This is a genomic window from Metallibacterium sp., assembly GCF_054637675.1.
Genome location: NZ_JBTSRB010000009.1, coordinates 1 through 84,507 on the forward strand (window position 1 = coordinate 1; position 84,507 = coordinate 84,507).

At 66.8% G+C, this 84,507-nt stretch carries 81 protein-coding genes and 1 tRNA gene; 38 read left to right on the plus strand and 44 right to left on the minus strand.

What is annotated here, in order from left to right; all coding sequences use genetic code 11:
* Nucleotides 1-347: 347 nt before the first annotated feature.
* The 4 genes from ACYDAT_RS04750 (at nt 348) to thrC (ending at nt 5,313) form a co-directional block, all read left to right on the plus strand.
* On the plus strand, nt 348-515 hold the full coding sequence (locus ACYDAT_RS04750) for a hypothetical protein (RefSeq protein ID WP_461441115.1): 168 nt from the start codon (nt 348-350) through the stop codon (nt 513-515).
* 90 nt (nt 516-605) lie between these two features.
* A complete protein-coding gene (gene thrA, locus ACYDAT_RS04755) occupies nt 606-3,071 on the plus strand; it encodes a bifunctional aspartate kinase/homoserine dehydrogenase I (protein WP_461448702.1) in 2,466 nt (821 codons plus the stop codon).
* Entirely contained in the window at nt 3,068-4,018 is a 951-nt protein-coding gene (locus ACYDAT_RS04760; protein ID WP_461439838.1) for a homoserine kinase, read from the plus strand. Before thrA ends, ACYDAT_RS04760 begins: the two co-directional genes overlap by 4 nt.
* On the plus strand, nt 4,006-5,313 hold the full coding sequence (gene thrC / locus ACYDAT_RS04765) for a threonine synthase (protein ID WP_461448704.1): 1,308 nt from the start codon (nt 4,006-4,008) through the stop codon (nt 5,311-5,313). Before ACYDAT_RS04760 ends, thrC begins: the two co-directional genes overlap by 13 nt.
* Nucleotides 5,314-5,324: 11 nt before the next feature.
* Here the strand turns inward: thrC and ACYDAT_RS04770 are convergent, their stop codons facing one another.
* The 11 genes from ACYDAT_RS04770 to ACYDAT_RS04820 all read right to left on the minus strand — a co-directional run bounded on the left by ACYDAT_RS04770 (nt 5,325) and on the right by ACYDAT_RS04820 (nt 17,628).
* Complete coding sequence (locus ACYDAT_RS04770; RefSeq protein WP_461448706.1) at nt 5,325-6,584, minus strand: glutamate-5-semialdehyde dehydrogenase; 1,260 nt, start codon at nt 6,582-6,584, stop codon at nt 5,325-5,327.
* Entirely contained in the window at nt 6,581-7,747 is a 1,167-nt protein-coding gene (gene proB / locus ACYDAT_RS04775) for a glutamate 5-kinase (RefSeq protein WP_461448708.1), read from the minus strand. The genes ACYDAT_RS04770 and proB overlap by 4 nt, the downstream gene beginning before the upstream one ends.
* 207 nt (nt 7,748-7,954) lie before the next feature.
* Entirely contained in the window at nt 7,955-9,250 is a 1,296-nt protein-coding gene (locus ACYDAT_RS04780) for an argininosuccinate lyase (RefSeq protein WP_461448710.1), read from the minus strand.
* Nucleotides 9,251-9,365: 115 nt separating this feature from the next.
* Nucleotides 9,366-10,364: an N-acetyl-gamma-glutamyl-phosphate reductase gene (gene argC / locus ACYDAT_RS04785; protein WP_461448712.1), complete on the minus strand. Its 999-nt coding sequence runs from the start codon at nt 10,362-10,364 to the stop codon at nt 9,366-9,368.
* A 180-nt stretch (nt 10,365-10,544) separates the two neighbouring features.
* A complete protein-coding gene (locus ACYDAT_RS04790) occupies nt 10,545-11,864 on the minus strand; it encodes an acetylglutamate kinase (protein WP_461440426.1) in 1,320 nt (439 codons plus the stop codon).
* Entirely contained in the window at nt 11,864-13,222 is a 1,359-nt protein-coding gene (locus ACYDAT_RS04795; RefSeq protein ID WP_461448714.1) for a M20/M25/M40 family metallo-hydrolase, read from the minus strand. The genes ACYDAT_RS04790 and ACYDAT_RS04795 overlap by 1 nt, the downstream gene beginning before the upstream one ends.
* A gap of 133 nt (nt 13,223-13,355) precedes the next feature.
* Nucleotides 13,356-14,618, minus strand: a complete 1,263-nt coding sequence (locus tag ACYDAT_RS04800; protein ID WP_461448716.1) for an argininosuccinate synthase — start codon at nt 14,616-14,618, stop codon at nt 13,356-13,358.
* Nucleotides 14,619-14,650: 32 nt separating this feature from the next.
* Complete coding sequence (locus ACYDAT_RS04805) at nt 14,651-15,127, minus strand: OsmC family protein (protein ID WP_461448718.1); 477 nt, start codon at nt 15,125-15,127, stop codon at nt 14,651-14,653.
* Nucleotides 15,117-15,749 carry an FMN-binding negative transcriptional regulator gene (locus ACYDAT_RS04810; protein WP_461448720.1) on the minus strand — a complete coding sequence of 211 codons (633 nt, stop codon included), beginning with the start codon at nt 15,747-15,749 and terminating at the stop codon, nt 15,117-15,119. Before ACYDAT_RS04810 ends, ACYDAT_RS04805 begins: the two co-directional genes overlap by 11 nt.
* A gap of 13 nt (nt 15,750-15,762) precedes the next feature.
* Nucleotides 15,763-16,770 (minus strand): N-acetylornithine carbamoyltransferase, encoded by a 1,008-nt coding sequence (locus ACYDAT_RS04815; protein WP_461448722.1) that lies wholly within the window; start codon nt 16,768-16,770, stop codon nt 15,763-15,765.
* A 333-nt stretch (nt 16,771-17,103) separates the two neighbouring features.
* Nucleotides 17,104-17,628, minus strand: a complete 525-nt coding sequence (locus ACYDAT_RS04820; protein WP_461448724.1) for a glycine zipper 2TM domain-containing protein — start codon at nt 17,626-17,628, stop codon at nt 17,104-17,106.
* 139 nt (nt 17,629-17,767) lie between these two features.
* Here ACYDAT_RS04820 and cysS point away from each other — a divergent pair, with 139 nt between their 5' ends.
* The 6 genes from cysS (at nt 17,768) to ACYDAT_RS04850 (ending at nt 26,362) form a co-directional block, all read left to right on the plus strand.
* Nucleotides 17,768-19,207: a cysteine--tRNA ligase gene (gene cysS, locus ACYDAT_RS04825; protein ID WP_461448726.1), complete on the plus strand. Its 1,440-nt coding sequence runs from the start codon at nt 17,768-17,770 to the stop codon at nt 19,205-19,207.
* Between the two features lie 27 nt (nt 19,208-19,234).
* Entirely contained in the window at nt 19,235-19,687 is a 453-nt protein-coding gene (locus tag ACYDAT_RS04830; RefSeq protein WP_461440518.1) for a SufE family protein, read from the plus strand.
* Between the two features lie 360 nt (nt 19,688-20,047).
* Nucleotides 20,048-22,057, plus strand: coding sequence for a tetratricopeptide repeat protein (locus ACYDAT_RS04835; RefSeq protein ID WP_461448728.1), 2,010 nt, complete (start codon nt 20,048-20,050; stop codon nt 22,055-22,057).
* Nucleotides 22,058-22,371: 314 nt separating this feature from the next.
* Nucleotides 22,372-24,306, plus strand: coding sequence for a hypothetical protein (locus ACYDAT_RS04840; protein WP_461448730.1), 1,935 nt, complete (start codon nt 22,372-22,374; stop codon nt 24,304-24,306).
* A gap of 78 nt (nt 24,307-24,384) precedes the next feature.
* Nucleotides 24,385-25,629, plus strand: a complete 1,245-nt coding sequence (locus ACYDAT_RS04845) for a lipopolysaccharide biosynthesis protein (protein ID WP_461448732.1) — start codon at nt 24,385-24,387, stop codon at nt 25,627-25,629.
* A gap of 10 nt (nt 25,630-25,639) precedes the next feature.
* Complete coding sequence (locus tag ACYDAT_RS04850) at nt 25,640-26,362, plus strand: class I SAM-dependent DNA methyltransferase (RefSeq protein ID WP_461448734.1); 723 nt, start codon at nt 25,640-25,642, stop codon at nt 26,360-26,362.
* Nucleotides 26,363-26,409: 47 nt separating this feature from the next.
* Here ACYDAT_RS04850 and ACYDAT_RS04855 read toward each other — a convergent pair whose 3' ends face one another.
* The 11 genes from ACYDAT_RS04855 to ACYDAT_RS04905 form a co-directional block, all read right to left on the minus strand.
* A complete protein-coding gene (locus ACYDAT_RS04855; RefSeq protein ID WP_461448736.1) occupies nt 26,410-27,513 on the minus strand; it encodes a glycosyltransferase family 4 protein in 1,104 nt (367 codons plus the stop codon).
* 66 nt (nt 27,514-27,579) lie between these two features.
* Nucleotides 27,580-28,506 (minus strand): glycosyltransferase, encoded by a 927-nt coding sequence (locus ACYDAT_RS04860; protein ID WP_461448738.1) that lies wholly within the window; start codon nt 28,504-28,506, stop codon nt 27,580-27,582.
* Nucleotides 28,503-29,240 (minus strand): class I SAM-dependent methyltransferase, encoded by a 738-nt coding sequence (locus tag ACYDAT_RS04865; RefSeq protein WP_461448740.1) that lies wholly within the window; start codon nt 29,238-29,240, stop codon nt 28,503-28,505. The genes ACYDAT_RS04860 and ACYDAT_RS04865 overlap by 4 nt, the downstream gene beginning before the upstream one ends.
* Nucleotides 29,237-30,394 carry a glycosyltransferase family 4 protein gene (locus ACYDAT_RS04870; protein WP_461448742.1) on the minus strand — a complete coding sequence of 386 codons (1,158 nt, stop codon included), beginning with the start codon at nt 30,392-30,394 and terminating at the stop codon, nt 29,237-29,239. Before ACYDAT_RS04870 ends, ACYDAT_RS04865 begins: the two co-directional genes overlap by 4 nt.
* 118 nt (nt 30,395-30,512) lie before the next feature.
* Nucleotides 30,513-31,004, minus strand: coding sequence for an MATE family efflux transporter (locus ACYDAT_RS04875; RefSeq protein ID WP_461448744.1), 492 nt, complete (start codon nt 31,002-31,004; stop codon nt 30,513-30,515).
* A 37-nt stretch (nt 31,005-31,041) separates the two neighbouring features.
* Nucleotides 31,042-31,413 carry a hypothetical protein gene (locus tag ACYDAT_RS04880; RefSeq protein ID WP_461448746.1) on the minus strand — a complete coding sequence of 124 codons (372 nt, stop codon included), beginning with the start codon at nt 31,411-31,413 and terminating at the stop codon, nt 31,042-31,044.
* Between the two features lie 101 nt (nt 31,414-31,514).
* A complete protein-coding gene (locus ACYDAT_RS04885; RefSeq protein ID WP_461439444.1) occupies nt 31,515-31,847 on the minus strand; it encodes a nucleotidyltransferase domain-containing protein in 333 nt (110 codons plus the stop codon).
* A gap of 99 nt (nt 31,848-31,946) precedes the next feature.
* Nucleotides 31,947-32,099 (minus strand): hypothetical protein, encoded by a 153-nt coding sequence (locus ACYDAT_RS04890; protein ID WP_461439443.1) that lies wholly within the window; start codon nt 32,097-32,099, stop codon nt 31,947-31,949.
* 12 nt (nt 32,100-32,111) lie between these two features.
* A complete protein-coding gene (locus ACYDAT_RS04895) occupies nt 32,112-32,516 on the minus strand; it encodes a type II toxin-antitoxin system VapC family toxin (RefSeq protein ID WP_461448748.1) in 405 nt (134 codons plus the stop codon).
* Nucleotides 32,516-32,773 carry a type II toxin-antitoxin system Phd/YefM family antitoxin gene (locus ACYDAT_RS04900; protein ID WP_461439441.1) on the minus strand — a complete coding sequence of 86 codons (258 nt, stop codon included), beginning with the start codon at nt 32,771-32,773 and terminating at the stop codon, nt 32,516-32,518. The genes ACYDAT_RS04895 and ACYDAT_RS04900 overlap by 1 nt, the downstream gene beginning before the upstream one ends.
* Nucleotides 32,774-32,880: 107 nt before the next feature.
* Nucleotides 32,881-33,729 (minus strand): glycosyltransferase family 2 protein, encoded by an 849-nt coding sequence (locus tag ACYDAT_RS04905; protein WP_461439440.1) that lies wholly within the window; start codon nt 33,727-33,729, stop codon nt 32,881-32,883.
* 113 nt (nt 33,730-33,842) lie between these two features.
* Between ACYDAT_RS04905 and ACYDAT_RS04910 the strand changes: the two genes are divergently transcribed.
* From ACYDAT_RS04910 to ACYDAT_RS04935, 6 genes are all read left to right on the plus strand, one after another.
* Nucleotides 33,843-34,070, plus strand: coding sequence for a hypothetical protein (locus tag ACYDAT_RS04910; RefSeq protein WP_461448750.1), 228 nt, complete (start codon nt 33,843-33,845; stop codon nt 34,068-34,070).
* Nucleotides 34,071-34,194: 124 nt separating this feature from the next.
* Entirely contained in the window at nt 34,195-35,928 is a 1,734-nt protein-coding gene (gene pilB, locus ACYDAT_RS04915) for a type IV-A pilus assembly ATPase PilB (RefSeq protein ID WP_461448752.1), read from the plus strand.
* A gap of 11 nt (nt 35,929-35,939) precedes the next feature.
* Complete coding sequence (locus ACYDAT_RS04920; RefSeq protein WP_461448754.1) at nt 35,940-37,205, plus strand: type II secretion system F family protein; 1,266 nt, start codon at nt 35,940-35,942, stop codon at nt 37,203-37,205.
* 64 nt (nt 37,206-37,269) lie between these two features.
* Nucleotides 37,270-38,169, plus strand: a complete 900-nt coding sequence (locus tag ACYDAT_RS04925) for a prepilin peptidase (protein WP_461448756.1) — start codon at nt 37,270-37,272, stop codon at nt 38,167-38,169.
* Nucleotides 38,162-38,797 carry a dephospho-CoA kinase gene (gene coaE, locus ACYDAT_RS04930; protein WP_461439435.1) on the plus strand — a complete coding sequence of 212 codons (636 nt, stop codon included), beginning with the start codon at nt 38,162-38,164 and terminating at the stop codon, nt 38,795-38,797. Before ACYDAT_RS04925 ends, coaE begins: the two co-directional genes overlap by 8 nt.
* Before the next feature lie 3 nt (nt 38,798-38,800).
* On the plus strand, nt 38,801-39,361 hold the full coding sequence (locus tag ACYDAT_RS04935; RefSeq protein WP_461448758.1) for an NRDE family protein: 561 nt from the start codon (nt 38,801-38,803) through the stop codon (nt 39,359-39,361).
* A 293-nt stretch (nt 39,362-39,654) separates the two neighbouring features.
* Here the strand turns inward: ACYDAT_RS04935 and ACYDAT_RS04940 are convergent, their stop codons facing one another.
* The 5 genes from ACYDAT_RS04940 to ACYDAT_RS04960 all read right to left on the minus strand — a co-directional run bounded on the left by ACYDAT_RS04940 (nt 39,655) and on the right by ACYDAT_RS04960 (nt 44,422).
* Nucleotides 39,655-40,605 (minus strand): Nudix family hydrolase, encoded by a 951-nt coding sequence (locus tag ACYDAT_RS04940; RefSeq protein ID WP_461438929.1) that lies wholly within the window; start codon nt 40,603-40,605, stop codon nt 39,655-39,657.
* On the minus strand, nt 40,602-41,111 hold the full coding sequence (locus ACYDAT_RS04945; protein WP_461441142.1) for a dihydrofolate reductase: 510 nt from the start codon (nt 41,109-41,111) through the stop codon (nt 40,602-40,604). The genes ACYDAT_RS04940 and ACYDAT_RS04945 overlap by 4 nt, the downstream gene beginning before the upstream one ends.
* Nucleotides 41,108-41,902 (minus strand): thymidylate synthase, encoded by a 795-nt coding sequence (locus tag ACYDAT_RS04950; protein WP_461438927.1) that lies wholly within the window; start codon nt 41,900-41,902, stop codon nt 41,108-41,110. The genes ACYDAT_RS04945 and ACYDAT_RS04950 overlap by 4 nt, the downstream gene beginning before the upstream one ends.
* Before the next feature lie 63 nt (nt 41,903-41,965).
* Nucleotides 41,966-42,955, minus strand: coding sequence for a prolipoprotein diacylglyceryl transferase (lgt, locus tag ACYDAT_RS04955; RefSeq protein ID WP_461438926.1), 990 nt, complete (start codon nt 42,953-42,955; stop codon nt 41,966-41,968).
* Between the two features lie 243 nt (nt 42,956-43,198).
* Complete coding sequence (locus ACYDAT_RS04960; RefSeq protein WP_461438925.1) at nt 43,199-44,422, minus strand: class I SAM-dependent rRNA methyltransferase; 1,224 nt, start codon at nt 44,420-44,422, stop codon at nt 43,199-43,201.
* 176 nt (nt 44,423-44,598) lie between these two features.
* Between ACYDAT_RS04960 and ACYDAT_RS04965 the strand changes: the two genes are divergently transcribed.
* The 4 genes from ACYDAT_RS04965 to ACYDAT_RS04980 all read left to right on the plus strand — a co-directional run bounded on the left by ACYDAT_RS04965 (nt 44,599) and on the right by ACYDAT_RS04980 (nt 50,971).
* Nucleotides 44,599-46,665: an alpha/beta hydrolase family protein gene (locus ACYDAT_RS04965; protein WP_461448760.1), complete on the plus strand. Its 2,067-nt coding sequence runs from the start codon at nt 44,599-44,601 to the stop codon at nt 46,663-46,665.
* Between the two features lie 172 nt (nt 46,666-46,837).
* Nucleotides 46,838-47,185 (plus strand): hypothetical protein, encoded by a 348-nt coding sequence (locus tag ACYDAT_RS04970; protein ID WP_461448762.1) that lies wholly within the window; start codon nt 46,838-46,840, stop codon nt 47,183-47,185.
* Nucleotides 47,182-48,867, plus strand: coding sequence for a S9 family peptidase (locus ACYDAT_RS04975; protein WP_461448764.1), 1,686 nt, complete (start codon nt 47,182-47,184; stop codon nt 48,865-48,867). The genes ACYDAT_RS04970 and ACYDAT_RS04975 overlap by 4 nt, the downstream gene beginning before the upstream one ends.
* Before the next feature lie 88 nt (nt 48,868-48,955).
* Nucleotides 48,956-50,971 carry a thioredoxin domain-containing protein gene (locus ACYDAT_RS04980; protein ID WP_461448766.1) on the plus strand — a complete coding sequence of 672 codons (2,016 nt, stop codon included), beginning with the start codon at nt 48,956-48,958 and terminating at the stop codon, nt 50,969-50,971.
* A 3-nt stretch (nt 50,972-50,974) separates the two neighbouring features.
* Here ACYDAT_RS04980 and ACYDAT_RS04985 read toward each other — a convergent pair whose 3' ends face one another.
* Both ACYDAT_RS04985 and gcvPB read right to left on the minus strand, forming a co-directional pair.
* Nucleotides 50,975-51,319 carry a diacylglycerol kinase gene (locus ACYDAT_RS04985; protein WP_461448806.1) on the minus strand — a complete coding sequence of 115 codons (345 nt, stop codon included), beginning with the start codon at nt 51,317-51,319 and terminating at the stop codon, nt 50,975-50,977.
* A gap of 62 nt (nt 51,320-51,381) precedes the next feature.
* Nucleotides 51,382-52,857, minus strand: a complete 1,476-nt coding sequence (gene gcvPB, locus ACYDAT_RS04990) for an aminomethyl-transferring glycine dehydrogenase subunit GcvPB (RefSeq protein ID WP_461448768.1) — start codon at nt 52,855-52,857, stop codon at nt 51,382-51,384.
* Between the two features lie 177 nt (nt 52,858-53,034).
* Here gcvPB and ACYDAT_RS04995 point away from each other — a divergent pair, with 177 nt between their 5' ends.
* The 3 genes from ACYDAT_RS04995 to ACYDAT_RS05005 are packed head-to-tail and all read left to right on the plus strand — an operon-like array spanning nt 53,035 to nt 56,517.
* Nucleotides 53,035-54,573, plus strand: coding sequence for a peptide MFS transporter (locus ACYDAT_RS04995; RefSeq protein ID WP_461438920.1), 1,539 nt, complete (start codon nt 53,035-53,037; stop codon nt 54,571-54,573).
* Nucleotides 54,542-55,936, plus strand: coding sequence for an ATP-binding protein (locus ACYDAT_RS05000; protein WP_461438919.1), 1,395 nt, complete (start codon nt 54,542-54,544; stop codon nt 55,934-55,936). Before ACYDAT_RS04995 ends, ACYDAT_RS05000 begins: the two co-directional genes overlap by 32 nt.
* Complete coding sequence (locus ACYDAT_RS05005) at nt 55,933-56,517, plus strand: response regulator transcription factor (RefSeq protein WP_461438918.1); 585 nt, start codon at nt 55,933-55,935, stop codon at nt 56,515-56,517. Before ACYDAT_RS05000 ends, ACYDAT_RS05005 begins: the two co-directional genes overlap by 4 nt.
* A gap of 72 nt (nt 56,518-56,589) precedes the next feature.
* Here ACYDAT_RS05005 and ACYDAT_RS05010 read toward each other — a convergent pair whose 3' ends face one another.
* From ACYDAT_RS05010 to pcnB, 5 genes are read right to left on the minus strand one after another with little or no spacing between them, the layout of a single operon-like run.
* Nucleotides 56,590-56,883 carry an aspartate 1-decarboxylase gene (locus ACYDAT_RS05010; RefSeq protein WP_461441147.1) on the minus strand — a complete coding sequence of 98 codons (294 nt, stop codon included), beginning with the start codon at nt 56,881-56,883 and terminating at the stop codon, nt 56,590-56,592.
* The gene (panC, locus tag ACYDAT_RS05015) at nt 56,884-57,738 is read right to left on the minus strand and encodes a pantoate--beta-alanine ligase (protein ID WP_461448770.1); all 855 of its coding nucleotides are present in this window, start codon (nt 57,736-57,738) and stop codon (nt 56,884-56,886) included. It abuts the gene before it with no gap.
* 48 nt (nt 57,739-57,786) lie between these two features.
* Complete coding sequence (panB, locus tag ACYDAT_RS05020; RefSeq protein ID WP_461448772.1) at nt 57,787-58,608, minus strand: 3-methyl-2-oxobutanoate hydroxymethyltransferase; 822 nt, start codon at nt 58,606-58,608, stop codon at nt 57,787-57,789.
* 45 nt (nt 58,609-58,653) lie between these two features.
* Nucleotides 58,654-59,148, minus strand: a complete 495-nt coding sequence (gene folK / locus ACYDAT_RS05025) for a 2-amino-4-hydroxy-6-hydroxymethyldihydropteridine diphosphokinase (protein ID WP_461448774.1) — start codon at nt 59,146-59,148, stop codon at nt 58,654-58,656.
* On the minus strand, nt 59,145-60,506 hold the full coding sequence (pcnB, locus tag ACYDAT_RS05030) for a polynucleotide adenylyltransferase PcnB (RefSeq protein ID WP_461448776.1): 1,362 nt from the start codon (nt 60,504-60,506) through the stop codon (nt 59,145-59,147). The genes folK and pcnB overlap by 4 nt, the downstream gene beginning before the upstream one ends.
* A gap of 104 nt (nt 60,507-60,610) precedes the next feature.
* Between pcnB and ACYDAT_RS05035 the strand changes: the two genes are divergently transcribed.
* Together ACYDAT_RS05035 and fdxA are read left to right on the plus strand one after the other, a co-directional pair.
* A tRNA-Glu gene (locus tag ACYDAT_RS05035) sits at nt 60,611-60,686 on the plus strand.
* Between the two features lie 25 nt (nt 60,687-60,711).
* The gene (gene fdxA / locus ACYDAT_RS05040; RefSeq protein ID WP_461438912.1) at nt 60,712-61,035 is read left to right on the plus strand and encodes a ferredoxin FdxA; all 324 of its coding nucleotides are present in this window, start codon (nt 60,712-60,714) and stop codon (nt 61,033-61,035) included.
* A 273-nt stretch (nt 61,036-61,308) separates the two neighbouring features.
* Here fdxA and ACYDAT_RS05045 read toward each other — a convergent pair whose 3' ends face one another.
* Together ACYDAT_RS05045 and dapA are read right to left on the minus strand one after the other, a co-directional pair.
* Nucleotides 61,309-61,884: a hypothetical protein gene (locus ACYDAT_RS05045; RefSeq protein WP_461438911.1), complete on the minus strand. Its 576-nt coding sequence runs from the start codon at nt 61,882-61,884 to the stop codon at nt 61,309-61,311.
* A gap of 34 nt (nt 61,885-61,918) precedes the next feature.
* Nucleotides 61,919-62,812, minus strand: a complete 894-nt coding sequence (gene dapA / locus ACYDAT_RS05050) for a 4-hydroxy-tetrahydrodipicolinate synthase (protein WP_461438910.1) — start codon at nt 62,810-62,812, stop codon at nt 61,919-61,921.
* A gap of 76 nt (nt 62,813-62,888) precedes the next feature.
* Between dapA and ACYDAT_RS05055 the strand changes: the two genes are divergently transcribed.
* The 5 genes from ACYDAT_RS05055 (at nt 62,889) to ACYDAT_RS05075 (ending at nt 68,647) form a co-directional block, all read left to right on the plus strand.
* Complete coding sequence (locus ACYDAT_RS05055; protein ID WP_297904315.1) at nt 62,889-63,479, plus strand: glycine cleavage system transcriptional repressor; 591 nt, start codon at nt 62,889-62,891, stop codon at nt 63,477-63,479.
* 28 nt (nt 63,480-63,507) lie between these two features.
* A complete protein-coding gene (locus ACYDAT_RS05060; protein WP_461448778.1) occupies nt 63,508-63,969 on the plus strand; it encodes a peroxiredoxin in 462 nt (153 codons plus the stop codon).
* Nucleotides 63,970-64,060: 91 nt separating this feature from the next.
* Nucleotides 64,061-65,440 (plus strand): PhoH family protein, encoded by a 1,380-nt coding sequence (locus tag ACYDAT_RS05065; RefSeq protein WP_461438908.1) that lies wholly within the window; start codon nt 64,061-64,063, stop codon nt 65,438-65,440.
* A gap of 94 nt (nt 65,441-65,534) precedes the next feature.
* The gene (thiD, locus tag ACYDAT_RS05070) at nt 65,535-66,407 is read left to right on the plus strand and encodes a bifunctional hydroxymethylpyrimidine kinase/phosphomethylpyrimidine kinase (RefSeq protein WP_461448780.1); all 873 of its coding nucleotides are present in this window, start codon (nt 65,535-65,537) and stop codon (nt 66,405-66,407) included.
* A gap of 206 nt (nt 66,408-66,613) precedes the next feature.
* Entirely contained in the window at nt 66,614-68,647 is a 2,034-nt protein-coding gene (locus ACYDAT_RS05075; RefSeq protein WP_461448782.1) for a M13 family metallopeptidase, read from the plus strand.
* A 170-nt stretch (nt 68,648-68,817) separates the two neighbouring features.
* Here ACYDAT_RS05075 and ACYDAT_RS05080 read toward each other — a convergent pair whose 3' ends face one another.
* The 4 genes from ACYDAT_RS05080 to ACYDAT_RS05095 form a co-directional block, all read right to left on the minus strand.
* Entirely contained in the window at nt 68,818-69,072 is a 255-nt protein-coding gene (locus ACYDAT_RS05080; RefSeq protein ID WP_461448784.1) for a hypothetical protein, read from the minus strand.
* Nucleotides 69,069-70,265: an ATP-binding protein gene (locus ACYDAT_RS05085; RefSeq protein ID WP_461448786.1), complete on the minus strand. Its 1,197-nt coding sequence runs from the start codon at nt 70,263-70,265 to the stop codon at nt 69,069-69,071. The genes ACYDAT_RS05080 and ACYDAT_RS05085 overlap by 4 nt, the downstream gene beginning before the upstream one ends.
* Before the next feature lie 144 nt (nt 70,266-70,409).
* Nucleotides 70,410-70,619, minus strand: coding sequence for a hypothetical protein (locus ACYDAT_RS05090; protein ID WP_461448788.1), 210 nt, complete (start codon nt 70,617-70,619; stop codon nt 70,410-70,412).
* Complete coding sequence (locus ACYDAT_RS05095) at nt 70,616-71,053, minus strand: hypothetical protein (RefSeq protein WP_461448808.1); 438 nt, start codon at nt 71,051-71,053, stop codon at nt 70,616-70,618. Before ACYDAT_RS05095 ends, ACYDAT_RS05090 begins: the two co-directional genes overlap by 4 nt.
* Here ACYDAT_RS05095 and ACYDAT_RS05100 point away from each other — a divergent pair.
* The gene (locus ACYDAT_RS05100; RefSeq protein WP_461448810.1) at nt 71,025-71,198 is read left to right on the plus strand and encodes a hypothetical protein; all 174 of its coding nucleotides are present in this window, start codon (nt 71,025-71,027) and stop codon (nt 71,196-71,198) included. The genes ACYDAT_RS05095 and ACYDAT_RS05100 overlap by 29 nt on opposite strands.
* Before the next feature lie 108 nt (nt 71,199-71,306).
* Here the strand turns inward: ACYDAT_RS05100 and ACYDAT_RS05105 are convergent, their stop codons facing one another.
* The 3 genes from ACYDAT_RS05105 to ACYDAT_RS05115 form a co-directional block, all read right to left on the minus strand.
* Complete coding sequence (locus ACYDAT_RS05105; protein ID WP_461448790.1) at nt 71,307-71,597, minus strand: type II toxin-antitoxin system RelE/ParE family toxin; 291 nt, start codon at nt 71,595-71,597, stop codon at nt 71,307-71,309.
* Complete coding sequence (locus ACYDAT_RS05110; RefSeq protein WP_461448792.1) at nt 71,594-72,064, minus strand: hypothetical protein; 471 nt, start codon at nt 72,062-72,064, stop codon at nt 71,594-71,596. The genes ACYDAT_RS05105 and ACYDAT_RS05110 overlap by 4 nt, the downstream gene beginning before the upstream one ends.
* Before the next feature lie 424 nt (nt 72,065-72,488).
* Nucleotides 72,489-73,652 carry a Fic family protein gene (locus ACYDAT_RS05115; protein ID WP_461448794.1) on the minus strand — a complete coding sequence of 388 codons (1,164 nt, stop codon included), beginning with the start codon at nt 73,650-73,652 and terminating at the stop codon, nt 72,489-72,491.
* Between the two features lie 103 nt (nt 73,653-73,755).
* Here ACYDAT_RS05115 and ACYDAT_RS05120 point away from each other — a divergent pair, with 103 nt between their 5' ends.
* The 6 genes from ACYDAT_RS05120 (at nt 73,756) to ACYDAT_RS05145 (ending at nt 80,152) form a co-directional block, all read left to right on the plus strand.
* Entirely contained in the window at nt 73,756-74,754 is a 999-nt protein-coding gene (locus tag ACYDAT_RS05120; RefSeq protein WP_461448796.1) for a hypothetical protein, read from the plus strand.
* 267 nt (nt 74,755-75,021) lie between these two features.
* Nucleotides 75,022-75,735 carry a Yip1 family protein gene (locus ACYDAT_RS05125; protein WP_461448798.1) on the plus strand — a complete coding sequence of 238 codons (714 nt, stop codon included), beginning with the start codon at nt 75,022-75,024 and terminating at the stop codon, nt 75,733-75,735.
* Between the two features lies 1 nt (nt 75,736).
* Entirely contained in the window at nt 75,737-76,981 is a 1,245-nt protein-coding gene (locus tag ACYDAT_RS05130) for an efflux RND transporter periplasmic adaptor subunit (RefSeq protein WP_461448800.1), read from the plus strand.
* Entirely contained in the window at nt 76,978-77,703 is a 726-nt protein-coding gene (locus ACYDAT_RS05135) for an ABC transporter ATP-binding protein (protein ID WP_461439742.1), read from the plus strand. Before ACYDAT_RS05130 ends, ACYDAT_RS05135 begins: the two co-directional genes overlap by 4 nt.
* Complete coding sequence (locus tag ACYDAT_RS05140) at nt 77,700-78,929, plus strand: ABC transporter permease (protein WP_461439741.1); 1,230 nt, start codon at nt 77,700-77,702, stop codon at nt 78,927-78,929. The genes ACYDAT_RS05135 and ACYDAT_RS05140 overlap by 4 nt, the downstream gene beginning before the upstream one ends.
* Nucleotides 78,930-78,934: 5 nt before the next feature.
* The gene (locus tag ACYDAT_RS05145; RefSeq protein ID WP_461448802.1) at nt 78,935-80,152 is read left to right on the plus strand and encodes an ABC transporter permease; all 1,218 of its coding nucleotides are present in this window, start codon (nt 78,935-78,937) and stop codon (nt 80,150-80,152) included.
* On the opposite strand, the gene ACYDAT_RS05150 is transcribed toward ACYDAT_RS05145, so the two are convergent.
* Nucleotides 80,143-80,748 (minus strand): hypothetical protein, encoded by a 606-nt coding sequence (locus ACYDAT_RS05150; protein ID WP_461439739.1) that lies wholly within the window; start codon nt 80,746-80,748, stop codon nt 80,143-80,145. The genes ACYDAT_RS05145 and ACYDAT_RS05150 overlap by 10 nt on opposite strands.
* 163 nt (nt 80,749-80,911) lie before the next feature.
* Here ACYDAT_RS05150 and rapA point away from each other — a divergent pair, with 163 nt between their 5' ends.
* Nucleotides 80,912-83,752 carry an RNA polymerase-associated protein RapA gene (rapA, locus tag ACYDAT_RS05155; protein WP_461448804.1) on the plus strand — a complete coding sequence of 947 codons (2,841 nt, stop codon included), beginning with the start codon at nt 80,912-80,914 and terminating at the stop codon, nt 83,750-83,752.
* Nucleotides 83,753-84,507: the final 755 nt, after the last annotated feature.

The window sequence follows — 84,507 nt, forward strand, 5'->3', positions numbered from 1 at the left end:
GTCCACGCGCAGCGACCAGGCCGAGGCCAGACGCAACGCCAGCAGGGCCAGCACGCCGAGCACGGCGTAAGCAAACTGCGCGCGGCGGCGCCTGGTGCGCTGATTCATGGAGTATCGCTTGGTAAAAGTACGCATTGGATCGCGCCGGCAAGATCAATGCTTCGCCGGCGGCTTACGAGTCTTGAACAATTGCCCAAGGCTGGACCTGCGCCGCGCCCGGACAGGTCGATTATCGGGCAGCGCGCGCCCTCTGAACAGTCGCGCCCCGTACGTCTGTTGCCCCCGTGTTTAGCGCCACATGCGCGCGCAGGCTTGACAAGTCGAGCCGACGCCGCTTGACTGCGGTCATGTCCAAGCGCACCGCCCCGTCCAAATCCAGCCGCAAAATCCGTGTCGCGGGCTTGCAGCACAGTGGCGTGGCGACGCTCCACAACCGCACCACCACGACCACCACGACCACCACGACCACCACGAAGACTACCGTGAACAGCGGCGGTCGCTGGTGCATGCATTGAGTTGAACTGAACCATGCCCCCGACCCCGCCGATCTGCGCAGCGGGGTTCGGCACCGCGGCGCAACGGCAGGGTCTCTGCGGAGATCCATCATGTCCTCGACGTTCCCGGCATCGCTGCCGCAAGGCAGTCCCTGCGTACACAAATTCGGCGGATCAAGCCTCGCCGATGCCGGCTGCCTGGCGCGCGTCAGCCGCATCCTCGGCGAGGCGGCCGAGCCGGCGCAGCTCATCGTGGTGTCCGCGCTGCAGGGCGTGACCAACGCGCTGGTGGCACTGACGGATAGCGTCGACGATCCCGGCACAGCGCTCGCGACCTTGCTCCAGCGCCATCTCGCGCTGGCTGCGGCGGTCGGCGACGCCGAATTGCACGCCTGGCTGGAACTGGACTTCGGCGCCTGCGCGACGCAGTGGGCGCTGGCGCGCGCCGCGGGCTGGAGCGCGGCGACGCGTGCGCAGATCCACGGTCGCGGCGAGCTGTGGAGCGCGCGCTGTCTGCAGTCGCGCCTGCGCCACGATGGCCGCGATTGCGTCTTGCTCGATGCGCGCACGGTGCTTACAGTGCGTCAGCACGATCTCGGCGCGCAGGTCGACTGGCCGCGCAGCCAGGCGGCGTGGGCGGCATGGCGCGGGCAACACGCACAGGCGCATGTCGTGGTCACCGGTTTCATCGCCCGCGACGCAGACGGCGCCGACACTACGCTCGGCCGCAACGGCAGCGATTATTCCGCGGCGATCTTCGCCGCACTGTCCGGCGCGCGCGAACTCACCCTGTGGGGCGATACCGATGGCGTGCTCAGCGCCGATCCGCGCCTGGTGGACGAAGCCGTGTCGTTGCCGCAACTCAGCTACGCCGAGGCCTGCGAGCTGGCCTATTTCGGCGCCCAGGTCATCCACCCGCAAACCATGATCCCGGCCATGCAGCGCGCGCTGCCGATCCGCATCCGCAACAGCTTCAAGCCCGCGCATCCGGGCACACGCATCGACCAGAGCAGCCAGCGCGAGGCCGCGGTCAAGGGCTTGAGCGCGATGCTCGGCATGGCGCTTGTCAATCTCGAGGGCGCCGGCATGCTCGGCGTGCCCGGCACCGCCGAGCGCGTGTTCGGCGCGCTGCGCGCAGCGGGTGTTTCGGTAAGCATGATCTCGCAAGGCTCGTCCGAGCATTCGATCTGCTGCGTGATCCGCGACGCCGACGCCGCGCGCGCGCAGCATGCACTGACACAGGCCTTCGCCGCAGAGATCGTCGCTGGCAGCATCCAGGGCGTGGCGCTGAGCCGCGACATCGGCGTGCTCGCCGCGGTCGGCGACGGCATGATCGGCCGGCCCGGCGTGGCCGCGCGCCTGCTGTCCGGCATCGCGCGCGCGCAGGTCAGCGTGCGCGCCATCGCGCAAGGCGCCAGCGAACGCAGCATCTCGGTCGCGATTGGCGCCGACGAGACCACGCGCGCGCTGCGCGCCGCGCACGCGGCGTTTCTGCTCGCGGAGCAAACCCTCAGCATCGGCATCATCGGCCCCGGACAGATCGGCGCCGCGCTGCTGGAGCAACTGCGCGCAGCGCAGCCGCGCCTGCGCCGCGCGCACCGCATCGACCTGCGCGTACGCGCCATCGCCGACAGTCGCCAGCAGTGGCTGGACGCGGGCACGGAACTGCCCGCCGACTGGCGCCTGCGCGTGCATGAAGGCGCGGCCACGGACCTTGCCGCCTTCGCCGCGCACGTGCATCCCGGCCACCTGCCGCATGCCGTGATCATCGACTGCAGCGCCAGCGATGCGCTGGCCGATGCTTACCCCGGTTGGCTGCGCGCCGGCATCCACGTGATCACCCCGAGCAAGCGCGCCGCCTCGGGACCGATCGCGCGCTGGCTGAACATTCGCGCCGCGGCGGCGGCCAGCGGCGCGCAACTGCGCTACGAAGCCAGCGTCGGCGCCGGTCTGCCGGTGCTGCAGACCCTGCGCGATCTGATCGACACCGGCGATGCGTTGCTCGCCATCGAAGGCATTCTCTCCGGCACGCTGTCGTGGCTGTTCAACCACTATGACGGCAGCCGACCGTTTTCCGCGTTGCTGCGCGAGGCGCACGCGCGGGGCTATACCGAACCCGATCCGCGCGACGATCTTGCCGGCATGGATGTGGCGCGCAAGCTGGTGATCCTCGCGCGCGAGGCCGGACTGACACTGGAAGTCGAGCAGGTCACGGTCGAAAACCTGGTGCCCGCGGCGCTGATGAACCTCGAGCGCGCGCAGTTCATGGCGCGACTCGATGAGCTCGACGCGGCCATGGCCGCGCGCCATGCGCAGGCGCAGCGCAACGGCTGCCGGCTGCGCTATCTGGCGCGCCTCGACGCGCACGGCGCGGCGACGGTGGGTTTGCTGGAGGTCGCGGAAACGCACGCCGCGGCGCACCTGCGCGCCACCGACAATCTCGTGCAGTTCAGCACGCGCCGCTACTGCGACAATCCGCTGATCGTGCAAGGCCCCGGCGCCGGACCTGAAGTGACCGCGGCCGGGGTCTTCGCCGATTTGCTGCGCGTGGCGGGCAATCTGCGGAGCAACCCATGAACGGAGCAGCCTCGATGAATACCTGGGCGCGCGCGCGCGCGCCGGCCAGCGTCGGCAACGTCGCCGCCGGCTTCGACCTGCTCGGCCACACTTTCGCCGGACCCGCCGACGAAGTTCTGGTGCGGCGCGTGCCGACGCCGGGCGTGCGCATCAACGCGATCCACGGCAGCGCCGCGCCGCTGCCGCGCGACGCCGCGCGCAATACCGCGGGCGCCGCGCTGCTGGCGCTGGGCGCGGCCTTGCACCTGGATTTCGGTTTCGAGATCGAGATCCACAAGGGCATCGCCTACGCCGCGGGTCTAGGCGGCTCGGCGGCATCGAGCGTGGCCGCCGTGGTCGCCGCCAACGCGCTGCTGCCCGCGCCACTGACGCCGCAGCGGTTGTATCCGCACGCGGTCAGCGGCGAGGCGGTCGCCAGCGGCGCGCGCCACGGCGACAACGTCGGCCCGATGCTGCTGGGCGGACTGGTGCTGGCCAGCGCCGAGCGCCTGCTGCGCGTGCCGGTGCCCAGCGGCCTGCACTGCGCGGTGGTGCATCCGCGCTGCGAACTGGAGACGCGCGCCGCGCGCGCGGTGCTGGCCGTGCCGTATGCGCTGCATGACTTCGTCGCGCAAAGCACTTATCTGGCGCTGCTGCTGGCGGCTTGTTATCGCGGCGAGATCGAGCTGCTGCGCGAGGGCCTGCACGATGTGCTGGTCGAGCCGCGTCGCGCCGCGCTGATCCCGGGCTTTGCCAGCGTGCGCGCGGCGCTGCTCGATGCCGGCGCGCTCGGCGGCAGTCTGTCCGGCGCCGGCCCCAGCGTGTTCGCCTGGTGCCGCGATGCCGCCTCGGCGCACACGGTGCTGGCGGCCATGCGCGCCGCCTTCGCCGGACACGGCATCGACAGCGAGGGCTGGGTGGCGCCGGTCGACGGCCCCTGCGCGGAGGTTGTCGAATGCGGTTCCTGAGCACGCGCGGCGCGGCGCCGGCAGCCGATCTCGTGCACGCGCTGGCGGTCGGGCTGGCGCCCGATGGCGGTCTGTATCTGCCCGAAACGCTGCCGCGCATCGACCTCGCGACGCTGGCCGCCGCGCCCACGCCGGCCGCGGTCTGCGCCGAATTGCTGCGACCCTTTTTCGCCGACAGCCCTCTCGCAACTGATCTGCCCGCGCTGTGTGGCGAAGCCTATGCGCAACCGCTGCCGCTACGCGCGCTGGCCGCTGCGGATGACTACGTGCTGGAGTTGTTTCACGGGCCGACCGCGGCGTTCAAGGACATCGGCGCGCGCTTTCTGGCCGCCGCCCTGCAGCGCTTGCGCGCACCCGGCACGCCGCCGCTGACCATTCTCGTGGCCACCTCGGGCGACACCGGCGCCGCCGTGGCCGCGGCCTTCCATCACCGCAGCGGCTTTCGCGTGGTGATCCTGTATCCGCGGGACGGCGTGTCCGCGCGTCAGGCGCACCAGCTCGGCGCCTTCGGCGACAACGTGCTCACGCTGCGCGTCGCCGGCAGCTTCGACGACTGCCAGCGCATGGCCAAGCGCGCGCTGGGCGATGCGGCGCTGCGCGCGGCGCTGCCGCTGGCTTCGGCCAACAGCATCAGTCTTGGCCGGCTGCTGCCGCAGGCCGGCTATTACGCCTGGGCCGCGCTGACGCACTGGCGCGGCACCGGCCGCGCGTTGTCCTTCATCGTGCCCACCGGCAATCTCGGCAACGCGCTGGCGGCGGTGATCGCGCGGCGCATGGGCCTGCCCATCGACCGCATCGTGTTGGCCTGCAACGCCAACGACACCCTGCCCCGGTTCTTCGCCGGCGCCGACTACCATGCGCAGCCCAGCCGGCACACGCTGGCCAACGCCATGGATGTGGGCGCGCCGAGCAATTTCGAACGTCTGCGCGCGCTGTATGCCGACGATGCAGCGCTGCGCGCGGATCTCACCGCGCACGCGGTCAGCGATGCCGACATCCGCGCCACGCTGCGCGCCGCGCATGCGCGCCACGGCCTGCTGCCTTGCCCGCATACCGCCACCGCGCTGCACGTGCTGCAACGGCTGCGCGCCACCGGTGACACGCAGCCGTTCGCGATCGTCGCCACCGCGCACGCAGCCAAGTTTGCCGAGGTCGTCGAGCCCGAGTTCGGACACGCCGTCGCCATACCCAAGCCGCTGGCCGCGCTGCTCGCGCGCCCCAGCCACAGCGAAACGCTCACCGCCGGCGACGACGCGCTACTCACGCGCTTGCGGCAGTTGCATGACATCGGCTGACTCGATACTGCTCAGCCGCGCGGTCGCACCTGACCAGCGCCGCGCACCACGTAGCGCTCGATGGTCAGCGCCTCGGCGCCCATCGGGCCGTAGGCGTGCAGGCGCGTGGTGGAAATGCCGATCTCCGCGCCCAGGCCCAGCTCGCCGCCATCATTGAAGCGCGACGAGGCATTGACCATCACCGCCGCGCTGCGCGTGCCCCGCACGAAACGCTCGGCGGCGGCGGCATCGGCCGTGGCGATGACCTCGGTGTGGTCCGAGCCGTACTGCGCGATATGCGCCAGCGCGGCTTCGAGGTCATCGACCACGCGCACGGCCAGGATCAGATCGAGAAACTCGGCGGCGTAGTCGTCGTCGCTGGCGGCGCGCACGGTGTCGGCATGGGCACGGGTGCGCGCGCAACCGCGCACTTCCACGCCATGCGCGGCAAGCGCGGTCAGTGCCGCGGGCAGGAACCGCGGCGCGATGTCGGCGTGCACCAGCAGCGTTTCGATGGCGTTGCACACGCCGGGACGCGAGGTCTTGCCATCCAGCAGCAGCGCCAGCGCCTGCGCCGGATCGGCGGCGCGGTCCACGTACAGATGACACACACCCTTGTAATGCTTGATCACCGGCACGCGCGCGTGCTCGGCGACGAAGCGGATCAGGCTCTCGCCGCCGCGCGGAATGGCCAGATCGATCAGCTCACTGAGCTGCAGCAATTCCAGCACGTGCGCGCGCGCGGGGTCGCCGATCACGCTCACCGCCGCCTCGGGCAAACCAGCCCCGCGCAATGCCGCGTGCAGGCAGGCGGCGATGGCGGCATTGCTGGCGCGCGCCTCGCTGCCACCACGCAACAACACCGCGTTGCCAGCCTTGAGGCACAGCGCGGCGGCATCGGCGGTGACATTGGGACGCGCCTCGTAGATCATCGCCACCAAACCCAGAGCAATGCGCTGGCGTTCGACAACCAGACCGTTGGGCCGCGTCTCGCGACGCGTGATCTGACCCAGCGGATCGGGCTGCGCGGCGATCGCGTTCAGCGCGCGCGCGATGGCCTCGACGCGCGCGGCATCGAGGCGCAAGCGGTCACGCGCGGCCGCAGACAATCCCGTCGCATCAGCCCGCGCAAGATCCTCGCGGTTGGCCGTCAGCACCGCCACGATACCGGCGCGCAGTCGCGCGGCCATGGCCTCGAGCAAGTCGCGTCGCGCGACGGGCGTGAGCGCGGCAATGGCCGGCTGCGCCGCGCGCGCGGCCAACGCCAGCGCGCGCACCGGAGCGGCGCTCATGGCATCGCTCCGTGCACCAGCAACACCAGATCGTCGCGATGGATCACCGCCTCGCCATAGCGAAAGCCGAGGATGCTCTCGATGTCACCGCTCTTGTGCCCGGCGATGCGCCGCAGTTCGGCGGCGTTGTACTGGGCGAGGCCGCGCGCCAGCGGCTGTGCTGCATGCGCGGAGGCACACACCTCGATCACATCACCGCGATGGAACTCGCCCGCGACCGCAACCACGCCACCGGGCAACAGCGAGGCGCCTTGCGCGCACAGCGCGGCAGCCGCACCGGCATCCACCGTCAGTTGCCCCGCCGCGGGGGCGTGCCGCAACCATTGCTTGCGCGCGCTGAGCGTGTTGTCGGCGCGCTCGATCAGCGTGCCATGCAGGTGATCCGTGCGCAGCGCCGCCACGACCTCGGCATCGCGGCCACAGAACAGCGCGGTGGCGATGCCGGCCGTGGCCGCCTTGGCCGCGGCTTCGAGCTTGGTGCGCATGCCGCCAGTGCCGATGCGCCCGGCGGCGCCGGCCGCGGCCAGCAAGTGCGGCGTGATGCGCGCGATGCGCGGCTGCGGCGTGGCCCGCGCGTCACGCGCCGGATCAGCGCTGTACAAGCCGCCGATGTCGGTGGCGATCAACAGCAGGTCGGCATCGACCAGCGAGGCTGCGGCGGCGGCGAGGTTGTCGTTGTCACCCAGCTTGAGCTCGTCCACCGCCACGGTGTCGTTTTCATTGATCAGCGGCAGCGCGCCCAAGCGCAGCAGCTCGCGCAGCGTGGCGCGCGCGTTGAGATAGCGACGGCGATCGCGCAGGTCGTCGTGGCTGAGCAGCACCTGCGCCACCGGCACGCTCAGCAACGCCTGCCAGAACCCGATCAACTGCGCCTGGCCCAGCGCAGCCAGCGCTTGACGCAACACCAGACCTTCACCCGCGGAGGCGACGCGCGCGCGCCCGGCCGCGACCGCGCCCGAGGACACCAGCACCACCTCGCGCCCGGCCGCGCGCGCGGCTTGCACGAAATGCGCGAGATCACGCGCGTGGCGCGCGTCCAGACCGCCATCGCCATCGGCAAAACCCGCGAGCAGGCTACTGCCTACTTTCAGCACGGCGCGCCGCCACGGCGGCAGCGGCTGCGCGGGAAAATCCGTCAGCGCGTCGCGCGCCACATGGCTCATGCCGCACGCTCGCAAACGCTCATCGCCGCCCCGGCATCATGCTGATCGCGTCATTCCCGCGCAGCGCCTGCCAGCGCGGAGGCTTGGCTTGGAAATCCACATCCTCGCCGTCATGCCCGCGCAGGCGGGCATCTAGAACTTCGCAGACACGGGATTCCCGCCTGCGCGGGCATGACGATGATGATGGACCCGGTTTCATGGCGCTCATCAATTGGCCAGGTGCTCGAGTCGCCGCTGCAGTTCATCCAGGCGCAGATTCGCGCTCGCGCCGGGCGAGATGCGCGCGGCGAGGCTCTGCTCGGGCGTGCGCCCGGCGCCGGCGACGTCGACGTCCTGCGCGGCCTTGCGATACGCCTCGCGGAAGGGCACGCCGGCCGCGGCCTGCTCGATGGCGAGGTCGGTGGCGTACATGGACGGCTCGATCGCCGCGCGCATGGTCGCCGCGTTCCACTGAAAACGCGCCAAGAGATCCGGCAGCAGCGCCAACGCGCCCATGCCGTGACCGAACGCGTGCAGCAGCGCACCCTTGCCGTATTGCAGATCGCGCTGATAACCGGACGGCAGCGACAGCAGTTGCTCGGTCTCGGTGCGCGCCGCCGCCACCGTGGCGTAGGTGGCGCGCATCAGCTCGACCACATCCGGGTTGCGCTTGTTGGGCATGATCGAGCTGCCGGTGGTGAACTCGGCGGGCAAGCTCACGAAACCGAACTCGGCGGTGGTGAACAGGCTCAGATCCCAGGCCAGGCGGCGCAGATCGAGCACCGCCGAAGCCAGTGCCTCGATCGCCGCCAACTCGAACTTGCCGCGCGAAAGCTGCGCATAGGTCGCCGCGACTTGCAGGCGCGCGAAGCCCAGCGCGGCGGTGCCGTGATCGCGATCCAGCGCCAGGTTGACGCCGTAGCCGGCGGCGCTGCCCAGCGGATTGGCGTCGATCCAGTCACGTGTGTGCAACGCGCGCTGCGCGTTGTCGATGAAACCCTCGGCATAACCCGCGAACCACATCGCCGTCGAGGACACCACGGCGCGCTGCAGGTGCGTGTAACCGGGCATCGGTAGCGCCTCGCGGGCGGCACGCTCAAGACAGACACCAGCAATCACGCGGCACTGCGCCACCAGCTCGCTCAGGCGATCCTTCAGCCACAGGCGCGTGGCGACGAGGATCTGGTCGTTGCGGCTGCGCCCGGTGTGCACCTTGCGCCCGGCATCACCCAAACGCTCGGTGAGACGCGCCTCGATGGCGCTGTGGCCGTCCTCGTGACGCGCATCGAGCACGAAGGCGCCGCTGCGGAAATCCGCGGCCAACGCGTCCAGCTCGCGCAGCAGCGCGACGCATTCGTCAGCACCCAGCAAACCGATGCGCGCCAAGCCCTCGACGTGCGCCTTGCTGGCGGTGATGTCGTACAGAAAAAACTCGCGGTCCAGCAACACGTCGTCGCCGGCCAGAAACCGCATGATGCGCGCGTCGATACGCACGCCATCTTTTTTCCACAACAAATCGCTCATCGTTCAATCCAGATGGCCATGAAGTTCGGTACTGCCCGAGCGAGATCCTTCGCGTCGCTCAGGATGACACCAAGGCATCGTGCCCGCGCCGCGCGCGCAGCTCACGTCTCACACCTCACCCCTCACACCTCACATCCAACGCTGCAGCCACTGCCACCGGAATCCCCTCGAACTCCGCGAATCCCAGCGCCAGATTGAGATTCTGCAGCGCCTGCGTGGCGGCGCCCTTGAGCAGATTGTCCAGCGTCGCCACCAGCACCGCGCGACGTCCATCGGCGCCCAGCGCGAAGCCGCCGATCTCGACGTGATGCTGGCCAGCGATGCGACTGACCCAGGGCGCTTCGTCCAGCACGCGCAACAGCGGCTCGTGCGCATAGCGCGCTCGATACAGCGCGCGCAGCGTTTCCACATCCGCCAACGCCCGCGCCAGCGGCACGTGCGCGGTCAGGGTGATACCGCGAAAATACGCCGCGACGTGCGGCATGAAAGCCACCGCCAGCCCCAACTGATGGCTGGTCTCGCGCTCGTGCACGTGGCCGGTGAGCTGATACGGCATCAGGTTGTCGCGCAGCTTGTCCGTGTCGTTCTTGTCCGACGGCGTGGTGCCGGTACCGGAATAGCCCGACACGCCGAAGCACACTGGCATGCCGGCCAGATACTCGCGCAGCGGCGCCAGCGCCAGTTGCATCGCTGTGGCGTAGCAGCCGGGGTTGCTGATGCGGCGCTGCCCGGCGTAGCGCGCACGGGTCAGCTCGGGCAGGCCGTAATACCAGGCATCGTCGAAGCGATGGTCGGCGCTGAGATCGACGATCACGGTCCGCGGCACCTGCGCATCGATCGCCGCGACATACGGCGCGGCCTTGCCGTTGGGCAAGGCCAGAATCACCGCGTCGGCGCCACGCGCCGCCGCCGCCGCGGCATCGAGATTTTCGTAGCGCAGCGCACCGGCGAATTGCGGCACGTGGTCGGCCACGCGCTGACCGTCCAGTTCGCGCGAGGACACGAACGCCAGCTCCAGGCGCGGATGCGCGGCGAGCAGGCGGATCAGCTCCGCCCCCGTGTAACCGCGCGCGCCGATGAGGCCGATGCGCTTGCGTGCCTGTGATGCACTCATGCTGTCGTTGCTCGTCATAACGCCCTGCACAAAACCGGTCTTTCAGTTGTCATCCCGAGCACAGCGATGGATCTCGGCGCCATGCTGACACCATGTGCTGCAAACCGCGCTGCACTGGGTAGCGCCGATCCTTCGCCATGCTCAGGATGACAGCAACACTCTCGAGTTCCGAGTCCCGGTCTAGCTTTTCAGCGTCGCCGGTCGCGTGCGGCAGTGCTCAACGCAGGCCGCGATCGCATCCCAGCCTTCGATGCCATACCAGAACGCGGTCCAGCGCGGCTCCTTGAAACAGCCATCGGCCTCGGCGAAGTAGAACTCATTGTTGACCGGATTGCCGTGGCGCGAGCGCCAGAACAGGCGCGGATTGTCGGCGCGCATCACCTGCCACGCGGCGCGGCCAAGGCCCTCGCCCTGTGCGTCCTCGGCCACCGCGAATTTGTCCAGATACGGCACGCCATTTTCCTGGGTGAGAATCAGCGCGGCGCGGTAGTTGGTGCTGAGGTAGGCGCGATACAGACGCGTGCGCTCGAAATAATCCGGCAGCAACTTGCGGCCGAAGCTGGATTCGATCAGCGCGCGCAGGCGCGGCGTGTCGATCTGGCTCCAGCGCGTCACCCGGCGCACGCGCTCGCCGCGACGCACCAGCGTGCCCGAACCGCGATGCGTGAACAGCTCCTTGGCCAGCTCGGCGGGCTTGGTGATCGAAACCGAGGAAGTCAACGGCAGGCGATCCAGCAGTGCCTTGATCTGCTCGATCTTGACGCGCATGCCCGAGTGCAGCCATGGCTGCGCCATGAGGTTGGCGTAATCGGTGCCGAGGTTGATCGAGTCGATCACGCGCCCGCCATCGTCCAGCAGCCCGCCGGTGCCGGTGAGGAAAATGATCTTGTACGGCTGCAGCGCCTGCACCAGCTCGTTGGCGGCGAAATCGGCATTGACGTTGAGGATCTGCCCGCCCGCGGTTTCGCCCAGCGAGGCGATCACCGGAATCGACTCGGCGTTGAGGCTGGCCTCGATCGGCGCCAGGTTCACGCGCGTCACCTTGCCGACCAGACCATAGCTGCGGCGGCCGAGAAAATCGGCCTCGAACACGCCGGACAGCACCGAGGTGGCGCGAGCGCCGAACTGCTGCAGTGCCTCGACCAGGCGCAGGTTCTCGCCCTGCGTCACGCGGCGCACGATGGCCAGCGCTGCCGGCGAGGTCACGCGCAAACCCTTGATGGTTTTCTTGACGATGCCGGCGGCGCCCAGCTCGACATCGAGCTGCGGCCCGGCGCCGTGCACCACGATCGGGGTCAGCCCGACCTGCTGCAGAAACGCCAGCGAGCTGGTCAGTGCCTCGAGATCGTCGCGCAGCACCGCACCGCCGACCTTGACCACGGCGAAGCGCTTGGCGTCGAGCTGGCTGAAGCGCTTGAGGTATTGCTGGATCTCCTTGGCGCTGGCCATGTTCGAGAGCAGGCGCACGATGGTCTGGCGCAGATTCTTGTGCGCGTCCATCAGGCCAGTCCTCGCTCGATGATGCGCTGTACGTGAGCGGCATAGGCCGCGAGCTGCTCCAGCGCCACCCACTCGTCGGCGCTGTGCGCCTGGGCGATGTCGCCGGGGCCGAACACGAAGCTGGTGTAACCGGCCTGCGAGAACAGCGCGGCCTCGGTCCAGAAATCCACCGCGTTGCCGACCGGCAAGCCGAGTTCATCGGCCAGGTCGCGCGCGGCCAGACGTCGCGCCTCGGCGTCAGCGATATCGCCAGCCGGCAGCGGCGCGCCGCGGAAGGTTTCCACGAACTGCGCCGGCGCCGGATCGGCCAACGCGCGCAGTTGCGCCAGGATCGCATCGCTATCCATCGATGGCAGCGGGCGCAAACCGAAGCGCAGCTCGGTGCTGGGCGCGATCACGTTGGCCTTGATGCCGCCCTCGACGCGGCCGATGTTGAAGCGCAGCCCGGTGAGCCCGGCGAAGCGCTGGTGGGCTTGCGTGTCCACCCAATCCAGCGCGCGCGATCCCCAGCGCAAGGCCTGATGCAGCGCGCTGCTGGATGCCTGTTGCACGCCCGCGGGGGGGCCGGCCACGCCGACAAAACGCATCAGCACCGAGCTGATGCCGCGATGCGCCAGCACCACCTCGCCGCGCGTGGGCTCGGCCACGATGATTGCATCAAAGCCCCTCTCCCGCCGGGGTGAGGCTCCGCGTTCATGATCTGCCGAGAGCAGATCATGCGGCGCCGAACGTCCGAGCGCTGTGCGCGAAGGCCGGGACAGGGGCTGGGGTGAGGATCGAGGTTGCTGTGCTGACGCGATGCCTTGAATGGCATCGCGTGCGGCAACTGAGGAGGAGGCAGGATGCCGACTGGTGTCCGCTCCATGGATGGAAGCTTGCGGCACACCCGTACCCTCATCCGCCCTGCGGGCACCCTCTCCCGATGGGAGAGGGGGGCAATCGCGCAGGAACGCGGGCACGCAGCGCGCATCGTTGGCTTCCTCATCGCTGCTGAACAGGAACGCGCAGGCGCCGTCGCTGTGTGCCGCCGCGGCCAGCAGCGCCGCCGCAGCGCCCTTGATGTCGCAGGCGCCGAGGCCGATGGCGCGGTCGCCGGTCACGCGCAACGCAAATGGGCTGGCGCTCCACTGCGGCGAGTCCGGCACGGTATCCAGATGCACGTTGAACAGCAGCCGCGGCGCGCCGCGCACCGCCAGCAGGCTGACCGCGCCGGCGCCATGGTCGGTCAGCGTGCAATCGAATCCCGATAGTTGCGCCTGCAGGTAGGCGAAGATGCCGCCACCGTCGATCGCGCGCGGCGGATTGCGCGTGTCGAAAGCGACCAGGGCGCGCAGGTGATCGAGGGTGGCGTCCAGCAAGGCCGGGACCCGGGCCCCGGGACCCGGGACCTGGGGGCAGGTATCGCTAGCGGATGGCTTGCGCATGTCAGTCATCTCGATCAGGCCGCGAGGCTGCGCAAGCAGGAGCACAAGGCAGCACCACGCACTCGCTTCATGCCTTTCCCCGGATCCCGGGTCCCGGGTCCCGGGTCCCGGTTTTCCCGGCTTTCCCGATCTCTCCGGCTTCCCGATTCGCTTCCGCCCACAGCGTGCTGCTCATGCCGTACAGGCGGATGAAACCCTCGGCTTCGGCCACGCCCCAGTCGGCCGATTGCGCGTAGGTGGCGCCCTTGGCGTTGAGCAGGTGCGGCGAGTGCACCGCCACCGCCTGCACGCTGCCGCCGTGGGTTTCCAGCACGACCTCGCCGTTGACCATGCGCTGGCTGCTGGCCAGAAACGCCTCCAGGTCGGTCTTCAGCGGATCGTGGAAGAAGCCCTCGTACACCAGCTCCACCCACTTGCGCGCGGCTTCGGGCTTGAAGCGGTTTTGCGCCTTGCTCAGCACGGCCTCTTCCAGCGCGCGGTGCGCGGCCAGCAGCGCGGTCAGCCCCGGCGCCTCGAACACGATGCGGCCCTTGAGGCCGATGGTGGTGTCGCCGGTGTACAGGCCACGGCCCACGCCGTAGGCCGCAAACAGCCTGTTGAGCCTGGCCAGCAGCGTGTGGCCAGGCATGACCTCGCCATCGAGCGCCACCGCCTCGCCATGGACGAAACGCAGCGTCGCGCGCAGCGGTTGCGTCGGCCACTCGGCGCGCGGCGCGCACCAGCCGCGCGCTTCCGCGCCCGGCGCTTCCCAGCGGTCGATCTCGGCGCCGGACATGGTCAGGCCGAGCAGGTTCTCGTTGATGGTGTACTGCTTCTGCCTGGCGCGCACGCCGAAGCCACGCTGCTCCAGATACGCCTGCTCATACGCGCGCGTCTGCGTGTGCTCCTTCTGGATTTCACGAATCGGCGCCACGATGGCCAGATCGGACAGCGCCTTCACCGTCAGATCGAAGCGCACTTGATCGTTGCCCATGCCGGTGCAGCCGTGCGCGATCGCGCGCGCGCCCAACTCCCGCGCGCGACGCAACGTCGCGGCGACAATCAGATAGCGATCGGATACCAGCAGCGGGTACTGACCTTGATAGCCTTCGCCGGCCCACACGAAGGGTTTGACGAAGCCTTCCCAGATCGCCGGCCCGCCGTCGATGGTGACGTGGCTGGCCACGCCCAGCTCCCGCGCGCGCGCCTCGATGGTGGCGCGCTCGGCGGCATCCACGCCGCCGGTATCGGCGAACACGGTATGCACCGCATAGCCCTGCTCGCGCAGATACGGCACGCAGAAACTGGTGTCGAGACCACCGGAAAAGGCGAGGACGATGTCTTGGCTCATGGCTGTTGAAATCCTGCGGGGAAAATGAAGCGTCAAACGGGGGCAACCACGATGCGCGGGTGGCAGCGCACCGGGAAATTCACGGAGTTGGCGATGAAGCAGGCCTTGTGGGCCGCCACATGGATAGCTTCGGCTGCGACGGGGTCGCTGTCGGCCGTGATGACGACCTCCGGCCGCAGCACGGCTGTGGTGAAACGGCCGCCGCTGGCATCGGCGACCATGCTGCCTTCGGCGCAATCCAGATAGGCGGTGACCACCACGCTAGCGTCGGCGGCGAGGTGCAGATACCAAAGCATATGGCAGGCCGAGAGCGCAGCCAGCAGCAGATCCTCCGGGTTGTGCCTGCCGGCGTCGCCGCGGAAGGCGGCGTCGGAAGAACCGGCGAGCACGGGCTTGCCGACGATGCGGATCTCATGCTCGCGCCCGTAGCCCCGGTAGCCACGCGTGCCCTCGCCGCGATTGCCGGTCCAGATCACATCGACCCGATAGCAGCGCTGTTCATGGGCCATCGCGGGATTCCTCGGCGCGGACCATCAGGTCCGCCAGCTCGGCATCGCCGGGCGCGGCGCGGCGCCGCAGACCCTCGACGACGCCGGCGCGGTTGGCCGCGGGATGGTTCTGGCTCAATTTGAACTTGCCGCTGATTCCAGTGATGGCGATTTCCAGGCCGACAATGGCGCGCAGCGAGGTCTCGATGTGATCTGGCGGCGCGTCGCCCACATGCCATGGCTGCGGCAGGCCGGCCTCGTGACGATCGGTGAGGCACTCGAGAAACGCGCGCAGCCATTGCGCGTCATCGATCACGCGCAGGCGGCCACGCACCTCGACCACGACGTAATTCCAGGTCGGCACCTCACGCCCGGTGGCGTGCTTGCTCGGGTACCAGTTGGGGCTGACGTAACCTTGCGGGCCGTGGAACAACAGCAGTACCTCGGCGCCATCCGCATGCGCCAGTTCGTTGCCGCGCGCAACATGGCCGCGCAGCCGCCGCGGCCCGTCCAACTCGAACGGCACCAGGTTGGCCACGATCCCGTCCGCACCGCTGAGCAACACGGTGGCCAGCGGGTAGGCGCGCAGCAACGCATCGAGGACTTCGCGCCGGGTCTCGGCGAATGATTGCGGCAGGTACATGCGGACGCTCCGCTCAAGCCTGCGCGATCAACGTGGCCATCACCGCTTTCTGCACGTGCAGTCGATTCTCGGCCTCGTCGATAGCCATGCAGTACGGCGCGTCCAGCACCGCATCGGTGGCCTTGACGTTGCGCCGCAGCGGCAGGCAGTGGCTGAACAGGCCGTGGTCGGTCAGCGCCATCTTGGCTTCATCGACGATGAAGTGCCGGTGCGCGTCGCGGATGGGCTTTTCCTGCTCCCAGCGCCCGAAATACGGCAACGCGCCCCAGCTCTTGGCATACACCACTTGCGCACCGCGATACGCCGATTCGATGTCGTGCGAAACCCGCAGTGCGCCGCCATTGTCCTGCGCGTTGCGGCGCGCGGCCTCCATGTAGCGCGCATCCAGCACGTACTCGGGCGTGGGGCACAACAGGGTCACGTCCATGCCCATGCGTGTGGCGATCAGCAGCGCCGAGTTGGCCACCGCGGTGTTCAGCGCCCTGGGGTGGTAGGTCCAGGTGAGCACGTACTTGCGCCCGCGCAGTTCACCCAGGCGCTCGCGCATGGCCATCGCATGCGCCAGTTCCTGGCAGGGATGCGTGATCGTCTCCATGTTGATCACCGGCACGCTGGCGTAATGGGCGAAGCCTTGCAGCACGCGGTCCTGGCGGTCCACGTTCCAGTCCTGGAATTTCGGAAACGCGCGCACGCCGATCAGGTCCACATAGCGGCTGAGCACGCGCGCGACCTCGGCGATGTGCTCCTCGGTCTCGCCGTCCATCACCGTGCCCACGTCGAACTCGATCGGCCAGGCGTCGCGTCCGGGGCTGAGCACCACGGCGCAACCGCCAAGCTGCTGCGCGCCCAGTTCGAAGCTGGTGCGCGTGCGCATCGAGTTGTTGAAAAACAGCAGCGCGATCGACTTGCCGTGCAATTCGTGGCCCAGACGCTGGCGCTTGAAGGCCTCGGCCTGCAGCAGCAGGTCATCGAGTTCCTCGCGGCTCCAGTCCTGGGTGCTCAGAAAATGGCGCAGGCTCATGGCGTTGCCTCGGTGGGTGCCGGCGTGACCGGCGCGAGTGGAAGGGAATCGGCGTCCTGCCGGAATTCATGCGGCGGTGAAACGCAAAAGCCCGGCGCGGGGCCGGGCTTGATGATGCTTGCGTCGTGTGGCAACGCGGGCACTAGCCGGCCGGGAATGCGGATTCCGGTCGGCGCGCGCGCGAGGTCATGCCAGCCGCCATGCGGGCGCTGGTCAGGACATCGGCGGTGCGTGCATGCGAGGACATGGGCTTGAGCGTGGGGCGACTGGGCGGATCATGGCACGGCACGATTGTGCCCCGCAACACGCGCGCTGCGCGACGTGTTGTCCCGTTTACTCGGCGGGGTTGATGCTGATGCGGATACGCAGGCGATCGCCCGGATCGTAGTTCAGGCGCGACACGTACACGTCGCCGTGGTAGCGGTATTCGACGGTGTAGCCGGCAATGCGACGCTGCTCGGACACGCGCTCGCCGACCTGCTCGCAGTGCGTCTGATCGACCGTGCGTTCACCGGAACTGGCGTTGTTGCCAACCAGGCCGCCGACCACCGCGCCACCGATGGTGGCCGCGGCATTGCCGCGCCCCTGCCCAATCTGGTGGCCCAGCGCGCCGCCGATGACGGCGCCCAACAAGGTACCGGCCGTGCTGCCACCGCTCTGCTGCACGACTTGCTGCTGGTAGCAACGCTGCTGCGGGTAGCTGTTCTGCACCACGTCGTAGATCGGGTCGACGCGCAGCACGTCGGCCCATGCGTAATGCACGTTGCCGCGCTCGGGTAGCTGCGCATCGCGGTAATAGCCACCATTCTGGGCGAAGGCCGTGGTCGTCAGCAGACTGAGCAGAAGAGCCGGAAGCATTGATTTGCGCATGACAACCTCTCGGGGCATCGGGCTACTGTTGCAGCCTCTGTTGGTGGATTTAAGCAAAGTGCGGCTGAATCGCGGCATAAAGGAACACCGCTGATAAACTCGAAAACCCCGGACTTTCACGCGTTCCATGGCCTTGCAACTGCACAACAGTCTGACGCGCCGCGTCGAGGACTTCGTCCCGCTTGATCCGCAGCGGGTGACGCTGTACGTCTGCGGGCCGACGGTCTACCACTACATCCACATCGGCAACGCACGCCCGGCGGTGGTGTTCGACCTGCTGGCGCGACTGCTGCGCCGTCACTACCCGCGGGTGGTCTACGCCCGCAACATCACCGACGTCGACGACAAGATCAACGCCGCCGCGCAGGCCGCCGGGGCGCCGATCGCGACGATCACCGACCGCTACGTCGCCGCCTACCGCGAGGACATCGCGCGTCTGGGCGTGGCCAAGCCGGACGTCGAGCCCTGCGCGACCGCGCACATCGACGCCATCGTGGCGATGTGCCGGAAGCTGATTGCCTCCGGCCACGCCTACGCCGCCGCGGACCATGTGTTGTTCAACGTGGACAGCTTCGCCGACTACGGCAAGCTGTCCGGCCGCAGCATTGACGAGATGATCGCCGGCGCGCGCGTCGAGGTGGCGCCGTACAAGCGCAACCCCGCCGATTTCGTGCTGTGGAAGCCGTCCGCGCCGGAACTGCCCGGCTGGGACAGCCCTTGGGGCCGCGGCCGTCCGGGCTGGCACATCGAGTGCTCGGCGATGGCCGAAGCGCATCTCGGCGAGACCATCGACATCCACGCCGGCGGCATCGACCTGCAGTTTCCGCACCACGAGAACGAGATCGCGCAGAGCACCTGCGCGCATCCCGACCCGGAGCATCCCGGCAAAGGCAAGCCCTTGGCGCGCTACTGGCTGCACAACGGCATGCTCACCCTCGACGGACGCAAGATGTCCAAGTCGCTGGGCAACGTGCTGGTGCTGCACGAGTTGCTGGAAAAGCATCCGCCCGAGGTACTGCGCTTCGTGCTGCTCAAGGCGCACTACCGGCAGCCGCTGGACTGGTCCGACGCCGCCGTGCAGCAGGCGCGCGCCACGCTGGACGGCTGGTATGGGCTGCTGCGGGATCTGGGCGACGCCGAAGTCGAGCTATTCGACGACAAGCATCTCGCGTGGGGGAATGACGGCCCGCTTCACCCTCTTCAAGCTGCGCTCTGCGACGACCTCAACACGCCCGAAGCATTCGTAGCCATGGCTAACTTGGCCTTTCATGCGCGGCGGGCCATCACCGGCCCACCGGCAATGCGAAAGGATGCAAAGTCTCTGCTACTCAATGGCGGCCGTCTGCTCGGGTTCCTGCATGAAGACCCCGAAGCCTGGTTCAAGCAAACTGCGCCGGGCAGCACGCTGGATGCGGCGCGCATCGAGGCGCTGATCGCACAACGCAACACCGCCCGCGCCGCGCGCGACTTTGCCCGCGCCGATGCCGTGCGCAGCGAGTTGGCCGCGCTGGGCATCGCCATCGAGGACGGCCCGCAAGGCACGCGCTGGAAAGTGGCCGCGTCCTGATTTCCTTGCTCGGAACCCCCACCCATCATGACATCGACGACACCGCCCACCCCGCAAGAATCCACCGCCATCGCCGCCGCGCAGGCCATCGTCGAGGAGTTCGCCCTGTTCGGCGACTGGTCCGAGCGCTATCAGTACCTGATCGACCTCGGCAAGAAACTGCCGGACCTGCCTGCGGAGCTGAAGACCGAGGAGCACCGCGTGCAGGGCTGCCAGTCGCTGGTGTGGATGCAGGGCCACGGCGATGCCACGCGCCTGGACTTTGAGGCGATCAGCGATTCCGCCATCGTTTCCGGCCTGATCGCGCTGCTGCTGCGCGTGTATTCGGGGCGCACCGCGCGCGAGATCATGGACACCGAACCCGAGTTCATCCGCGCGATCGGTCTGGCCAAGGCGCTGTCACCCACGCGCGCCAATGGCCTGGCGGCGATGCTGAAGAAAATCCGCGAGCAGGCCGCGGCGCAATTGCAATCGAATTGACAGAGCCCCGCACACACCCACATCGCCATGCGCGCGCGCACATGCATCCACGACCACGCGATGACCTTCATGCCCGCGCAGGCGGGTACCCATCCGCGCGGCACATCATCCCACCTCCGTCATCCACTGGATTGCCAGCTTGGCTGTTGTGAAGCACTTCCCGGTTCGCGCAAGCGCGTCCGCGGATGACGATGCGGCGTAATCGGTCACCACGGGCTCGCCACGAGTCACGCATCACAAGTCCCGGGTATTGGCGGTGCCGTCCGCGCCTCGACGCCCCATCACGGCGCGCTGACAGGATCGCAAAGCGAGGGCATGCAAACGCATGCCATCATGCGCCGCCCGCATCGAGGAGCGCCCATGTCCAGCCTGCCGCCCGAAAAGCCGCTGATCCCCGAACGCTGGTGGGCGCCGCTGGGCCTGCTCACGGTGCTGCTGATCGCGCTGTGGGCCTACTGGCCGGGCCTCAAGGGGCCGTTTCTGTTCGATGACTTCGGCACCCTGCCCGCGCTGGGCGAATTCGGCCCGGTGCATACCTGGGCCATTTTCTGGCGCTATCTCACCTCCGGCGGCGGCGATCCCACCGGGCGGCCGATCGCCTTGCTGAGTTTTCTCATCGACGCGCGCAACTGGCCGGCCGCGCCGTGGGCGTTCAAGTTCACCAACCTGCTGCTGCAACTGATCAACGGCATGCTGCTGGCGGCGCTGCTGTGGAACCTGGGTCGCGTGATCGAGCCGCAGGGCACGCGCGCGGTGCGTGCCGCGGTGCTGGGCGCGGCGCTGTGGCTGCTGCATCCGCTGCTGGTTTCGACCACGTTGTACGTGGTGCAGCGCGAGGCCATGCTGGCGGCGTTTTTCGTGCTGCTGGGCCTGCTGGCCTACACGCGCGGGCGGCGTCTGATGCTCGCCGGGCACAACAAACGCGGCATCGCCTGGGCACTGCTCGGGCTGGTGGGCTGCACGTTTCTGGCGACGTTTTCCAAGGCCAACGGCGCGCTGCTGCCGGCGCTGGTGCTGGTGCTGGAAGCGACCCTGTTCACCCGCGCGCCGATGATCGGCACGCAACGCCGCGACTGGCGCCTGATGCTGTGGATTTTCGCGGCGCTGCCGGCGCTGCTGCTGCTGGCTTATCTGCTGTGGACCGGCGTGCAGGCCACCTTGCATCACCCCGAGGTGCGCCGCTGGACCGAGCCGCAACGCCTGCTCACCGAGCCGCGCGTACTGTGGGATTACCTCAAGCTGCTGTGGCTGCCGCGGCCGTTCACCAGCGGGCTGTTCAACGATGCCTTCGTGGTCTCGCGCAGCCTGTGGCATCCGGTCGACACGCTGCCCGCGCTGCTCGGCATCATCGCGCTGATCGTGCTCGGCTGGCGCTGGCGCATCACCCATCCGCTGCTGGCGCTGGCCATCCTGTTCTACTTCACCGGCATGGCCATGGAATCGACCACGATTCCGCTGGAGTTGTACTTCGAACACCGCAACTATCTGCCGGCGCTGCCGATGTTCTGGCCGTTGGCGTGGTGGCTGAGCGATCTGCGCCGCCTGCGCGGCTTCAAGGCCACGTTGACCCTGGCGCTGCCGGTGCTGCTGGCGCTGCTGACCCTGCAGCGCGCCACGCTGTGGGGCCACGCCGATCAGCAGGCCATGCTGTGGGCGCAAATCAATCCCGCGTCCGCGCGCGCGCAGGCTTACGCCGCGCAGTTCGAGGCCGGCAACGGCCAGCCCGTGGATGCGCGGCGGCGTCTGCTGCCGCTGCTGGCCGCGCATCCCGATCAAGTGCAACTGGCGTTCAACCTGCTCAACGTGCAGTGCCAACTGGGCGGCGTGACCGCAGCCGCCGCGCAGAGCGCGCGTACGGCGATGGCCACCATGCGCAATCCCGGCACGCTGCTGACCAGTTGGTTCGGACGTGCGCTGGGCGTGGCGCAAGCCGGGCACTGTCCGGGATTCGATCTGCCGCTGCTGCAAAGCCTGGTCGATGCGGGCCTGGGCAATGCGCGGCTGCGCAGCAACCATGGACGCCAGCAGGACCTGTATTACATCGATGGCCAGATCGCGCTGGCGCGCGGTGCCGCCGCCGCGGCGCAGGGCGATTTCGAGCGTGCGTTGGGCTTCGACGTGCGCCCCGGCTTCGCCGCCGAGGCCGCCGCGCAACTGGGCTCGGCGGGTCACCCACGCCGCGCGCTGGCGCTGCTCGATCGCTACCAACAAGTCGCCGCGCAAGCGCCTGCACCCGGCCTCGGCATGGGCATGATCCACGCCTGGGTGCTGCGCGAGCAGGACTACTGGCCGCGCGAACTCGAGCATCTGCGCGCGGCGCTTGCAGCCGCTACCGCACGGCCCGATGTCCATGTGCATTCAACCCAATGAGATTCATCGATCGAACCGTCAGGTCGTTTTGGCTCGTCATCCCCGCGCAAGTTGGCTCGTCATCCCCGCGCAGGCGGGGATCCAGAACGTGAAATCGTGCGGCGAAGTCACTGGATCCCCGCCTGCGCGGGGATGACGAAAGGCAGGGGCATGCCACGCGCCCCGCCTGCGCGGGGGCAGGCTCTGCGCGGGAATGACGAAAGCGACAGGGCCATGCGTCCGATGGCAGCGCAAGCGCTCGCGATCGGCGCGTGCCGCATGTCACACTTGAGTCCACACACGCCTGCGCGCGTACCGGTCTTCGGAGCCCCGCCTTGAGTTCGCACAGCAGCCTGCGCCAGCGCCTGACCCCGTTTCTGTTTCCGCTGTTCATGCTGCTGACGCTGGCGGTGTACTGGCCGGGTCTGTACGGCGGCTACACCTTCGACGACTACCCCAACATCGTCGACAACAGCGCGTTGCGCCCGACGCACGTGGACTTCAAGAGCCTGCTGGCGGCGGCGCTGTCCTCGCCATCCAGCCAGTTCAAGCGCCCGCTGTCCTCGCTGACCTTCACCGCCAACTGGCTGCTGACCGGCATGGACCCGTTCTGGTTCAAGCTGACCAACGTGCTGATCCACCTCGGCAACGGACTGCTGCTGTTCTGGCTGACGCGGCGCCTGCTGCGCGCGGCCAAGCCCGGCATCGAGCCTCTGCACGAGTTGTGGATCGCGTCGCTGATCGCCGGCGGCTGGCTGCTGCTGCCGATCAACCTCACCGCCGTGCTGTACGTGGTGCAGCGCATGGAGAGCCTGGGCAACCTGTTCGTGCTGGCCGCGCTGCTGGGTTATGTGCGCGGGCGCATGCGCATGCAGCGCGACGGGCGCGGCTTCTGGGGCGCGGCGATTTCGCTGGCGGTGTGGACCGGCATCGGCTTCACCGCCAAGGAAGACGCGGCGATGGCGCCGTTCTACGCGCTGCTGATCGAGTGGCTGCTGTTTCACGGCCGCAGCTACGCCGACCAGCGCCGCGATCACCGCGTGGACTGGCTGTTCGTGGTCGTGCTGCTGTTGCCCGGCGTGATCGGCCTGGCCTGGCTGCTGCCCGGGATCATGGACCCGGTGACCTGGGCCACGCGCGATTTCACCCTCAGCCAGCGCCTGATGACCGAGGCGCGCATCGTCATGGATTACATCGCGTGGATCATCGTGCCGACGCCACACGGACTGAGCTTTTATCACGACGACCTGCACATCTCGACCGGGCTGCTGAGCCCGTGGACCACGCTGCTGGCGATGGCCGCCATCGCCGCGCTGATCGCCTTCGCGCTGGCGGTGCGCAAGCGCCTGCCGCTGCTCGCGCTGGGCATCGCGCTGTTCTTCGCCGGGCAGTTGATGACCGGCACGGTGATCCCGCTGGAGCTGGTGTTCGAGCAGCGCAATTACTTCCCCAGCTTCGCCGTGCTGCTGGCCATCGTGCCGCTGCTGGCCGCGCCGGGCGCGGCGCTGCCGCTGGCGCGCGGCACCCTGCTCGGCGCGCTGTTCGCGCTGTGGATCGGCATGACCGCGCTCACCGCCTGGGCCTGGGGCAATCCGCTGCGCCTGGCGCAACAACTGGTGCTGCGCGCGCCGGATTCACCGCGCGCCCAGTACGAACTGGGCCGCACCTACATCGTGATGTCCAACTACAACCCCGATTCGCCATACACGCCGCTGGCCTACGCGCCGCTGGAGCGTGCGATGAACCTGCCCGATTCGTCGATCCTGCCCGAGCAGGCGCTGATCTTTTTCAACGCGCGCCTGCACCGTCCGATCCAGCAGGAATGGTGGACGCGCATGATCGCGCACCTTACCGATCACACCCCCGGCGTGCAGGAGGAAAGCTCGCTGCAAGCGCTCACAACGTGCGCGCGCCAGGGCCTGTGCGATCTGCCCAAACACGAGATGGTGGCCGCGTTCAACGCCGCGCTCAACCACCACCGTCAGTCCGGGCGCATCCTGCAGGTGTATGGCGACTACACCCTCAACGTGCTGCACGACACCCCTGCGGCGATGGCGTTGTTCCGCCGTTCGGTGGAAGTGTCGCCGGGCGAGCCTATTTACCGCGTCACCCTGGTACGCCTGCTGGCCGTCACCGGCCACCTCGATGCCGCGCGCAACGAGTTCGCCAAGATCCGCCCGGACCAGCGCCTGGTGCTCGGCCCAAGTACCGTGCATCAACTCGAGGCCTGCCTGGCACCCGGACAAACTGGCGTCGGCTGCGCCAATTGATGAATGAGGCGGCAGCGTGGCGCGTAACGGGTTTCAAGCAGTCACCATTGTCTCTCGCCGCGGCTTGAAAATTTGACCATGCGTGGCCCCATCGCCCGCGCCACCCTGCGCACCAGCACCGTGCTGGGTCTGCGGCTGTTCGTGCAGGCTGGCACCCTGCTGCTGGTCGCGCGCATGCTGGGGCCGCACGACTTCGGCGCGTTCGCCGGCGTGGCCGCGCTGGCGGTGATGCTGGGCACGCTGTCCACCTTCGGCACCCATATCGTGCTGCTGGCCGAAGTGTCCCGCGACCCGCAGCGTCGCGCCACCGTGCTGCCGTTCGCGCTGAGCACCACGCTGATCTGCGGCAGTCTGCTGTTCGCCCTGTATCTGCTGCTGGCGACGACGCTGCTGGGCGAAGCCGGCATCGGCTTGAACGTGCTGATCGCGCTGGGCATCGCCGAGCTGATCCTGCAGCCGCTGCTCAACCTGCCCGGCGCCGAGCACCAGGGCCACGGCCGCATCGCCACCTCGCAACTGCTGATCACCCTGCCGCTGGCCTTACGCCTGCTGGCCGCGGGAACGGTGTGGCTGCTACACCCGATCGACCCGCTGCGCGACTACGCCTGGGGCTACCTCGGCGCCTCGGCGCTGGCGCTGTTCATCGCCACGCTCAGCCTGCGCCAGGCCTGGCCCGCGCTGCGCGACTGGCGACTGCCGCGGCTGGCCGAACTGCGTCACGCCGCCGGCTATGCCGTGCTCAACCTCACCGCCACCGGCCCCTCCGAACTGGACAAGACGCTCGCGCTGAAACTGCTGCCGCTGGCCGCCGCTGGTGTCTATGCCGCCAGTGCACGCGTAATCGGCGCGCTGACCCTGCCGGTGCTCGCCCAGATGCTCTCGGCCATGCCGCGCCTGTTTCGCGAAGGCCAGACCGATCGCGCGCGCAGCGGCCGCCTGCTGCGCTGGGTGTTCGCCGCCACGCTCGGCTACAGCCTGCTGCTGGCTGCGGCGCTGTGGGTCGCGGCGCCACTGTTCGACCTGCTGTTCGGTTCGCGCTATCAGGCCATCGGCGAGACGATACGCTGGCTGACCCTGGCGGTGCCCGGCATGGCGTTGCGCATCGTGGCAGGTAGCGCTCTGATGACACTGGGCAAACCGTGGATGCGGGTCGGATTCGAGGCTGTCGGCCTGACTAGCCTGCTTATCGTCTCAGCCTCATTCGTCCCCCGATTGGGTCTCGCCGGCATGCCTCTGGCTTTGGCCTGTGCGGAGTGGGCAATGGCGATTTTGGGATGGAGTTACATCATATATCAACATAAATCAACTGGTGCGGCAAAATAAGGGCGTTGCCATGCAATTCGAAAATTACAAGTTCTACCTCAATTGGAAAACTTGGAGCAAAGAGCAGTTCGGTGTTTTCAGTGCCAAAGAAAGCGCGACATTCGCTCTTGAATTGAGAAAAGCTCAAATCGTGGTTACGAGCGATTCCAGCATACTTGAAGTCGGATTTGGCAATGGCGCATTCGCTGGGTGGGTGCGTCAAAAAACACGCCGCTACGTCGGCACGGAACTCAGTTCAGAGTTAGTCAAACGCGCAATTGAAGCGGGTATCGAGTCTTATCCAGCCACATGTAATCTAGCAGATGTGGCCGCAGGCCGGAAGTTTGATTTGATAGTTATGTTTGATGTATTGGAGCATCTGGACCTAGAGGAGATAACACAAACACTCACTTCTGCGCGCCACTGTCTCTCAAATAATGGAAAGATCATATTCCGTGTGCCTAGTGGCGACAGCCCATTCTCCGGACACCTGATGCACGGCGACATCACGCATAGGACGGCATTGGGGTCATATGCTATTAGGCAGCTAGCAGAAATTACTAATCTTCAAGTTCTGTCTATCCATGACACAGCATTCCCAATCCTTGGCATGGGATTTTCTGTCGCACTTAGAAGAACAGCAGTCTCGATTGCAAGGAAGCTGGCCGAAACGGCTATCAGAGCAACCTATTACGCTAACGAAAATGTCGTGATCTCTTCAACCTTAGTTGCCGTGCTTTGTGTACGCAATTAGGTTGGCATAACTAAAAGGTTCCGACTAACTGCGCCGCCAGCGCAGAATCAACGTCGCTTTGCTTTGGCGGCAGCACTTTGGAGTAAGCCGGCCATAATCTTAGCGGCATCAACCCAGTCGTGACCCAAACTCGATGCTGGGTTCGGCCTAGACAGGGACAGCGCCATCTCCAGGCCAGCCGCAATGCCTTCAGGCGTTGGTTGAACATATGTGGCATCTTCGCCGCCAGCCTCGCGTAGTTCGGGGCTGTCCGTTGCCACCACGCGGCAGCCCATTGCTCGCGCTTCAAAAACAGGCATACCAAAGCCCTCATAAAAAGATGGGAACAACAATGCCTCTGAATGTGAATATAAAGCAGATAATGTGATGTCATCAACACGCCCAATAGGCTTGATCCAGTCGCTTTTACCTGACGATTTGTTGAAGCGTTTATGACTGCCCCAGTTTTCCGCACCGACCATCACCAATTGAAAACCCGCTAGCTGCCCGCGAGCTTTCATCATATCTACAGCACGGACTGCACTGGCGATATTCTTGCATGGGCTTCTTCCGACTGTTATAAGAAATGGCTGCTGTATACCTAGCGCCGCTAGTGCGCTCTTAGCATTTGCTTGATTGGCAATAGTTGGCAAACTAGACGCCGCCGGCCTAGCGACAGCATCCGCGGGTTGTCCTATAATTGTTCGCATGCGTTCCGACGTGCCATCGGATATTGCGACAACATAGTTCGCGCCACGCACACTCGAATCAAACCACATTTGATGCGCGATGCGCGTTATCGGTGGCATGTCTTTTGGGTAAATGACATGGCGGAAATCGAGAACTGTGGTTACATAGGGCAACTTATCAGCTGTGCGCCTCGGAGCTAATGTATTGGTCGCCCAAAATACATCAACCCTCTTCGATCGCATCAGCGAGCCGAGCCGGTAGCGAATCCAGATCATCGTTGGCAATCTGCTCCAAACGGGGTGGGTGTCGCAGATGATCGACCATCGATGAGAAGGTAGCATAACGTTGCAATCACGTTTCGCAAAAAGCACGAAGTCTGCATCGGGTAAAATGCTATCCAACGGCCCCAGAATGCCTTCCGTGTATCGCCCAACCCCTGTAGATCCAGCACGCAGGCGGCTCGCGTCAATGCCAATTTTCATACTTGCACGCGACTCAAATTCGAGCCCGAAAAATGATTTCGCAGAATACGCTCAGATTTGATTGAGTCAAATCTCATGCATACCTTCTTTGGCGCCTCGCCACATCGCTTTAGTATGCGCTAGACGTCCGCGTCCCAAGATAATCTGTACAATAAAAGTCGTGCAAAGCTTAGCCACGGCCCACACCTTCCATACCCGCGGCACATAGCCCCGCCGCATCAGGATCACCGCGTTGCGGTAAAGAAAATAGTGGCGACGCGGGGAGCGCACCGGCCACACCCGCCAGCCGAGCAGCCAGATGCGGCGACTGGTATCGCCCATGCGATGGCGGAACACCGCCTGCGGAATGCCAAACAGTCGATAGCCGCGCGCCTGCACGCGGAAGGCCCATTCGGTGTCCACATGGTCGATGAACAAGTCGTCCTCCAATCCGCCGAGCTCAAGGAACAGATCCACGGGCACCAGCGTACCGCTGCCGTTGAGGTTGGCACACGACACGGGTGCTGTGGCGCCTGACGCGGGGTAGACACGCTTCCAGCGCCAACGGGTGCATTGATGAAAGCCATGCGGCAAGCCGGTCGCGACGTCGAGCAGGGTCGGGCCGACGCAACCGACGCGCTCGCCGCACGCCTGCAGTGCCTCGAAACCGGTCACCAGGGCCTCGACGCTACCGGGTGCCAGCTCGCTGTCCTGGTCGAGCAACAGCACAAAGCGAGTGGCCGGTGCTGCATCACGGACCGCATGCACGCCGCGGTTGACGGCCGCAGCGAGCCCGAGGTTTTCTTCATTGCGCAGCAGCCGAGCGTTGGGTGTCTGCGACACCAGGGTCTGGATGCCCTGCAGGGCTTCGGCTTGCGTAGCGTTATCGACCACCAGCTTCAGGCTCTCGCGCGGCAGCGCGTCGAGCTGGGTCCGCAGCAGGCCGATATCCGGGTTGAAGGTCACCGTGACGGTGGCGACGACAGCCGAGTCGAAGCGATTGTCTTCGCTCATGGGAGCCGGCGTTCGATGCGGCAGATCAGCGTCGGGATGGCACGTCGCGCCAGCGCCAGCGCCAGCGCCCGATCGGGCAGCCAACCGGCCAGTCGTGCGCCCGGCCCGTGCGCGCCCTCGATGGCCAGCGTCGCGCGCAGCGCCTCGACTTCGAGATGGCGCCAGACGAACCCCGCCTCGGCCAGCAGGGATTCGAGTCGCGACACGGTCAGCGGCTCGCAGTCGTACCGCTCGCCTCGCCGCATCAGGCGCAGGTAGGGCGTGCACAGCGGCCGCGGCAGCCAGCTGAGAAACGCCAGCCGGTAGTGCGGCTCGACCAGCATCCAGCGGTTGGGCACGGCCAGATAACCGACGCCGTCGGGCGCCAGCACGCGGCGCAGTTCGCGCAGATGCGCGAGCTGAGCCGGGCGCTCGCCGACATGCTCGATGACGTGGTTGCTGAGCACGACGTCAAAACCCGCATCGGCGAACGGCAGCGCGGTGTCGTGGACGAGGCGAAAATCGTAGCCGTCGCGGATCAGCCGCTGATCGATGACATCGACCGCCGTGACTTCGCACCGCAGTGTCGGGTGGGTGGCGAAGTAATGCGCGATGCCGCCCGAGCCAGTGCCGATTTCGAGCAGACGGATCGGTTGCAGGCGCTCGGCCAGCCCGAGCAACCGCTCGATCTTGAGGCCCTTGTGCCGGCGCGAGGGCATGTCGAGCGCGGCATGGGGTTGGCGGGCGTCGGTCATGGGGTATTCGTGCGCTTGCTGGGCAAACTTTGCAACAGGTGCTTGCCAAACTGCAGCCAGGCGAAGTGCGCAGCGAAGGCGCGTACTGCCGCGGGGTCGAGCGGTTCGTCCAAACTCTGCAGCGTGGCACGCGCGAAGCCTGCGCCATCACCAGCGGCAACCAGGCGGCCACTGATGCCGTCGCCAACCGCATCGACCACGCCGCCGGTGGCATAGGCCACGGTGGGCAGGCCGTGCGCAGCGGCTTCGACCGCGACCATGCCGAAGCCCTCGGGATCGTTGCGCAGCTCACGCACCGGAAAAACATGGAGATCGGCGCCCGCATAGGCATCGGCCAGCTCGGCACCGAAGCGGGTTCCAAGGAAATGCACCTGCGTGCCCACACCCGCGGCGTCGGCGGCAGCCTGAATGCTGGCAGGGCTCTGTGCCTGCGCATACAGCGCATCGGCGGGCGCATCACCCACGACGACCAACTGCACGTCAGGCCTCTGCGCCGCGATGCGTGGCAGCACCTGGCTGACGAATTCGCGCAGTCCCTTGCGCATGGTCAGCCGGCCCACCGAGAGCAGCACCGGAGCGTGCTCGCCCAAGTCGTGCGTGGCGCGAAAGCGCGCACGCGCTGTCGAATCGTGCGCAGGCATGTCGACGCCGGGATGCACAATGTGGATGCGCTCTGGCGCGATGCCGATGGCTTGCGCCTGCGTCGCCGTTGCACGGCTGTTGGCGATGACGCAGTGCATGCGGCGCAGCGCCGGACGCCATAGCGCGCGGTACGCCGGATGCGGCACGGTGAGATCCAGTCCGTGCACATAAGCCGCCGCGCGCGCGCCACTGAACCGCGCCGCCAGCCACGCCAGCGGCGCAGTCAGCCCGCTGCCGGCCAACACCACGGTCGGGCGCGACCACCGCGCCGCGCGCAGTGCGCGCCAGCTCGCCAGCAGCAGGAATCGCCACAGCGGACGCAGCGGCACCTCGATGACCCTGACGCCGACAGGCGCATGCGCCGCCGCGCCCGCCGGTCCGACTACCGTCACCTCGTACTCGCGCGCCAACTCGTCGGCGATATGCCAATTCAACCGTTCCATGCCGCCCCACAGCGGCGGAAAGTTGCGCGTGATCAGCAGCAGGCGCGGTTTGCCGGTGGCAATGTTCATCCGTACCGCCGCTCAGCGCACCACGCCCACGCCCGCCGCCAGAGCCGCCTCGGCCAGTGCTGCATCCTTCGTGGCGATGGGCAACTGCAGGCGCAGGGCCAGTTCCAGATAGGCCACATCATATCGGCATGCGCAGGCTGAGCAGACGGAATTGCTGCAGGCCCTCCAGCGTGCCCATGGCCCCGGTGGCGGTCAGCGCGAAGGGGATGGACAGCGCCAGTGCACGCAAGCCGAAGATGGTTTCGCGCGCCATCTCGCCGCTGAGCGAAAACAATCGATCGACCAGAAACGGAGCGGCCCACCACAGCGCCACCAGCCATAGCACGCCAAAACCGGCGAGCAAACCAATCACGCGCCACACCAGCGCCGCCACCCGTGCCCGCGAACGGCCTTGCCCCAGGCTGCTGGACACGGTTTGCGTGAGCGCGCGGCTGAGGCCGAGATCAAACAGCCCGGAAAACCCGATCAGCCCCAGCGCCAGCGTGAACACGCCCAAGCGCGCCGCGCCCAGGGCGTGCAGCAGGATCGGCAGCGCCACCAGCCCCACGCCCAGCGACACCACCTGCCCGCCGACGTTCCACAAGGCGTTGTGCGCAACCTTGCGGCTCATGGTTCGCAGAGGTTGGCTGCACGCCAAGGCACCCGAGTCACGCCCAACCCCGGCGCCCAGCCTCGTCAATCAGACGCTGGGCCGTTTCGAGCAGCACCGGGACATAGCGATGTCCTGCCTGGAGATTGCTGGCCAGCACATGCAGGTCATCGACGTATTCGTGAATCATCTGGTTGCGCAAGCGGCGTGCTTCGATCCATGCGTCAGCAGATACGATCCAGCCCAGGCGCTCGGCGCGATCAAGGTTGTCGATCACCACCCCGATGGGCTCCTGCAACGCTTGCAAAAGCGTCGGCACGAACTTGTCGCCCACGGTGTCCTGCAGTCGCACAAAGCGTGCCACGAATGCATCCAGTTGCTCTGCCTTCGCATGATCGGAATCCATCGACTGCAAGCGCTCCGGCGTCATCGGCGCGGCGAATAGCCGCTCGTCGGTGGCACGCAGATGCAACGACTCACGTTGCACGATTTTCACCAGGAATCGCAAGCGTTCCAGATTGCCAGGTGCATTCACAGCAGCACTCCGTCACGCAGGGCCACGTCATGAATCGGCAGGCGCATGAGATTGGGCGCGGCCAGTACCACATCGACCTTGCGCCCGTTCATCGCGCGGCTCACGCGCACTGAAAACCTTGCACTGGCGAGACCGGGCTCGGTCACCGGCGCGTCAAGCTCGACCAGCAAGTCCACGTCGCCGCCGCGCGCGGCATCATCCACGCGCGAACCGAACAGCCGCACCCGCGCGCCGGCGCCGAATTGCTCGGCGGCCAGTTGCTTGATCGCGGCGATGTGTTGCGGGTTCAGGCGCATCGGAATCCGATCGGTGAGGCGGGCGGCGCGCAAGTCAACTTCGGCAGGGCGCTGCTGCAAGCGTAACGGGTCACCCGGCGCAGAACCACCGACTCGCTCCGCGGCCAGAATGAAAGATTGCCTTGCCTGCTCTCATGCATCTTCCGGCGCGATCAGCCGCCCGGTGTCGAGGTGGGTGTGCAGGTAGTTGATCAGGCCGAGCACGAAAAACAGTGCGCTGACCGGCAAGAACAGTTTTAGCGGCGAATACAGCAGCAGGCGCGATTTGCCGGTGGCGATGCTCATCCGTGCCGCCGCTCAGCGCACCACGCCCACGCCCGCCGCCATGGCCGCCTCGGCCAGTGCCTCATCCTGCGTGGCGATGGGCAACTGCAGGCGCAGGGCCAGTTCCAGATAGGCCGCGTCATAACTGGACAGGTCGTAACGCAGCGCGAGCGAGAGAACGGCCTGGGTGGCAGGTGGCTGCGCATCGACGGCAATCGGCAAGACGGCAATCTGCTCGGCCACCTCGCGCGCCTGGCTGGCGATCATCGCGCCGCGCTTGCAGGCGCTGCGCAGCACGTTGGCGAGTTCCAGCGACCACAGCGCGGGGGCAATGGCGGTGTCGCCCAGCAGGCGTTGGGCAATGGCTTCGGTGTAATCGGTGGACTGATTGGCCAGAAACCAGCCACACACCACCGAATTGTCGATGACGAACGGCATCAGTCCGCACCTTCGCGGGCGATGGTCTTGAGATCACCGTCGAGCGAGATACCCGCGCGCAGGACGCGCAGCCGCTCGAATCCGGCGGCGATGCGCTTGCGTACCTCGTTGCGGCTGGCCTTGCCGGTGGCGGGCTCCGCGATCAGCCGGGCCACGGGTGCGCCACGACGGGTGATCGACACGGTCTCGCCCTGCTCCACGGCCGCGAGTAATTCCGAGAATCGATTCTTGGCTTCGTAGACCGGCACGGTTTTCATGGCACGCTCACTAGACGATATAGCTAGCCATATGTTAGCGGCGGTCGAGGACGCGTTCAATCACGCCACATCCCGCGCCCGGCCCGAAGCGAAAGCCGCCAGCGCGCTCACCCCTCGCGCTTGTACGTCAGGTTGGTGATCTGCTCGGAGATCAACCCGATCAGGAACACGATGACCGCGGCGCTCCACAGCAGCGTGCTCATGTTGGTCAGGCGGCCGGTGTCGATGTAGGTGTGCAGGTAGTTGATCAGGCCGAGCACGAAAAACAGCGCGCTGACCGGCAGGAACAACTTCAGCGGCGAGTACAGCGTGGCGATCTTGAAGATGATCAGCAGAAAGCGCACGCCGTCGCGCAGCGGCTTGATGTGGCTTTTGCCGACGCGTTTGGCGACCGCGATCGGCTCGTAGGCCACGGCGTAGGCGCTGCGAAAAAACGCCATGGTGCTGGTGGTCGGGTACGAGAATCCGTTGGGTAGCAGGTGCAGGAACTCGCGGAACTTGTCAGCGCGCACGGCGCGGAAGCCGCTGGTCAGGTCCAGCACCTTGTGCCCGGTCATCCAACTGGCCATGCGGTTGTAGAAGCCGTTGGCCAGGCCGCGTCCGACCCCGGCCTGACCGGACCAAGCGCGCGCGCCGACGACCATGTCGTAACCCTCGTCCAGCCTGGCCAGCAAGCGCGCGATGTCGGCGGGATCGTGCTGGCCATCGCCATCCATGAACACCAGCAAGTCGCCACGTGCCGCGCGCGCACCGCGCTTGATCGCGGCGCCATTGCCCATCGAATAGGGCGAACTGAGGCAAGTCACGCCGTGCTGCGCGCACAGCGCGCGGGTGTCATCGGTGGAGCCGTCGTCGATGACCAGGATCTCGGCCGCGGGCTGCGCCGCGCGCAGGCGCGGCAACAAGTCGGCGAGCGCCGGCGCCTCGTTCTTGGCGGGCAGGATGATGCTGAGCAAGACGGTCCCCGGTGGCAGGCGCGGCGATGATACGCGATGACCGCGCAAACCGGTGCACGCAAGCGCCGTCGCCAGCCTGCAATCGTCGCCGCGCGTGCGGATGAACGCACTGGATGACCAGCTTCGCCTTGGCAAAGCGCTTCCTTGCCTGGATCCCGGCTCGGCGCTGCGCGCCGTCCGGGATGACGAGTTTTGATGTCATCCCCGCGAAAGCGGGGATCGCCGCACAACAGCGAAGCGGGTCATCCAGTCACACACGCAAGGCTTGCCTGGGTCCCGGCTCGGCGCTGCGCGCCGTCCGGGATGACGAATCAGGGTTTGATCAGAATTTCCAAAGGTGACGCGCATCATGCTTGCGGGGCTTATCGGAAAAAGTCGGGGGTCCGGGATACCCCGGTGGCTTGCGTTTTGCGGTAGATTCGCAGCAATGACGGGGGTTTAGACCGGATTCTTATGGCGACTCAGATGAACGCACCGCCCTTGGCGGGCTTGACCGGACTGGCGCGCCGGTTGGTGGCCGATGGCGCGTTGAGCGAGGTCGATGCACGCAGCGCGGTGCAAGAAGCCGCCAGCGCGCGCACGCCGTTGGCGCGGCATCTGGTGCAAAACGCCTTGGTGGACACACAGCGGGTGATGCACGCGCTGTCCGCCGAGTTCGGCGTGCCGGTGCTGGATCTCGACGCCATCGACCTCGCCCAGGTACCGATCAAGTTGGTCAGCGAGGATCTGCTGCGCAAGCACCGCGTGCTGCCGTTGTTCAAGCGCGGCAACCGCCTCACGCTGGGCACCGGCGATCCGGCCAACTCGCACGCCATGGACGAGATCAAGTTCCACTCGAACATGATCGTCGAGGCGGTGCTGGTCAACGATGCCACGCTGGAAGCCGCCATCGACGCGGCCCTGCAAAGCGCCGCCACCACCATCAGCGGCCTGGAAGGCGATGACGATCTCGATGCACTGTCGCTGGAGAGCGAGGGCGGCACGGCGCAGGATGATGCCGCGGTCAGCGGCACGCCCGGCGACGAAGCGCCGATCGTCAAGTACGTCAACAAGATCCTGCTCGATGCGATTCGTCGCGGCGCCTCGGACATCCACTTCGAGCCTTACGAGAAATTTTATCGCGTGCGCTACCGCATCGACGGCGTGCTGCGCACCGTATCCAACCCGCCCGTGCAGCTCACGCCGCGCATCTCGGCGCGCCTCAAGGTGATGGCGCAGCTCGACATCGCCGAGCGCCGCGTGCCGCAGGACGGACGCATGAAACTGAGCATCGGCAAGGGCCGCTCGATGGACTTCCGCGTCAGCTCGCTGCCGATCCTGGCCGGCGAAAAAATTGTGCTGCGCATCCTCGATGGCGGCGCGGCCAAGATGGGCATCGAAAAGCTGGGCTACGAGGACGACCAGCGGCAACTGTTTCTCGCTGCCATACACAAACCCCATGGCATGGTGCTGGTGACCGGCCCCACCGGCTCGGGCAAGACCGTATCGCTGTATACCGCGCTCAACATCCTCAATACCGAGGGGCGCAACATCTCGGCGGCCGAGGATCCGGTGGAAATCCGCCTGCCGGGCATCAATCAGGTGCAGGTGAACGAAAAGAAGGGCATGACCTTCGCCAAGGCCTTGCGCTCGTTCCTGCGCCAGGATCCCGACGTGATCATGGTCGGCGAGATTCGCGACACCGAAACCGCCGAGATCGGCATCAAGGCGGCGCAGACCGGTCACCTGGTGCTCTCGACCCTGCACACCAACGACGCGCCGCTGACCATCGCGCGCCTGATGAACATGGGCATCGCGCCCTACAACATCACCTCGGCGGTACTGCTGGTGATCGCGCAGCGCCTGGCGCGGCGCCTGCACGATTGCAGGAAGCCGATGGCGCCGCTGCCGTCGGGCGCGCTCAAGGCCGAGGGTTTCAGCGACGCGCAAATCGCCGACATCGAGGCCGGACGTGTCACCCTGTACGACGCCGCGGGCTGTCCACACTGCAATGAAGGCTACAAGGGCCGCACTGGCATTTATCAAGTGATGCCGATGACCGAGGAAATCCAGCGCATCGTGCTGGAAGGCGGCAACGCGCTGCAGATCGCCGCCGCGGCCAAGGCCAGCGGCGTGCGCGATCTGCGCGGCTCGGCCCTGCTGAAAGTCATCAACGGGATCACCAGCCTCGCCGAAATCAACCGCGTGACCAAGGACTGAGGGGAACACCGATGGCCACCGCAGCAACCGCCAAGAAACGCCCGGACATGGGTGCCGCGCGCGCCGAAATCTCGCGCCTGACCACCTACTCATGGGAAGCGCTGGACAAGCGCGGTCACAAGATGCGCGGCGAGATGCCGTCCAAGAACGCCAGCCTGGTCAAGGCCGAGTTGCGCCGTCAGGGCATGAACCCGCAGAAGGTGAAGGAAAAAGCCAAGCCGCTGTTCGGCGCCGCCGGCAGCAGCATCAAGCCGCGCGACATCTCCATCTTCAGCCGCCAGATCGCGACGATGATGAAATCGGGCGTGCCCATGGTGCAGGCCTTCGAGATCATCGCCGGCGGCCAGCGCAACGTGCGCATGAAGAACCTGCTGCTCGACGTGAAAACCGCGCTCGAGGGCGGCAATTCGCTGCACGAGGCGCTGGCGCGACATCCAGTGCAGTTCGACGATCTGTATTGCAATCTGGTCAAGGCCGGCGAGGCGGCCGGCGTGCTCGACACCGTGCTGGATACGGTCGCCACCTACAAGGAACGCATGGAGGCGATGAAGTCCAAGATCAAGAAGGCCATGTTCTACCCGGCCATGGTTTTCTCGGTGGCGATCATCGTCAGCCTGGTGCTGCTGATCTTCGTGGTGCCGGTGTTCTCGAAGGTGTTCAAGGACGCCGGCGCGGCCATGCCGGCGTTCACGCAAATGATCATCAACGCCTCGGATTTCGTGAAAAACGACGGCATCTTCATCCTGCTGGTCCTGGTCGCGATCATTGTCGGACTGGTGATGCTGTACAAGCGTTCGACGGCCTTCGCGCAAGCGCTGGATCGCCTGTCGCTGAAGATCCCGATCATCGGCAACATCCTGCGCGAATCGGCCATCGCGCGCTTCGCGCGCACACTGGGCGTCACCTTCAGGGCCGGCGTGCCGCTGGTCGAGGCGCTGGACGCCGTGGCCGGCGCCACCGGCAGCGTGGTGTACGGCAACGCGGTCAGGAAAATGCGCGAGGACATCTCGGTGGGCCACAAGCTGGAACTGGCCATGCGCCAGACCGACCTGTTCCCCAACATGGTGGTGCAGATGACCGCCATCGGCGAGGAGTCCGGCGCGCTCGACACCATGCTGTACAAGATCGCCGAGTTCTACGAGGAAGAGGTGAACAACGCCGTCGATACCCTGAGCACGCTGCTGGAGCCGCTGATCATGGTGGTCATCGGCATTCTCGTCGGCGGCATGGTGATCGGCTTGTACCTGCCCATCTTCAAGCTGGCCGGCACGTTCTGATTCGCCTTCATCAACAACCTTTCCGGGCCCGCCGCGCGCGGGCCCGCGCTTTTGGAGCGCATGCATGACCTCGCTCGATGCCCTGCCTACCATTGACTGGATTGTCGCTGCTGGCGTGCTCGGACTGCTGGTCGGCAGTTTCCTCAATGTGGTGATCCTGCGCCTGCCCGAACGACTGCTGCACGGCTGGCGCCGCGAGGCCGAGGCGATCCTCGCCGAAGCGCGCGGCGAGGATGCATTGGAGCCAGCGCCCGATACCGCCTCCGCAGATGCACCACCCGGCATCGTGCGTGAGCCCTCGCATTGCCCGCAGTGCAAGCATCACCTCGCCGCGTGGGACAACATCCCGCTGCTGTCCTGGCTGCTGCTGCGCGGGCGTTGCCGTTACTGCAAGGCGCCGATCTCCATCCAGTATCCGTTGGTCGAATTGCTCACCGGCGTGCTCAGCGCCGTGACGCTGTGGCATTTCGGCGCCAATGCGCAGGGCGCGGCCGCGGTGGTGTTCACCTGGGTGCTGATCGCGGCGTCCGGCATCGACCTGCGCACGCAATTGCTGCCCGATCAGCTCACCCTGCCGTTGCTGTGGCTGGGCCTGCTGCTGGCGCTGGCGCCGGTGTTCGTGGCACCTGAGCAGGCGATTCTCGGCGCGGCGCTGGGTTATCTGGCGCTGTGGAGTGTGTACTGGGCGTTCAAGCTGCTCACCGGCAAGGAAGGCATGGGCTACGGCGATTTCAAGCTGCTCGCCGCGCTGGGCGCGTGGATGGGCGCATGGGCGCTGCTGCCCATCGTGCTGATCTCGTCCATCGTTGGCGCGCTGATCGGCTCGCTGTATCTGGCGCTCAGCCGCAAAGGCCACGGCGTGCCGATTCCGTTCGGCCCGTATCTGGCCATCGCCGGCTGGATCTGGCTGCTGGCCGGCACCATGCTCACGCACTGGTATCTGGGCTTTTTCATGCATGGTTGAACGCAGCGCGCTGGCGGCTTCACGTCCCTGGGCCGTGGGCCTGACCGGGGGCGTCGCCGCGGGCAAGAGCACCGTGGCGGCGGCCTTCGCCGCGCTGGACGTGCCGGTGCTGGATGCCGATCACGCCGCGCGCGAGGTACTGGCGCCGGGCAGCGCCGGCCTCGACGCCGTCATCGAGCGCTTCGGCGCGGACGTGCTGCGCGGCGACGGTAGCCTCGACCGCGCCGCGTTGCGCCGCCAGGTGTTCGGCAATACCGAAGCGCGGCGCGCGCTGGAGGCCATCGTGCATCCGCGCGTGCGCATCTGGCTGCGCGAACATCTGCAGGCCGTCGATGCGCCGTACGCGCTGCTGGCGATCCCGCTGCTGCGCGAAACCTGGCCCGCCTACGACTGGCTGGATCGCGTGCTGGTGGTGGATGCGCCCGAGACGCTGCAGCGCGCGCGGCTGCTGCAGCGCGACGGCATCGACGCCGCGCTGGCCGAGGCCATGCTGGCCGCCCAAGCCGATCGCAGCACACGCCTGGCGCTGGCCCACGACGTGCTCGACAACCGCGGCACGCGCGCGGACTTGCAGGCGCGCGTGGCCGCGCTGCACGCCGACTATCTGCACCGCGCCACCGCGCACTGAGCCATGTGTCTGGTATTGCTCGCCATCGATGCGCTACCCGATACGCCGCTGCTGGTGCTGGGCAATCGCGATGAATTCCACGCGCGCCCCAGCGCGCCTGCGGCGCCATGGCGCGAGGATGCGCGCATCCTCGGCGGTCGCGACCTGCAGGCCGGCGGCTCCTGGCTGGCGGCGCGCAGCGATGGTCGCTGGGCGCTGGTGACCAATCATCGCGTGTGGCCGCCGCCGCAGGCACCCCGTTCGCGCGGTTTGCAGGTCGGTGATTTCATGCGCGGCACCGAGACACCCGGCGTCGCCGCGCAGCGCGTGCTGCGCACGGCGCACGATTACGCGCCCTTCCACCTGCTGCTCGGCCAGGGCACGAATATCAAGATGAGGTTCCTCGAGCGAACGGCCGGGTCGTTTTGGCTCGCCATCTCCGCGCAGAGCCTGTCCCCGCGAAGGCGGAGGTTGGCTCGCATCCCCGCGAAAACGGGGGTTGACTCGTCATCCCCGCGAAAGCGGGGATCCAGTGATTTCAGCAAGCGCTGGATTCCCGCCTGCGCGGGAATGACGAAAGACTAGGCCACTCCCCTCGGATCCCCGCCTTCGCCCCACTTCTCGTCATGCCCGCACAGAGCCTGTCCCCGCGAAGGCGGGGGTTGGCTCGCATCCCCGCGGAAACGGGGGTTGACTCGTCATCCCCGCGAAAGCGGGGATCCAGTGATTTCAGCAAGCGCTGGATTCCCGCCCCCGCCTTCGCGGGGGCAGGCTTTGTGCGGGAATGACAGCCTGATCATTCTCGATATCTGACTCGATATCTGATCGCAATTTCGTATGCGCGGGGTATTTGCCGAAGTGCGCAAGCCACGCCGCAATCAGGCCGCAGCCAAGCCTGGCCAGAAACCGCGAATCCCGGCCACGCCCTGCGCTCCGAGCGCGCGCACGCGCTCGTGATCGGCGGGCGTCAGGCCACCGAGGGCGTACACCGGCAACGCCGCCGTGGCGCACAGCGCGGCGAAGCGCGGCCAGCCCAGCGCGGGGGCGCCCGGATGGCTCGGCGTCGGCAACACCGGACCCAGCACGGCGAAGTCGCAATCCAGCACCGCGGCACGCGCCAGATCCTGCGTGTTGTGACACGACGCCCCGCACCATTGCGATTCGGGCAGCGGCCGCGCGCTCAGCGTCGCCAGTTGCCGTGCGTTCAATTGCAGCCCGCACCCGAGCCGCAGCGCGCCGTCGATATCGCCGCCCAGCAACACGTCGCCATGGCGGGCCTGCGCGCGCGTCAGCAACTGCGCCGCGAGCGCGCGCGACTCGACCTGCGACAGTTGCGGCAGGCGCAAGCGCAACAGGCAGCGTGGTCCGGCCAGCGCGCGCTGCGCGGCGTCGGCCAATGCGCGCAGGTCGCTGCTGTCGGGCGTGATCAGCAATCGCGGTGGCAAGCGCAAGGCGCGCACCGCCGGCCAGTCGGCCGCCGGCATGCTGTCGCGCGTCAGCGCCGCCAGCGGCGACCAGCGCAACGCCTGGCCCTCCTGTGCCTGTACCGTGCCTTGCCAGCACTCAACCGTGTACACATCGAGCCGCACCGCCTTGTGCGCGTATTGCCAGGACACGCGGATCAGCGGCGAGCATTCCCGCGCGCTGACGCCCAATTCCTCGCGCAGCTCGCGCACCAGCGCCGACCCGGCGGATTCATCAGCCTCGCGCTTGCCGCCGGGAAACTCCCACAGGCCGGCCAGATCGCCGCCCGGCCTGCGCTGCGCCAGTAGTACCTGACCCTGAGGATTGCGCAGCACGCCAGCGACGACTTCAAGCGCCGCGCTCATGCCCCACGTCGCATGCAATCGACAAAACTGAAAGCCCAGCGATGACGCGCATCCGGCGCGTGCGCGATGCGGTCCACCTCGATCCAGTCCTCGTGCGCAAGCGTGGGAAAGTGCGCATCAGCAGCTTCGATCTCGGTGTCGATCTCGGTCAGATGCAGGACGCGCGCATGCGGCAGCGCCAGCGCGAACACCTCGCCGCCACCGATCACGCACAGATCGCGCTCGTCTGAGCAGGCGGCGGCGAAATCGCGCACGGTTTCCTGCCCGGCGAACGGCGCGTCGTGCGCGCGGCTCAGCACCAGATTGCGCCGCCCCGGCAACGCGCGGCCGATGGACAGCGCGGTGCGATAACCCATCAGCAGCGGGCGGCCCAGGGTCAGCGCCTTGAAGCGTTTGAGGTCATCCGGCAGATGCCAGGGCAATGTGTTACCACGCCCGATCGCGCGTTTGCGGTCGTAGGCCGCGATCACGCTCAGCCCCGGCGCACCCGACACCAGCGCGCTCATACCGCCACCGACGCCCTGATCGCGGGATGCGGCGCGTAATCGTGCAGCACGATGTCCTCGGCGCTGAACGCAAACAAATCGTGCACATCGGGATTCAACGCCAGACGCGGCAGCGGCCTGGGCGTGCGCGTGAGTTGCTCGCGCGCCTGATCGAGATGATTGAGGTACAAGTGCGCGTCGCCCAGCGTGTGCACGAACGTGCCCGGCTGCAGACCGCTGACCTGCGCGATCAAATGCGTCAGCAACGCATAGCTGGCGATGTTGAAGGGCACGCCGAGAAACACATCGCCCGAGCGCTGATAAAGCTGGCACGACAGCTTGCCCTCGGCCACATAAAACTGGAACAACACGTGGCAGGGCGCCAGCGCCATTTGCGGCAGCTCGCCCACGTTCCAGGCACTGACCACGAGCCGACGCGAATCGGGATTGCGGCGAATTTCCTGCACCACGCCGGCGATCTGATCGACCACGCCACCCCCGGCGCAACCCCATGCACGCCACTGCTTGCCGTACACCGGACCCAGCTCGCCGGCGGCATCGGCCCACTCGTTCCAGATGCTCACGCCGTGCTGCTGCAAGTAGGCAATGTTGGTATCGCCGCGCAGGAACCACAGCAACTCGTGCAGCACCGATTTCCAGTGCACACGCTTGGTGGTGACCAGCGGGAACCCGGCGTCCAGATCGAAACGCATCTGCCAGCCGAACAGGCTGAGCGTTCCGGTGCCGGTGCGGTCGTGCTTGCGCGTGCCGCGCGTCAGCACCTGATCGAGCAATTCGAGGTAGGCCTGCATGCGTCGATTATCGCCTATCGACCGGGCTCAGGTCCGCCTTGGCATCATGCTCGCGCAGCGCGCTCAGGCCTCCGTCACCGGCACGCTCACCAAAACCGGAACCGGTGGCGCCGGTTGCCGCCGCGACAGCCACAGCAGGAACAGGCCGGCCACGATCAGCGGCATCGACAGCAATTGGCCCATGGTCATCCAGCCGGTCCCCAGCAGATAGCCAAGCTGTGGATCAGGGTCACGGATGAACTCGACGCTGAAGCGGAATACGCCATACAACAGCGCGAACCAGCCCGAGATCGCATAGCGCTTGCGCGGCTTGCGCGAGTAGATCCACAAAAACACGAACAACACGAAACCTTCGAGAAAGCACTCCATCAACTGCGAGGGCTCGCGCGCGAAACTGTTGAGCGCGCCGGTGCGCCACAGCGCCCGAAACTGGGCGTCACTGAACCCGGCGAACTGCCCCGCCTCGTGCAACTGCGCCGGCGTGTAGTGCGCGCACACCCAGTTCCTGGCGATCTGCTGCGGACTCATCGCCGCGCATTGCGAGGCCTCGCGCAGCGCGCGCGGGAAAATCATGCCCCAGGGCTTGTCGGTCAGATGCCCCCACAACTCGCCGTTGATGAAGTTGCCGATGCGCCCCAGACCGAGGCCGATCGGCACCAGCGGCGCGACGAAATCCACCGCATCGAAGAACGGCACACGATATTTGCGCGACCAGTACAGGCCGCCCGCCAGCACGCCCAGAAGTCCGCCATGGAAGCTCATGCCACCATCCCACAGCGCGAACATCTGCAGCGGATGCGCCATGTACAGCGGCAGGTTGTAAAACACGATGTAGCCGATGCGTCCGCCCAGGATCACACCGAGCATGCCGAAGAACAGCAGGTCGGCGAAGCCATCGCGACTGACCGGCAGCCGGCCCTGCTTGCGCCGATGCTCGCCCAGCAACCAGGCAGCGATGAACCCGCCCAGATACATCAGCCCGTACCAGTGCACCGGGATCGGGCCGATGTGGAAGGCGATGGCGTCGAACGCGTCGAAATAGGGCAGGTGCATGGATACGGGCTGGGTCAGGAAGGGAATCAGGGATTCGGACCACGCGGACGCGCGAAAGTGCCGCAGAGATGCCGGGAGCCGGTAACCGAAGTTGCGCGGCGGGGCGTCCTTGCGCACTCGAGTTCGGAGTACAGCACCCAGTCATCCGCCATTCCCGCGCAAGCGGGAAGTGCTTCACAACAGCGAAGCTGGTAATCCAGTTGCGGGTCGGCTACCCGCTACCGGCTACCAGTCGACGGGCGCTCAAGCCGGCAGCACCCGGCACAGATAACCCTTGAGGTAATCGGTCTCGGGGATGGCCGGGTGGATCGGATGGTCCGGCCCTTGTTGCAGCACTTCCAGCACCTGCACCTGGCGCTCCAGTTCGCGCGCGCCGGCCTGGATCGCGCCCAGCAATTCACCGCGCGCAAGGTGATGCGAGCACGAACAGCTCACCAGAATGCCATCGGGCGCCAGCAACTGCATCGCCGCCACGTTGATGCGGCGGTAGGCCAGCCGGCCTTGCGCGAGGTCTTTCTTGCGCTTGACGAAGGCCGGCGGATCGACCACCACCACATCAAAGCGCTCGCGCGCGGCGCGCAGCGCCTTGAGTACATCGAACGCATCGCCGTGCGCGCCGCGCACGCGCTCGGCCAGGCCATTCGCAACGGCAGCCGCATCGAGCCTTTGCAAGGCCGCCTGCGATGCATCCACGCACAGCACTTCGCGCGCACCACTGGCCGCCGCGCGCAGACCCCAAGCACCGAGATAACTGAATACATCGAGCACGCGCTTGCCAGCCACGTAATGCACGAAGCGATCGCGGTTGGCGTGCTGATCGTAATACCAGCCGGTCTTCTGCCCGCCCAGCACATCGAGCTCGAAGCGCAATCCGCCCTCGCGCACCGCAGCCGGCGCGGCCAAGTCGCCGAAGGCGATGTCGGCAATCATCGGCAGGCCTTCCAGCGCGCGGATGCCGGCGTCGTTCTTCCAGATCATGGCGCGCGGTTTGAGCACTTTTTGCACCGCGGCCTCAACCTCGGGTTTCAGGCGCTCAATGCCTGCGGTGGTGGCCTGCGCCACGACCACGTCATCGAAACGATCCAGCGTCAGCCCCGGCACGCCGTCGCTCTCGCCGTACAGCAGCCGGTAGTAGGGCTCGGCATACAGCCGTTCGCGCAGCGCCAGCGCCACATTGAGGCGGTGCACCAGCAAAGATCGATCGAGCGCATGCGCGGTGCCACGCACCACCAGCCGCGCCGCGATCAATGATGCTGGATTGACATAGCCCACGCCCAGCGCGCGATCCGACGCATCCACGATCACGCAGGGCGCACCCGGTGCGAACGCCGTCAGCGGACTGCGCCGGGTGTCCACTTCGTTGGAAAACACCCACAGGTGCCCGGCGCGCAGGCGCGCATCCTCGCCGCGCTTGAGATAAAGCGGCGGCAAGGTGGTGGTATTGTCACTGGCCGGCTGCGTCGGCAATACGAATCCCCGTAAACGCTCAAGCGTAACAGGCGCGGCACACGACACCACGATCGCCGATCCGCCATGGCGGTCGTTGCAAAGAGCTTGATATTACGCAAACGTAAGAAACGAAGAAGACCGCGTGCGGTCTATGCATGGACGGCCCGAGGGGGCTGCACGGAACGCAAGTCGCCATGAAGACACATCAATCCACCCTGTTTGCCCTGAGTCTGGGCTTGGTCATGAGCCTTGGCGCGATCGCGCCGAGCTTGGCTGCCGACGCGCCGGCCGTGGCGCCGGCACCGCAACTGCCAGTCAATGATTTCGCCCAGTTCCCGTTGCTGCGTGACGTGGTGATGTCGCCGGATGGCAAGTACCTGGCTGGATCGTACGAAGTGGATCAAACCGCTGGCACCAACAGCAAGTTCCAGTTGATCGTATTCGCCTTGCCCAGCCTCAAGGTCACGGCGCGTCTGAACTTTTCGCCCTGGCACATGCCCGGATTGATCACTTGGGTCGGCCCCACGCGGCTGGTCGTGTCCGAGAACAAGGTGACAGGTTCGCTGGCGGCGGAACAACCCACCGGTGACATCATCGCGTTGAACGCCGACGGTTCGCAGCAGCGCATGCTGTACAGCATCACCGCGCGCGGCACGCCGGGTGCTTCGTTCAACATGATGGACATGGTCGATGGCAACCCGCGCGTGGTCGGCCCCACGCACGGGATGAACGAACATGTATTCATTGAACTGCATCCGTTCCCGATGAACGTCAGCCAGCACGACGAGGCCGCGCATCGCACCCTGCTGTATGACGTGGACAGTGTCAGTGGCTATCCGAAGCAGATCGCCGAGATCGACAAGGGTCAGGCCGGTTTCTTCGTGCATGACGATCAGCCGCTGCTGGCCATCGGTCATGACAAACAGCTCAATGAAGTGGTGTATCTGCCCAATGGTCAAGGCGGCTGGAAACTCGCACCTGCTGGCGTGTTCGGCAAGGTATTTCAACCACTCGAAGTAACACCGGGCGGCAAGGGCGTGTATGCCCTGTACAGCGCCGATGGCGGGCCGAACGAATTGATTCGTTGCGCGTTCGATGGCGGCGACAAGCAGGTTCTGGCCAGCAACGATTTCGGCTCGGTCAACCGCATTCTGTGGAGCCCACGCGCGCATCGCGAACCCATCGGCGTGACTTTCACGGCCACGTTCAAGAACGGCGTGCCGGCCGTGGATTACCTGAGCAATGACCGCTGGGCGCAAATCCATCAAGCGCTGATGAAGGCCTTTCCTGGCGAATACATCGGCTTCGGCGGCATGAGCGAGCATGGCAGCACCATCCTGGTGCATGCCTACAGCAATAGTGATCCGGGCGAGTACGCGCTGTTCGACAGCAAGACCATGCACGTGCAGCCGCTGATGCAAGTGATGCCCTGGTTCAAGCCCGGACAATTGGCAGCGCGCGAACCGATCCGCTTCGAGAACAGCGTCGGCATGGAGTTGGACGGCTATCTCAGCTTTCCAGTCGGCGTGCCACACAAGAACCTGCCGCTGGTCTTGCTGCCGCATGGCGGCCCCATCAGCATCCGCGATTCTTGGGCGTACACCAGCGATGCGGAGCAACTGGCCGGATTTCTGGCCAATCGCGGTTATGCCGTACTGCAAGTCAACTATCGCGGTTCCGGTGGACGTGGGCTCGACTTCCAGCATCTCGGCTATCGCCAGTTCGCGACCGGCATCCAGAACGACCTGACCGACGGCGTGAAGTGGGCCATCGCCAAAGGCTACGTCGATCCGAATCGCATCTGCGTGTTCGGCGCCAGTTTCGGCGGTTATTCCTCGCTGATGCAACCCATCGTGGCGCCGAAGCTCTACAAGTGCGCCATCGACTACGCGGGCGTGTCTGATTGGCGCATCGAGATGGACCGCAGCGTGTATTCGCATATCAGCACGGGCAATGAATCCTATATGCAGTTCGTCGGCGATCGCGCGGATGCCAAGGCCATCTCGCCGCTGTTCATGCTCGATCGTTTCAATGTTCCGGTGCTGATCATGCAGGGCGGCGCCGACAACATCGTGCCGCCGCAGAACGCCGAGCGTTTGCGCGACAAGCTGGAAGCCATGCACAAGCCTTACGAGTGGCTGTGGTTCGGCAACGAGTATCACGGCTTCCAGACCGAGCCGCATCTCGTGACCATGTTCAACAAAGTGCAAGCCTTCCTCACGCGTTACCTCGGCCCCGGTGCAGGCACTACCGCGCACTGAGCCGATGCTTTGCGCGGCGGCGATGCACGCCGCCGCGCAGGACGCATGACTTTCGACCCGGGCCGCGCCCGCGGGTGACACCTAGACTGATTTCCTGATGCAGGCGGCGGCGGGGGTCGCTGCCTGTCATGGCGGGCGTCATGCCCAGGGAAATTCGCAAGGGGAGATCGTCATGCTGCACCGTTACCGCCTGCTGCTGGGCGCCATTTTGTTGTGCGCCGGCTTTGCCGCCAGCGCCGCCACGCTGCTGCCGGCCAGGGATTTCGCGCGCCATCCGCCGATCCGCAATCCGGTGATCTCGCCGGACGGCAGGCACCTGGCCGTGTCGTTGACCGTGGACGCAGGCAAGAGCGATGCAGTCCGCCACGAACTGGCGATCATGGAGTTGCCCAGCCTGCGCATCACCGCGCGCCTCGGTTTCGCCCCGCACACGCTGGCCGGACAGATGGTGTGGGTCGGCGACAATCGTCTGCTGGTATCCCGAGGCGCGAGTCCGGCTCGCTGGATGCGCCGGGCTTGATCGGCGAACTGGTGGCCATCGACGCCGACGGCAAGGACCAGCGCGTGATCTACAGTTTTCTGGATCGTGGCAAGTCGATCCGCGCGCAGATGAATATCCTGGCGCTACCACGCGCCTACCCGGACATCGCCGGGCTGCCGCGCGAACTCAACGGGCACGTGTTCCTGGCGTTCTCGATCATGCCCGAGAACGCCAACGGCCAGTCCCATGACGCCGTGCGCACCGAGCTGTACGACGTGGATACCGCCACCGGCAAGCCGACCAAGGTCGCCCGGATCGATCGCGGCGACATGAGTTTTCTGGTGCACAAGGATCGCGCCTTGTATGCCTATGGCGCTGATGACGAATTCAACCCGCTGATCTACGCGCGCGATGCCAAGGGCGGCTGGACCCAGCTCGATTCCACGCAGTTCGGCAAGGAATTCCGCCCGCTGTACGTGGCTCCGGACGGCACCCATCTGTACGCCATGTACAGCGCGCAGGGTGGGCCCGTGCAGTTGGTCCAAACCGATCTCAGCGGCGGCCATCGCGAGCTGCTGGCCGGCAACGACTTCGGCTCGGTCGACGATGTGCTGTCCACGCCACGCAACGCGCGCCAGCCTTTCGCGGTGACGTTTACCGATGTGTTCGATGGCCAGCGCCCGGCTGTCACCTATCTCGACGACAGCCGCTGGACGCGGATGCACCAGCAATTGATGCGCCAGTTCCCGGATTTCTTCATCGACTTCGCCGGCATGAGCCGCGACGGCAGCGTGGTGCTGGTGCATGCCTACAGCGGGCGCGATCCGGGCACCTGGGCGCTGCTGGATACCGCCAGCATGAAGCTGACGCCGCTGTTCCAGACCCTGCCGTGGATCAAGACCATGGACATTGGCGAGCGCAAGCCGATCCGCTTCAAGAATCGCGGCGGTACCGAGCTGGCGGGCTTTCTCACCCTGCCGCTGGGCGGGACGGCGAAGAACCTGCCGCTGGTGCTGATCCCGCACGGCGGCCCGCTAGGCCCCAGCGATGCGTGGACATACGATTCCGACGCCGCGTTCCTGGCCAATCGCGGCTACGCGGTGCTGCAGATCAACTACAGAGGTTCCGGCGGGCGCGGCTTCAACTTCCAGCACTCCGGTTACGGCCAGTTCGCCAGCGGCATCCAGGACGATCTGATCGACGGCGTGAAGTGGGCCATCGCGCAGGGCTACGTGGACCCGAATCGCATCGGCGTGTATGGCGCCAGCTTCGGCGGCTACTCCACGCTGATGCAGCCGATCCTGGCGCCCGATCTGTACAAGGCGGCCATCGATTACGTCGGCGTTTCGGACTGGACCATCGAGTTCGACCGCGCCGACACGCGCCGCACCAAGGGTGGGCGCATCTTCTATGCGCAAGCCATCGGCAACGAGACCGAGGCGCGCGCGCAGTCGCCCATCACCCTGCTGGACAAGTTCAATGTGCCGGTGCTGATCGTGCACGGCGGCTCCGACCCGCGTGTACCGATCCAGAACGCCGAAGTGCTGCGCGACAAGCTGGAAAAAATGGGCAAGCCCTACGAGTGGCTGGTGTATCCGAAGGAAGGCCACGGCTTCTACACCGAGGAACACCGCGAGGCGCTGTACCAGAAAACGGAGGCCTTCCTCGGGCGCTATCTCGGCGGCGGCGGCGCGGCGCCCGCGGCTGCCAGCTCACCCTGACGCTTCGATCTCTTGCACAAATCAAACGCCCGGCCGCGCGCCGGGCGTTTTACTTTTTACCTCACGCCAACTGTGCGAGGCTTGGGGCATGAATCAACTCGCGCACTCCGACAGCCTGTATCTGCGCCAGCATGCCGACAACCCGGTGGACTGGTGGCCCTGGTGCGACGCGGCGCTGGCCGAGGCACGGCGGCGCGATTGTCCGATCCTGCTGTCCATCGGCTATGCCGCCTGTCACTGGTGCCACGTCATGGCGCACGAGAGCTTCGAGCACGGCGACACCGCGGCGGCGATGAATGCGGCCTATGTGTGCATCAAGCTCGACCGCGAGCAGCGCCCGGACCTGGATCGCGCCTACCAGCGCGCCCAGCAGGCGCTCAACGGCCGCCCTGGCGGCTGGCCGCTGACAGTGTTCATCGATCCGCATACGCTGCTGCCGATCTTCGCCGGCACCTATTTCCCGCCGACACCGCGCCACGGCCTGCCGGCGTTCCGCCAGGTACTGGGCGGCATCGCCACGGCGTGGCGCGAGCAGCGCGAAGACATCACCCGGCAGGGTGCGCAGTGGCACGAGTGGCTGGCCGCCGCCGAGACCACGCCGGCCCCGGCTGGCACTGAAGCATCCGATCCCGTGGCGCACGCTCTGGCGCAAATCGAATCGCGCTTCGATGCCGAGCACGGCGGCCACCGCGGCGCGCCCAAGTTTCCGCAGGCCAGCGAGCTGGAGCTGCTGCTGGACCTCGCCGAGGCCGATCGGCCCGAATCGGAAACGGCGCGGCGCATGCTCGTCACCACGCTCGATGGCATGGCGCGTGGCGGTTTGCACGACCACATCGGCGGCGGATTCTTCCGCTACTGCGTCGATGCCGACTGGGGCATCCCGCACTTCGAGAAAATGTTGTATGACAACGCGCAACTGCTGCCCGTGTACGCACGTGCAGCCGCGTTGCTGCAGCGCCCGGACTATGCGCGCGTCGCCCGGCTATGCCTGGCGTGGATGCAGCGCGAACTGCGCCTGCCCGGCGGCGCCTGGGCCAGCGCGCTGGATGCCGACAGTCCTGGGGGCGAAGGCGCCTGCTACGTGTGGACGCGCGAGACGTTGGCCGCGGCACTGCCGGATGCCACGCTGCGCGCGCAGGCCGAACACGATTTCGGCCTGGATCGCGCGCCCAATTTCGAGGGCCACGCCTGGCATCCGCGCCTGGCAACGGCCAGCGCCCTGATGCGTGAGGATGCCGATGGCAGCACCCTGCGTAACGCGCTGTTGGCCGCGCGCCAGCAGCGCCCGCCCCCGGCGCGCGATGACAAGGCGCTGACTGCGTGGAACGCGCTGGCCAGCGCCGGCCTGTGCCGCGCCGCGCGTGCGTTGCGCGCCCCCGAACTCGTGCAGCCCGCCGCGGACGCGCTGGCCGCGCTGCGTGGCGGTGCCTGGCGCGACGGCGTGCTGTACGCGCAGGCCGGCAGCGCAACCAGCGTGCCGGGTTTTCTCGACGACCACGCCTACCTGCTCGATGCGCTGCTGGAGCTGCTGGCGTGGCGCTGGAGCACGCAGGATTTCATCTGGGCGCAGGCGTTGGCTGCGACTTTGTGCGCCGCGTTCGAGGATCACGCGCGCGGCGGTTTTTTCTTCAGCATGGCCGAGCACGCCACGCCGCTGGGGCGCGAACGCGGCTTCGAGGATTCCAGCCAGCCCAGCGGCAATGCCATCGCCGCTTTCGCGCTGCTGCGCCTGGGCCATCTGTGTGGCGAGTCGCGCTGGGTCGATGCCGCCGCGCGCGCGATCCATGCCGGGCACGCGGCGCTGGCCGAATATCCCGCCGCCGCGCCCAGCCTGCTGCGCGCATGGCGCGCGTGGCAGCAACCCGAGGCACAGTTGATCGTGCGCACTTCGGACCATGAGCAGCACGCCTGGAACGCGGCACTGGCGCGCCTGCCGGCATCCCAGCATGCGTACGTCATCCCCGCGGATGCCACCGCACTGCCGCCCGTGCTCGCCGCGCGCGCGGCTCTGCGCGGCGGCGTGGCCTACCTGTGCGAAGGGTTCACTTGCCGCGCGCCAATAACGCGCCCCGAAGAGCTGATCGCGGTGTTCAGCGCCACATAAGCCTCACCGCACCAGCAGGCGCGGCCCGAGGATCAGCACCCAGGTGGCGATGACGTTGAGCATCAGCACGAACACCGCGGCCGAACCCATGTCCTTGGCGCGACCGGCCAGTTCGTGGTGTTCGGCGCCGTAGCGCTCGATCACGGCCTCGATCGCGGAATTCAGCAGTTCGGCGGCCAGCACCAGCAACAGGCAGCCGAGCAGCAGCGCCTTCTGCACGCCACCCTGCCCCAGCCACAGCGCCAACGGCGCCAGCACCACGAACAGATACACCTCGAGCCGGAACGAGCTTTCCACTTTCCAAGTGATGGCCAGCCCTTGCAGCGACCAGCGCAGCGCACGCCACATGCCACGCGGACCGCGCGGCAGCAGGCTCGCGCCCGAGCGCAGGTCAGGCACGCCGCGCGTGCTCAGGCGGCAGCCGGGCCACGCCAGGCGACGTCAAGTTCCTTCACCGCCTTGACGTCATCCAGCCGGCGCACCGGCGTGGTGCGCGGCGCCTGCTTCAGCGCCTCGGGGTCGTCCTTGGCCTGCTGCAGCAGACTCGCCATGACCGCAACGAACTGATCCAGCGTGTCCTTGCTCTCGGTCTCGGTCGGCTCGATCAGCAGGCACTCGGGCACCAGCAGCGGAAAATAATTGGTCGGCGCGTGGATGCCGTGGTCGAGCAGCGCCTTGCTGAAATCTAGCGCGGTGACGCCACTGAGTTTTTTCTGCGGCGCCACGGTGACGATGAACTCATGACTGGCGCGGCGCGCCGGATAGGCCAGGGTGAAGCCGGCCTTGCGCAGCTCGACCGCCAGATAGTTGGCGTTGAGCGTGGCGTACTCGGCCACGCGGCGCATGCCTTCGCGGCCCAACAGGCGCGCGTAGATGTAGGCGCGCAGCAGCACGCCGGCGTTGCCGGCGAAGGCCGACAAACGTCCGATGCTCAGCGGGCGATCCTTCTTGCGCGCGTAGCCATAGCGGCCATCGGCGCGCTTCTCCACGATGGGAATGGGCAGGAACGGCTTGAGCCGCTCGGATACGCCCACCGCGCCCGCGCCCGGACCGCCGCCGCCATGCGGCGTGGAGAAGGTCTTGTGCAGGTTCATGTGGATGGCATCGAAGCCCATGTCGCCGGGCCGCACCTTGCCGAGGATGGCATTGAGGTTGGCGCCGTCGTAATACAGCAGGCCACCGGCTGCATGCACCAGATGCGCGATTTCCCGGATGCGCCGTTCGAACACGCCGATGGTGCTGGGGTTGGTCAGCATGATGCCGGCGGTGTTGGGGCCGAGCACGGATCTCAGCGCCTCGATGTCGATGTCGCCATCGGCCAACGTGGGGATCTCGCGCACGCTGGCGCCGCACATGGTGGCGGTGGCGGGGTTGGTACCGTGCGCGGCATCCGGGACGATGATTTCGGTGCGCGCCAGATCATCGCGGTGGCGGTGGTAGGCCATGATCATGGCGACGCCGGCGAACTCACCCTGCGCGCCGGCCATGGGCGTGAGCGATACGCCGCCCCGCATGCCGGTGACATCGGCGAGGATTTCCTGCAGCTCGTACATGCACGCCAGAAAACCCTGACTGAGCGATTCCGGCGCGTAGGGATGACGGCTCAGAAAGCCATCGAGCATCGCCAGCGAATTGCAGACGCGCGGGTTGTATTTCATCGTGCACGAACCCAGCGGGTAGAAGTTCGTGTCGATGGAGAAATTCTTCTGGCTGAGACTGGTGTAGTGGCGCACCACGTCCATCTCGGACACTTCCGGCAGGCCGATCGGCGTGGCGCGGCGCAAGGCGGCCGGCAGATCGTCGGGCAGCGCGCAGGCAGGAGGCATCTGGGCGGCCGCGCTGCGGCCGGGACGCGAGTGCTCGAAGATCAGCATGGAGCGGGCCATCCGGGAGATACCAAGCGCGAATTGTGCCACAACGGCTGACACGCTCCGGCCCTGGTGACAGCGCGCGCAGCCGAGACTCGGCACCGCCGCCCATCACCCAGCCGCATGCGCTAACCTTCGCCGGCTTTGGAGCATGGCTGCGGCCACGCCTCCCACGCCCACCCTCACGGAGCCACCATGGCGACCACCCCCGATCCTTCGCTGCCGGCACCTTCGCAGACACGCTCGTTCGTGACGATCTTCCTGATCGAGATGTGGGAGCGCTTCGGCTTCTACGGCATGCAGGCGCTGATCGTTCTGTACATGGTGCAGCGCCTCGGCTTTGACGATACCCGCGCCAATCTGGTCTGGGGCGCGGCCACCGCATTGATCTACGTGGCGCCGGCGATCGGCGGCTGGGTCGGTGACAAGGTTCTGGGCACGCGCCGCACCATGCTGCTGGGCGCGATCATCCTCGGCCTCGGTTATGCACTGATGGGCTTGCCCACCGACAACACCTGGGCGTTGTTCGGCGCGCTCAGCGTGATCACCGTTGGCAATGGCTTGTTCAAGCCCAACTCGGGCAACCTGGTGCGCAAGATCTACGAGGGCGACGACTCCAAGATCGACAGCGCCTTCACCATCTACTACATGGCGGTCAACATCGGCTCGACCTTCTCGATGCTGTTGACGCCATGGATCAAGGATTACGTGAATCGGCACTATGGCAACCATTTCGGCTGGCACGCGGCATTTCTGGTCTGTGCGTTCGGACTGGTGATTGGCTTGGCCAACTACAGCCTGATGCGCTCGACCATGCGCCATATCGGTTCACAGCCGGATGAACGTCCGTTGCACCTCGGCCACCTTCTGCTGGTACTGCTGGCCGGCGCGCTGCTGGCCGTGGGCGCGGCGGTGGTGCTGAACTACGAGACGCTGGCCGAGATTTTCGTGTACGGCGCTGGCGTGGTGCTGCTGGGCATTTTTGCCCATCTGATCAGAAGCAGCGACCGCAGTGAGCGCTCCGGCTTGATCGCGGCGCTGGTGCTGGTGGTGCAGACCATTTTCTTCTTCATCTTCTATCAACAGATGTCCAGCTCGCTGACGCTGTTCGCGCTGCGCAACGTGGATTGGAACCAGAACCTGTTCGGCTGGCACTTGTTCACCTGGAATCCGGCGCAGTACCAGGCGCTGAACCCACTCTGGATCTTCGTGCTCAGTCCACCGCTGGCGTGGATCTACACCTCGGCCGGCAAGCGCGGCAAGGATTTGTCGATCGCGGCCAAATTCGTGCTGGGCTTCGTGATGGTGGCGCTGGGTTTCTTCATCTATGGCGCGGCCGGACATTACGCCGGGGTCGACGGCAAAACCTCGTCGTGGGTGATGATCTGGGGCTATGGCTTCTATTCGCTGGGCGAGTTGCTGGTCAGCGGTCTCGGTCTGGCCATGATCGCGCGCTACGTGCCGGCACGCATGGGCGGTTTCATGATGGGCGCGTACTTCGTGGCGGTGGGCATCTCGATGTATCTGGGCGGCGTGGTCGCCAACTTCGCCAGCGTGCCGCGCAATCTGGTCGATCCGCTCAAAACCCTGCCGGTCTACACCGCGCTGTTCAACAAGCTGGGTTGGGCAGCCTTGGTCTGCACGCTGATCGCGCTGGCGGTGCTGCCGCTGATGCGTCGCCTGTCGGCAACACACAACAGCCATGCCACGCAGAACGGCACCAGCGGGCACTGATCCGGCGCTTGCGCGCGGCGCCACGGCGAATCGCGGCGACAACGGCCTGTTCCGCCTCGGCCCGCGCGCGCTGGCGATCACGCTGGCGTGGCTGCGCCTGACCGCGATCACCGGCCAGACCCTGGCGGTGCTGTTCGTGGCTTACGCCGTGCCGCTGGCGATTCCGGTGCACGCACTGCTGGCCGGCATCGGCGTGCTGCTGCTGTTCGAGATCGCCACCGTGATGCGCCTGCGCCTGGGCTGGCCGGTCAGCGAACTCGAGGCCATCGGTCACATCGCCGTGGACGTGCTGGTGATGGGCTACTTGCTGTACCTGAGCGGCGGCGCCAGCAATCCCTTCGTCACCCTGCTGCTGGTGCCGATCGCGCTGGCGGCTGCCGCGCTCTCGCGCGCCGGCATCGCCGCGGTGGCGGTGCTGAGCGGTGCGATCTACGGTCTTCTGCTGCGCTGGTATCAGCCACTGCCGGCCATGGCCGGCGGGCATGGGGCTGATTTCAGCCTGCACGTCATCGGCATGGCCATCAACTTCGCCATTGCCGCGCTGCTGCTGGGGGTGTTCATCGCGCGCCTTGCCGGTGCGCTGCGCGGCGAGCAGATGCGCCTGCAGCGCTTGCACGAGCGCGCGCTGCGCGACGAGGGCATCCTGGCCATGGCCACGCAATCGGCAGGCGCCGCGCATGAACTCAACACGCCGCTGGCCACGCTGCGCATGCTGCTGCACGAGTTGATTCCGGCGCCGTCCACCTGCGAACCACTGCGCGAGGATCTCAAGCTGATGGCGCAACAGGTCGATCGCTGCAGTGAGATCCTGCGCGAGTTGGTGGCGGTCGGCCGCGCGCAACTGGACGGCGATTGCGAAACCCTGAGTCTCGGCGCATTCGTGCGGCGCTGCACGGATCGTTTCCAATTGCTGCGCCCGGAGGCTGATACCGATCTGCAACTGCGCGCCGAGGATGCCGATTTGCCGGTGCGTATTCCGGCCGGGCTGCAGCACGCGCTGATCAATCTGCTGAATAACGCGCTCGATGCCTCGGCGCAGCTCGGTTCCACCCAGGTCGCGCTCAGCGCGCGCCGTGGCGTGCGCTGTCTGGAGTTCCGCGTGCGCGATCACGGTCCCGGCTTTGCCGATCCATCACGCTCGCCTGATAGTCTTGGCGTCAGCGGCAAGGATCACGGTCTGGGCATCGGGCTGGCGCTGGCCGAAGCCACCGCTGATCGCCTGGGCGGCGATCTCGATGCCAGTAACGCGGCTGGCGGCGGCGCCGAAATTCGCCTGCGCCTGCCACTGCTGGCCCTGCTGTCGGAGCGAGATGGCGAGCCGGCGCCGACTGCCGCGCACTGCATTCCCGAGGAAACCCCATGAGCGAGAGCGCACCGAAATCCACGCCTCAATCCCTGCTCATCGTCGATGACGACATGGCCTTTACCAGCGTATTGGCGCGCGCCATGAACGCACGCGGCTATATCTGCAGCGTCGCGAATGGCGCAGCGACGGCCCTGCAGCTTGCGGCGCAGTCGCGCCCGGCCTACTGCGTGCTGGACCTGAAGCTGGGCGAGTCCAACGGACTCAAGCTGATTCCTGAACTGCTGCAGGCCGCGCCAGGCATGCGCATCTTGCTGCTGACCGGCTATGCCTCGATCGCCACCGCGGTGGAGGCCATCAAGCGCGGCGCGCACGATTATCTGGCCAAGCCCGCCGATGCCGATCAGATCGCGCGCGCGCTGGCCGCCCATGCGCCGCGTCAGTCCACCATGGCCGCGCCACCAGCGGATGCACCGCCGCCACTGAAGCGTCTGGAGTGGGAGCACATCCAGCGCATCCTCGGCGAGACCGGGGGCAATATCTCGGAAGCCGCGCGACGTCTGGGCATGCACCGGCGCACCCTGCAGCGCAAGTTGGCCAAGCATCCGGTTCGCGAGCGCCCCAATCCCGGCCACGAATGACCGCGCACCAGGCGCTGAACCGGGACACGGTGTCGCGACGCTATCAGGACACCCGGCACCAGCGAGCCGCCGCTAACGCCGCCCGCCGGGGAAGCTGCGCTTGCTGTGCGTCATGCGCTTCTGCGCGTCCACGTACACCAGCATGGGCTGAAACTCGGCGGCGGCGTCCATTTGCGCCCAAGCGGCGATGGTCAGCAAGTGCCCGGGGCGCACGCACCGCGCCGCGGCGCCATTGACCGAGATCGTGTCCGAGCCTTCCTCGGCGCGGATCGCGCAGGTCACGAGGCGCTCACCGTTATCCACTCCAGGCGCAATGCGCCGCTTGTTGCGATGCAGTGCGCAGCGCAAAGCACGCGTGAGCAACATTCAGGACGCGGCGAACGGCAGATTGTCTATCAAGCGCGTGCTGCCCAGGCGCGCCGCGATCAGCGCGATCAACTGCGCAAAAGGCGCATCGCCTGATGCCGGCTGCAGGGTGTCGGCCACGCGGATCGCGCAGTAGTCCGGCGCGAAGCCGGCGCGCTGCAGACGCTGTACGGCGGCGTGTTCGATGACCGCGTGGGTGTGGCCTTGCTGCGCGGCCGCACGCATCCACAGGAGCGTGGCGTGAATCAGCGGCGCGCGCGCGCGCTGCGCGGCATCGAGATACAGATTGCGCGAACTCAGCGCCAGGCCGTCGGCTTCGCGCACCGTGGGCAGAGCGATGATCTCCAGCGCCATGCCGAGATCGCGCTGCAGGCGCCGCACCATTTGCAGTTGCTGCCAGTCCTTCTCGCCGAACACCGCGTAATCCGGCTGCACCATGGCGAACAGCTTGGCCACCACCGTGGCCACGCCGTCGAAATGCCCGGGGCGATGCACGCCCTCCAACACTTCGGTGATCCCGGGCACGTGGATGCTCAGCGCGTCCTCTGATCCGCAGGGATACATCACCTCGACCGTGGGCGCGAATAGCAGATCGCAGTCGAGCGCGGCGAGTCCGGCCTGATCCTGCGCCAGCGTGCGCGGGTAGCGCGTGTAATCCTCGTTCGGGCCGAACTGGGTGGGATTGACGAACACGCTGGCAACCACGCGCGGTGCGCACTGCTGCGCGCGCCGCACCAGCGCGTAATGACCGGCATGCAAGCTGCCCATGGTCGGCACCAGCGCAATGCGCTGGTCCTGTTGACGCCAGGCGCGCAACGCGGCGCGCAGGCTGGCCAGATCGTGCACGGTCTGCATGTATTCCTCGCGATTCAAAACGCGCGCCGGGCGGCGTGCGACATGGCTTCAGTAGACGTGCTCGGCGCCAGGAAATTCCCGGCCACGCACCGCCGCGACATAAGCCTTGATCGCGTTCGCCACGCTGCCGGCATCGCCCAGAAAATCCTTGCTGAATCTGGGCCGTTTTCCGGACGTGATGCCGAGCATGTCGTACAGCACCAGGACCTGACCATCGCAATCGACACCGGCGCCAATGCCGATGACGGGAATCTGCAGCGCCTGGGTGATGCGCGTGGCCAGCGGCGCGGGCACGGCTTCGAGTACCAGCAACTCGGCGCCGGCCGCTTGCACCGCTTGCGCATCGTTGAACAAGCGCTCGGCGGCATCCTGCTCGCGGCCCTGCACCTTGTAGCCACCAAGGCGGTGCACCGCCTGCGGCGTCAGACCCAGATGTGCGCACACCGGCGCCTCGCGCGCCACCAGGTCAGCGATGATCTCGCATACCCAGCCGGCGCCTTCCAGCTTGAGCATGGCCGCGCCGCACTCGCCGAGCAGACGCGCGGCGGCTTCGCGCGCATGCGCGGTGTCGCGATAACTCATGTACGGCAGGTCGGTCACCAGCAGCGTGGCGGAAAGTCCGCGCGCAACCAGGCGGGTGTGATAAGCCATGTCATCCAGCGTGACTGGCAGCGTGCTGTTGCGTCCCTGCACCACCATGCCCAGCGAATCGCCGACCAGCGCCACGTCCACGCCTGCCGTTTCAATCAGCGTCGCGAAGCTGGCGTCGTAACAGGTGAGCATGGCGATTTTCTCACCACGCGCCTTCATCGCGCGCAACATGGGAATGGTGACGGCCTTGCGCGCAGGCGCGGCGGCTTCGACGTACATGGAATTCTCCGGCAAGTCGCGATTATGCGCGCGTCGCGAGCATGCTCAAACCTGCCCAGGCAACGGCTGACACGCGCCAGCGTCGACGCGCGCCAACAGTTCGCTCACGCTGGCATTGGCACCCGGCACCCGCAGCCGCGGCGCGATCTCCGCCAACGGCAGCAGCACGAACGCACGCTCGACCAGGCGCGGGTGCGGTATCTGCAAATCGGCTTCGTCGATGCACGCATCGCCATACAGCAGCAAATCCAGATCCAGCGTGCGCGGCCCATAGCGCACGGCGTCGCGCACACGGCCATGCGCGCGCTCGATGCCCATCAGTTCAATCAGCAGCGCGCGTGGTGTCAGCGTCGTTTCCAAGCAGGCCGCGGCGTTGCAGTAATCCGGCTGCGGCTGTGGCCCCCAGGCCGGCGTGCGCCACAGCCGCGAGCGCGCCTGCAAGCGCGTGTGCGCAAGCGCATCAAGCGCGCTGAATGCCGATCGCAATTGCGCTTCGGGCTGTCCGAGATTGGCGCCAAGGCCGATGTAGGCCAGGGTCACGCGTCGCTACCGCCACCGGATTTGCGCTTGCGCTGGCCACCGCGTCGGCGTCGGCGCGTGGCCGTGGGCGCGGCGCCATCACCCGCATCGGATTCCGCCTGCTCGGCCGAAGCGGCATGTGCGGGCAACACGGCGCCAGACTGTTCCTGCGCGGTCGTCCACCACGCCGCGAGTTCGGCCAATGCGGGCTCCTGCTCGACGCGCAGCAGCAGGAAGTCGTAAGCCGCGCGAAAACGCGGATGCGCCAGCAGGCGCTGCACGCGACCGCGCGCACTGCGCACTGTGAAGCGCGGTTGCAGCGCCCAGATTTCTTCCATCACCACGCCGAAGCGGCGCGGAATGGCAACGCGCTGCGCCTGCTCCGCGATCGCCTGCTGCCCAGCGCGGTGCCATGCGGCGCTGGCCTCGACGCCGGACTCCAGCAGGCGCGCGGCCTCGGGCTGCACCTCGCTCCACAGCAGCACCGCGAAAGTGAACGCCGGCGTCACCGGCTTGTCCTCGCGCACGCGCGCATCGGTATTGGCCAGCGCGCGTTCGGTCATGCGCCGCAGCGTGCCGTCGCGATCGCGGGTCAGCGCGGCAGCCAGCGCCGGCAGCAGCCAGCGCAACAAGCCGTAGCGCTCCAACTGGTGAAAACTGGCCAGTCCGTACCCGGCCATGAACAGCTTCAGCGCTTCATCGAACAAGCGCGCCGGCGCGACGTCCGCCAGCAGCGGCGCCAGTTCCGCGATCGGCGCGGCGCTGGCATCGGCGATCTCGAAACCCAGCTTGGCCGACAGCCGCGCCGCGCGCAGCATGCGCACCGGATCCTCGCGATAGCGCTGTTCCGGCTCGCCGATCAGGTGCAGTTCGCGCTGCTCAAGGTCTTCCAGCCCACCGACGTAATCGCGCACGCTGAAATCGCTGATGTCGTAGTACAGCGCGTTGACGCGGAAGTCGCGGCGCAGCGCATCCTCCTCGATGCTGCCCCAGATGTTGTCGCGCAGGATGCGGCCGTCATCGTGCACCTGACGTTCGCCCTCGCCATCCTGGCCGCGCAGCGTGGCCACCTCGACGATCTCGCGCCCGAACACCACATGCGCCAGGCGAAAGCGCCGCCCGATCAGCCGGCAATTGCGAAACAATTGCCGCACCTGCTCGGGTGTGGCATCGGTGGCGATATCGAAATCCTTGGGATGCCCGCCCAGCAGCAGATCGCGCACCGCGCCGCCGACCAGATACGCGGCATAGCCCGATTCATGCAGGCGATACAGCACGCGCAGCGCGCCGGAACTGATGTGCTTGCGCGAAAGCGTGTGCGCGGCGCGTGGCACGATGCGCAGTTCGGGGGTCGGGAAATTCCGGTTTTCCGGGTTCAAACGGAGCGGTTCCTGGACGTTCGTCGGAGTGCGCCGCAGCAGGCGCGAGAAGGCATTGCCGATGGAAAGCATCTCGCTATACTAGCGCCTCTTTGCACGGCCGCGCTCCCATCGTCTAGCGGTCCAGGACGTCGCCCTCTCAAGGCGAAAACACGAGTTCGATTCTCGTTGGGAGTGCCACTTCAACTCCACGCCGGTGCCCGCCATGGCCTTCGTCGTCACCGACAACTGCATCAAATGCAAGTACACCGATTGCGTTGAAGTCTGCCCGGTGGACTGCTTTCACGAAGGCCCGAATTTTCTCGCCATCGATCCCGATGAGTGCATCGATTGCACCCTGTGCGAACCGGAATGCCCGGCCAAGGCGATTTATCCCGAGGACGACGTGCCGGCTGGCCAGGAAGGCTTCGTCGCGCTCAATGCCGAGCTGGCCAAGGGCTGGCCCGTGCTGACCGAGCGCAAGGACGCCCCCGAGGATGCCGCCGAGTGGGATGGCAAGCCCGGCAAGCTGCCGCTGTTGCAGCGTTGAGGCGGGTAGCGGCCGAAGCACTGTCCTCTCCCGCAGAGGCGCGCGCCAACAGGTGACGGTCCACGCACCGTCGTGCGGCCTTGGGCGACAGCGAACCCGCACCGGCGCCGGGCGCCGCCCGGCCCGGCCCTCGCGCGCAGCGCTCGGGCGTTCGCCAGCGCATGCTCTGCCCGCGGCAGATCATCAACGCGCCGCCCGGCCCGGCCCTCGCGCGCAGCGCTCGGGCGTTCGCCAGCGCATGCTCTGCCCGCGGCAGATCATCAACGCGCTGCCTCACCCCAGGCGTTGCAGCAACGCCGCCTGCAACTGCTTTACCGCGGCCTCGGGACCCTGCAACTCGACGCGCGCCTTGTCGCCATCGGCGACCACGCTGACCTCGACGAGGCTGCGGACCACGTGCGTCTTGGCGCTGGAGAAGATGCGCGAGAAGAAGCCCTTGGGCTTCTCGGTCACCGTGGTATTCACTTCGACGCGATAAGCGTGGGTCGCGGCATCCGCATTCTGCACGTTGCCGATGTCGCCTTTCTTGAGCGCCACGCCGACGCGATTGTAGACACTGTCGACGGTATCGTTCAGCAGCAGGCTGGCGCTGCCCTGCACGGCGCCGACGGCGGCCAGCGTGCCCGGAGGCGCGGCCTCGGGCGCGCCGCTGGCGGCGGGTACGCCGGGCAGCGCTGGAATGCTCAGGGCCGCGGCGTTGGCGGGCTTCTCCAGATCCGGCGGAACTTCCAGCGGACGTTCCTGCACCGCCGCATGCCATTGCTGGTCGCGTGTGTTGGAGTGGAACCAGCTGCAACCACTGCCAAGTGCGGCCAGCGCGAGCAGTGCGATCAGGGGAAGCTTTTTCATGCGTGGGGTTCCGTGGGTAAATTGCGTGAATCAATCAGGCGGCGCTGGCAACCGGGGTCAGCGCGGCCAGTGAGTGTACGAGTCGCGCGCGCGCCGCGCCGGGTTCGAGCTCGGTCAGCGGCAGACGCAAGCCGGCGCGGCAGATGCCGAGCGCAGCCAGACCCGCCTTGACCGCGATCGGATTGGGCGCGCATTCCAGCGCCTGGATCAGCGGCGCGAGGCGCGCGGCGTGCTGTTCGACAGCGGTGCGATCCGCGCGCAAGGCAGCATCGCACAGCGCGCGCATCGCCGTCGGCACCAGATTGTTGACCACCGATATCACACCCTGCATGCCGGCCAGCATGGCGGTATGCGCGCTGGCGTCATCACCGGAGAACACCGCGAAGCCGGGTTGGGCGAGTGGCGCGACGGCCGCGATGCGCGCGGCATCGCCGCGGGCTTCCTTGAGGCCGATGATGTTGGCGTGGCGCGCCAACTGCGCCGTGGTTTCCGGCAGCAGATCGCAACCGCTGCGGCTGGGCACGTTGTACAACACGATGGGCAAACCGCCGTGCTCGGCCACTTCGGTGAAGTGGCGCAGCAAACCCTGCTGCGTGGGCCGCACGTAATACGGCGTGACCACCAGCGCGGCGTCGGCGCCCAGCACCTGCGCGCGCCGCGTCTGCTGCACGCTGGCGGCGGTGGCGGCGGCGCCGGTGCCGGCCAGCACCGGCACGCGGCCGCGCACATGCTCAAGCGCGAAGGCGAGCAGGCGTTCCCACTCGGCTGCCTCGAGCATGTGTGCCTCGCCGGTGGAGCCGGCAACGACCAATGCCTGCGTGCCACCAGCCAACTGGTAGTCGATGAGACGGGCACAGGCTTCGAGATCAAGCGCGCCGTCAGCCGTGAATGGCGTAGCCAGCGCGCAGATGCTGCCGGAGAGCTGCACGGCGCAATCCACAAGGTGAAAGACGCAGCGATGTTACTTGCGGCGCGCGCGCGCGGGCAAGTAAGCTGAAACCTGCATGCGCAGCCGCGATCACGCCCGGGAACCGCTCTTGAACACCACTGCACCGCGTAGCGGCAGCGAACATTTCCTGCTCATCCAGACGCTCACCCCGACCGCACAATCCCCACTGCTCGCGCTGGCGCGCCGCGTCGCCGACTCGGGTTGCGCGCTGGGCGACGCGCGCGTCAACACGCTCGGCGCCGATGTCTCGGTCACCCTGCTGGCGCAGGGCGCGTGGGACGCGGTGGCGAAACTCGAAACCGCGTTGACGCGCATGGCGCGCGATCCCGATCTGCATCTGGTCAGCTATCGCAGCGGCCCGCGCCAGCCGCAGCAACACCTGTTGCCCTATCTGATCGAGGTCATCGCCGCCGATCGCCAGGGCGTGCTGACCGAGGTGCTGGATTTCTTCGCCGAGCGCCAGATCAGCATCGAGCAGCTCAGCTCGCAGCGCTATCAGGCCATGCAAACCGGCGCCGAGATGTTTTCCGCGCAAATCACCCTGGGCATTCCGGCCGAGCTGCACATCGCCGCGCTGCGCGACGAGTTTCTTGAACTCTGCGACGGCTTGAATCTCGATGCTGTCATGGAGCCGGTGAAATACTGAATGCGTGACTGATCGAGGAGGCTGCCGCATGATCGATGTTGGTGCACCCATTCCCGACCTGCCGCTGGCGCTGTCCAGCGGAACCACCACGCAACTCAGGGATTACGCCGGCCACTGGCTGGTGCTGTACTTCTACCCCAAGGACAGCACCCCAGGCTGCACCACCGAGGGCATCGAGTTCAACGCCCTGCTCGACCAATTCAAGCGCCGCGAGGCAGTGGTATTGGGCGTATCGCGCGATTCGCTCAAATCGCACCAGAACTTCCGCGCCAAGCAGGGCTTCAAGTTCGATCTGGTCAGCGACGCCGACGAGGCCTTGTGCCAGGCCTTCGGCGTGATCAAGCTGAAGAACATGTACGGCAAGCAGGTGCTGGGCATCGAGCGCAGCACGTTTCTGATCGCACCGGATGGCAGCGTCGCGCAGGCGTGGCGCGGAGTGAAGGTGCCCGGCCACGCGCAAGTGGTTGTGGACGCGATCCCCGCCAAGTGACCCCCCGTTTCCCCCAGCGCGCACCCGGCGGTTCGCACCGCGACGGGCGCGCTTTCGCATGTCGTTCCCCCCGCCACGAGGACACCCGCCCATGAGCCGCGGCAAGCGCATCTACGCCCTCGATACCAACGTGCTGCTGCACGATCCGACCGCGCTGTTCCGTTTCGAGGAACACGACGTGTTCATTCCCATGAAAGTGCTGGAGGAACTCGACGAGAAGAAAAACGGCAGCTCGGAGCTGGCGCGCAACGCGCGTCAGGCCAGTCGTTTTTTCAACGAACTGATCGAAGGCGCAGGGCGTGGCGGCATCAACGGCGGCTTGCCGTTGCGCAATCCGGGCGGCGTTTCGCTGGGACGCTCGGACGCGCGCGGCAAGCTGTGGTTCCAGAGCAAGCCGGGCAACGGCAATGGCTCGCCCGACAACCAGATTCTCGGCGCCGTGCTGGCGCTGCGCGAAGCGCAGCCGGACACGCCGGTGGTGCTGGTCAGCAAGGACATCAACCTGCGTATCAAGGCCGGCATCCAGGGTTTGTCCGCCGAGGATTACGAAAACGACCGCGCACTGGACGACTTCGCGCTGCTGTTCGCCGGTCACGCCGAGTTGCCCGATAACTTCTGGCCCAGCCACCCGGAACTGCGCTCGTGGGCCGAGCGCGGGCGCACCTACTACGAGTTGACGCCGCGCAAGCACGAGCAGTGGTATCCGCAGCAGTGCCTGTACCTGCCCGGTGAAAACAGCGTCGAACTGCGCGTATTGAGCATGCACGATGGCAAGGCGCGGCTGGTGCTGCTGGACGATCACAGCCACAGCAATCACGCCGTGTGGGGCATCTCGGCGCGCAACCGCGAACAGAACTTCGCGCTCAACGTGCTGATGGACCCGGAGGTGGATTTCGTCACCCTGCTGGGCACCGCCGGCACCGGCAAGACGCTGCTGGCGCTGGCCGCGGGCCTGGCGCAGGTGATGGATCAGCAGCGCTACCGCGAGATCATCATGACCCGCGCCACGGTATCGGTGGGCGACGACATCGGTTTCCTGCCCGGCACCGAGGAGGAGAAAATGACGCCGTGGATGGGCGCGCTCACCGACAACCTCGAAGTGCTGACCAACCCCGAGGAAGGCGGCAGTTGGGGTCGCGCCGCCACCAACGATCTGATCACCTCGCGCGTCAAGGTGCGCTCGCTGAGCTTCATGCGCGGCCGCACCTTCCTCAACCGCTATCTGATCCTGGACGAGGCGCAAAACCTCACCCCCAAGCAGATGAAAACCCTGGTCACGCGCGCCGGCCCCGGCACCAAGATCGTGGCCCTGGGCAATGTCGAGCAGATCGACACGCCGTATCTGACCGAGACCAACTCGGGCCTGACCTACGCCGTCGACCGCTTCAAGGCGTGGCAGCACTCGGCGCACATCACCCTGCGCCGCGGCGAGCGCTCGCGGCTGGCGGATTTCGCGTCGGAAGCGCTGTGATCAAGCCGGGGCTCGGGACTCGGGACTCGGGACTCGGCTTGGGTCGTGGCAAGCACGATGGCGCGGGCTCAGGACGAACGCGAGGCGCGGCCCCATGAAACATCGAACGCGTACGCCATCCGAAACACATGGCGCTTTTTCCCGAGTCCCGAGTCCCGAGTCCCGAGCCCCGTCACTTGAGTCCCGAGTCCCGGCCATACCCATCGTCCTCACCATCGCCGGCTCCGATTCCGGCGGCGGCGCCGGCATCCAGGCCGATCTCAAGACCTTCATGGCGCGCGGCGTGCACGGCACCAGCGCGATCACCGCGGTGACGGCGCAGAACACGCGTGGCGTGCGCTCGGCGCACGTGCTGCCGCCGCGCGAGGTGCGCGCGCAGATCGAGGCCGTGTTCGCTGATTTCCCCATCGCCGCCATGAAGATCGGCATGCTCGCCGATGCCGCGACCATTCGCGCGGTGGCGCGGGCGCTGCGCGCGCATCCGGCGGTGCCGCTGGTGCTCGATCCGGTGATGATCGCCACCAGCGGCGCGCGCCTGCTCGATGCGCGCGCGGTCGCGGTGCTGATCGACGAACTGCTGCCGCTGGCCACGGTGCTGACGCCCAACCTGCCCGAAGCGGCGGCGCTGACCGGACTGGACGCGCACGACGCGCGCCTGCGCCCGCGCATGCTCGATGCCCTGCTGGCGTTGGGGCCAGACGCGGTGTTGCTGAAAGGCGGCCACGCGCGCGGACATACCGTCACCGATCTTTATCGCGATGCGCAGGGCAGCCTCGCCATCGTGCACGCGCGCAAGCCGGGCGAGGCACACGGCACCGGCTGCACCCTGGCCGCGGCGCTCACCGCTGAACTGGCCAAGGGCCACCGTCCACGTCGCGCCGCGCAACTGGCCGTGGCCTATGTGCAGCGCGCCCTGGCGCGCGGCCAGATTCTGGGCAACGGCGGTTTGCTGCTGCTGCGCCACTGATCCCGGCGCGCATGGCTGCGGCACAGGCCGGCGCATGATCCTGCGAACGACTTACGCCGCCGCATGACTCACGGCACTGTAATATTTCCGCAAGACAACCTAGCTTTGCCGCACTTTGCCTGCGGGGCTCAGCACCCGCGTCCGCGAGCATCGCCATCCGCGCCGCAATCCACAGCAACGCCGAGTCCACCAAGGAGTTTCCACCCATGCAGCTTTCGTGCATCAAGCCCGTCGTCCTCGCTATCGGCCTCGCGCTGTCCTGTGTTGCCGCCGCCCGCGACAGCAGCGTGTTCAACATCAATGAGCTGGATACCCAGGTCAGCGCGTGCAGCAACCTCAACGCGTTCGTCAACGCGAAGTGGGTGGCCGCGCATCCGATCCCGGCCGACAAGACGCGCTGGGGCGCCTTCGACGAACTGGCCGAGAAATCGCTGAATATCCAGCACGAGATCGTGCAGCAAGCGGCTAAAAACGCGACTACGGTCAAGCCCGGATCGATCGAACAGAAGATCGGCTACTTCTACGAGAGCGGCATGGACCAGGCCGCCATCGATGCCGCCGGCATCAAGCCGCTGCAGCCCGAGCTGCATGCGATCAGCCAGATCATCACGCAGCCGCAACTGGTCGACTATCTCGATGCCAGCTTCGCCAAGGGTCAGGGTGGGCTGTTCGCGTTCGGCTCCGGCGCCGACTTCAAGAACGCCAAGATGCAGATCGGCTACGCCTTCCAGGGTGGCCTGGGCCTGCCCACACCCGACTACTACACCAAGCCCGAGTTCGCCGAGAAACGCGCGCAGTACCTGGCCTACATCGGCAAGATGCTGCAACTGGGCGGCGAGCCGGCCGAGCGCGCCGCACACGAAGCGCGAGCCGTGCTGGCCTTCGAGACGCGCCTGGCAAAAGCCTCGCTGAACCCGGTGGCGCTGCGCAATCCGGCCAACCAGTACCACTTCGTCAGCGTCGCCCAGGCCGACCAGGGCACGCCCAACTTTTCCTGGCGAAAGTTCTTCGCCGCGCAGGGCGTCGAGGTGCAGGGCTTCTCGCTGTCGCAGCCGAAGTTCTTCGCCGAGGTCGGCCGGATGATCGGCGAGGAGCCGATCGCTACCTGGCGCGCCTATCTGCGCTTCCACGCGATCTCCGGCGCGGCGCCCTACCTGTCCCAACCGTTCGTGGATGCGCGCTTCGATTTCTACAACAAGACACTGGGCGGCCAGCCGCAGATCGAGCCGCGCTGGAAGCGCGTGCTGGCCGCGGTCAACAACGAGATGGGCATGGCGCTGGGCGAGCTGTACGTGGCCAAGACCTTCACGCCCGAAGCCAAGGCGCGCGCGCTGGCCATGGTCAACAACCTGCACGAGGCGTTGCGCCAGCACATCGAGGCGGTCGGCTGGATGGGCCCGGCCACCAAGGCCAAGGCCATGGAGAAGTGGAAGACGCTGCTGCCCAAGATCGGCTATCCCGACAAGTGGCGCGACTGGCACGGCCTGACGGTGACGCCGGATGACTACTTCGCCAACGTCGAGCGCGCCAGCGCCTTCAACTACCGCTATGACCTCGCCAAGATCGGCAAGCCCACCGACCGCTATGAATGGGCGATGACGCCGCAAACGGTCAACGCCTACTACGACCCCACCAACAACACCATCAACTTTCCGGCCGCGATCCTGCAGCCGCCGTTCTTCTATGCCAACGGCGACGACGCCATCAACTACGGCGGCATCGGCGCGGTGATCGGCCACGAGATGACCCATGGCTATGACGACGAAGGCAGCCAGTTCGATGCCTACGGCAACAACGTCAACTGGTGGACCAAGGCCGACCGCGCCGCCTTCGAGGCGCGCACCGGAAAGCTGGTCAAGCAGTTCGACGGCTACTCGCCGCTGCCGGGCAAGCACATCAACGGCAAGCTGACGCTGGGCGAGAACATCGCCGACCTGGGCGGGCTCAACATCGCCTATACCGCCCTGCAGAACGCCATGAAGAAAGATCCCAAGCTGGCCAGCGAAAAGATCGACGGCTACAGCGAGAACCAGCGCTACTTCATGAGCTGGGCGCGCGTGTGGCGCGGATCGGTGCGCCCAGCGCGCGAGGAAGTGCTGCTCAACGTCGATCCGCACTCGCCGGCGCAATTCCGCGCCATCGGCGCGCCGTCCAACATGCCGGCGTTCTGGCAGGCGTTCCACTGCAAGCCCGGCCAGCCGATGGTGCGCGCCGGCGCCAGACAGGTGGTCATCTGGTAAGCGCGGCCGACCGCGCGGCACCCAAGGGGCGCTGCGGCGCCCCATTTTCCGGGGGCTTGCGCATCTTGCTTGCACGCCCGCCTGCGCGGCGCGGATGTCGCCGTCCGCGCCGCGGTACTCGACGGTGACGCCGTCCACCAGCAGCCGGTGCATGGCGTGGTTGCGCTCGATCAGCGAGGCGCATCGAGGCGCAGCAGCTTGCGCTGCGCGTCCGCCAGCGCCTCGGCCGGGAGTTCGGGATTGAGCCGCGTCAGCGCATCACGCAGGCGACCTTCCAGGATCACATCGCGATAGCCGGGATCGCTGCGCTCCGCCTCGGGCATGCCACAGGCGAGATCGGGGCCGTACTTCACCTGCCCGCCGAGGCCGCGCAGCCAGTGCAGCGCGGTGTTCTCGACATCGGCTTCGCTGAGGCCGCGGGTCATGGTGCGGTCCAGTGACTGACGGGCTGGGCGAGGAAGTCTTCCAGCGCGATGCCGTCGCCGCCCACCAGCAGGCTGCGCCGCGGCTTGAATGCCGCCGCAAACGCCGCGCTGCCGGCATGCCGTGTCGGTGCGCGCCCGCTCTTGACCTCGATGGCGATCAGTCGGCGCCCCGTGGTCACCACGAAATCCACCTCCTGGTTGCGCTCGCGCCAGTAGTACAGCGCGACGTCACCCTCCGCCGCGGCATTGGCCAGATGCGCGCCCACCGCCGATTCCACCAACCGTCCCCAGAACTCGGAATCGGCGCGCGCCTCGGCCAAGGATAGTCCCGAAGTCGCGGTCAGCAGCGCGGTGTTGAACACCTGCAGCTTGGGGCTGGAGCCGCGCTGGCGCGCCACATCGCCGGCGTACTTCTGCAAGCCGCAGACCATGCCGGCGCCCGCCAGAAGGTCGAGGTAATGCGCCAGCGTGGTGGCGTTGCCGGCGTCCTGCAGCTGCCCCAGCATCTTGGTGTACGACAGGATCTGTCCGGAGTAGCGGCAGGCCAGCTCGAACAGGCGCCGCAGCAGCGCCGGCTTGTCCACGCGGCTGAGCAGCAGCACGTCGCGCGCGATCGAGGTTTCGATCAGGCTGTCGGACACGTAACGCGCCCAGCGCCGCGGCTGCCGGATCAGGGGCGCCGCGCCCGGATAGCCGCCATAGAAAAGATACTGATCCAGCGACCATCCAAACGCCGCGCGCATCTCGGCATACGACCAGTGCGGCAGGTGCAGCAGCTCGAAACGCCCGGCCAGGCTCTCGGTCAGGCCCTGCGCGATCAGCAGCGACGCCGAGCCCAGCAGTACCACGCGCAGCGGACGTCGCTTGCGCGTGTCCTCATCCCACAGGCGCTTGACCGTCTCCGACCAGCCGGGGATCTTCTGGATCTCGTCCAGTACCAGCACCGCGCCGGGCTTGCCGGAATCGGCGGCGAGTAGTCGCGCCGCGTCCCACTGCTGGGCGATCCATGCCGGGCCGCGCAGCGTCGGCTCGTCGGCGCTGGCAAAACGATGTGCCAGCCCCTCATCCTCGACGACCGCCTGCACCAGCGTGGTCTTGCCGACCTGACGCGGTCCCGCCACCACCTGCAGGAACCGGCGCGGTTCCGCGAGACGCTCGGCGAGCGTGGCGGCTTGCGGGCGCTGATAGGCCATCGACGAATTACTCAATGTGTTGAGTAATTTTACTCACGATGCCGAGCAATGCAACGCGGCTGATCGCAAGGTTGGGCTGCGGCTGATTGCAAGCCTGGGCGCGGCCGATTGGATCGGCCACGGGCAGACGGCACGACTCAAGATTCAGGCCGCCTCGCTCAGCGACTCGCTGATGCGCACACGCATCCAGCCCAGCAGCACGAGATTGCGGATGGTGCTGGCCAGCGCCCGCTTCTTTTCGTCGCTGTTCCAGGACTTCTTCCAGTCGAGGATGTAGTCGTAGAGCTGCCGCTCATCCAGCTCGCGGGTGGGCTGCGCCTGCTTGAGCTCGCGGCTCGCGTACAGCACCGTCATGACCTCCTCGGCCTGCGCGGTGCTCTTGATGCGACTGAACAGATCCACGGCCTTGGCAACCTTCTTCTGGTGCAAGCGGATGTGCTCCGCGAACTTGGCGCGGTCTTTTTCATACTGGGCGCCGACGCACAACGCCAGCATGCGGCCCAACGGCTGCTCGCTGACCCAGTTGCGATTGGCGAAGTCGTGCAGCGCCAGCTTGACGTCGTCCGAAAACGGGGCGTAGCTGCCCTTGTCGAACACGAACCCGGTCGGCACCCCCATCTCGGTGACGACATAGCAGATCTTCTGGAATATCGTGCGGCCAACAGCGCTCGCATAGGGCTGCGCCTGCAGATCACGCAGCACCTCCAATGGCGCTCGCAGCGGCGCTGGTAGTCCTCGAACATCGCGGGAAAGCGCTGCTTGAACGCCGCCGCCACGCCCTTGCCCATCACGCCGACGCAGTTGACCGTGTTCACCAGCGCCTGCGCCTGGCTTTCGAACAAGTCGCCGATCAGCACCTTGAGCATGGACGCCTCTCCGCCAGCGGAAATAAGCGCCGAATTGGAGCGAATTGGAGCGAAATGGGGTGGCTAACACTCACGCAAATCATTGATGTCGCAGCCTCCGGTAGGCCCCGCGCCCGTGACTGCGGGGCTCGATCAACTCCAAATGTAAAAGGCAGTCAGCCGAGCGGATTGCCGATCAAGGCCACTGCTGCGCGCCATGCAGGAAGTGCAGCACCTCGATGCGTTTCGCCTTGGGCCGCACGCGGTAGACGAGTATGAACGAGGTGCGGCCGATCACCCACTCGCGCGTGCCATCGACCCGGCCAGGACGCCCCATGCCGGGGTTCTGGCTCAGCAGATCCGTCTGCATCTCGATCTCATCCAGTTGGCCCAGTGCGGCGCGCGGGTTGTCCTGGGCGATGAAGTCGATCGCGGCGGATCGCGCGGCACGGGCACGTGCCAACCAGCGCAACGGCAGACGCGTCACGCGCGTTCGCGCTCGATGCGTGCTTGCAGCGCTGCGCGCTGCTGCACCATGTCGCGCTGGACGTCCTCGTGGGGCACCCAGCGGGTCGTCGGGTTGTCGGCCTCATGGATCGCCTGCTCGACCTGCGCGCGAAACCACGCATCATGTTCCGCGGCCTGATGCACAGCCTTGAGCGCCGCCGCGCGATCGGGCCGGCGACGACGGAGCAGGTCAGAGGGCGCGTAGTTGGCGGTGTCCACCTCGAACGCCGCGATGCCGACCGTCCGCAATTCACGGGCGGCACTGTCGATGCTGGCGAACAAGCGTGGCGCGCCCGTCTTGGCGGCCAGGGTGCGCTCGTGCATGCCGTAGCGGGCGAGCACGGCAAAGCCGCCGGTCTGGCCAACCAGCGTCACGCGTCGTACCGTGCCGGCATCCACCAGCTCGCGCAGGGTGGCCAGCTTCACCGTGGCCAGATGGGAAGGCATGTCGGTATCCCGATTAACTATTAATAGGCTTCATCATCGCGCCGTTGGGGCGCCGCCGCAACCATTCGCCAGGCAAGCGAAGCGGACATAACACCCGTTGCGCGAAGTCGGTTTTCGCTGCGAAAACTTCAGGACTACACCCCAAACTCAGACCGTGGAAATAGTTGAGCGCACGTTCTTCGGCACGCGCCCGCTGGGCGTGGCTCATGCCATGGCCTCGACGACGGCCTCATGGAACATGATGAAGCTCCGCGACCGATTCTGTTGCGGATCGATCCGCGCACCCAGAGCACGTGCTGTCTCCAATTTGCGCAGACCCGTCTGGAAGTAACCGCATTGCTTCAGGACGCGCTCGAAAGCCTCCCACGTGCACAAGCGAGCGATCGGACCACGCCGCAGCCCATGCGAGTTGACGATGCCGCGCTCACAGCGGCTCCGCGCCTTCGTTGAGCACGGCCAGATAGCGGTCGTAGGCAAACACGCGGTCGCGCTTGCGGCCGGTGAGCTCGCGCACGATGCCCAGCGCGGCCAGTGCCTCGATGGCGCGGGCCACGGTGGGATAGCTCACCGTGGTGCGGCGGCTGAGGTCGTTGATGGAGGCGATGGGCCGCGCGCGCAGCGCGTCGAACACGCGCAAGGTGTTGGCGGCGGCACGACCGCGGCCGCGCGCTTTCGCGGCATCGTCGGCAAACAGGGCCAGCAGCCGGTGCGCGGTGTCCACGGCACCCGCCGCGGTTTGCGCCACGCCTTCGAGGAAAAAGTCCACCCAGGCTTCCCAGTCGCCGTCGCGGCGCACGGCATCGAGCTGGCGGTAGTACTCGGCGCGGTGCTGCTTGAAGTACAGGCTCAGGTACAGCAGCGGCTGCGCGAGCACGCCGGCATCGGCCAGCATCAGCGCGATCAGCAGGCGCCCGACGCGACCGTTGCCATCGAGAAAAGGATGGATGGTTTCAAATTGCACATGCGCCAGCGCGGCCTTGACGAGGATGGGCAGGCCATCGGCCTCGGCGTGGATGAAGCGCTCCAGCGTCGCCATGCACTCGGCGATGCGCGGCACCGGCGGCGGCACGTAATGGGCGTTGCCGGGGCGCGTGCCACCGATCCAGTTTTGCGAGCGGCGGAATTCGCCCGGCAGCTTGTCGGCGCCGCGCCCGCGCGCGAGCAGCTTGCCGTGCACCTCGCGCAACAGGCGATTGGACAGCGGAAAGCCTTCGCGCAGACGCGCCAGGCCGTGCTCCAGCGCGGCGACGTAATTGGACACCTCCACCACGTCATCGAAGGGCACCCCCGGCGCCTCGTCGAGCTCGAACAGCAGCAGATCGGTCAGCGACGATTGCGTGCCCTCGATCTGCGAGGACAGCACGGCCTCGCGGCGCACGTAGGCGTACAAAAACAGATCGGGCTCGGGCAGCAGGGCGGTAACGGCATCGAGGCGCCCGCAGGCCAGCAAGGCCTGTTCAAGCTGGCGCTGACGCGTGCCGGCCAGGTCCAGCGGCGGCACCGGTGGCAGGGCAGCGGGCACGAACGCGCGCACGGTCTCGCCGGCCGTGGCGGTGACTTCGTAACGTCCGGTCGATCCTCGCTGCATCGCGTTGCCTGTTCGCGCAGCCGTTAATAACGGCGCGCCCTGTTAAAACAAACGCCAGTCTACGTTAATAAGCTAGTCCCCAGTGAAGCCCAACGCGGTCAGGTTGGCGGCGATGGCGGCATCGAGCCGGGCCGCCTCGGCCTGCTGCTCGCGCAATTGTGCGGCGAGCTATGCCATCGCGGGCGCTTGGCGCTGGCGCGTCCTGCTGCGCCGCGAGCCTCCCGCCCAAGGGGCCATATCCCCTTGGGATGCCGCGTTGTGGACCGCGATAGGCTCCGGCATGTACCCGCATCGTGGCGCAGGGAGCGGCCTGCTCACGCTCGGCTGGCGCTGGCTGCTGCGCACGCGCGCCCAATCCGTGCAAACACGGTCGCCAACGCAGACGATGGCCAGTCTGTTGGGCGACCCGTTTACCCCACAGCCGTTGTGGCTGCATGGTTTGGCGTGGGCCTGGGGGCTGGCGCTGCTCGCGGCGTTGATCACGTTGGCCGCCCTCCGGCATTGGACAGCAGCCGCTGCATTGCTGGTGCTCGTGCCATTGACGTTGGCCGTGCTCATCAGCGCCCTACGCGGTACCCGGCCCTTGGCGCGCGTGTTGACACGCAGCGGCGGCGATCAGGCCGAACTGGCGCTCCTGCCCGGATTCGGTGATGTCGTGCACATACGCCACACCCTGCTGCGGGTGGTGCTGTGGCCGACGCTGCAACGCGCGACGGCCGTTGCATCGATCGCGATCATGGCCTGTGCCATTGCCGGCGCGCCGGCCAGACTGCTGGCGCTGCTGGCAGCATGGAGCGCACTTGCCATCTGCGCCGGTCTGGCGAGTTTGTTGCTCATGCTCTCGCAGCCCATGGTGTGGAATCCGCGTCTGATGGCGCCGTGGCGCAGAATCGCGCTGGCCATTGCATGGCTATTGGCACTGATCGTTCTGATCTCATCCAGCGTTGCCTTGCTCGCCAGTGATTCCGACGCCTCAACGCCGGTTTTGCATGCCTGGCTTTTCATCGCGGTCTGGATGACGAGTTTGGCGGCGTTGATGTTTTGGGCGCTGCGCGCTTGGCGCCGATTGCACCAATTGCCGCATCCCTTCGTGCAAGACTGAGCCACGGCACATGACACCTGTCACTTTCGCCGCAGGGCCAATACAAGGGAATCTTTGCCAACTGCCGCGGTCTGCTTGTGCAGCGCGCCTCTATGCGCACGGCGTGCGCATGTTCGCCACCAGGGTGAAGGCACAGGGAGAGAGCGCCATTCAAACAGCTTGCCTGCATCGTCGCATTGCGTTCCGCCATGACCGGATGCGCTCGCAATGGGCGCTGCGCACAGTGCCTGCACCGGTTTGCCGCAACCACCGCCACAAGGAGTCGTCATGAGCAGCAGCAACGCATCGCCACTCGCCACCCTGGGCAACATCTTCGTCGATCCGGCCAAGGCCTACGACGACATCCGCGGCCACAACCGTTGGCTGTGGTGGCCGTTGATCCTGATGATCATCGCCGGAATCGCGGTAAGCATCGTGTTTTTCAGCCATGCCGATACCGCAGCCATGTTCGCGCAGCAGATGGCGGCCAGCCATGCGCAATTGACGCCGGAACAAATGCAGGCCGCAGCCAAGTTTCAGACGCCTGCGTTTCTGATTGGAACCAGTGTCGGTGCGGCCATTTTCGGCACGATCATCATGTACCTGATCATCGCGCTGTATTACATGCTGATCGGCAAGCTGGCGGGCTGGAACGAGCAGCGCTACTCGAGCTGGTTCAGCTTTGCGGTGTGGAGCAGCTTTCCGACCGTTCTGGTGCCGCTGATCTCGATCGCGGTATTCCTGATGCGTGGTCATGCGGCGACGAGTTTCCAAGACATCGACGTGCTCAGTTTCAATGCGCTGTTGCTGCACCTGCCCATGACCAGCAAGTGGTACGGCCTGGTTTCGCAGGTCACTCCATTCACGATCTGGGTCATCGCGCTGTCGATCTTCGGCATGGCGCGCTGGACCAAGCGCGGCGCGGGACATGCGGCACTGGTGGTGCTGGCGCCACTGGTGATTTTTTACGGCCTGATGGCCGCCTTCAAGGTGCTCTTCTGACATGACCGGCAAACGCAAGGGACTGATCGCGGCGGGCATCCTCGCCGCCGGCGTGATCCTGGTGCTGATCGGCGTCGCGGGACACCGCGACGCCGGCCCCAAGGTCGAGGTGAGCAAGGTCGAGCCGCGCCTGGTACGCAGCTCGATCCTCGCCGGCGGGGTGATGAATTACCTCGACCCGGTGGAGCTGAAGCCGCAGGTGATCGGGCGCATCATCGCGATCCCGGTCAAGGAGGGCCAGCGCGTGACCGCGGGCGAGGTGGTATTGCGTCTCGACCCGCGCGTGTACGAGGCCGCCGTGCAGCAGTCCCAGGCCAGTGTGCAGCAGGCGCAGACGGCGATCGAAAGCCAGCGCCTGACCATGGTCAACCTCGAGCAGCAGGTGGCGCGGCAGCGCGCGTTGTTCAAGCGCGGTCTGGTGGATGCCAACAGTTTCGACAACCTGCGGAACACGCTGGCCATCGCGCGCGTGCAATTGCAGTCGCAGCGCGAGTCGCTGAGCATCGCGCAGGCGCAGCTCAGCCAGGCGCAGGAAACGCTGGCCAAGACGGTGATCCGCACGCCGATCAACGGCGTGGTCACGCGCCTGCCGGTGAAGGTGGGCGAGACGGTGATCGCCGGCACCAACATCCCCGGCTCGACGCTGATGAGCATCGCCGATCCGGCCGAGATCATCGCCGACGTGCAGGTGGACGAAGCCGACATCGCGCACGTCAAGCTGGGCGTCGAGGCCGACCTGCACGCGGTGTCGTTTCCGCACGCCAAGCTGGTCGGCAAGGTGATTTTCATCGCCTCCTCGGTCACGCAAACTTTGAGTACCGCCACGGCGGGACGCAACTTCGAGGTCAAGATCGCGCTGCAGGGCAAGGACTTGCCGCATATCCTGCCGGGCATGAGCTGCCGCGCGGAAATCTTCACGCGCAGCGCACCCAACGCGCTGGCGGTGCCCATTCAAGCCGTGCTGTACGAGAACAAGCCCGGCGCCAAGAGTCTGGATGCCGACAGCGGCGCCTATGTGTTCGTGATGAAAAACGGCAAGGTACAGAAGGCACCGGTGACCACGGGTTTGTCCAGCGACACCTGGCAGGCGATCAGCAAGGGTTTGCAAGCCGGCGAACAGGTGGTCAGCGGCCCCTACCAGACCTTGCACGCATTGAGCGCGGGCGAGGCGGTGCAGATCGAGAAGCCCAAGCCCGCGGCGACCAAGCCGAAGGATTCCAACAGCGTCACCATCAGCGCGTCATGAGCGCCCTGCCCGCCACGGACATGGCGCCGCTGCTGCAACTGCGCGGCATCAACAAGCGCTACCGCATGGGGGATACCGTTGTGCACGCGTTGCAGGATGTGGATCTCGGCATCGCGCGCAACGAATACGTGGCCTTCATCGGGCCATCGGGTTCGGGCAAGACCACGCTGATGAACATCGTCGGCTGTCTGGACCGGCCCAGCGCCGGCACCTATTTTCTCAACGGCAAGAACGTCGAGGAACTGGACGACACGCAACTGGCGCGCATCCGCAATCGCGAGATCGGTTTCGTGTTCCAGAACTTCAACCTGCTCGGCCGCGCCGATGCCTTGCACAACGTGATGCAGCCGCTGGTGTATCGCGGCACGCCGCTGCGCGAGCGGCGCCGCATGGCCAGCGCAGCGCTGGACCGCGTGGGCCTGGGCAACCGCCTCGATCACCTGCCCAACCAGCTCTCCGGCGGCCAGCGCCAGCGCGTGGCGATCGCGCGCGCGCTGGTCGGCGAGCCGTCGATCCTGCTGGCTGATGAGCCCACCGGCAATCTCGATTCCAGCACCGCGCGCGAGATCATGGCCATGTTCGCGGCGCTGCATGACGCCGGCAACACCATCGTGCTGGTGACCCACGACGCCGAGGTCGCCGCGCACGCGCATCGCACCGTGGCGCTGCGCGATGGTTGCGTGATCAGCGATACGCGCCGCGCCGCGCCGGGCGCGACATGACACGCTGGCTGGAAGCGCTGCGCGCGGCCTGGGGCGCGATCCGCGCGCACCTGCTGCGCGCCGCGCTGACCGTGCTAGGCATGGTCATCGGCGTGGCCGCGGTGATCGCGGTGGTGGCGCTGTTGCAGGGCTTCGGGCAGATGATCACCAACCAGTTCCGCAGCCTCGGCGCCAATGGCCTGGTCATCGTCGCGTACCTGCCCGAGAAAGCCGCGCTGGCGGGCAAGAACGCGCGCATCACGCCCGAGGACTTGATCGCCATCCGCCAGCAGGTGCGCGGCATCCGTGACGTGGTGCCACTGCTGCCGCTGGCGCAGCTCAGCGGCAGCGTGCGCTACCGCGACCACAGCAGCAGCACCAGCATCACCGGCACCACCGCGAACTATGCCGTCGGCGGCAGTCACTATCCGGTGCAGGGCCGCTTCGTCGTGCCCGGCGACGATCGCACGCGCCGACCGGTGGCGGTCATCGGCCAGAGCGTGATCCAGAATCTGCACCTGCCCGCGCAACCCGAGGGTCACTTCATCGAGATGGATGGCACCTGGTTCAAGGTCGTGGGCGTGCTCAACAAGCTGGGCACGCTGCTGGGCGTGGTCGATCAGGACAACCAGATCATCATCCCCTATACCACTGCGGTCAGCCTCAGCGGCAATGTGACCGCGCCCAACATCATGATCCAGTTGCAGGCCGATCGCGCCAGCGAGATACGGTTCATCGAAACCGGGATCACGCGCGTATTGCGCCGCCAGCATCATTTGCAGCCGGGTGCGGCCGACGACTTCAAGATCCAGTCGGCCGCCGAGTTGATCAAGACGCTGACCAAGATCTTCGACGACATCAGCCTGATCGTGGGCGGCATCGTCGGCATCGCGCTGCTGGTCGGCGGCGTCGGCATCATGAACGTGCTGCTGGTGTCGGTGACCGAGCGCACGCGCGAGATCGGCATCCAGAAATCGCTGGGCGCCACGCGCGGCGATATCCTGCTGCAATTCCTGCTCGAAGCCGTGCTGCTGTCGCTGCTGGGCGGACTGATCGGGCTGGGCCTGGGCTGGGGACTGGCCACGCTGGTGGCGCATCTGGTGCCGGCGCTGGCAGGCGCGGTGGTGCCGACCTGGATCATCGTGCTGGCGCTGGGCTTCACCGCCGCGGTCGGTCTGATCTTCGGCATCGCGCCGGCGGCCAAGGCCGCGGCGCTGGATCCCATCGACGCGCTGCGCTACGAGTAAACGCCATGTATCTGCTCACCGAAAGCCTGCGTTCGGCCCTGATCGCGATCCGCGCCAACAAGCTGCGCAGCGTGTTGACCACGCTGGGCATCGTCATTGGCGTGGCCGCGGTGGTGGCGGTGATCGCGCTGCTGCAAGGCTTCAGCCAGGCCCTCAACAACCAGTTCAGCGGTTTGGGCAGCAATACGCTGATCGTGCAGTCCTACCTGCCGCTGCAGGAACAGCTTGCCGGCAAGGTGGCCAAGGTCACGCCCAGCGATATGCGCGCGATCGCGGCGCAAGTGCCGGGTATCGCCGGTATCTCACCGATACTGCCGCTCAACGCCAGGGTCACGCGCCAAGGACAAAGCACTCTCTCGTCGGTGCTGGGCAGCACCCCGGTGCTGGCCGAATCGTTTGGCTACTGGCCCAGCCGCGGGCGCTTCATCACGCGCGAGGACGATTTGCGCAACCGGCGCGTGGCGGTGATCGGCGCCAGTGTGCTCGAGCATCTGCACATGCATGGTGATCCGGTCGGCGAATACATCCAGATCGGCTCCACTTGGTTTCGCATCGTCGGCGAGCAGCACAAGCTTGGCTCGATGTTCGGCCAGGACCGCGACAACCAGATCATCATCCCCTATGGCGCCGCGCTGGCGCTCAACGGCACGCCCGCGCTACCGAACATCGCCATCGAGATCAAACTCGCCCCCGGCGCCAATCTTGACGCCGTGCGTGGCCGCATCGAAACCCTGTTGCGCCGCCTGCACCACCTCAAGCCTGGCGCAGCCGACAACTTCAAGGTGGGCACCGCTGCGCAACTGATGGCCAGCTTCAATGCCATCCTCGGCAATATCACGCTGATCGCCAGCGCCATCGTCGGCATCTCGCTGCTGGTCGGCGGCATCGGCATCATGAACATCATGCTGGTGTCGGTGACCGAGCGCACGCGCGAGATCGGCATCCTGAAAAGTCTCGGCGCCACGCGCAGCGACATCCTGCTGCAGTTCCTCATCGAGGCGGCAACATTGTCGCTGCTGGGCGGGCTGATCGGGCTGATCCTGGGCTACGGCGTCGGCTTGCTGGTACTGCATTTCGTGCCGGCCTTCGGCGGCGCCAGCGTGCCGATTTGGGCGGCGTTTCTGGCGATCGGTTTCTCCGCGGCCGTCGGCGTGGTGTTCGGCATCGCGCCGGCCGCGCGCGCGGCCAGCCTCGATCCGATCGTGGCGCTCAGCTACGGTTGATCGGCCACAGCCACCGGCGCCGCAGCTTGCATGGCGCGCGCGCGGCGCATCAGCAGCGGGTAGTAGGTGAAGTAGTAGGCAAACACCAGGCCGCGCAGCAGCGAGCTGACCGGGTTGAGCACGTACTCGGCCATCTCGCGCTGCATGACCATGGCATGCGCGGGATCGTAGGCCGACGCATTCATCAGGCCCAGGTGCTGCATCAGCCAGAAACGATAGATCAGACGCAGCACGTACAGCGCCAGGATCGCCGGGCCGATATACACATGCCCGCGCAGCTTCAGGGCGCCATCGTGCCAGCGCAGGTGCGTCAGGCGCGCGGCCCATATGCCCAATACCGCGCCGCAAGCCACACCCGCCACGAGGTACACCGCGGCCAGGATCAATGCGGAACCCGCATGCACCAACGCGGCGTGCGAAAGATTCCAGTCATCGAACAGCAGCAAGGCCAGCACCACGGCCAATACCACCAGCCGGCGGCGCATGGTCTTCTCGGAATAAGCCTGCTCGCCGATCAGGTTGCGTCCACGCCGGTACAAGCGGAACAACACCAGCCCCGCGACGATGGCGATGATGAGATAGGTGCCGCTGTGCATCGCACGCTCCGATCCGTGGCCTCACATCCACATCATTGTGCGGAGGCCGCGCGCGGCATCACAAGTGATAAACGCATACGGTTGTTTTACAGCGCCTCATCGCCGTGCTGGCGCATGGGCGCGGCGCGCGCGGATAATCGCGCTCCCCTCATCGCGTGTCCTCATGGAACTTACCCCCGGCCAACGCTGGATTTCTTCCGCCGAACCCGAACTCGGCCTGGCCACCGTGCTGCGCGTGGATGCGCGCAGCGTGCAGATGCTGTTCGCCAGGAGCGGCGTGCTGCGCCAGTACGCGCGCGAAAGCGCGCCATTCCTGCGCGCCGAGTTTCGCGTCGGCCAACGCATCGCCGGCAAGGGCCGCAACCTGGTGATCGAACGCGTGGAGATACGCGACGGCCTGCTGGTGTATTCCGGCGACGGCATGGAAATGCACGAGGGCGAACTCGACGACGAACAACCGGTGTCGCAAGCCGACGAGCGCCTGATGGCCGGACGCGTGGATGCGCCGCGCGTCTTCACGCTGCGTCTCGAAGCCCTGCAACGCCGCCAGCATGCGCGCGCCAGCGCCTGCTGGGGCCTGGCCAGCGCGCGCATTGCCGCGTTGCCGCACCAGTTGCGCGTGGCCGAGGCGGCCGACGCGCGTCTCGCGCCACGCCTGCTGCTGGCGGATGAGGCCGGCCTCGGCAAGACCATCGAAGCTGGCATGATCGTGGCGCGACTGCTGGCCAGCGGACGCGGCGCGCGCGTGCTGGTGCTGCTGCCAGAAACCCTGCTGTCGCAGTGGTTCGTCGAGCTGCTGCGGCGCTTCAACCTGAGCTTCGCGCTGTACGACGAGGAGCGCTGCGAAGCCATTGAATCCGCCGGCGATGCGCGCAATCCGTTCGCGGACGAGCAGCATGTCCTCGCCTCGCTGGCCTGGCTGGAGGCGCATCCGCAGCGCCAGGAGCAACTGCTCGCGGCCGGCTGGGACATGCTGGTGGTCGATGAGGCGCACCACCTCGAATGGAAGCCGACGCAGGTCAGCGCGCGCTACGCGCTGGTCGAGCGCCTCGCCGCGGTCACGCCCGGCCTGCTGCTGCTCACCGCCACGCCCGAGCAATTGGGCCGCGAGGGCCACTTCGCGCGCCTGCGCCTGCTCGATCCGGCGCGCTACGCCAGCCTCGATGCCTGGCTCGCCGAAACCGCCGGCTACCCGGCGCGCTCGGCGCTGGCGCTGCGCCTCGAAGCCGGCGCCGAACTCAGCGCCGCGCAGCGCGCCGAGCTGGCCACGCTGTTCGCTGCCGAACCCGAGCTGCTCGCCGCGTTGCATGCCTACCCTGGGGCGCGGGCCACGCCGCGTCTGCTCGACGCACTGATCGATCGCCACGGCACCGGCCGCGTGATGTTTCGTCATCGCCGCGCCAGCATCGGCGGCTTCGCGCCGCGCCAGCCGCGACTCGTACTGGTCGCGGCCGGCGACGACGACGACGCGCGCCAGCACCTGTTCGCCGAATTCAGCGCCGACACGCAGCAGCCGTCCGCGGCACTGGAGTTCGACTACACGCGCGATGCGCGCCTCGACTGGTTGCTGCAACTGCTTGAGTCGCATCCCAGCGAAAAATTCCTGCTGCTGTGCCACAGCGAGGCCAAGGTGCTGGCGCTGGAAACCGCGCTGCGCCTGCGCAGCGGCATCGGCGTGGCGCGCTTCCATGAAAGCCTCGGGCTGCTGCAGCGCGACCGCGCCGCGGCGTGGTTCGCCGCGCCCGATGGCGCGCGCCTGCTGCTGTGCTCCGAGATTGGCTCGGAGGGTCGCAACTTCCAGTTCGCGCACCACCTCGTGCTGTGGGATCTGCCGCTGGATCCGGACTTGCTCGAGCAGCGTATCGGTCGGCTCGATCGCATCGGCCAGGCCCATGCCATCCAGATTCATCACCACGCGTTGCACGGCAGCGCCCAGCACGCACTGGCGCGCTGGTACGACGAAGGCTGCGACGCATTTCGCAGCAGCCCCGCCGATGGCCGCGCGCTGCTGCGCCGCTTCGGCGCGCCGCTGCGCGAACTTGCGCTGGCGCATGCGCGTGGCGCCGAGGACGCCGATCAGGAACTCGATGTGCTGGTCGCCGAGACGCGCGCCGCGCACGTTGAATTGTGCGCCGCCATCGAGCACGGGCGCGATCGTCTGCTCGAACTTGCCGCGCAGCGCGCCGCGCCCGCGCAGGCCTTGCTGCACGCGTTGCAAACCGAGGACGCCGATACCGCGCAAGCCGATTTCGCGCTGCGCCTGCTCGAACAATACGGCGTGCATCACGATGCATTCGAGGACGGCAGCGTGCTGCTCGATCCCGAATACCTGACCACCGATGCCCTGCCCGAGCTCAAGGACGGCCCACTGCGCGCCACGTTCCAGCGTGACGTCGCGCTGGCGCGCGAGGAACTGGCGCTGCTGCGCCTGGATCATCCGTTGCTGCAGGGCGCGCTCGATCTGCTGCTGGGCAGTGAGCTGGGCAACGCCAGTTTCCTGGTCGACGACACCCTGCCCGCGCGCAGCGCCGTGCTGCAAGCGGTGTTCGTGCTCGAATGCGTGGCCGAACGCGCGCTCGATGTCGATCGTTTCCTGCCGCCGACACCGCTGGCGATCAGCATCGACAGCAAGCTGGCCGAACGCGACGCCTTCGCGCCGGCTGACAACGCGTTGCGCCGTGCCAGCGAAAAGCCTCTGGACCCCGCACGCTACCGCAAGTTTCTCGGCCGTCTGGTGCCGCCGATGCTGGAGCGCGCGCAGCAGCTCGTCCGCGCGCAGGCCGATGGGCTGGTTGCTGAAGCGCGTGCGCGCATGAGTGCCAGTCTCGATGCCGAGATCACGCGACTGGAAGCCCTGCGCCAGATCAATCCGTCGGTGCGCGCGGATGAACTGGACGGCCTGCGCGCGCAGCGCGACGCGCTCGCCACCGCGCTGAACGGCACGCGCCTGCGCCTGGACGCCGTACGCTTCGTGGTCAGTCTGGATTTTCTGACCTTGAAGTAGGCGCGCGTGGCGCGCTGACGGCTTGGACGCTGGCCGTAGTGGCTTGAGTATGCGTGAACGGTCGTTCTTGCTCTGCGCTTGGCAGGGCTCCCTTTTTCCGTGCGGCTGCCGCCGCGCGGGCTACTTTCCTCTTGCGGAAAGTAACCAAAGCCGTCGCGCGACGGCCCGCGCTCCGCTGCGCGGGGTGACTAGCGTCGCGCATCCTGCGCTGGGCAAGTCATGCGGTCCTCGGCTCCTGCCTCGGGCGCTCGACGCCGCGCGACCTGCCACTGGCGGGTCGCCAGCGCGCGACGTCTCGTCCTGCGCTGCTCGGCACTGACCAACGCTACGAAGATCAGAGGCAACGGAAACAGCGCGAGCAGAGCAAGCATGCTTTTGCTCTTGACCTTCATCCCCCTTCGGCAGCAGCGGGAGTGCGCGGGACAAGCGCGAAGTGTGAGCGCGCGGGGCAAGGCAGCGCCAGCTGCCGGACGCCCGCGACACGATGTTGCGGGCCGCACGATCCGGCCAGTGCCGGATGCGCAGGCCGAGATCGCACTCACGCGCCGCAGGCGGCCAAAGATGGCTATCGGCGCGCCCCGCGCAGGCACGCGCACCCGCGCAGCGGCGCTGCTGTCGGGGTCGGCTTTTTTTGGTTTCTTTCTTTGCCGAGCACTGCGTCGCAGGAGCGGCGCGAACCGCGTAGCGGGCCCCGCAGGGGCGGAGGGCAGGATGCCCGAAGTAAAGAAAGGAACCCGCGCGGCGGCAGCCGGGCG

Excerpts from the sequence above, each read along its gene's own strand:
- ACYDAT_RS05130 (WP_461448800.1), top strand. The coding sequence starts at position 75,737 with ATGACCGGCAAACGCAAGGGACTGATCGCGGCGGGCATCCTCGCCGCC.
- coaE (WP_461439435.1), top strand. The coding sequence starts at position 38,162 with ATGGTTGAACGCAGCGCGCTGGCGGCTTCACGTCCCTGGGCCGTGGGC.
- ACYDAT_RS04890 (WP_461439443.1), bottom strand. The coding sequence starts at position 32,099 with ATGAGCATCGCCACCGGCAAATCGCGCCTGCTGCTGTATTCGCCGCTA.
- ACYDAT_RS04815 (WP_461448722.1), bottom strand. The coding sequence starts at position 16,770 with ATGAGCCTGCGCCATTTTCTGAGCACCCAGGACTGGAGCCGCGAGGAA.
- proB (WP_461448708.1), bottom strand. The coding sequence starts at position 7,747 with ATGAGCCATGTGGCGCGCGACGCGCTGACGGATTTTCCCGCGCAGCCG.
- ACYDAT_RS05135 (WP_461439742.1), top strand. The coding sequence starts at position 76,978 with ATGAGCGCCCTGCCCGCCACGGACATGGCGCCGCTGCTGCAACTGCGC.
- ACYDAT_RS04855 (WP_461448736.1), bottom strand. The coding sequence starts at position 27,513 with ATGAAAATTGGCATTGACGCGAGCCGCCTGCGTGCTGGATCTACAGGG.
- ACYDAT_RS05090 (WP_461448788.1), bottom strand. The coding sequence starts at position 70,619 with ATGACGGTGCTGTACGCGAGCCGCGAGCTCAAGCAGGCGCAGCCCACC.
- ACYDAT_RS04830 (WP_461440518.1), top strand. The coding sequence starts at position 19,235 with ATGACATCGACGACACCGCCCACCCCGCAAGAATCCACCGCCATCGCC.
- ACYDAT_RS04895 (WP_461448748.1), bottom strand. The coding sequence starts at position 32,516 with ATGCCGTTCGTCATCGACAATTCGGTGGTGTGTGGCTGGTTTCTGGCC.
- cysS (WP_461448726.1), top strand. The coding sequence starts at position 17,768 with ATGGCCTTGCAACTGCACAACAGTCTGACGCGCCGCGTCGAGGACTTC.
- fdxA (WP_461438912.1), top strand. The coding sequence starts at position 60,712 with ATGGCCTTCGTCGTCACCGACAACTGCATCAAATGCAAGTACACCGAT.
- ACYDAT_RS04780 (WP_461448710.1), bottom strand. The coding sequence starts at position 9,250 with ATGAGCGATTTGTTGTGGAAAAAAGATGGCGTGCGTATCGACGCGCGC.
- gcvPB (WP_461448768.1), bottom strand. The coding sequence starts at position 52,857 with ATGGCCCGCTCCATGCTGATCTTCGAGCACTCGCGTCCCGGCCGCAGC.
- thrC (WP_461448704.1), top strand. The coding sequence starts at position 4,006 with ATGCGGTTCCTGAGCACGCGCGGCGCGGCGCCGGCAGCCGATCTCGTG.
- ACYDAT_RS04925 (WP_461448756.1), top strand. The coding sequence starts at position 37,270 with ATGACCTCGCTCGATGCCCTGCCTACCATTGACTGGATTGTCGCTGCT.
- ACYDAT_RS04850 (WP_461448734.1), top strand. The coding sequence starts at position 25,640 with ATGCAATTCGAAAATTACAAGTTCTACCTCAATTGGAAAACTTGGAGC.
- thrA (WP_461448702.1), top strand. The coding sequence starts at position 606 with ATGTCCTCGACGTTCCCGGCATCGCTGCCGCAAGGCAGTCCCTGCGTA.
- ACYDAT_RS04900 (WP_461439441.1), bottom strand. The coding sequence starts at position 32,773 with ATGAAAACCGTGCCGGTCTACGAAGCCAAGAATCGATTCTCGGAATTA.
- ACYDAT_RS04920 (WP_461448754.1), top strand. The coding sequence starts at position 35,940 with ATGGCCACCGCAGCAACCGCCAAGAAACGCCCGGACATGGGTGCCGCG.
- ACYDAT_RS04810 (WP_461448720.1), bottom strand. The coding sequence starts at position 15,749 with ATGTACCTGCCGCAATCATTCGCCGAGACCCGGCGCGAAGTCCTCGAT.
- ACYDAT_RS04910 (WP_461448750.1), top strand. The coding sequence starts at position 33,843 with ATGACCAGCTTCGCCTTGGCAAAGCGCTTCCTTGCCTGGATCCCGGCT.
- ACYDAT_RS05115 (WP_461448794.1), bottom strand. The coding sequence starts at position 73,652 with ATGCAGCGAGGATCGACCGGACGTTACGAAGTCACCGCCACGGCCGGC.
- ACYDAT_RS04800 (WP_461448716.1), bottom strand. The coding sequence starts at position 14,618 with ATGAGCCAAGACATCGTCCTCGCCTTTTCCGGTGGTCTCGACACCAGT.
- ACYDAT_RS04770 (WP_461448706.1), bottom strand. The coding sequence starts at position 6,584 with ATGAGCGCCGCTCCGGTGCGCGCGCTGGCGTTGGCCGCGCGCGCGGCG.
- ACYDAT_RS04940 (WP_461438929.1), bottom strand. The coding sequence starts at position 40,605 with ATGAGCGCGGCGCTTGAAGTCGTCGCTGGCGTGCTGCGCAATCCTCAG.
- ACYDAT_RS04880 (WP_461448746.1), bottom strand. The coding sequence starts at position 31,413 with ATGACGCCGGAGCGCTTGCAGTCGATGGATTCCGATCATGCGAAGGCA.
- ACYDAT_RS04860 (WP_461448738.1), bottom strand. The coding sequence starts at position 28,506 with ATGAGCGAAGACAATCGCTTCGACTCGGCTGTCGTCGCCACCGTCACG.
- ACYDAT_RS05045 (WP_461438911.1), bottom strand. The coding sequence starts at position 61,884 with ATGAAAAAGCTTCCCCTGATCGCACTGCTCGCGCTGGCCGCACTTGGC.
- rapA (WP_461448804.1), top strand. The coding sequence starts at position 80,912 with ATGGAACTTACCCCCGGCCAACGCTGGATTTCTTCCGCCGAACCCGAA.
- ACYDAT_RS05055 (WP_297904315.1), top strand. The coding sequence starts at position 62,889 with ATGCGCAGCCGCGATCACGCCCGGGAACCGCTCTTGAACACCACTGCA.
- ACYDAT_RS05060 (WP_461448778.1), top strand. The coding sequence starts at position 63,508 with ATGATCGATGTTGGTGCACCCATTCCCGACCTGCCGCTGGCGCTGTCC.
- thiD (WP_461448780.1), top strand. The coding sequence starts at position 65,535 with ATGAAACATCGAACGCGTACGCCATCCGAAACACATGGCGCTTTTTCC.
- ACYDAT_RS04870 (WP_461448742.1), bottom strand. The coding sequence starts at position 30,394 with ATGAACATTGCCACCGGCAAACCGCGCCTGCTGCTGATCACGCGCAAC.
- ACYDAT_RS05150 (WP_461439739.1), bottom strand. The coding sequence starts at position 80,748 with ATGCACAGCGGCACCTATCTCATCATCGCCATCGTCGCGGGGCTGGTG.
- ACYDAT_RS04845 (WP_461448732.1), top strand. The coding sequence starts at position 24,385 with ATGCGTGGCCCCATCGCCCGCGCCACCCTGCGCACCAGCACCGTGCTG.
- ACYDAT_RS04965 (WP_461448760.1), top strand. The coding sequence starts at position 44,599 with ATGAAGACACATCAATCCACCCTGTTTGCCCTGAGTCTGGGCTTGGTC.
- ACYDAT_RS05080 (WP_461448784.1), bottom strand. The coding sequence starts at position 69,072 with ATGACCCGCGGCCTCAGCGAAGCCGATGTCGAGAACACCGCGCTGCAC.
- lgt (WP_461438926.1), bottom strand. The coding sequence starts at position 42,955 with ATGCACCTGCCCTATTTCGACGCGTTCGACGCCATCGCCTTCCACATC.
- ACYDAT_RS05125 (WP_461448798.1), top strand. The coding sequence starts at position 75,022 with ATGAGCAGCAGCAACGCATCGCCACTCGCCACCCTGGGCAACATCTTC.
- ACYDAT_RS04875 (WP_461448744.1), bottom strand. The coding sequence starts at position 31,004 with ATGAGCCGCAAGGTTGCGCACAACGCCTTGTGGAACGTCGGCGGGCAG.
- ACYDAT_RS05010 (WP_461441147.1), bottom strand. The coding sequence starts at position 56,883 with ATGTTGCTCACGCGTGCTTTGCGCTGCGCACTGCATCGCAACAAGCGG.
- ACYDAT_RS04945 (WP_461441142.1), bottom strand. The coding sequence starts at position 41,111 with ATGAGCGCGCTGGTGTCGGGTGCGCCGGGGCTGAGCGTGATCGCGGCC.
- ACYDAT_RS04980 (WP_461448766.1), top strand. The coding sequence starts at position 48,956 with ATGAATCAACTCGCGCACTCCGACAGCCTGTATCTGCGCCAGCATGCC.
- ACYDAT_RS04760 (WP_461439838.1), top strand. The coding sequence starts at position 3,068 with ATGAACGGAGCAGCCTCGATGAATACCTGGGCGCGCGCGCGCGCGCCG.
- ACYDAT_RS04835 (WP_461448728.1), top strand. The coding sequence starts at position 20,048 with ATGTCCAGCCTGCCGCCCGAAAAGCCGCTGATCCCCGAACGCTGGTGG.
- ACYDAT_RS04805 (WP_461448718.1), bottom strand. The coding sequence starts at position 15,127 with ATGGCCCATGAACAGCGCTGCTATCGGGTCGATGTGATCTGGACCGGC.
- ACYDAT_RS05110 (WP_461448792.1), bottom strand. The coding sequence starts at position 72,064 with ATGCCTTCCCATCTGGCCACGGTGAAGCTGGCCACCCTGCGCGAGCTG.
- ACYDAT_RS04950 (WP_461438927.1), bottom strand. The coding sequence starts at position 41,902 with ATGCAGGCCTACCTCGAATTGCTCGATCAGGTGCTGACGCGCGGCACG.
- panC (WP_461448770.1), bottom strand. The coding sequence starts at position 57,738 with ATGCAGACCGTGCACGATCTGGCCAGCCTGCGCGCCGCGTTGCGCGCC.
- ACYDAT_RS05005 (WP_461438918.1), top strand. The coding sequence starts at position 55,933 with ATGAGCGAGAGCGCACCGAAATCCACGCCTCAATCCCTGCTCATCGTC.
- ACYDAT_RS04985 (WP_461448806.1), bottom strand. The coding sequence starts at position 51,319 with ATGTGGCGTGCGCTGCGCTGGTCGCTGCAAGGGCTGGCCATCACTTGG.
- argC (WP_461448712.1), bottom strand. The coding sequence starts at position 10,364 with ATGAGTGCATCACAGGCACGCAAGCGCATCGGCCTCATCGGCGCGCGC.
- ACYDAT_RS04820 (WP_461448724.1), bottom strand. The coding sequence starts at position 17,628 with ATGCTTCCGGCTCTTCTGCTCAGTCTGCTGACGACCACGGCCTTCGCC.
- panB (WP_461448772.1), bottom strand. The coding sequence starts at position 58,608 with ATGTACGTCGAAGCCGCCGCGCCTGCGCGCAAGGCCGTCACCATTCCC.
- ACYDAT_RS05095 (WP_461448808.1), bottom strand. The coding sequence starts at position 71,053 with ATGGGCAAGGGCGTGGCGGCGGCGTTCAAGCAGCGCTTTCCCGCGATG.
- ACYDAT_RS05140 (WP_461439741.1), top strand. The coding sequence starts at position 77,700 with ATGACACGCTGGCTGGAAGCGCTGCGCGCGGCCTGGGGCGCGATCCGC.
- ACYDAT_RS05075 (WP_461448782.1), top strand. The coding sequence starts at position 66,614 with ATGCAGCTTTCGTGCATCAAGCCCGTCGTCCTCGCTATCGGCCTCGCG.
- pilB (WP_461448752.1), top strand. The coding sequence starts at position 34,195 with ATGAACGCACCGCCCTTGGCGGGCTTGACCGGACTGGCGCGCCGGTTG.
- ACYDAT_RS04970 (WP_461448762.1), top strand. The coding sequence starts at position 46,838 with ATGCTGCACCGTTACCGCCTGCTGCTGGGCGCCATTTTGTTGTGCGCC.
- ACYDAT_RS04865 (WP_461448740.1), bottom strand. The coding sequence starts at position 29,240 with ATGACCGACGCCCGCCAACCCCATGCCGCGCTCGACATGCCCTCGCGC.
- ACYDAT_RS04995 (WP_461438920.1), top strand. The coding sequence starts at position 53,035 with ATGGCGACCACCCCCGATCCTTCGCTGCCGGCACCTTCGCAGACACGC.
- ACYDAT_RS05065 (WP_461438908.1), top strand. The coding sequence starts at position 64,061 with ATGAGCCGCGGCAAGCGCATCTACGCCCTCGATACCAACGTGCTGCTG.
- ACYDAT_RS05145 (WP_461448802.1), top strand. The coding sequence starts at position 78,935 with ATGTATCTGCTCACCGAAAGCCTGCGTTCGGCCCTGATCGCGATCCGC.
- ACYDAT_RS04750 (WP_461441115.1), top strand. The coding sequence starts at position 348 with ATGTCCAAGCGCACCGCCCCGTCCAAATCCAGCCGCAAAATCCGTGTC.
- ACYDAT_RS04935 (WP_461448758.1), top strand. The coding sequence starts at position 38,801 with ATGTGTCTGGTATTGCTCGCCATCGATGCGCTACCCGATACGCCGCTG.
- ACYDAT_RS05085 (WP_461448786.1), bottom strand. The coding sequence starts at position 70,265 with ATGGCCTATCAGCGCCCGCAAGCCGCCACGCTCGCCGAGCGTCTCGCG.
- ACYDAT_RS04790 (WP_461440426.1), bottom strand. The coding sequence starts at position 11,864 with ATGGACGCGCACAAGAATCTGCGCCAGACCATCGTGCGCCTGCTCTCG.
- ACYDAT_RS05000 (WP_461438919.1), top strand. The coding sequence starts at position 54,542 with ATGCCACGCAGAACGGCACCAGCGGGCACTGATCCGGCGCTTGCGCGC.